Annotated in this window: 98 protein-coding genes, 1 tRNA gene and 1 riboswitch (1 of these 100 only partly in view); of the genes, 80 read left to right on the top strand and 19 right to left on the bottom strand. The window is 35.0% G+C overall.

The features are described 5' to 3' along the window. The first annotated feature begins 151 nt into the window (after positions 1-151). The 12 genes from BQ5367_RS01895 to atpC all read left to right on the top strand — a co-directional run bounded on the left by BQ5367_RS01895 (position 152) and on the right by atpC (position 9,408). Complete coding sequence (locus BQ5367_RS01895) at positions 152-1,795, top strand: IS1634 family transposase (protein ID WP_071440588.1); 1,644 nt, start codon at positions 152-154, stop codon at positions 1,793-1,795. A gap of 237 nt (positions 1,796-2,032) precedes the next feature. After that, positions 2,033-2,653: a uracil phosphoribosyltransferase gene (gene upp, locus BQ5367_RS01890; RefSeq protein WP_071440886.1), complete on the top strand. Its 621-nt coding sequence runs from the start codon at positions 2,033-2,035 to the stop codon at positions 2,651-2,653. After that, complete coding sequence (locus BQ5367_RS13450; protein WP_161940460.1) at positions 2,653-2,841, top strand: hypothetical protein; 189 nt, start codon at positions 2,653-2,655, stop codon at positions 2,839-2,841. Before upp ends, BQ5367_RS13450 begins: the two co-directional genes overlap by 1 nt. Then, the gene (locus tag BQ5367_RS01885) at positions 2,831-3,184 is read left to right on the top strand and encodes an ATP synthase subunit I (RefSeq protein WP_071440885.1); all 354 of its coding nucleotides are present in this window, start codon (positions 2,831-2,833) and stop codon (positions 3,182-3,184) included. Before BQ5367_RS13450 ends, BQ5367_RS01885 begins: the two co-directional genes overlap by 11 nt. Before the next feature lie 4 nt (positions 3,185-3,188). Then, positions 3,189-3,905 (top strand): FoF1 ATP synthase subunit A, encoded by a 717-nt coding sequence (locus BQ5367_RS01880; RefSeq protein ID WP_071440884.1) that lies wholly within the window; start codon positions 3,189-3,191, stop codon positions 3,903-3,905. Between the two features lie 24 nt (positions 3,906-3,929). Continuing rightward, complete coding sequence (gene atpE, locus BQ5367_RS01875) at positions 3,930-4,178, top strand: ATP synthase F0 subunit C (RefSeq protein WP_071440883.1); 249 nt, start codon at positions 3,930-3,932, stop codon at positions 4,176-4,178. 18 nt (positions 4,179-4,196) lie between these two features. Beyond that, a complete protein-coding gene (gene atpF, locus BQ5367_RS01870) occupies positions 4,197-4,697 on the top strand; it encodes a F0F1 ATP synthase subunit B (protein ID WP_071440882.1) in 501 nt (166 codons plus the stop codon). Positions 4,698-4,699: 2 nt separating this feature from the next. Then, positions 4,700-5,236: an ATP synthase F1 subunit delta gene (gene atpH, locus BQ5367_RS01865; protein WP_071440881.1), complete on the top strand. Its 537-nt coding sequence runs from the start codon at positions 4,700-4,702 to the stop codon at positions 5,234-5,236. Between the two features lie 4 nt (positions 5,237-5,240). Then, a complete protein-coding gene (gene atpA, locus BQ5367_RS01860; RefSeq protein ID WP_071440880.1) occupies positions 5,241-6,761 on the top strand; it encodes a F0F1 ATP synthase subunit alpha in 1,521 nt (506 codons plus the stop codon). Between the two features lie 2 nt (positions 6,762-6,763). Continuing rightward, entirely contained in the window at positions 6,764-7,597 is an 834-nt protein-coding gene (atpG, locus tag BQ5367_RS01855; protein ID WP_071440879.1) for an ATP synthase F1 subunit gamma, read from the top strand. A gap of 13 nt (positions 7,598-7,610) precedes the next feature. Then, the gene (atpD, locus tag BQ5367_RS01850; protein ID WP_071440878.1) at positions 7,611-9,014 is read left to right on the top strand and encodes a F0F1 ATP synthase subunit beta; all 1,404 of its coding nucleotides are present in this window, start codon (positions 7,611-7,613) and stop codon (positions 9,012-9,014) included. A gap of 1 nt (position 9,015) precedes the next feature. Then, positions 9,016-9,408, top strand: coding sequence for an ATP synthase F1 subunit epsilon (gene atpC / locus BQ5367_RS01845; protein WP_071440877.1), 393 nt, complete (start codon positions 9,016-9,018; stop codon positions 9,406-9,408). Positions 9,409-9,474: 66 nt separating this feature from the next. Here the strand turns inward: atpC and BQ5367_RS01840 are convergent, their stop codons facing one another. Further along, the gene (locus BQ5367_RS01840; RefSeq protein ID WP_071440876.1) at positions 9,475-10,290 is read right to left on the bottom strand and encodes a Cof-type HAD-IIB family hydrolase; all 816 of its coding nucleotides are present in this window, start codon (positions 10,288-10,290) and stop codon (positions 9,475-9,477) included. Between the two features lie 145 nt (positions 10,291-10,435). On the opposite strand from BQ5367_RS01840, the gene BQ5367_RS01835 reads away from it, so the two are divergent. The 10 genes from BQ5367_RS01835 to BQ5367_RS01790 all read left to right on the top strand — a co-directional run bounded on the left by BQ5367_RS01835 (position 10,436) and on the right by BQ5367_RS01790 (position 24,932). Beyond that, on the top strand, positions 10,436-10,846 hold the full coding sequence (locus BQ5367_RS01835) for a GNAT family N-acetyltransferase (RefSeq protein ID WP_071440875.1): 411 nt from the start codon (positions 10,436-10,438) through the stop codon (positions 10,844-10,846). Positions 10,847-10,995: 149 nt separating this feature from the next. After that, positions 10,996-11,301, top strand: coding sequence for a hypothetical protein (locus BQ5367_RS01830; protein ID WP_202615245.1), 306 nt, complete (start codon positions 10,996-10,998; stop codon positions 11,299-11,301). A gap of 692 nt (positions 11,302-11,993) precedes the next feature. Continuing rightward, positions 11,994-12,066: riboswitch (Fluoride riboswitch) on the top strand. A gap of 189 nt (positions 12,067-12,255) precedes the next feature. Beyond that, the gene (locus BQ5367_RS01825; RefSeq protein WP_235858718.1) at positions 12,256-13,425 is read left to right on the top strand and encodes a cation:proton antiporter; all 1,170 of its coding nucleotides are present in this window, start codon (positions 12,256-12,258) and stop codon (positions 13,423-13,425) included. 98 nt (positions 13,426-13,523) lie between these two features. Beyond that, positions 13,524-14,945 carry a TldD/PmbA family protein gene (locus BQ5367_RS01820; protein WP_071440874.1) on the top strand — a complete coding sequence of 474 codons (1,422 nt, stop codon included), beginning with the start codon at positions 13,524-13,526 and terminating at the stop codon, positions 14,943-14,945. Beyond that, on the top strand, positions 14,945-16,216 hold the full coding sequence (locus BQ5367_RS01815) for a metallopeptidase TldD-related protein (protein WP_071440873.1): 1,272 nt from the start codon (positions 14,945-14,947) through the stop codon (positions 16,214-16,216). Before BQ5367_RS01820 ends, BQ5367_RS01815 begins: the two co-directional genes overlap by 1 nt. A gap of 2 nt (positions 16,217-16,218) precedes the next feature. Continuing rightward, the gene (locus tag BQ5367_RS01810) at positions 16,219-17,445 is read left to right on the top strand and encodes an aminopeptidase (protein WP_071440872.1); all 1,227 of its coding nucleotides are present in this window, start codon (positions 16,219-16,221) and stop codon (positions 17,443-17,445) included. Between the two features lie 170 nt (positions 17,446-17,615). Then, positions 17,616-19,541: an oxidoreductase gene (locus BQ5367_RS01805; protein WP_071441331.1), complete on the top strand. Its 1,926-nt coding sequence runs from the start codon at positions 17,616-17,618 to the stop codon at positions 19,539-19,541. Beyond that, entirely contained in the window at positions 19,538-21,487 is a 1,950-nt protein-coding gene (locus tag BQ5367_RS01800) for an oxidoreductase (protein ID WP_071440871.1), read from the top strand. The genes BQ5367_RS01805 and BQ5367_RS01800 overlap by 4 nt, the downstream gene beginning before the upstream one ends. Before the next feature lie 8 nt (positions 21,488-21,495). After that, entirely contained in the window at positions 21,496-22,905 is a 1,410-nt protein-coding gene (locus tag BQ5367_RS01795) for a 6-phospho-beta-glucosidase (protein WP_071440870.1), read from the top strand. Positions 22,906-23,030: 125 nt separating this feature from the next. Beyond that, complete coding sequence (locus BQ5367_RS01790; protein WP_071440869.1) at positions 23,031-24,932, top strand: oxidoreductase; 1,902 nt, start codon at positions 23,031-23,033, stop codon at positions 24,930-24,932. Positions 24,933-25,001: 69 nt separating this feature from the next. On the opposite strand, the gene BQ5367_RS01785 is transcribed toward BQ5367_RS01790, so the two are convergent. Genes BQ5367_RS01785 through BQ5367_RS01770 form a run of 4 tightly spaced genes read right to left on the bottom strand, consistent with a single transcriptional unit; the run spans position 25,002 to position 27,964 of the window. Beyond that, on the bottom strand, positions 25,002-25,445 hold the full coding sequence (locus BQ5367_RS01785; protein ID WP_071440868.1) for a DUF3284 domain-containing protein: 444 nt from the start codon (positions 25,443-25,445) through the stop codon (positions 25,002-25,004). Between the two features lies 1 nt (position 25,446). Then, the gene (locus tag BQ5367_RS01780; RefSeq protein ID WP_071440867.1) at positions 25,447-26,001 is read right to left on the bottom strand and encodes an RDD family protein; all 555 of its coding nucleotides are present in this window, start codon (positions 25,999-26,001) and stop codon (positions 25,447-25,449) included. A gap of 14 nt (positions 26,002-26,015) precedes the next feature. Beyond that, positions 26,016-27,035 (bottom strand): BglG family transcription antiterminator, encoded by a 1,020-nt coding sequence (locus BQ5367_RS01775; protein ID WP_071440866.1) that lies wholly within the window; start codon positions 27,033-27,035, stop codon positions 26,016-26,018. Between the two features lie 2 nt (positions 27,036-27,037). Then, positions 27,038-27,964, bottom strand: coding sequence for a helix-turn-helix domain-containing protein (locus BQ5367_RS01770; protein ID WP_071440865.1), 927 nt, complete (start codon positions 27,962-27,964; stop codon positions 27,038-27,040). Between the two features lie 138 nt (positions 27,965-28,102). Here BQ5367_RS01770 and BQ5367_RS01765 point away from each other — a divergent pair, with 138 nt between their 5' ends. The 13 genes from BQ5367_RS01765 (at position 28,103) to BQ5367_RS01705 (ending at position 38,951) form a co-directional block, all read left to right on the top strand. Next, positions 28,103-28,423 (top strand): PTS lactose/cellobiose transporter subunit IIA, encoded by a 321-nt coding sequence (locus BQ5367_RS01765; RefSeq protein ID WP_083383126.1) that lies wholly within the window; start codon positions 28,103-28,105, stop codon positions 28,421-28,423. 14 nt (positions 28,424-28,437) lie between these two features. Further along, entirely contained in the window at positions 28,438-28,746 is a 309-nt protein-coding gene (locus tag BQ5367_RS01760) for a PTS sugar transporter subunit IIB (RefSeq protein WP_071440864.1), read from the top strand. A gap of 22 nt (positions 28,747-28,768) precedes the next feature. After that, positions 28,769-30,040: a PTS sugar transporter subunit IIC gene (locus tag BQ5367_RS01755; protein WP_071440863.1), complete on the top strand. Its 1,272-nt coding sequence runs from the start codon at positions 28,769-28,771 to the stop codon at positions 30,038-30,040. Positions 30,041-30,105: 65 nt separating this feature from the next. Further along, on the top strand, positions 30,106-30,345 hold the full coding sequence (locus tag BQ5367_RS01750) for a hypothetical protein (protein ID WP_071440862.1): 240 nt from the start codon (positions 30,106-30,108) through the stop codon (positions 30,343-30,345). Further along, positions 30,345-30,620 (top strand): hypothetical protein, encoded by a 276-nt coding sequence (locus BQ5367_RS01745; RefSeq protein ID WP_071440861.1) that lies wholly within the window; start codon positions 30,345-30,347, stop codon positions 30,618-30,620. The genes BQ5367_RS01750 and BQ5367_RS01745 overlap by 1 nt, the downstream gene beginning before the upstream one ends. Then, positions 30,617-32,500: an oxidoreductase gene (locus BQ5367_RS01740; RefSeq protein ID WP_071440860.1), complete on the top strand. Its 1,884-nt coding sequence runs from the start codon at positions 30,617-30,619 to the stop codon at positions 32,498-32,500. Before BQ5367_RS01745 ends, BQ5367_RS01740 begins: the two co-directional genes overlap by 4 nt. A 434-nt stretch (positions 32,501-32,934) precedes the next feature. After that, a complete protein-coding gene (locus tag BQ5367_RS01735; RefSeq protein ID WP_071440859.1) occupies positions 32,935-33,288 on the top strand; it encodes a type II toxin-antitoxin system RelE/ParE family toxin in 354 nt (117 codons plus the stop codon). After that, entirely contained in the window at positions 33,288-33,572 is a 285-nt protein-coding gene (locus BQ5367_RS01730) for a helix-turn-helix domain-containing protein (protein ID WP_071440858.1), read from the top strand. The genes BQ5367_RS01735 and BQ5367_RS01730 overlap by 1 nt, the downstream gene beginning before the upstream one ends. 194 nt (positions 33,573-33,766) lie before the next feature. Continuing rightward, the gene (locus BQ5367_RS01725; protein WP_071440857.1) at positions 33,767-34,234 is read left to right on the top strand and encodes a PTS sugar transporter subunit IIA; all 468 of its coding nucleotides are present in this window, start codon (positions 33,767-33,769) and stop codon (positions 34,232-34,234) included. Between the two features lie 15 nt (positions 34,235-34,249). Continuing rightward, positions 34,250-35,116 (top strand): PRD domain-containing protein, encoded by an 867-nt coding sequence (locus BQ5367_RS01720; protein ID WP_071440856.1) that lies wholly within the window; start codon positions 34,250-34,252, stop codon positions 35,114-35,116. Positions 35,117-35,257: 141 nt separating this feature from the next. Then, positions 35,258-36,067 carry a ChbG/HpnK family deacetylase gene (locus tag BQ5367_RS01715; protein ID WP_071440855.1) on the top strand — a complete coding sequence of 270 codons (810 nt, stop codon included), beginning with the start codon at positions 35,258-35,260 and terminating at the stop codon, positions 36,065-36,067. Positions 36,068-36,191: 124 nt separating this feature from the next. Further along, positions 36,192-37,601, top strand: coding sequence for a PTS transporter subunit EIIC (locus BQ5367_RS01710; RefSeq protein WP_071440854.1), 1,410 nt, complete (start codon positions 36,192-36,194; stop codon positions 37,599-37,601). A 21-nt stretch (positions 37,602-37,622) separates the two neighbouring features. Further along, complete coding sequence (locus BQ5367_RS01705) at positions 37,623-38,951, top strand: 6-phospho-alpha-glucosidase (protein ID WP_202615244.1); 1,329 nt, start codon at positions 37,623-37,625, stop codon at positions 38,949-38,951. Between the two features lie 93 nt (positions 38,952-39,044). Here BQ5367_RS01705 and BQ5367_RS01700 read toward each other — a convergent pair whose 3' ends face one another. After that, positions 39,045-40,430 (bottom strand): ATP-binding protein, encoded by a 1,386-nt coding sequence (locus BQ5367_RS01700; protein WP_071440853.1) that lies wholly within the window; start codon positions 40,428-40,430, stop codon positions 39,045-39,047. Between the two features lie 200 nt (positions 40,431-40,630). Between BQ5367_RS01700 and BQ5367_RS01695 the strand changes: the two genes are divergently transcribed. The 18 genes from BQ5367_RS01695 to BQ5367_RS01610 all read left to right on the top strand — a co-directional run bounded on the left by BQ5367_RS01695 (position 40,631) and on the right by BQ5367_RS01610 (position 56,673). Further along, positions 40,631-40,915, top strand: coding sequence for a helix-turn-helix domain-containing protein (locus tag BQ5367_RS01695; protein ID WP_071440852.1), 285 nt, complete (start codon positions 40,631-40,633; stop codon positions 40,913-40,915). Between the two features lie 185 nt (positions 40,916-41,100). After that, the gene (gene rpsF, locus BQ5367_RS01690) at positions 41,101-41,388 is read left to right on the top strand and encodes a 30S ribosomal protein S6 (RefSeq protein ID WP_071440851.1); all 288 of its coding nucleotides are present in this window, start codon (positions 41,101-41,103) and stop codon (positions 41,386-41,388) included. A gap of 1 nt (position 41,389) precedes the next feature. Further along, positions 41,390-41,851 (top strand): single-stranded DNA-binding protein, encoded by a 462-nt coding sequence (ssb, locus tag BQ5367_RS01685; protein ID WP_071440850.1) that lies wholly within the window; start codon positions 41,390-41,392, stop codon positions 41,849-41,851. A gap of 19 nt (positions 41,852-41,870) precedes the next feature. Beyond that, complete coding sequence (gene rpsR, locus BQ5367_RS01680) at positions 41,871-42,101, top strand: 30S ribosomal protein S18 (RefSeq protein ID WP_071440849.1); 231 nt, start codon at positions 41,871-41,873, stop codon at positions 42,099-42,101. A gap of 53 nt (positions 42,102-42,154) precedes the next feature. Further along, positions 42,155-43,072, top strand: coding sequence for a DUF2232 domain-containing protein (locus tag BQ5367_RS01675; protein WP_071440848.1), 918 nt, complete (start codon positions 42,155-42,157; stop codon positions 43,070-43,072). Further along, entirely contained in the window at positions 43,050-45,032 is a 1,983-nt protein-coding gene (locus tag BQ5367_RS01670) for a GGDEF domain-containing protein (RefSeq protein WP_071440847.1), read from the top strand. The genes BQ5367_RS01675 and BQ5367_RS01670 overlap by 23 nt, the downstream gene beginning before the upstream one ends. Then, positions 45,010-45,459 carry a 50S ribosomal protein L9 gene (rplI, locus tag BQ5367_RS01665; protein ID WP_071440846.1) on the top strand — a complete coding sequence of 150 codons (450 nt, stop codon included), beginning with the start codon at positions 45,010-45,012 and terminating at the stop codon, positions 45,457-45,459. The genes BQ5367_RS01670 and rplI overlap by 23 nt, the downstream gene beginning before the upstream one ends. 8 nt (positions 45,460-45,467) lie before the next feature. After that, positions 45,468-46,808: a replicative DNA helicase gene (gene dnaB, locus BQ5367_RS01660; RefSeq protein ID WP_071440845.1), complete on the top strand. Its 1,341-nt coding sequence runs from the start codon at positions 45,468-45,470 to the stop codon at positions 46,806-46,808. A gap of 15 nt (positions 46,809-46,823) precedes the next feature. Further along, entirely contained in the window at positions 46,824-48,338 is a 1,515-nt protein-coding gene (locus BQ5367_RS01655) for a M23 family metallopeptidase (protein WP_071440844.1), read from the top strand. A 1-nt stretch (position 48,339) separates the two neighbouring features. Beyond that, complete coding sequence (locus BQ5367_RS01650) at positions 48,340-49,074, top strand: MBL fold metallo-hydrolase (protein ID WP_071440843.1); 735 nt, start codon at positions 48,340-48,342, stop codon at positions 49,072-49,074. After that, positions 49,067-49,543 (top strand): 23S rRNA (pseudouridine(1915)-N(3))-methyltransferase RlmH, encoded by a 477-nt coding sequence (gene rlmH, locus BQ5367_RS01645; RefSeq protein ID WP_071440842.1) that lies wholly within the window; start codon positions 49,067-49,069, stop codon positions 49,541-49,543. Before BQ5367_RS01650 ends, rlmH begins: the two co-directional genes overlap by 8 nt. Before the next feature lie 75 nt (positions 49,544-49,618). After that, positions 49,619-50,503: a stage II sporulation protein D gene (gene spoIID / locus BQ5367_RS01640; RefSeq protein WP_071440841.1), complete on the top strand. Its 885-nt coding sequence runs from the start codon at positions 49,619-49,621 to the stop codon at positions 50,501-50,503. Between the two features lie 35 nt (positions 50,504-50,538). After that, positions 50,539-51,162 (top strand): M23 family metallopeptidase, encoded by a 624-nt coding sequence (locus tag BQ5367_RS01635; RefSeq protein ID WP_071440840.1) that lies wholly within the window; start codon positions 50,539-50,541, stop codon positions 51,160-51,162. Positions 51,163-51,256: 94 nt separating this feature from the next. Continuing rightward, entirely contained in the window at positions 51,257-52,249 is a 993-nt protein-coding gene (mreB, locus tag BQ5367_RS01630) for a rod shape-determining protein (RefSeq protein WP_071440839.1), read from the top strand. A 12-nt stretch (positions 52,250-52,261) separates the two neighbouring features. Continuing rightward, positions 52,262-53,326 carry an MraY family glycosyltransferase gene (locus tag BQ5367_RS01625; RefSeq protein WP_071440838.1) on the top strand — a complete coding sequence of 355 codons (1,065 nt, stop codon included), beginning with the start codon at positions 52,262-52,264 and terminating at the stop codon, positions 53,324-53,326. 60 nt (positions 53,327-53,386) lie between these two features. After that, entirely contained in the window at positions 53,387-54,106 is a 720-nt protein-coding gene (locus BQ5367_RS01620; RefSeq protein ID WP_071440837.1) for a FadR/GntR family transcriptional regulator, read from the top strand. 72 nt (positions 54,107-54,178) lie between these two features. Further along, positions 54,179-55,900, top strand: a complete 1,722-nt coding sequence (ilvD, locus tag BQ5367_RS01615; protein ID WP_071441328.1) for a dihydroxy-acid dehydratase — start codon at positions 54,179-54,181, stop codon at positions 55,898-55,900. 11 nt (positions 55,901-55,911) lie between these two features. Further along, on the top strand, positions 55,912-56,673 hold the full coding sequence (locus BQ5367_RS01610; protein WP_071440836.1) for an SDR family oxidoreductase: 762 nt from the start codon (positions 55,912-55,914) through the stop codon (positions 56,671-56,673). A gap of 22 nt (positions 56,674-56,695) precedes the next feature. Here the strand turns inward: BQ5367_RS01610 and BQ5367_RS01605 are convergent, their stop codons facing one another. The 3 genes from BQ5367_RS01605 to BQ5367_RS01595 are packed head-to-tail and all read right to left on the bottom strand — an operon-like array spanning position 56,696 to position 59,173. Further along, positions 56,696-57,841, bottom strand: coding sequence for a hypothetical protein (locus tag BQ5367_RS01605; protein WP_071440835.1), 1,146 nt, complete (start codon positions 57,839-57,841; stop codon positions 56,696-56,698). A 4-nt stretch (positions 57,842-57,845) separates the two neighbouring features. Further along, positions 57,846-58,649, bottom strand: coding sequence for a hypothetical protein (locus BQ5367_RS01600; RefSeq protein ID WP_071440834.1), 804 nt, complete (start codon positions 58,647-58,649; stop codon positions 57,846-57,848). After that, positions 58,646-59,173, bottom strand: coding sequence for a flavodoxin domain-containing protein (locus BQ5367_RS01595; protein WP_071440833.1), 528 nt, complete (start codon positions 59,171-59,173; stop codon positions 58,646-58,648). Before BQ5367_RS01595 ends, BQ5367_RS01600 begins: the two co-directional genes overlap by 4 nt. 226 nt (positions 59,174-59,399) lie before the next feature. Between BQ5367_RS01595 and BQ5367_RS01590 the strand changes: the two genes are divergently transcribed. The 12 genes from BQ5367_RS01590 to BQ5367_RS01535 all read left to right on the top strand — a co-directional run bounded on the left by BQ5367_RS01590 (position 59,400) and on the right by BQ5367_RS01535 (position 72,278). Next, positions 59,400-59,975 carry a hypothetical protein gene (locus tag BQ5367_RS01590; RefSeq protein WP_071440832.1) on the top strand — a complete coding sequence of 192 codons (576 nt, stop codon included), beginning with the start codon at positions 59,400-59,402 and terminating at the stop codon, positions 59,973-59,975. 10 nt (positions 59,976-59,985) lie between these two features. After that, on the top strand, positions 59,986-60,201 hold the full coding sequence (locus BQ5367_RS01585; RefSeq protein WP_071440831.1) for a hypothetical protein: 216 nt from the start codon (positions 59,986-59,988) through the stop codon (positions 60,199-60,201). A 109-nt stretch (positions 60,202-60,310) separates the two neighbouring features. Beyond that, positions 60,311-60,871, top strand: coding sequence for a hypothetical protein (locus tag BQ5367_RS01580; RefSeq protein WP_071440830.1), 561 nt, complete (start codon positions 60,311-60,313; stop codon positions 60,869-60,871). Between the two features lie 54 nt (positions 60,872-60,925). After that, entirely contained in the window at positions 60,926-62,746 is a 1,821-nt protein-coding gene (locus BQ5367_RS01575) for a SpoIIE family protein phosphatase (RefSeq protein ID WP_071440829.1), read from the top strand. 23 nt (positions 62,747-62,769) lie between these two features. Then, positions 62,770-63,960 (top strand): tRNA lysidine(34) synthetase TilS, encoded by a 1,191-nt coding sequence (gene tilS, locus BQ5367_RS01570; protein WP_074021986.1) that lies wholly within the window; start codon positions 62,770-62,772, stop codon positions 63,958-63,960. 24 nt (positions 63,961-63,984) lie between these two features. Beyond that, positions 63,985-64,524 carry a hypoxanthine phosphoribosyltransferase gene (gene hpt / locus BQ5367_RS01565; protein ID WP_071440827.1) on the top strand — a complete coding sequence of 180 codons (540 nt, stop codon included), beginning with the start codon at positions 63,985-63,987 and terminating at the stop codon, positions 64,522-64,524. Positions 64,525-64,544: 20 nt separating this feature from the next. Then, positions 64,545-66,575, top strand: coding sequence for an ATP-dependent zinc metalloprotease FtsH (ftsH, locus tag BQ5367_RS01560; RefSeq protein ID WP_083383123.1), 2,031 nt, complete (start codon positions 64,545-64,547; stop codon positions 66,573-66,575). A 47-nt stretch (positions 66,576-66,622) separates the two neighbouring features. Further along, positions 66,623-67,489, top strand: a complete 867-nt coding sequence (gene hslO / locus BQ5367_RS01555; RefSeq protein WP_071440826.1) for an Hsp33 family molecular chaperone HslO — start codon at positions 66,623-66,625, stop codon at positions 67,487-67,489. After that, complete coding sequence (gene dusB, locus BQ5367_RS01550) at positions 67,486-68,481, top strand: tRNA dihydrouridine synthase DusB (protein WP_071440825.1); 996 nt, start codon at positions 67,486-67,488, stop codon at positions 68,479-68,481. Before hslO ends, dusB begins: the two co-directional genes overlap by 4 nt. 6 nt (positions 68,482-68,487) lie before the next feature. Next, positions 68,488-70,422, top strand: a complete 1,935-nt coding sequence (gene lysS / locus BQ5367_RS01545; RefSeq protein ID WP_071440824.1) for a lysine--tRNA ligase — start codon at positions 68,488-68,490, stop codon at positions 70,420-70,422. Between the two features lie 172 nt (positions 70,423-70,594). Next, positions 70,595-71,866 carry an ATP-binding protein gene (locus BQ5367_RS01540; protein WP_071440823.1) on the top strand — a complete coding sequence of 424 codons (1,272 nt, stop codon included), beginning with the start codon at positions 70,595-70,597 and terminating at the stop codon, positions 71,864-71,866. Between the two features lie 55 nt (positions 71,867-71,921). Next, entirely contained in the window at positions 71,922-72,278 is a 357-nt protein-coding gene (locus BQ5367_RS01535) for a DUF4186 domain-containing protein (RefSeq protein WP_071440822.1), read from the top strand. Positions 72,279-72,287: 9 nt separating this feature from the next. On the opposite strand, the gene BQ5367_RS01530 is transcribed toward BQ5367_RS01535, so the two are convergent. Next, complete coding sequence (locus tag BQ5367_RS01530) at positions 72,288-73,043, bottom strand: AlkZ-related protein (RefSeq protein WP_071440821.1); 756 nt, start codon at positions 73,041-73,043, stop codon at positions 72,288-72,290. Between the two features lie 160 nt (positions 73,044-73,203). Here BQ5367_RS01530 and BQ5367_RS01525 point away from each other — a divergent pair, with 160 nt between their 5' ends. The 5 genes from BQ5367_RS01525 to BQ5367_RS01505 all read left to right on the top strand — a co-directional run bounded on the left by BQ5367_RS01525 (position 73,204) and on the right by BQ5367_RS01505 (position 78,092). Next, positions 73,204-74,472, top strand: coding sequence for a carcinine hydrolase/isopenicillin-N N-acyltransferase family protein (locus BQ5367_RS01525; protein WP_083383122.1), 1,269 nt, complete (start codon positions 73,204-73,206; stop codon positions 74,470-74,472). 164 nt (positions 74,473-74,636) lie between these two features. Continuing rightward, positions 74,637-75,977, top strand: coding sequence for an MATE family efflux transporter (locus tag BQ5367_RS01520; RefSeq protein WP_071440820.1), 1,341 nt, complete (start codon positions 74,637-74,639; stop codon positions 75,975-75,977). Positions 75,978-76,089: 112 nt separating this feature from the next. Beyond that, a complete protein-coding gene (locus BQ5367_RS01515) occupies positions 76,090-77,034 on the top strand; it encodes a hypothetical protein (protein ID WP_071440819.1) in 945 nt (314 codons plus the stop codon). Between the two features lies 1 nt (position 77,035). Next, a complete protein-coding gene (locus tag BQ5367_RS01510) occupies positions 77,036-77,266 on the top strand; it encodes a helix-turn-helix domain-containing protein (RefSeq protein ID WP_071440818.1) in 231 nt (76 codons plus the stop codon). Then, positions 77,253-78,092: a hypothetical protein gene (locus BQ5367_RS01505; protein ID WP_071440817.1), complete on the top strand. Its 840-nt coding sequence runs from the start codon at positions 77,253-77,255 to the stop codon at positions 78,090-78,092. Before BQ5367_RS01510 ends, BQ5367_RS01505 begins: the two co-directional genes overlap by 14 nt. Positions 78,093-78,148: 56 nt before the next feature. Here BQ5367_RS01505 and BQ5367_RS01500 read toward each other — a convergent pair whose 3' ends face one another. The 3 genes from BQ5367_RS01500 to BQ5367_RS01490 form a co-directional block, all read right to left on the bottom strand. After that, complete coding sequence (locus BQ5367_RS01500) at positions 78,149-79,018, bottom strand: AraC family transcriptional regulator (protein ID WP_071440816.1); 870 nt, start codon at positions 79,016-79,018, stop codon at positions 78,149-78,151. A 162-nt stretch (positions 79,019-79,180) separates the two neighbouring features. After that, entirely contained in the window at positions 79,181-79,990 is an 810-nt protein-coding gene (locus tag BQ5367_RS01495) for an FRG domain-containing protein (protein ID WP_071440815.1), read from the bottom strand. Between the two features lie 55 nt (positions 79,991-80,045). Next, complete coding sequence (locus BQ5367_RS01490) at positions 80,046-80,207, bottom strand: rubredoxin (RefSeq protein ID WP_071440814.1); 162 nt, start codon at positions 80,205-80,207, stop codon at positions 80,046-80,048. Between the two features lie 117 nt (positions 80,208-80,324). On the opposite strand from BQ5367_RS01490, the gene BQ5367_RS01485 reads away from it, so the two are divergent. The 3 genes from BQ5367_RS01485 to ispD are packed head-to-tail and all read left to right on the top strand — an operon-like array spanning position 80,325 to position 82,935. Then, the gene (locus BQ5367_RS01485) at positions 80,325-80,774 is read left to right on the top strand and encodes an 8-oxo-dGTP diphosphatase (RefSeq protein WP_071440813.1); all 450 of its coding nucleotides are present in this window, start codon (positions 80,325-80,327) and stop codon (positions 80,772-80,774) included. A 45-nt stretch (positions 80,775-80,819) separates the two neighbouring features. Beyond that, positions 80,820-82,268 carry an FAD-dependent oxidoreductase gene (locus BQ5367_RS01480; protein WP_071440812.1) on the top strand — a complete coding sequence of 483 codons (1,449 nt, stop codon included), beginning with the start codon at positions 80,820-80,822 and terminating at the stop codon, positions 82,266-82,268. Positions 82,269-82,302: 34 nt separating this feature from the next. Then, a complete protein-coding gene (gene ispD / locus BQ5367_RS01475; RefSeq protein WP_071440811.1) occupies positions 82,303-82,935 on the top strand; it encodes a 2-C-methyl-D-erythritol 4-phosphate cytidylyltransferase in 633 nt (210 codons plus the stop codon). 216 nt (positions 82,936-83,151) lie between these two features. Here the strand turns inward: ispD and BQ5367_RS01470 are convergent, their stop codons facing one another. Continuing rightward, positions 83,152-84,555 (bottom strand): IS4 family transposase, encoded by a 1,404-nt coding sequence (locus BQ5367_RS01470; protein WP_071440619.1) that lies wholly within the window; start codon positions 84,553-84,555, stop codon positions 83,152-83,154. Between the two features lie 15 nt (positions 84,556-84,570). After that, a complete protein-coding gene (locus BQ5367_RS01465) occupies positions 84,571-84,765 on the bottom strand; it encodes a hypothetical protein (protein WP_071440618.1) in 195 nt (64 codons plus the stop codon). 212 nt (positions 84,766-84,977) lie between these two features. Here BQ5367_RS01465 and BQ5367_RS01460 point away from each other — a divergent pair, with 212 nt between their 5' ends. Both BQ5367_RS01460 and BQ5367_RS01455 read left to right on the top strand, forming a co-directional pair. Further along, positions 84,978-85,688 (top strand): polysaccharide deacetylase family protein, encoded by a 711-nt coding sequence (locus tag BQ5367_RS01460; protein ID WP_071440810.1) that lies wholly within the window; start codon positions 84,978-84,980, stop codon positions 85,686-85,688. A 30-nt stretch (positions 85,689-85,718) separates the two neighbouring features. Next, a tRNA-Thr gene (locus tag BQ5367_RS01455) sits at positions 85,719-85,794 on the top strand. Positions 85,795-85,913: 119 nt separating this feature from the next. Here BQ5367_RS01455 and BQ5367_RS01450 read toward each other — a convergent pair. Next, positions 85,914-87,113: an ATP-binding protein gene (locus BQ5367_RS01450; protein WP_071440809.1), complete on the bottom strand. Its 1,200-nt coding sequence runs from the start codon at positions 87,111-87,113 to the stop codon at positions 85,914-85,916. A 289-nt stretch (positions 87,114-87,402) separates the two neighbouring features. On the opposite strand from BQ5367_RS01450, the gene BQ5367_RS13880 reads away from it, so the two are divergent. The 3 genes from BQ5367_RS13880 to BQ5367_RS01440 all read left to right on the top strand — a co-directional run bounded on the left by BQ5367_RS13880 (position 87,403) and on the right by BQ5367_RS01440 (position 90,992). Continuing rightward, the gene (locus BQ5367_RS13880; RefSeq protein ID WP_268874428.1) at positions 87,403-87,525 is read left to right on the top strand and encodes a hypothetical protein; all 123 of its coding nucleotides are present in this window, start codon (positions 87,403-87,405) and stop codon (positions 87,523-87,525) included. Positions 87,526-87,616: 91 nt separating this feature from the next. After that, positions 87,617-89,203, top strand: a complete 1,587-nt coding sequence (abc-f, locus tag BQ5367_RS01445; RefSeq protein WP_071440808.1) for a ribosomal protection-like ABC-F family protein — start codon at positions 87,617-87,619, stop codon at positions 89,201-89,203. 58 nt (positions 89,204-89,261) lie between these two features. Next, on the top strand, positions 89,262-90,992 hold the full coding sequence (locus tag BQ5367_RS01440) for a DUF885 family protein (RefSeq protein WP_071440807.1): 1,731 nt from the start codon (positions 89,262-89,264) through the stop codon (positions 90,990-90,992). 23 nt (positions 90,993-91,015) lie between these two features. On the opposite strand, the gene BQ5367_RS01435 is transcribed toward BQ5367_RS01440, so the two are convergent. Beyond that, the gene (locus BQ5367_RS01435) at positions 91,016-91,561 is read right to left on the bottom strand and encodes a chromate transporter (RefSeq protein WP_071440806.1); all 546 of its coding nucleotides are present in this window, start codon (positions 91,559-91,561) and stop codon (positions 91,016-91,018) included. Next, the gene (locus BQ5367_RS01430) at positions 91,558-92,106 is read right to left on the bottom strand and encodes a chromate transporter (protein WP_071440805.1); all 549 of its coding nucleotides are present in this window, start codon (positions 92,104-92,106) and stop codon (positions 91,558-91,560) included. The genes BQ5367_RS01435 and BQ5367_RS01430 overlap by 4 nt, the downstream gene beginning before the upstream one ends. 136 nt (positions 92,107-92,242) lie before the next feature. Here BQ5367_RS01430 and BQ5367_RS01425 point away from each other — a divergent pair, with 136 nt between their 5' ends. Continuing rightward, positions 92,243-93,028: a histidinol-phosphatase HisJ family protein gene (locus BQ5367_RS01425; protein WP_071440804.1), complete on the top strand. Its 786-nt coding sequence runs from the start codon at positions 92,243-92,245 to the stop codon at positions 93,026-93,028. Here the strand turns inward: BQ5367_RS01425 and BQ5367_RS01420 are convergent. Then, the gene (locus tag BQ5367_RS01420) at positions 93,020-93,634 is read right to left on the bottom strand and encodes a hypothetical protein (RefSeq protein WP_143052331.1); all 615 of its coding nucleotides are present in this window, start codon (positions 93,632-93,634) and stop codon (positions 93,020-93,022) included. The genes BQ5367_RS01425 and BQ5367_RS01420 overlap by 9 nt on opposite strands. A 583-nt stretch (positions 93,635-94,217) precedes the next feature. Between BQ5367_RS01420 and uvrA the strand changes: the two genes are divergently transcribed. Then, positions 94,218-94,469: the start of an excinuclease ABC subunit UvrA gene (gene uvrA, locus BQ5367_RS01415; protein WP_071440802.1), read on the top strand. It continues 2,568 nt past the right edge of the window; the window shows 252 of its 2,820 coding nt (coding positions 1-252); the start codon lies at positions 94,218-94,220; its stop codon lies beyond the right edge, outside the window.

Genomic DNA, 94,469 nt, shown 5'->3' with positions numbered 1-94,469 from the left:
CGTTAACTTAATTTAGTTTTATACATCTATAAAAAAGAAAAAATATAAATAGCTCAAATAGGTGATAAAATAAGCGTATTTGAGCTTTTCTGTTCGGAAAGAGTATGATATAATAGATGTATAAATATACATCTATAGAAAGGATGATTTTATGCATCAAAATCCTGTGGATTTACCTGAAAGAACAGTCATCATAAAAGGCAGAAGTGGCAGTTATGTGTACTTGACACAAAGGGTTAAATATTCGCCAGAATTAAAACAAACCAGACCAGTAAGAGTAGCTATTGGAAAACTTAACGAAGAAGGAAAGCTGATTCCAAACAGGAACTATTTTGAAATATTTCCATATGAACAGAATGAACCCGGAGATAAAGCAGACTTCGTTATTGCGGGACCTCATTTTGTGGCGGACAAGATAAGTGCTGGGAATGGATTAAAAGAACTGCTGGAGACGATTTTCAAAGATGATTCGGACAAGATCCTGGATATAGCGACATATATGATGATGAGCGAAAATAACGTAATGCAGTATTTTGAAGACTATGGATATAATCACACATTGTTCAGTGCAGAGAACTTCGATGATAATGCGATAGGAAGACTGTTTAAAAAAATAAAAGTAAAGGATATCGATTTGTTCATCAGATCGTGGGTACATATGCATGTTGAGAAGCAAATCTATATAGCTTATGATTCGACGAATATGAACAGTGCTGCAGGAAATCTTGAATTGGCAGAATACGGACATGCGAAGGATCGTGATGAATTACCGCAAGTGAATTTATCAATAGGATATAATCAGACGGATCAGGTGCCTTTATTCTATGAATTGTTTCCGGGAAGCATCATCGACAATACGGAATGTGAAAAGATGGTGGAGAGAGCCCGGCAGTACGGATGCAGGGAAATAGGATTCATACTGGACAGGGGATATTTTTCATTACGGAATATAAGGTATTTCGAAAAGCATAATTATGACTATATACTGATGACGAAGGGGAATGCAAAGTTCATACAGGAAGCGGCAGAAGAAGCAGGAGCAGTATTAAAGAACGGATATTCAAATTATATGCAGGGATACGAACTGTACGGGATGACAGTAGAGAAGGATTTATTCAATACAGGAAAAAAAGAATATGTGCATGTATATTATAATGGAATAGAAGCGGAAAAAGAAAAGATTACGATCAATAACAGATTCAATAAGATGGATGAGGAGTTAGAGAAGAAGAAAGAGAAAAAGATAAAGAAAGCAGAAGATGTGAAAAGCTATGAGAAATATTATCGATTGGGATTTGATGAGAATGGATACTTCATGAATTATCAAAGAAAAGATAACGAAATCATGAAGCTGATAAATAAAGCGGGATATTTTGCGATAGTGACGTCAAAAAAGATGAGTGCAGAAGAAGCGCTGGAAACATATCGGGATAGGGATGCGGTGGAAAAGATATTCAGGATGGAAAAGACATATTTAGGGAATGATGTATTCAGAGTACATTCGGAAGAGAAACTTGAAAGCAAAGTGTTCGTATCATTCATAGCATTGATTATCAGGAATGAGATTTATCAGTCATTAAAGGAATTGTATAAAACGAATAGAAAAGAGTACACAGTACCGAAAGTATTGAAAGATTATGAACGGCTGGGAGTAACTAAATTAGCGGATGAGAAATATCATATAAGATATCGACTGACAAATAAGCAAAAAAAGATATTAAAGGCACTGGGAGCAACAGAAGAAGAATACAGGAAGTTTGTAAATGAACAAATGGATATGTTAGTTAATAATTAACATATCCATTTTATATAGATGTATAATTTTTTGAGAAGTTGACGCTATAAGAAAAAATGATCTAAAATATAGACGGAATCGTCTATAAGCGGTATAATCTGATGGTGTCAACAATACCGTTCATAATAAAGGATGGATTGTTTGTGAGGTGAAGCTGTTATATCTGCGAATTTACTTGGAAATTTGTTATACAAATGGTAGAATATATTAAATGCAGAAAGAAGGAGAAGACGAATTATGTTAAAAGTACTTGATCATCCACTAATTACACATAAGCTGGCTATTATGCGTGACAAAGACACTTCTACAAAGGATTTCAGACAGAATCTTGACGAAATTGCAGGATTGATGGCTTATGAAATTTCTCGTGATTTTCCAACAAAGAAAATTGAAGTTGAAACACCTATGGGACCTTGTACAACTAAAGCTTTATCTAAAGATATTGTACTTGTTCCGATTTTAAGAGCAGGGCTAGGAATGGTTTCTGGTATCCTGGATCTTGTTCCGACAGCTAAGGTGGCACATATAGGTTTATATCGTGATGAGGAAACGTTAGAACCTCATGAATATTTTGCAAAATATCCTAAGAATATGGAAGACGCAGTTGTTATGATCGTAGATCCGATGCTGGCAACGGGAGGAAGTGCCAATGCAGCAATCACAATGGTGAAAAAACAAGGGGCACGTAACATTCGTCTGGTTTGCCTGGTAGGTGTTCCTGAAGGTGTTCGTGCTGTTGAAGATATGCATCCGGATGTAGATATCTATCTGGCAGCATTGGATGATAAGCTTAATGAAGTGGGATATATCGTTCCGGGACTTGGAGATGCAGGCGATCGTATTTTCGGTACTAAGTAGTGAGTGGATTTAAGGCGGTCTATCGATTTATGGCTCGTCTTGTCATCGGAAGTTTTATCGCAATCTGGCTAGGATTAAAGCTGGATAGTTTGTTGAATATATCTCCGATGATGCTGATCTTGTTTCTTGTGTATGTAGTCATTGGAAGTTTATATCTGCTTGTAAAGGAGTTATCTTGTGGAAAATAAGTTAAGAATGTTGAAAAAAGTTGGCATGATTTCTATAGGGATTACTATAGTTGTAATGCTGATATCACTGTTTTTTTGGGATAAAAGTGTTACAGTAGGAATTGGGCTTGGCTGTATGATAGGGCTCATTGGTTTTAATATGATTGTCCAATGGGGGTTTCGGGTCCAAGAAGCAAGTAGTGTCCGTTCGGCCTTTTTCGGCTACTTATTAAGATATTTCTTTTATGGGTGTATGTTTGTTTTAAGTTATTATATGGGAGCAAACCTGCTAGGATTACTAGTAGGTTTTATATGCCATAAAGTAAGCGTTTACATTTATTCGATATGTGATGGCGGGAGGTGATAATTTGTATGATGCTTTTGATGGAATCGTAATTCATTTGGGAAACTTTGAATGTGCGATTCATACCAGTGTGTTAGTCTGGTTATGTATCTGTTTTTTGGCAGGTATCGTGCTGGTAGCAGCTGGAAACAAATTTAAAAAAGCAGATATCAGCAAGGCGCCTAGCGGTATAGTACTTGTTTTTGAACAGGCAGTAGGTCTGATTACATTTATTGTTGGAAACTCGCTTGGAAAAAATACTAGAAAATATTTATGGTTTTATGGAACTTGTATGATTTTGATGCTGTTAAGCAATCTAAGCGGACTTTTAGGTCTTCAGCCTCCAACAAGTAATTTAAGCGTAAACGTAACATTGGCAGTGACCATGTGGCTGATCATTCAATCAACAAGTCTTAAGGAAAAAGGACTGATTGGTAAGTTAAAGGGATGGTGTGAACCGCTTTGGCCATTATTCCCGTTAAACGTACTGGGAGATTTTACATTGCCTTTATCGCTTTCCTTGCGTCTATTTGGAAATCTTTTAGGCGGTACGATCATTATGGGATTAGTTTATTCACTATTTAGTGTTTTGAATTCCTTTTTGAATGGTTTAGGAATAGCCTTATTTGTAGTTACCCCTTTCCTGCATGCATACTTTGATATATTTGCAGGATTTATTCAGACGTATATATTCTTTACTTTATCAACATTCTTCCTAGCTCAAGAGTTACCGGAAGAATAACCACATCGACAGGAGGTAAAAAAGATGGGAGAATTTAATCAGTATTTTGTAGCCGGTATGGCGGTTTTAGGTGCTGGCATTGCGATGATCGCAGGACTTGGTCCAGGTATTGGTGAAGGTATCGCAGCAAGTAAAGCTTGTGAAGCAGTAGGTCGTAATCCGGATGCAGAAGGAAAAATTCGTAATATGATGGTATTAGGTATTGCTCTTTCTGAAACAACAGGTATTTATGCATTGATCATTGCACTGCTGCTTATTTTCTTAAAGGCATAAGCGGTTTGTGAGGATATCATGAATATTAATATAGAGAATTATCTTCGGCTTAATTTTACAGACATGATCCTCATTTTAATATCAACTCTTTTAATTTGTCTTATTGCGAAAAAATATTTTTGGCATTATGTCTTAGAATATCTGGATAATCGTAAAAAACTGATTCAAGATGAGTTAGATAACGCTAAAAAGAGTGAACAAGAGGCTGAAGAATATAAGCAAAAATATGCTCAACAGCTGAAAAGTGCGAAATCCGAAGCCAATGCAATCTTAGATAAAGCCAGAGAAGAAGCAAATGTACAAAGAGATCAGATTGTTGAGAAAGCTCAGCTTGAGGCAAAGATGAAACTAGAAAAAGCACAGCAAGATATTGAAACAGAAGTGCATCATGCAAAGAAGCAGATTCAAGAAGAAATTACAGAGGTTGCATTTATGGCAGCCCAGAAGATTCTTGAAAAAGAAATTGATGAAGAGACACAGAAAAACTATGTTGAAGCGTTCATCAAAGAGGATAAATAGTTATGACAGATTCACTAGCAAAGGCGTATGCACTTGCTTTATTTGAAATCGCTGTAGATGAAGGTAAGTGCAAAGAATATCGTCAGATCATGCATGAGTTAAAAGAAACCTTTGATCAGAAGTTTGTTCAGCTTTTATCTCATCCAAAGATAAGCAGGAAAGAAAAGAAAGCATGTATTGATAAAGTATATGGGAAATCTTTGGATCCTGTATTTATTCATTTTCTTAAGGTTCTTATTGATAAGAATCGTTTTCAGTATGCAACAGCTATCTGTGATGAATTTGATCAGAAATATATCGAATATTTTAATATCATACAGGCTTTTGTTTATAGTGCCTGTAAATTGAGTGAAGATGAAAGACAACGTCTTGAAATAAAGCTAAAAAACAAGTATCAGTGTCCGATTGAATGTTATTATCAGGTTGATCCCTCTCTTATAGCGGGTATCAAGGTCGTGATTCAGGATGAGGTAATGGATAACACCGCAATCAATAGATTAAATAAAATGAAAGAGCACATCAATGTTAAGGTGAGGTGAACGCATGGGCATAAAAGTAGATGAAATCAGCAAGATCATTAAAGATCAGATCTTGCATTATGATGATAAATTAGAAGAAAGTGAAACAGGCAGCGTCATAACTGTAGGTGATGGAATTGCTCTGATTCATGGCTTGAGTGATGCGATGGCGGGCGAACTGCTGCTGTTTCCTCATGAAGTATATGGCATGGTGCTTAACCTCGAAGAGGATCATGTCGGAGCAGTATTGATGGGTAGTGATGTGCTGATTGGTGAAGGTGATATCGTAAAGCGTACAGGTAGAATTGTAGAAGTACCGGTGGGAGATGCTCTTCTTGGCCGTGTCGTAAATGCTTTAGGACAGCCGATAGATGGTAAGGAAGCGATTCATACAGATAGAACAAGACCGATAGAGAGAGTAGCGCCGGGAGTTATGACTCGTAAATCAGTACATCAGCCTTTACAGACAGGTATCAAGATCATTGATTCAATGATTCCGATTGGAAAAGGACAGCGTGAGCTGATCATTGGTGATCGGCAAACAGGTAAAACTGCGATTGCGATTGATACGATCTTGAATCAAAAAGGTAAAAATGTAAATTGTATTTATGTCGCAATTGGTCAAAAGGCAAGTACAGTTGCGCAAATTGTTGAAAAATTAAGACAGAATGGTGCCATGGAATATACAACAGTTGTCAGTGCAACTGCCAGTGAATTAGCGCCTTTGCAGTATATTGCACCATACAGTGGTTGTGCAATGGGTGAAGAATGGATGGAACAGGGAAAAGATGTGCTCATTGTTTATGATGATTTAAGTAAACATGCAGTTGCATATCGAACACTTTCACTGTTATTAAAGCGTCCTCCAGGAAGAGAAGCTTATCCAGGTGATGTTTTCTATCTGCATTCAAGACTTCTTGAAAGAGCCGCTAAAATGAGCGAAGAATATGGCAGTGGATCATTGACGGCCTTGCCAATCATTGAAACACAAGCAGGCGATATATCTGCTTATATTCCAACAAATGTCATATCTATTACAGATGGACAGATTTTCTTACAGAGTGAATTATTCAATGAAGGAATTCGCCCGGCAGTAGACAGTGGTTTATCTGTTTCTCGTGTCGGTGGCAGTGCTCAAGTAAAAGCGATGAAACAGGTAAGCAGCTCACTTAAGCTGGAATTGGCACAATATCATGAAATGCAGGCATTTTCTAAATTCGGTAGTGATCTGGATGAATCAACGAAGCAAATATTGGAGCATGGTGCAAAACTTACAGAATTGTTGAAACAGCCACAGTATGAACCAATGCCGCTTGCTGAACAGATTTTGTCATTATTTGCCGCAAAGAACAGTTATCTGAAAAAGATAGACGTAAAAAATGTACGTCGTTATGAAAAAGAAATGTTGAAAATGATGAGAAATGAACATTCAGAAATCTTAGATGAAATCGTAAACAAAGAAATGATTGATGATCAGTTGAATGAAAAGATCAAAGATGTTTTGAATAAGTTTACAGCTGATTTCATTTCAGAAATTGAGGCATGATCATGAGTGGTTCTCAATTAGCTATCAAAAATAGAATTCGCTCGATTGAATCAACGATGAAAATCACAAAGGCAATGCAATTAGTTGCAGCCAGTAAATATCAGCGTCAAAAAGAGCGAATGAGTAAAAATAAAGAATATGCGATTGAACTGAAAGAATTATTAGATAGTATCTTAGCGAATATTGATAACAGTGATCATCCTTATTTGAAAAAAAGAGAAGATGATCATCCATGTACAATCATTTATACAAGCGATATGGGATTATGTGGAAGCTTTAATGCCAATATATTTAAACTGATAGAAAATGAATGTTCACATGATGAAGATATGATCATGCTGGGAACTCGTGGAGCTGGATGGATCAAAAATAAAGATTATCATGTTATACAAACACTTATACAGTTAGAAGATGATTGTTATTCTGATATAGTTTCATTGGCAGAACAGTTACTGGAGAAATATTTGAATGGTGAAATAACTTCTATTCATGTCATATATACAGAATTTAAAAATCCAATAACATTTATTCCACATAAGATCAAAATTCTTCCTATAGAAAAAAAGAAAAAAGATGGATATAAAGCGGAAACAATTTTTGAACCATCAGAAGAAGAGATTCTTGAAAGACTCATTCCTATGGCAGTTAAAAGTATTCTTTATAGTTATTATCTGGAAACAAAAACCAGTGAACAGGCAAGTAGAAGAACATCCATGGAAAATGCGTCAGATAATGCTCAGGAATTAAAAGATACATTAACTTTACAGTATAATCAGGCACGTCAAGCGGCAATTACACAGGAAATTACCGAAATTGTTGCAGGAAGTGCTACCTAGGAAAGGAGCAATTATGGCAGAAAATATTGGAAAAATCGTTCAAGTAATCGGACCGGTTGTCGATATACATTTTGAAGGACTTCTTCCAGCACTATTAAATGCAATAGAAATTGAAAATAAGCATACCTCTTCAAAGCTAGTGGTTGAAGTAGCACAGCATATTGGAGATGATCGTGTTCGTTGCATTGCAATGGGTGGAACAGATGGTTTAGTCAGAGGAATGGATGCGGTTGATACGGGTGCTCCTATCAGTGTTCCAGTAGGTGAAGAGGTATTGGGAAGAATGTTTAATGTGTTAGGTGAGGTCATTGATGAAGGTGAACCTTTACCTGAGACCGTAAAGAAAATGCCAATTCACAGACCAGCTCCAAGCTTTGATGAACAACAGACAACAGCTGAGATATTTGAAACAGGTATTAAAGTAATTGATTTACTTTGTCCATATCCTAAAGGAGGCAAAATTGGTCTTTTTGGTGGAGCGGGAGTTGGTAAAACCGTATTGATACAGGAATTAATTCATAACATTGCGACAAAACATGGCGGTTTATCAGTAGTTGCCGGTGTTGGTGAACGAACTCGTGAAGGAAATGACTTGTATCATGAGATGAAAGATTCTGGGGTATTGGATAAAACGGTCTTGGTTTATGGACAAATGAATGAATCTCCAGGAGCAAGAATGCGTGTAGGTTTAAGCGCACTTACAATGGCAGAACATTATCGTGATGTCAATCATCAGGATGTACTTTTGTTTATTGATAATATTTTCCGTTTCACACAAGCTGGAAGTGAAGTGAGCGCCCTTTTAGGAAGAATGCCAAGTGCTGTAGGCTATCAGCCAACATTGGCTACTGAAATGGGTCAATTACAAGAACGAATCACTTCTACAAAAAATGGTTCGATCACTTCTGTTCAGGCAATTTATGTGCCGGCAGATGATTTGACGGACCCAGCACCAGCAACAGCTTTTAGCCATCTGGATGCGAAGACCGTATTGGATCGTTCAATTGCCGCACTAGGCATTTATCCTGCAGTTGATGCTCTTGATTCTACTAGTAGAATGTTAGATCCATTAATCGTGGGAGAAGAACATTATGAAGTAGCAAGAGGTGTTCAGGAACTCTTACAGAAATATAAAGAGCTTCAGGATATTATTGCGATACTAGGAATGGATGAATTAAGCGAAGAAGATAAGATCATTGTAAATCGTGCTCGTCGTGTTCGTAACTTCTTATCACAGCCATTCTTTGCTGGTGAACAGTTTACAGGTATGCAAGGAAGATATGTTTCTAAGGAAGATACCGTTCGCTCTTTCAAAGCCTTATTGAATGGTGAATATGATGCTTATCCAGAAGCAGCCTTTATGTTTGTCGGATCCATTGAAGAAGTAGTGGAAAAAGCAAAGAGTCTAGGTGAATAATATGATTCATGTAAAAATCGTAACTCCCAGTGGTCTTTATCACACATTTGAAGCTAGCAAGATTCATGCCTGTACGGCATATGGAGAATGTACTCTTTTGCCCAATCATATGCCCATTGTTGCCATGCTTGAAATATCAAAATTAACGTTGACAGTTGATGAAAATGAAAAGGACTTTGCGATTTCCAGTGGTATCCTTCATTTAAATGATAATCAGGCATATATTTTAGTAGAGACAATTGAAGGTAAAGAAGAGATTGATCTGGAACGTGCGAAAAGAAGTGCTGAACGTGCAAGAAAAAGACTTGAGAAGAAAGATGCTAATACTTCAATTCGAAGAGCAGAGGTATCTTTGCAACGAGCATTAAATAGGATCAATATTAAAAATAGTTAAATAACGATTCTCTTTGAAAAGAGGGTCGTTTTTATATAAAAAGACCTACTTTTGATAAGTAGGATCTTATAAAACAAATTTTTCAAGAATGTCTGCAACTGCATTTTCATCATGACTTAGTGGTGAAACATAATCACAAACTTTCTTTATATCTTCATGAGCATTAGCTACACAGGTGCCAATACCAGCTGTTTCAATCATCGATATATCATTATAGTTATCACCAATAGCTAGAGTATCTTCTAATGGAATATCTAATAATTGAGTCAATTCTTTTAAAGCAGCACCTTTGCTGATGCCTGTAGCAGTGAATTCCATATAACGATTACTTGAATAGGCAATCGTAGTATTGCTCTTGATTTCATCACTTAACTTTGATTCTAAAGAAAATAAAACATTCATATCAGCATGCTGATACATCACTTTAACAATTTCCTGATCTTTAAGAAAATCAATATTGTTATCGTTACATAAAACGGCATCCTTTTTAAACATTAACAGCCATTTCTTTTCATCTTCATTCGTATTAAAAGAATATACATCTTTAGAAGTAAATACTTGTACACATAGGTTTAATTCAAAACCTAACTCTATGATCTTTTCAGCAATTACATTAGAAAGTTTATGAAAAGAAAGTTCTTTACTATTCTTATTTTCAGTAATAATGGCACCATTATTTGAAATAACATACTCATTTTCTTTATTGTAGACATCTAAAGTTATTAATATATCATCAATATAGGAATAACCTCTACCTGTAGCACAAACAAACTTAACTCCTTTAGCTCTTGCTTTTTGAATGGCATCATTATCTTTTACACTTATTTTTTTATCACTCGTCAGTAATGTTTCATCTAAATCACATACAATTAATTGAATCATAATTTCTCCTTTATTTTGCACAAAGTCTATTTTACATATAAATAAGATAAAAAGGTAGTAGTAAAATCGTTTTCTTATATAAATTGTAAGCTAAAGATTGATAATGATGCTTTCGTTATATAAAATGAATATAAAAGGAGGGAGTATGATGAATATAACTTTCTGTGATCATATATATGATGCAAATGAAATATTGGCTTTATATGAAAGTGTTGGGTGGAATAACTATACGCATGATCTGAACATGCTTAAAAATGCTTATCAGCACTCTTTATGCATCATAAGTGCTTATGTAGAAAAGAAACTAGTGGGTGTTATTCGTGCTATCGGAGATGGATTTTCAATGATTTATATACAAGATCTCATCGTACACCCTGATTATCAAAAAAGAGGAATCGGGAAGGCATTGATAAATATGTTGCTTGAAAAATATAAAAATGTTTATCAGATCATTTTATTGAGTGATGAAGATAATACAGGTTTCTATGAGAAAACAGGATTTAAGAAAGCAAGTGATATGGGTTGCTGTACTTTTATAAAAATGAAGGGAAAATAAGATATGGATGTAAATGTATGTTTTGAGAAATGGTTAAATATTTTGCGTATAAAGAATCAATGGGATGTAAAACTAGAAATGATTAGTGACCCGGAGTTTAAAAAAAAGGTGATTTTAAAATAGACTGTGATGATCGCAAGGCTATTTTATTGTTGAATGAACGTAATCCACGTCAAGAAAATTTTGAAGAAGTCATTGTTCATGAACTTCTTCATCTTAAACTTTATCCTTTAGATCAGATTACGGAAGGACTTATTTATTCTAATTATGAAGAAGGCAGCAAGGCCTTTGATTTCGCATATGCTCAGTTTATGACATCTTTAGAAATCACTGTGGAAGAATTGACAAAGTGTTTTCTTATGCAATATGGGGATAATAAGGAATTGTCTTATGGACGATGTAAAGATATGAAAAGCTTTGATGAACTATTCGATGGGTTAAAGCCGTTGAAATAAAAGTGAGGACTTACATAGGTAGGTGTTATGGATTTTTGAAAGACCTAATGCCTCAAATATTTTATAATATGGTTGTGAGCTAGGTTACGGATTACTATCTCGCTTTCTATGCTTAATCGTTTTTAGAGGATGATTTATGTATATTAATCATTAGACACTTTTAATTCTTTCACTTAACCAGCACTATTTCCTTGCTCATATATGGTATAAATTCAAAAGTTTACTAGCCTCACAACCCATGGGACTTACATACTTTAGAGTAATGCCCGAATTATAAAATTGAAATAATCAGATTGAAAAATATTGTAGTATCTTTTATAATAAGGCTGTGAGATAGTTTTTTGGTTGGGCTATCTCGTTTTTTTATATACAGATAGCTTTATCATCACTTCAAGAAGCCGTCTTACTGCATGAATCAGTAAACGTAATTCTTTCATCAGATTCACTATATAAAGTACCTTTACCTTCCTGCAATCGATAACCTGTAGGCTCAGGTGCTTTATTCTACCTCACAAGCCATGGGACTTACATACTTTAAAGTAATGCCCAATTGTATTTAGCTTTATGTCCCCCTACTATTATATATCCATCAAAAATTCAAATTTCCCACTTTTTCTTAAAAAAAATGCTTTTTTTAATAATAACATTTAGAAATAAAATTAGATGTTGAAGAAATGGGATACTTGTGGTAGAGTAGTCATGGGAATGATGTTCTCCCTTGGCTTTTGCCTAAACCGCAACTATGCTGATGACATCTGTATGTTTTTTTCATACAGTTCATCAGCTTTTTTTATATATTAGGAAATTTCATTTTTTGATTGATAGAAAGATGATAAAAGAAAATAAAAAAAGTTAAGTGTGATTTATGTTATGATAATATATATCATCAATTTGAAATTATAGTATCATCATATCTATTATTATGATATAATATCATCATTTTCTTGTGGAGGTATGAATGTGTTATTAAGTGTAGGATTGATTTTGATCATGGGGATGTTTTTTGGGGAGTTATTTAAAAAACTAGGTTTACCTTCCTTGATTGGTATGCTTCTATGTGGAATCTTGTTAGGTCCATCTGTATTTAACTGTTTAGATACATCCATTTTAAATATATCGGCAGATATACGAAAAATTGCTTTGATCATTATATTGACACGTGCCGGTTTAAATTTAAGTATTGAAGATTTAAGAAAAGTGGGTCGATCTGCATTTTTAATGTGTTTTGTACCGGCTTGTTTTGAGATTTTAGGAATGGTTATAGCAGCACCTTTATTTTTAGGAATGAATCTTCTTGATTCATTGATTTTAGGAAGTGTGATTGCAGCCGTATCACCGGCAGTGGTCGTACCAAAGATGTTGAAGCTGATGGAAGAGGGGGCAGGAACGAAAAAGGGCATTCCACAATTGATCATGGCTGGAGCAAGTGTCGATGATGTTTTTGTGATAGCGCTATTTACTTCATTTACATCATTGGCTAGTGAGTCTGCTTTTTCATGGAATCATCTAGTGAATGTGCCTATTTCAATTATAAGTGGTATTTTAGGGGGTATCCTTGTAGGAATCCTTATCGCATGGATATTTAAAAAATGGGAATTGAATCGCATGATGAAAATTATAATGGTATTAGGATGCTCACTTCTTATGGTATCTTTGGAAGATAAAAGCGGATTGCCGTTTGCCTCTTTGATCGGTGTGATGAGCATGGGGGCTGCACTTCAAAGAAAAAGTGAAGTGAATGCGACTTTATTGTCTAAAGATTATTCAAAGATGTGGATCGCTGGTGAGATTTTCTTGTTTGTACTTGTAGGTGCAGAGATTGATCTTCAGTATGCTTTAACACTTGGCTTTGCACCAATATTCTTAATATTGGCAGTTCTTTTATTTAGAATGGCAGGAGTCTTTATTTGCCTGTTGAAAACTAATTTGAATATGAAAGAACGACTGTTCTGTATGATTGCTTATTGCCCAAAAGCAACAGTACAGGCGGCTATTGGATCAGTTCCTTTAGCAATGGGACTAACTTGCGGACAAAGCGTTTTAACGGTAGCTGTATTATCTATTTTGATCACAGCACCTCTAGGAGCATTTGCGATTGATAAAACATATCAGAAGCTTTTATGATCATTTAAAAAGATATGCAACTAATGGTTGAATTTGTTTATTTCGATAGACAATAAAATAAAATAAGAGTAAAATCTTACACATAGGAGGGTTGATATATGCAAGTCAAAATGTCAGAATATCTGATAGAAATCAAACCTAAAATCAAGGAATTGATCACTCTTTTAGATAATGAATTTGAATATGTTAGTGTATTATGTACTGATGTATCGGGTACTAGCTATCGTGTAGGACAACGACAGACAAATGTTGGTGATTATGGTTTTGGTGAAAGAGGATTTGTCGTACGTGTCTATGAAAATGGAAGCTACTGTGAATATTCTTTCAATGAATGTGAAGATGTGAAAGCATGCGCTAAAACAATTGCTTCAGTTTTAAAGGATGAACTTAGAGCATTGGAAAAGCTAGGAGTTTCTAAGATGGAATCTCCATTGATTCATGAAGAAGAAATAACTGAATCGATGGTCAATGAAATTGAAGTGAATCCAGAAGAAATGAGTGCTGAGGATATATTGGCTCATTTGAAGAAGATCAGTGATGCTGGCGCCAAGCATGAAGAAGTCATTGAGTTTCAGGCAGCGATGCAGTTTGCTCATGTCAACAAAATGTTTTTATCTGATAAAAAGGATCTGATGCAAAGCTATGCTTATGCAGAGGGAATGGCTGCAGCAATAGGAACCAATGGTGAAAAGACAGAAGTGGCTTATGAATCTTTTTCAGGGCTGAAAGGTGCTGAAATTTTAGATGAAATGGATAATAAGGTAGAAAAAATCATTCAAGATCTAAATGATAAGCTGAATGCAGAAGCGGTAGTGCCAGGTATGTATGATGTGATCACAACACCAGAGGTTACGGGTTTGATTGCTCATGAAGCATTTGGACATGGTGTCGAAATGGATATGTTTGTGAAAGAGCGTGCTTTGGCGAAGGATTATATTGGTAAGCAAGTAGCCAGTGATATTACTTCAATGAGAGATGGAGCTTTAAGTGCTTCACAGGTCAGCAGTTATTTGTTTGATGATGAAGGTACATTGGGCAGTGATACTACGATCATTGACCATGGAACTCTTGTTACGGGTATCAGTGATATATTAAGTGCAATGCGTTTAAATACGAAACCTACGGGTAATGGCAAGCGTGAAAGTTTTGAAAGAAAAGCTTATACGAGAATGACTAATACTTTGTTTACTACGGGTACAGATTCTTTAGAAGATATGATTGCTTCTATTGAACATGGTTATCTATTAGAAGGTATGGATTCTGGAATGGAGGATCCAAAGCATTGGGGAATCCAATGTGTTGTAGCTATGGGCAGAGAAATCAAAGATGGTAAACTGACAGGAAAGGTAGTGGCTCCAGTTACCTTAACGGGTTATGTACCGGATTTACTGAAGAGCATTTCGATGATTTCAAATGATTTTGCAATGTTTGGCAGTGGAGCCTGTGGTAAAGGACATAAAGAATGGGTCAAAGTAAGTGATGGTGGTCCTTATTTGAAGTGTAAAGTGAGGTTAGGCTAATGAAAAAAGAACTTTATTCAATATTAAAAGAAAGTAAAGCCAGTGATTTCATCATCAAAGAAATTACGACATATTCACAGGAAGCCTTCTTTATTGGCCAAAAATTGGATATGAGCCGTGCCAAAGAAGTGACTCATACGATGGTAACGGTCTATGTAGATAGTGATGATAAAAAATATCGTGGCAGTGCTACTAAGGAAATTCATCCAACATATAGTGTAGAAGAAATAAAAAAAGAAATTGATAAAGCTATTTTTGCTGCTCAGTTTGTTTTAAATCCATGGTTTCCATTAGTTGCTGATCAGCAAAGTGAAGGCAGTGACTTAGATGTAAATCTGACAGAAGAACTTGTAAAGATTTGTGAAGCCATGCAGAAGGTGAAGGCAGGTAAGAATGAAAAAGTCAATTCTTATGAGATCTTTGTTAATAAAAAGAAAACACATATCCTTAATTCTCAAAATGTAGATGTTACTTTCTATGGTTTTGACTGTGAAGTAGAGGCTGTCATCAATACAAGTAAGGAAGGTCATGAAATTGAACTTTTAAAAGATTTACGTTTTGCCAATAAAAAGAGCGAAGAAATCACATCTGAAATAGAAAAGATGTTTATTAGCGGTGAAGCTCGTCTTAAAGCTGTACCAACAAAGAAAAATGAACATGCGAATGTTATCTTAAGTGGTGATGATGTCGTTCAATTCTTCCAGTATTTTACTTCACATACCAATGCCTCAAATCAGTTCATGGGCGTTGCTAAGGCTAAGATCAATGAAAAAATGACTGGTGAAAACGCTGATGATCTAACGATCGAGTTAAAGGCCACTATGGATGGTTCTACAAAAAATGATGCCTATGATATGGATGGTAATCCAATAAAAGATCGTGTGCTCTTTGATAAAGGGGTATGTAAAGCATTCTGGGGAAGTGTCCAGCATGCTCATTATATCCATATGGAAGATACGACATCGATCAATAATGTTATCGTACATGGTGGAAGCATGAGCATGGATGACATGAAAAAAGAACCTTATTTAGAAGTTACGGATTTTAGTGCTTTTATCATGGACCCGATTAGTGGAAACTTTGGCGGTGAAATTCGTTTAGGATATGAAAAAGACGATAAGGGTGTCTATCCGATCGTTGGAGGATCAATATCCGCTAATTTTTCTAAAGTATTAAAGAATATGAAATTTTCAAAAGAAACACGACAAATCAATAATTATATCGTACCTTGTGCCGTATATTTACGTGATGTAGTCGTAGCAGGAGAATAAATATGAATCAAAAAATTTATGAAGAATATGCGAAACTCGCAGTTGAAATTGGAATTAATTTAAAAGAAGGACAGGATGTAGAAATTACGGCATCTACCAAGTGTGCTGATTTTGTTAAGGAAATCGTTAAAGTTTGTTATGCTGATAAAGCAAGAAGTGTGAAGGTTGAATGGCTCAATGAAGAAATTGATAAACTTCGCTGGTTATATGAAGATGAGAAAGTCATGTCTGAAGTATTGACTTGGCAGGAAGAGAAAGCAAAACATCGTGCAGAAACACTGCCTTGTAAGATTTATGTAGATGATGCTGATCCAGATGCATATAATGGGATTGATTTAAAGAAATATGCAGCTGTTAGAAAAGCTCGTTATTCTATATTGAAAAAATATAGTGATATGGAAGATAACAGAAATCAGTGGGTAATCGTTGCCATTCCTTCTGTTAAGTGGGCAAAAAAGGTATTTCCTGCATTGAGTGATGATGAAGCTGTCAGTAAATTATGGGAAGCAATTATTAAAACAATGCGTCTTGATCAAAAGGATCCCGTTCAGGCATGGAAGGATCATATTGATGATTTACAAGAAAAAAGCAATAAATTAAACGAGATGAATCTTGATTATCTGGAGTATAAATCAAGTAATGGAACAGATCTGACATTAAAGTTACAGCCAAATCATTATTGGATCAGTGCTCGTGAAACAAATATGTTAGGAAATGATTTTACAGCGAATATGCCAACAGAAGAAGTATTCACGATGCCAAAACGAGATGGTGTCGATGGTGTTGTGGTATCTACGAAACCTTTATCTTTACAGGGACAGTTAGTAGAAAACTTCAAGGTTACTTTTAAAGATGGTAAATGCGTTGAAGTTACTGCAGAAAAAGGACAGGATGTTTTAGAAAATATGTTGAATATGGATGAAAACTCTCGTCATCTTGGTGAAGTAGCTTTAGTACCATATGATTCACCGATTAATCAGACAGGTCTTCTTTTCTCAAATACTTTATTTGATGAGAATGCCTGCTGTCACTTAGCTTTTGGTGAAGCCTTCAAGAATAATATTCGTGGTTATGAGAACATGAGTGAAGAAGATTTCAAGAAAGTTGGTTTCAATGAATCTATTAACCATGTAGATTTTATGATTGGCAGTGATGATTTGGATATCGTTGGTGTTGATCATAATGGAAATAGATATCAGATCTTTAAGAATGGTGTTTGGGCAATATAAGATATATAAGAAACGTTATGTGTAAAAGCATGACGTTTTTTCGTTTTGCCTCTTTGCGGTGCAAATTTAATGAATTTTCTTTAAAGTTGCATAACCCTCGTGCAAGAGTGAAGCTTGAAAGATAGCTTTATTTCAGAAATAATGATATCAGAGGTGATAATGTGAAAGAAATGAAATATCCAAATTTATTTGCTCCTTTACAAATAAATGGAGTCATGTTGAAAAATCGAATTATAGCTGCACCAATGGGAGTGCCGAAGGCTATGCTGGTTTCTTCCACGTATTATGGAGGCATTTCATTGCCAGACAAAGCTAGGGGAGGCAGTGGTGCAGTTGTTGTTTCCAGCTATGGTACTGCAGATATTGCGAAATGTTCGAGTCCTTTTGATAAATATGCTCGAGATGTGACAAGAGAAACATGGTCACTTCTTGAGGAAGGTGGTGCTGTCGGAGTCATGGAGTTTAGTTTTCATCCGTTAAAAAATGATGATGGAACGATTCAGGCACCGAGTGATGGTATTGCTTATACATGTGAAAAAGCAAAGGCCATGACTCATGAACAGATGCATATGCAGATTAAAGAATTATGTGAAGAATGTAAAAAGGCAAAAGAGTTTGGGATTCGAATGATCATGCTTCATTTTGGTCATGATTCACAATGCTCAATCTTTTTATCCCCTGTATGGAATCAACGTAATGATGAATATGGGGGCAGTGTGGAAAATCGAACTCGTTTTGCCAGAGAAGCGTTGATGGCAGTTAGAAAAACAGTAGGTAAGGATTATCCAATCATGGTACGTGTTTCACGCCAGTTAGTAATTCCAGAAACTTATTCAGAAGATGATATGCTTTATTTTATCAATTCTGTAAAAGATATCGTTGATATTTTTAATATTTCTGCAGGTATGGATTGCTATGGTGGCGATGTTGATCATTATGAAGCAAATGTATATACGCATACGACAATTTTTGAACCACGATATTATAATCTTGCTTTTGCTCAAAGAGTAAAAAAAGAAACTGGAGCTATGGTGTGCCTTGTTGGAGGGATTTCTGATCCAAAAATTTGTGATGAAATGATTGGTGAAGGTAAAATTGATGCAGTCATGCTAGGAAGACAATTAGTTGCGGATCCATATTGGCCACTTAAAGCAGAAAAAGGATTAGATGAAGATATCGTTCCTTGTTTACGCTGCCTAAATTGTTATCATATCGCAACAGAACATGCGAATGTTCAATGTTCTGTAAACCCACGTTTTCGCCGTGAAAATAGGGTACCTTTAAAAGAAGAAAAAAGTGAGCATCCAAAAAAGGTCGTTGTTGTAGGTGGCGGACCTGCGGGCATGAAAGCAGCATTAAGTGCAGATGCAAAAGGACATCATGTACTTTTGATAGAAAAGGCAAATGTTTTAGGTGGTCAGTTGAATGTTGCTGATAAAGGCGTTTATAAAGAAGATCTGCATAAATTTAAAGAATATCTGATACATCAAATTGAAAAAAGTCATGTTGAAGTAATGCTTTCTACTTGTGCTGATCGTGAACTTTTAGAGTCACTTCAGCCAGACGATGTGATCATTGCGATAGGTGCAGATTATATAACACCTCCTATCAAAGGTGTTGAACAAGCAAGACAGGCAGTGGATGCTTATGAAACTGGTTTAGAGAACATCTATGGTAAAACAGTTGTAATTGGTGGAGGAACAATAGGAACTGAATTAGCGCTAGAGCTAGCGGAGCAAGGAAAAGAAGTCCATATTGTCGAGATGGGTGATACTTTATGTGCAAAAGGGAATAAACTTTATCGTATTGCTTTACGACATCATATGGAAAAATGTGAACGATTGTATAGCCATTTGAACTCACAAGTAATTGAAATAACAGATAAAGGAGTCTTGGTAGAGAATAAGGAAGGAAAACAGATTTTCATTGAGGCAGATCATGTATTCCTTAGCGTTGGCTTGCGTTCAAAGAAAAAAGAAGCCTTTGATTTGTATGGTGTGACACCAGAAACAACGATGATAGGAGACTGTCGAAGTGTTGCAACGGTGATTGAAGCAGTTAATGACGGATATTTTGCAGGAGTAAATGTAAAATGACTTTAAAATATCCACATCTTTTTGAACCGATACAAATTAACTCATTACGGTTTCCAAATAGAATTGAAATAGCACCAATGGGAAATGGTGTACCTGAAATCTGTGAAGAATTTGGTCAGTCAGGAGCCTCTGTAATGACTCTTGGCAGCTGGCAGATCGATGATGAATGGTCACAGCTGATGGGTTATCCTAATCCGTTTATCAAACCTAAAGGACAGCAGGTACATGGGTTAGAAGGTCCTAAAAAGCTGCGACAACAGATGCTGGCTTTACAGCGTTATGGCATGTATGCTTCAGTAGAACTGATTCATGCAGGACGGTACGCTCACAATTTTCCTAAAGACTCAGGAAAAGAAGGACATGCGATCGGACCGATCACGGAAACATATCTTCATAAAAAAGGATTCATGATTCATGTACAGGGAATGGATGAAGCTATGATCCAGCACGTTGTAGATAATTATGCGAAAGCGGCTGTAAACTTTAAAAATTTTGGCTTTGATATGATCATGCTTCATTTTGCCCATGGATGGTTACCTTATCAGTTTTTATCACCGACTTTCAATAAGCGAACAGATCAGTATGGCGGCTCTTTTGAAAACCGTGCACGTTTTCCCCTTTTGATATTAAAAAAGGTTAGAGAGGCAGTGGGAAAAGACTATCCGATCGAACTAAGAGTCGGAGCGAGAGAATATCGAGATGGTGGTTTTGACATAGATGAATGCATTCGTTTTGTTCAGCTTGCTGAACCCTATATCGATTTAGTGCATGTATCAGCAGGCTTAGACTCAGAACCAGAACTATTCCATCATTGTGTATCTAAAAATTTTAAACCACATCTTGATAAAATTGATTTAGCACGTCAAGTGAAACAGAATGTAAAAGTCCCAGTTGTACTTGTAGGTTCAGTGATTTTGCCAGAAGAGGCAGAATATGCAATTGCATCTAAAGCCTGTGATCTTGTGGCAATCGGACGTGAAGCAATGGTAGATCCGGATTGGCCTAAAAAGGCATATGAAGGCAGACAGGAGGATATTTATCCATGTTTAAGATGTGCTAGCTGTAGTGAACAAAATGGTATGGGCTGTGCCAGCAATCCAAGGTATGGAAACTATTCGTGGGTAGAAAAAGACCTAAAGAAAGCTGAAACTAAAAAACATATCGTTGTTATTGGTGGTGGACCAGGCGGTATGCGGGCGAGCATTACGGCTGCACAGCGAGGACATCAGGTAACACTGATCGAAAAAGAAGGAGAATTAGGTGGACAGATCCGGCATTTTCAAAAAGATCGCTTCAAAACTGATTTAGATATTTTCTGTAGATTTCTACAGGGACAGGTAAACAAATATCCGATCAAAGTTCTTTTAAATACTAAAGCAACTCCCAAGATGGTACAAGAATTAAATCCAGATGCCTTGATATTGGCTTTAGGGGCAGAACCCATATCGCCTACTATCAAGGGATTAGAAAGTACTCAAGCTAAGGTAATGCAAGCCATTGATGTATATGCCCATCCTGAACAAGTTGAAGGAGAAGTAGTAATTATTGGTGGCGGTGCTACAGGAATTGAAACAGGTATCTATTTAGCGGATGAGGGACATCATGTCAGTGTGGTAGAAATTGCCGATCAGATAGCAAAACAGGAACAAGATATTAATTGGCGAAGCCAGCTTGATTGGATCTTGAAACAAGTTGATTGTACGCCTTATACCTCATCTAAGGTGGTTGAAATAAAAAATAAAAGTGTCGTCATTGAAAAAAATAAAAAACTTAAAGAAATCAAAGCAGATACAATTGTCCTTTCAGTAGGCTTTAAACCAAGATCTCAAGAGGCAGACAGTTTTTATGGTATTACATATCATACATTTAAAATTGGCGATTGTTATAAAGTAAGAAAACTGGGACAGGCAACAAATGAAGGATATTTTCGAGTAATAAAATTATAGGAGGAAGTATGACATTAAGAAAAGATTTTTTATGGGGCGGTGCAGTAGCCGCTAATCAGTGTGAAGGTGCATGGAATGTAGATGGTAAAGGAATGAGCACTGCGGATTGCATGGTTGCATCACACCATGGCGTACAGCGTGAATTTACAGATGGGATCATAGAAGGCAAATATTATCCGAATCATGAAGGTATTGACTTCTATCATCATTATAAGGAAGATATTAAATTATTTGCGGAAATGGGTTTTAAATGTTTCCGTTTGTCAATTGCCTGGAGCAGGATTTTCCCAAATGGTGATGATGAAACACCTAATGAAAAAGGATTAGAATTTTATGATCACGTGTTTGATGAATGTTTGAAATATGGTATTGAACCTGTTGTTACGATTTCTCATTATGAAACACCTTATGCCTTAGTAGAAAAATATGGTACATGGCGTAATCGTAAAATGATTGATTTTTACTTAAGATTCTGTGAAACAATCTTTAAAAGATATAAAAATAAAGTGAAATATTGGATGACATTTAACGAGATCAATGTAAATGGCTTTTTTCCAGAAATGACAATGGGATTGCGTATCAAAGAAGATGAAAATCGTAATCAGGTAATCAAACAGGCATCACATTATGAATTTGTAGCAAGTGCCAAAGCAGTAAAAATGGGACATGAAATCAATCCGGAGTTTAAAATTGGAATGATGATGATGTATCCGACCTTTTATGGTGAAACTTGCAAACCAGAAGATCAGCTTTGTGCTATGGAACAGATTGATAAGCAGTATTATTTCTCTGATGTACAATGTCGTGGCTATTATTCAAATAAGGCAAAGGCATCATGGAAAAAAGAAGGCGTTGTTCTTGATATAACTGATGAAGATGAAAAAGCATTAAAAGAGGGAGTTGTAGATTATATTGCCTTCTCCTATTATAATTCTAATGTGGCATCTTCCAGAGAAGATGTAGAATGTACAGATGGTAATATGGTAAATGCGGTAAAAAATCCTTATTTGAAAGCAAGTGACTGGGGATGGCAAATTGATCCGATTGGTCTAAGAATTGCTCTTAATAATTTATATGATCGTTATCAAAAACCAGTATTTATCGTTGAAAATGGATTAGGTGCAAAAGATCAGGTTAAAGAGGATGGAAGCATTGATGATGATTATCGTATTGAATATTTAAAAGCTCATATTCAAGCTATGAAAGATGCGGTAGAAGAAGATGGTGTAGATTTGATGGGATATACACCATGGGGACCTATTGACCTTGTTAGCTGTGGTACCGGTGAAATGCAGAAGCGTTATGGATTTATTTATGTAGACCGTGATGATCTAGGCAATGGAACCCTGAAAAGAAGCAAGAAGAAAAGTTTTGACTGGTATAAAAAGGTCATTGAAACAAATGGTGAAGTATTATAATCTAATTAAAACTGATAAAAAAACACTCACTTTTTAGTGAGTGTTTGCCCTTTCTCAGGGCAAAAGATGAAATAGAAAAAAGTCATATTTTATTTGATAATAAAGTTAGAAAAGAGGGTCAGAACATGAAATATAAAAATTTATTTGCTCCATTAAAAGTAAATAGCATGATTCTGAAAAACAGAATTATTGCAGCTCCTATTGGTGAAGAATTTTCTGAGAAGGCACTTGGCGGTGCGGCACTTGTTATTTGCGGACATACGATCGTAGAGCCTGGAAGGAGCAGTTTTGCCAGTGGGAATGAACAAAGCGGTTTTTTTAAATATGAAGTGGAAAAAACACAAGAAAAGATTCGTCAATGTCATCGTGCAGGTGCTCGGGCATCAATTGAAATTTTTCATGCAGGACAATATGCACGAGTATTACCTGGTGAATATGCAGTAGGACCATGTTCATTTATACGTGAGGATGGTGTTGAAGTAAAGGCTTTAGATAAAGAAGGAATGGAAAGAATTGCTAATTTATATGCCCAAAGCGCTTTGGATGCGAAAAATTTAGGGTTTGATGCCATATTCTTGCATTTTGCTCATGGATGGCTACCAGCTCAATTTATTTCACCTTTATTTAATCATCGTAGTGATGAATATGGTGGAAGTCTTGAAAACAGGGCTAAATTTCCATTAATGATTCTTGAAAGAATTCGTCAGACAGTAGGTCCAAATTATCCGATTGATATGCGTATCTCAGGTGAAGAATGCGTTCCTGGTTCGATTGAATTTAAAGACACGTTACAATTTATCTTAATGGCGGAGCCTTATATTGATTCAGTACAGATTTCCGCAGGTCTTGACATCAATCATGAAGGTAATGTTCGTATGGCTACAACAAATTTCTGTGAACATATGCCAAATGTTAAATGGGCAAGAGAAGTAAAGAAACATGTGAAAAAAATTAAAGTTGCCGTTGTCGGGGCAATTATGAATCCACAGGAAGCAGAAGATCTGATTGCTAATGAAGAAGTAGATTTAGTTGCTTTTGGACGTAGTTTTATTGCGGATCCATATTGGCCAAACAAGGCAAGAGATGGAGAAGCAGAAGACATTGTTCCTTGTATTCGCTGTTTACAATGCTATCATATTTCAACAAATCGGCGTAATGTTGGCTGCTCGGTAAATCCACGTTATCATAATGAACGTTTTATAGAAAAAGAATTAAAACCATGTGAAAAGCAAAAAAAGGTCGTAGTGATCGGTGCAGGGCCAGCAGGCATTATGGCGAGCATTACAGCTAGCAAACGAGGACATCATGTTATCTTGCTAGAAAAGGAAAACAAGGTTGGAGGTACTTTGAATTTAATTTCTAAGGAATATTATAAAGAGGATATTCGTGCTTATCTAGATTATTTGAAAAATCAGCTGGCTAAGTCAACAGTCGAAGTACATCTTTCATGTGAGGCTGATCCACAAATGGTAAAAGAAATGAAGCCGGATGCTTTAGTCATTGCTGTTGGTGGTAAACCTGTGTCAATTCCTATAAAAGGAAGTGAGCAGCACCATGTGATCAGCTATGTACAAGCTTTGGAAAATGAATCTCTGATTGGTGATTCACCACTTATTATAGGTGGTGGAACGATTGGTGCAGAATTAGCATTAGAGTTAGCGGAATTGAAAGGTAAGCACCCAGCAATCGTAGAATTAACGGATACATTGGCAGCACAAGGCAATATGTTGTACCGAATTGCTTTACGTCAGAAATATGAATCATTAAAAGAACCGATTCAGATTCATTATCAAACAAAATGTATTGAAATCAAAAATGATGAAGCAGTTCTTCAACATCAGGATGGTTCATTGGAAACTATAAAAGCAGATACCGTAATCATGTGTGTGGGCGTGAGAAGTGATCGTAGTCTAGTAGAATCTTTCTATGATATTACTCCAGAGATATATGAAGCGGGAGATGCTGTAAGAACAAGAAAAATACAGGAAGCTGTATTTGAAGGATACGGTATTGGTGCTATTATATAACACAAAAAAAACACAACTTATGATATTTGCCCTCCTTGCTGGCTAATCCAGAAAGAAGGGCATTTTTCATTAATCCGCTGTGCTTTTTTCTTCTTTATTTTTTTGTTCAAGTAAATACTGAGTAACAGCATTCATTCTTTTTTCCATTTTTTTACGATAACCTTTTTCGCTCCATGCACCAATTTTCTTTTCTACATGATTATGATCATATTTTGTTTCTCGATATGTGACCTCACATGCGTCTTTTCCTTTCGGGAGAATGGTATAACGAATCGTGTTTTTACCAGATTTAGATATATAGTCTAATTCGATGATCTTAGGATAGACATAATCAGTCACTTTAACCTTACACATTTCTGTTTTCATAAATCCAGTGTTAAGACTTTTTTCAAAAGTAAGACCTTTTTTTATTTTTTCATTGCTTCCAGATACTTCAAGACTTGTTTGAACGGTTGAAAGAACAAAATCGAAATAAGATTTCGCATCAACATTTGCCTGAATCGTCACTTCCATACTACTTCTCCTTTGATTCAATAACGAATGTGCCTGCAATTTTATCATGAATCATTTGTCCTAGTGGATCTTTGAAAAGCATGATAATTGAAAATAATGATACAATACAGAAAGCATAATAGAGATAGACAATGAGCTGGTTATCAATGACCATCCCTAAGACACTATGTAAAACAAATGAGGCGTTATTGAAGGTTTCCTCAACTAAAATAATACCGACAATCGTTCGTAAAAACATTGTAAGAGAATTAACTTCTTTTCCATCAACTCGAACGATACGGATATGCATCACTATCTTTCCTAAGGATTGTCCCATGTATTTAGGATTTATCCATTGAGGCATCATGTAATATATATAAACAAGTATAATGCCAAGAATTACTGACGTCAAGGCGTATAAAAAAGGAAGATTAGAAACAGTGGGATCGATTGTAAGAGTTCTTTGATTTATACTGGCAAAAAGGCATATTGAAAAAGACATGCATAAGGCGCTTAAATACCAGTCAATAAAATAAGCGATAAGACGTTTTATGGGTGATGCAGCTATTTTTTTCATATTCAACCTCTTTTCTAATAAAACGATACAAGTGAATTGATAAATTCATCATAGGTTTTAATGCTCATAATCTTTTTAAAAATATGCTCATCTTTTAAAATTTGTGTAATAAATTCAAAGATATCTGAAAATAAATCACGGTCTTCTTCTTTTAAAGAAAGCATAAAAACAAGATTGACCTGATTGATTCCCCAAGAGATAGGTTCTGGGTTTAAGCTAACAGCAATCACACTTGATTTAGCTTTGTTATTTAAAGGATGTGGTATTGTGATATTGCCGTAAGAACTAGGAGATATTTTTTCATGAGCATAAATTTCTTCTTTATAAGAAGTATCAACATATTGATGAGAAATCATGATATCACACATAGTTTCAATAGCTTCAACATCATTTTTAAATTTTTTATCAGTGAAGAATAGATCTTCATGAAAAAAGTACATGATTTTATCACGAATGATATTTTTGATCTTATTGCTTTTGATATCATCAACGATAGTGAAGATATTTCGAATATCGGTTTCCGTTACAAAAGGATTTAAGATATAGTGTCGAATCGGAATCGAAGTATCGATAGGCTCGGTAGAGAGTATAAGATCAACACCATATAAATCGGTATCATTACGAATCGATGTGAGAACATTACTGATTAAAAGATTTTCAGAATAAATGCTAGAAAGTTTTTTAGATATTTTTTGACCTAGTGAGTAATAATTCGGACAAATAATAATTGCATTTACTTTATCTCGTAAAGCTTTATTTTCATCCATGAGCACACCGACATGAAGGGCAATATAAGCAATTTCATCTTCTGGAAGTACATAGCCGCTGAATTTATAGATGATATTTGAAATGTGTACAGATATGGCATAGATTAGCGGATAGTCATTTTTGATACCGCTGAATTGAAGATTGGTAATTTCGATATGATGTTCAAGACGAACCAATAAATTTTTTAAGTGGAAAGCAAAACGTATAAGAAAGTTTTCATTTCTTAGATTTACACAATATGTATCGTCTACAGAAGCAACGATCATTTCTAATAAATCGCTGATATCTTTTCCAAGGATTGATTCGATCTGATTATAACTATCTGATTATAACTAATCGATGAAACATGATTAGAAACGACACGAGTCATCATCAATACGCTTGCCTGGTAAATATCTAATAAAGAATAATCAGTGTTATAGATTTCTTTTAGTTTTAAGTAAATTTCATTAACAATTTTTTGAACATGAGGGGAACCGAGCTCCATTAAAGCTTCTTGTTCAATAGGAGAGCGGACATCTTTCATATCCTGACGGTTTCCTCTCAGTTCAATTGTTAAGGCAATATGCAGCACATAGTTGAAAAGTGAATAGGAATCTAGAATATATTCATTTTCGGTAAGGATTCCGGTTACAAGTTTTTCGATTTTTGTGAGGTCTACCGTAGTGAATATGAGCTGCACACGATCTAATGAAAAATATGAATTTTGAATTTCGTTATTAATAAGATCAAGGATGATTTTTCTTTTATCTTTAGATAATCCTGTAATAGAAACAATATCATTTCGGGTATGAACATTAAGATGATACTTAGAAATTTCTGTTCTGATCTTAGATAATTCATTCTGTAGTGTAACCGGTGAGATACAAAGGCGTTCAGATAATTCGCTGATTGTTGGTCGCTGCTTCTCTAAAAGAATAGAGATGATAATTTCTCTTTTACGTTCCTCATAGTTACGGGGAATGGAAGAACTGGTATGAACATTCAGTATGGCACGTGCTTGTTCTTTATCAATCTTATAGCCTTTATTGGAAGAAAGGATCAGCTTTGGGTATTCTTTATTGATTTCTGATATACAGTATTTGACACTGCGTACCGAAATGTCTAGGTAATTTGCAAGTGTAGCAGTAGTTGTCCAGTTTGTCTGATTGTTAAGATATGAAATTGTCTGCAGTTTTTTGTCCAAATTGGTCATAGTGATTCCTCCATTACAATTGTATCCAATTATTATAATGAATTGTTTTTATCTTTTGCATAGTCAAAGGGCAAAAGCTGAGATTGAAAGGATTTTTTTGTTTGGGTAAACTGAAAATGTAAATGAGAGGTGAAGTGTATGACGATAGAAGAAATCAATAATATTGCCTGTCAGATCATTGCACATGCAGGTGATGGAAAAAGTTATTCAATGGAAGCTATTGAAAATGCAGAAACAGGAGATTTTAAAAGTGCTGAGGAAAACTTGAAATGCAGTGATGAATCCATTCAGAAAGCGCACGAGATACATACAGATCTTCTGGTTCAGGAGGCAAGAGAACCAGGATGTGTAACAGCTACTATGATGCTGATTCATGCGTCAAATCATTTGAGTACCGCTGAATTGACAAGAGATTTGGCTGAAAGATTTGTACGTGTTTATAAAAATGTACAAAAGTAAAAGAGGTGAATGAAATGTATAATATTATTTTGGTTTGTGAACATGGTGCAAGTACTGGCATGCTGACAACACGTATGCAGGATGCTGCGAAGAAATTAGGGGTTGAAGCGACGATCAATGCTTATCCTTATACCAAATTAGATGAGCTGATCGATGGCGCTGATATTGTGCTTTTAGGGCCACAGGTACGTTTTAAAAAGAAAACATTTGAAGAGAAATATGCTGATAAGGGCATTGAATTCATGGTCGTTGATACAGTGGACTATGGAATGATGAATGGAGAGAAAGTTTTAAAAACAGTACTTGAGCACCTGAAAAAATAAATTATTATTAAAGGAGGAAATTATGGAAAAATTAATGGATAAGATTTCAGCTTTTGTTGAACCGCTTGCTGAATGGGTTCACAAGATGAAATTCTTGCAGGCATTAGCGGAAGCTATGCAGGTATTGCTGCCGATTACGGTAGTTGGTTCTTTTGCTTGTTTATTTGCGTTTTTAGATATAGGAGGATGGCAGCCTTTCTTGGCAGAACATCCAATGATTGCGACTGTATTTATGAATGCCCAGTCCTGGACGATCAGCTGTATTGCCTTTTACACTGTATTGGTATTGCCTTACCTTTATGCAAAAAGGCTGGAAGTTGATGAACCATTGTCATGTATTCCACTGACAGTAGCAGCTTTCTTGTTATTAACACCAACAGAGTTATATGCATCTATACCAACTTCCTGGCTGGGTCATGCAGGTATGTTCTCAGCGTTTATTATCAGTTTTCTGGTTGTGCGTTTTGTAAAACTATGTGCTGATCATAACGTTACGATCAAAATGCCAGCTGGTGTGCCTCATTATATTGAAGCAACATTCGCAGTATTGATCCCTGCATTTATCATCGTATTTGGATGTTCATTGATTGGTCAGGCAATGGCCGCAACAGAATTTGGTTCGATTCATCAGTTGATTTATACATTCATCCAGACACCATTGCAAGGCTTAGGTACAAGCTTTGGAGGCTTGCTTGTTACTGAATTAGTAATGACACTGGCTATGTTCTGTGGTATCCATGGTTCAAGCGTTGTTCCTTTTATGGATGCATTACAGATGCCTGCTAATGAAGCAAATGCCGCTGCTTTAGCTGCCGGTGAAGCACTTCCAAATATCTATGGTACAGGATTATTGAATTCAATTCAGATGGGTGGTATCGGTGCTACCTTAGGATTAGCCATCGTATTATTCTTCTTTGCAAAATCAAAGAGATATAAACAATTGGCAAGAGTTGCCATTGTACCACAAATTTTCAATATCGGTGAACCATTATTATTTGGTATTCCTATTATGTTAAATCCTATGTTATTTATTCCTTATATGGGTGGCGTTATCGTAAATACCTGTGTAGCTTATTTTGCAATGTGGTCTGGATTGGTTGGACGTCCAAATGGTGTCAATCCAAGCTGGACGATGCCAGGTGTAGTACAAGGGTTATTAGGTATATCAACACCGGTACAAGGAGCTATCTTGCAGGTTTTGATTATTTTGATTGATATGGCAATCTGGTTCCCATTTGTGAAATTGATTGATAAGCAGGCTCTTGAAGAAGAAAATGAAACTGCTGAAGCTTAAATAGAAATTGAAAGCAACAGTGTCTGCATTGTTGCTTTCTTTTATAGATAGAAAGGAAGGAAAGTATGCTACAGATTGGAAGTCCAAAGGCAAAAATTTTAAATGAAAAATTAAATGGTCTGGAATGGGAAGGTATTCATTTTGAGGTCATATCGTTACAGGGTCTTACTTTGAAAGTAAAACATGATGGAGAAAGTGATGCTGTAGCTAAAGCAGCTTTGAAAAAGTATATCGCAACACTTCCTGAGCTTAAAAATGCTTATACCAATATACAGCTAGTTGATGAGCAAGGAAGAATCTTATAATGAATCAGAAATTTTATTTGGGTGATCCTGAATTTAGTCGAAAAATGCGAAAACTATATAGCTGGATCATACCCTGTGTATTTACAGTGATGTGTCTTCTTTTTTTGATTGAAAGAGCCTGGCTGACAGCTTTATGCTTTCTGGGAGTGGTGCTGGTAAGTCTGCCTTGGCTCAGATCGTTTTTTGAGAAACTGCATATTGGTGGAGTTTTGAAATTTGTGATCTGTGTTGTACTTGTCGTATTAGGAGTTTTGAGTACAGGAGTATATATATGAAAGTTGAATCATTATTTTCGCCATTAAGAGTGAATGGCATGATGCTGCGGAATCGTATCGTAGCGGCACCTATGGGAATCATTGCCTCGCATAAGATCATATCAAGTACCAATTATGGGGCGATAAGTGCCTGGGATCGTGCGATGGGGGGAAGTGCGCTGGTACACATTCCGGCTGAAGGTATAGATATTTTCAATAAATATGAACTAGATGTAACAAAGGAACAGATCAATGTAGCAAAGCAGGATGGTGCTAAGGTAGCCTGTGAAGTTGGTTTCTTTTCCATGGTACCGGATGAAGATGGATATGTATATGGACCGATGGATGGAGTCCGTTTTGATGGTTTTAAAATGAAGGCTTTTACGCATGAAAAGATGCGTGAATTGGCAGAAGAAACAGCACAGTTTTGCGTTAATTGTAAAAAAGTTGGTTTTGATGCGGTAACGCTTCATTTTGGACATGATTCTTTAGGCTCCCAGTTTTTATCACCGGTATGGAATCAACGAGAAGATGAATATGGAGGAAGCCTTGAAAATCGTTGCCGTTTTCCTAAAGAGGCTTTAGAAATCATTCGTCAAGCAGTAGGAGAGGATTATCCGATTATTGTTCGTCTGTCTCGGCAATTGATGGTACCTGAAACGTATCCGGAAGAAGATATGCTTTATTTTATTAAAGAAATTGAAGGTTTGGCAGATATGGTGAATATCAGTTGCGGTATGGATGTTTATCATGCGGCTAATGTACATGCGGTACCTACTATTTTTGAGCCTCATAATTATAATGCTTCATTTGCGAAAAAAGTAAAGGAAAATACGAATCTTTTAGTATGCCTGGTCGGAGCGGTGATGAACCCCGAAGAGGCCAATGAATTGATTGAAAAAGGTTATACGGACTGCTGCATGTTTGGACGTTCTTTGATAGCTGATCCATATTGGCCAAAGAAGATCATGAATGGTCAGAAAGAAGATATCGTTCCTTGCATTCGCTGTATGCATTGTTACCATATTGCAACCAGTCACTGGAATGTACAGTGTTCTGTAAATCCACGATTTAGAAGAGAGGATCGTATGGCCTTGACACAGCCGATCAAAACGACAAAAAAACATGTTGTGATCGCAGGTGGCGGTGTCAGTGGCATGGTTGCGTCTTTGTCTGCCAGTGAACAGGGTCATCATGTAACGTTGCTGGAGAAAGAGGATCATCTTGGAGGACTTTTAAAGTGGGCCAGTGAAGGACCATTTAAAGAAGATCTAAGAGCTTATCAGAAATATTTGATTCATCAGATAGAAAAATCATCGATAGATGTTCGTTTGAATACGAAGGCTGACAAAAAGATGCTGGAAGTATTAAAGCCAGATCGTTTGATCGTTGCAGTGGGATCAGCTTCAATGAATTTAAATGTTCAAGGAGCTGAAAAAATGATGGATTCACTTGATGCGATCGAGTCAAAAGAAAAAGTAGGTCATAAAGCAGTGATCATCGGTGGCGGTTCCATTGGCTGTGAACTAGGATTAGAACTATCTTTAGAAGGACATGATGTAACAATCGTTGAAATGGCAGATGATATTGCCCTGAATGGAAATATGTTATATCGGATTGCCTTGAAACAGCATATGGATAAACAGGATCATCTACATATAGTTACGAAAGCCTGCTGTAAGAGAGTCGAAGATAATCAGGTTATCGTTGAAATCGATGGCAGGGAAGAGAAGATAGAATTTGATACGATCATTAACGCTGCAGGAAGAAAACCTCTAAAAGAAGAAGCAATGTCATTGTATGGAGTATGCAAAGACACTGTTATGGTGGGTGATTGTGAGCGTGTCGGATCTGTAGTCGACGCAGTCAATATTGCTTATTTTGTAGGAAAAAGTTTATAAAAGAATACTCGTCTACTTCGTTAAGAATGGACGGGTTTTTTATGTATAAATGTTAGTAATCGGAATAATAGAGTTTAATTAGAGAGTAGAAACTAAATATAAATGCAACGCAGATACTTTGCGTTGCATTTGTGTTTGATAGCTTGTAAAAAATGTTAACAATAAATATGAAATTTGGATTAAGGTTTTATAAGAGATAGTTGTTTCATGGGCTGTAATTCAGTTTTTATTCGGTTGTAATCGAATAAAAACTACAAAGAGCAAATATATTGTAGTTCATTTGGAAAAAATGTAAATAAATAAAAACGATTAGGAAATTTGACGTTGAAGTGCATATATAAATAGTAGGAAAGAAAAGTTAAATTATTGTCGCAGTTAATAAACCATGAATTTGACAAAATGGAATATATTCCATATAATGGAGGTGTATATGTATGAATTCGTTTACTGTTGAATTTTATGAAAAGAGAGATGGAAAATGTCCTGTGCTGGAATTTCTAAATACGCTTGATTTAAAGAAAGAAGCGAAAGTGGCAAGAGAAATTACTTTATTAGAAATATTTGGCACGGATCTTAGAGAACCACATTGCAAGTATATTGATGATGGTATATTTGAACTTCGAGTTGTAATAGGAAGTAATATTTTTAGAATATTTTATTTTTTTCATTTGAATAAACGAATTATCATGACAAATGGATTTATAAAGAAAACAAATAGAATACCAAAAAGAGAATTAAAATTGGCTAAGAATTATCGAAAAGATTTTTTACAACGGGAGGGAATTTAATGACAAGGAAGTTTGATGATTACTTGAATGAAAGGTTGAAAGACGATAACTTTAAAGAAGAATATGATAAATTCGATGATGAGTATTCTTTTGCGATTGCTTTAATTGAAGCAAGAAATAAAAGGAAATTGTCGCAAAAACAACTAGCGGAAAAGACAGGTATGACACAGGCAGATATAAGTAAGATTGAAAGTGGGAATCGTAATCTATCAATAAAAACATTAAAACGGTTAGCAGATGGTTTGGACATGGATTTAAGAATTCAATTTGTGTCTAGAAAATAGCAAGATGAGAAGATTTGTGAATTATGTCCAAATTGTGTATTGTAAAAAAGTGATAAAATAAATAAAAACTCATTGACAGCGTTTACACTCTGTGTTACCATTACTATGTAAATAAATAAGCAAGGATTGTAACTCTCTGAGGCATTACCTTAATTGGTGATTTCGGAGAGTTTTTCTTATATTGGAGGTCTAAGATGTTTGGTTTTTTTAGAAAAGAAAGTAATGAAATTGTTTCACCAATAAAAGGAAAATGTATACCAATCGAAGAGGTAAAAGATCAGGTATTTGCGTCAAAGATGATGGGAGATGGATTTGCGATTATACCTAGTGGAAATAGAGTGGTATCACCAATAGATGGAGAAATTGTTCTGATTCCTGCTTCAAAACATGCGATAGGTTTGAAAACAAAAAGCGGTATTGAAATATTAGTACATATTGGACTGGAAACAGTAAATCTTAAAGGAGAGGGATTTAAAGTTTTTAAATCCAAAGGAGATAAAGTGAAGGCAGGAGAAGCGCTAATAGAATTTGATTCAATGTTTATGAAAGAAAAAGACATTGATATGACGACAATGGTTGTATTTACAGATGGATATGATAAAGAGATAAAATTGGATTGTTATGGCAAAGAAGTGAATGCAGGTGAAGTTTTGATTCATTAAAAGGAGGTGCTTTTCATGAAAATCATAAAAAAGATCAATAATAATGTAGCTATTGGTCTTGATGGACATGGACGGGAAGCAATAGTCTTTGGGAAAGGAATCGGATTTGAAAAGATGCCATATGAACTTAAAGATTTATCTAAGATTGATCGTACATATTATGATATCGATGAACGATATATAGGCATGTTAAACGAAATAGATGAAAAAATATTTTCTTTGGTTGCTAGGATGTGTGATATTGCGAAAAATAGGATAGAAGATAATTTAAATCCTAATTTAGTTTTTATCTTAGCCGATCATATCAGTTTTGCAGTTACTCGGTATCAAAAAGGTATGAATGTAACGCTTCTTTATTCCTATGAATTAGAATATGAATATCCTGAAATAACAAAGATTGCGAAATGGTTTATCAAAAATATCAATGAGAAATTAAAAGTACATTTAGATAAAGGAGAAGTTACAAGCATTACCATGCATTTTATCAATGCGATGGAAGGAAGTAATAAACACAATCATGCTAAAGCGACTGATAAAACATCTCGTATCATTCGTAATGTAACAAAGATTGTAGAGGATTACTTTAATATGATTCTTGATAAAAACAGTTTTAATTATTTTCGTTTTAAGAATCATTTAAAATATTTTGTTCAAAGAAAAGAAAGAAATGAAGAATTTACAGATAGTAATTTAGATTTATATGAAGGTATGAAAGAAAAATATCACGAAACCTATGAATGTGTTTCTAAAATAGAAGAATACTTATTTCAAGAATTTAATGAAAAATGTACGCATGAAGAACTTTTATATCTTATGATCCATGTAAATCGTTTATATACAAAAGAGGATTGTAACCGCAAGGGCATCACCCCAGAAAAATAGTGTAACACTAAATTTTTGGGGTTTTATTTTTAGAGAAATTTAAAGATCGTTCTTTGAAATATGAATAATGATTGTAATGTAAAAGAAATTCTATAGTAACTTAGAAATAAATTAAATATAAGAAAGGAATGAATTTAAAAAATGAAATTATTAGTAAAAGGTGATGATTACGGAATTACAAAAGCAGTTACATTAGGAATTATTGATGCTTTTGATAATGGAATATTAACTAGTTCAGGAATGTTTACTAATATGGAGATTGCACCATGGGCAGCGCAATTTGTAAAAGAACGTCCATCTTGTTGTTTTGGGATTGATTTTAATTTAGTATGTGGTCCTTGTGTTGCTAATCCACATTTAATTCCTCATTTAGTAGATCAAAATGGTCGATTTATTAGTTCGAAAAAAAGAGTGAATGAAGAGAAATGGAATACTTTAGAAGGACAAGAAGAATTACTTCCATATGAAGAAGTATATATAGAGGTAAAGGCACAATATAATCGATTTATTGAATTATGTAATAGAAAGCCTGCATACCTTTGTGGACATTCGATTCAAACAAAATCTATGGAAAAAGCATATCGCACTTTGTCAGAAGAAACGGGTGTGCCTTTTTGTGATGATGTATATAGGAAGTATAACATTATAGATTTTCGATATATTCCAAAAATAAACTATTATACAGAAAAAGAGAATAAAAAAATTACTGATGTGATTCTTCAATTGAATCGTAACCCAATGAAAATATTTTTTGACAATTTGGATTATTATAGTCGATTTGAATATATCTTGCTAGTATGTCATCCTGGATATTTAGATGCGGAATTATTGAAGCTATCGTCTTGCTCTATCGAAAGAATAAGAGATTTAGAATTTTTTCTAGCTCCGGAAATGAAGGATTTCGTGAAAGAAAATGACATAGAACTTTTGTCTTTTTTTGATTTTCAATAGGACTTTGTATAGATGAATTAATTAAAAGGATATATTACTAATTGTTATTTAAATATTTCAATAAGATCTTTAAATTATTTAAATGTTAAAAATGCCAAAACGATATGATAGGAAGGTGAAAAAAATGAAAAAAAAATATGATGAACTTGCTGCTAAGATACTTGATGAAATAGGTGGCAAAGATAATGTAATTAATGTTTTTCATTGTGTGACACGATTACGCTTTAATTTGAAAGACGAAAGTATTCCAGATACTGATGAGATAAAAAAATTACAGGGTGTTCTGGGAGTGAATATTTCAGGGGGACAATATCAGATTATCATAGGTCAAGATGTTTCAAAATTATATAAAAAAGTTATAGAAATAGGGGATTTTGAAAATCAGGATGCAATTGATGAGACTTTAGATGAAATTAAGCCTAAATTGAATGTTAAACGAATATTTAGTTATTTTTTTGATTATATGTCAGGGGTAATGTCACCAATGATTCCAGCTTACGCAGCCGCAGGTTTATTTAAAACAATTGCAGTAATGTTTGGCCCAGATTTGTTTGGAGTTTGGTCGGCAACTGATGATTTATATCTATTATTTGATTTTGCTTATAATGCATGTTTCTATTTTTTACCTATCTATTTAGGATACACTGCTGCTAAGAAATTAGGAGTTAATGTAATTTTAGGTATGTATGTTGGAGGAATTATGCTGGTTCCTGGGTTTGTGGAAATTGCTACAACACATGAATCATTTACTGTCTTAGGAATTCCTTGCATTTTAGGAACATATGGAAATACTATTTTTCCAATTATATTGAGCGTTTTTGCATTAAAATACGTTGATAAACTCTTTGATAAGATTATTCCGCAGGTATTATCAACTTCTTTTAAACCTTTTTTAGAGCTTTTAGTTATGCTTCCGCTTGCTTTGTGTTTATTTTGTCCGATTGGAACATTGATAGGCGAAGGAATAGCTCAGTTAATATTAATGTTAAATAATGCACCGATTATAACAGGCATTGTTGGCGGATTATGGCCTTTTTTGATTTTGACAGGTATGCATATGCCAATATTATATGCAGTAATGTTGCCTAATTTATATTCAGTTGGTTACGATACAACTCTTATGGCAGCCACAGCATTGACAAATCCGGCATTATTGGGTATGACTCTTGCGGCGTTGCTTCGAATTAAAAATAAGCAAGAAAGGAATAATATATTTGGTATGTTTATTGCTCACAATGTGGGTGGTATAAGTGAACCTGTATTATATGGAATAGGTATTAAATATAAAAAGCCGTTAATTGGCTTGGCAATAGGTGGTATATGTGGTGGATTGTTTGTTACATTTACTCATGTAGTTTATTATCTAGGTCCCAATATTCCTTTTATTTATACTAGTTTGTCCTTTTTTCAAGGAGGTACAATGAATTTTATTTTATATTTGATTGGTGCTATTATAGCATTTGGAGTTACTTTTGTTATAACATATTTATATGGTTTTGATAAAAATGATCCAATATTAAAAGAAGAAAAATAGCTTTTATGACGAGGAGAAAGTATGATAAAAAAGTTTTCGATTTTAATTGCAGGTGGAGGAAGTACCTATACACCAGAAATACTAATTCTTTTACTTGAAAGTAAAAAAAGTTTTCCAATTAGGAAAATTAAATTCTATGATAATGATGAAAAAAGACAAGAAATTATCGCAAGAGCATGTGCGTTGATTTTGAAAGAAAAAGCTCCTGAAATTGATTTTACATATACAACAGATCCTAGGAAGGCATTTAGTGATGTTGATTTTGTAATGGCACATATTCGAGTTGGTAAATATGAAATGCGTGATAAAGATGAGAAAATACCTCTTAAATATGGAGTTGTAGGACAGGAAACTTGCGGACCAGGTGGTATTGCATATGGCATGCGTTCTATTGGACCAATCATAGAGCTTATTGATTATATGGAAAAATATTCGCCAAATGCATGGATGTTGAATTATTCAAATCCGGCATCAATAGTCGCAGAGGCTGTCAATCGTTTAAGACCAAATTCTAAAGTTATTAACATATGTGATATGCCAGTTGGCATAGAAGAAAAAATGGCGAAAATTGTTGGGTTAAATTCTCGGAAAGATTTGACTGTCAGATATTTTGGCTTAAATCATTTTGGATGGTGGAGTGATATTCGGGATAAAGATGGAAATGATTTAATGCCGAAAATTAAGGAATATATAAAAGAATATGGTCTTGATACATATAAATTAGATGGGAAAAAAGAGGATGAAAGTTGGGAAAATACTTATCGAAAAGTGAAAGATGTCTTCGATACTGATCCTAACTTCATTCCTAATACTTATTTAAAATATTACCTTTACCCTGATTATGTTGTTCATCATTCGAATCCCAAATATACAAGGACAGATGAGGTTATTGAAGGAAGAGAAAAGAGAGTATTTGATGAGGCAATTAGACTTATTAAAACGGGTGATGTGGCACATTGTAAATTTAAGGCAGGTAATCATGCAAGCTTCATAATAGATTTAGCTAGAGCTCTTTCATATAATACACACGAAAGAATGTTGTTAATTGTTCCCAATCATGGTGCAATAGAAAATTTTTCATATGATGCGATGGTTGAAATACCGTGTATAGTTGGAAAAACGGGTTATGAGCCATTGTCAATCGGGAAAATTCCTATTTTTGAAAAAGGGCTAATGGAGCAACAGGTAGCAGTTGAAAAACTTGTTGTAGATGCGTGGATAGAGGGAAGTTACCAAAAACTTTGGCAAGCAATTATGATGTCTAAAACAGTCCCTAGTGCAAGTGTAGCGAAAGATATATTAAACGAATTAATTGAAGCAAATAAAGAATATTGGCCTGAATTAAAATAAAGTAATCATTGCCAGCAATGGCGAAGATTTAGATTAAGACCTCACAAAAAAGTGATTGTTTCATTGTTATGATTCAATCACTTTTTAAATATCTTATATATCTTTAAATAAATCATTCAAGGTATAAAGAATTAAAGTATCATCATTTATTTCTTCAAAATCCGTTTTTGAAAAGAAACCGTAGCGATAACAGTTAAAACCAGTATCTTTTACTTGCTCAATTTCCTTGCGAATAGTATTCATGTCAATTTTAGAATTTTTAAATTTTGCTTCATAAAAGGTATAACCTTTTCTATCGTAGGTTACAAGATCAAATTCGCCATTTTTCTTGTTAATAGGATCATCATAATAATATTTTCCTATTTTTTCAAAAGGTTCTTCAATCAGACCTTTGCGATTTAATCGGATTAAAAACTGTTTGCATATGTTTTCAAAAATAAAGGGAACATGTTGAGTATTAAAATCCTGATCGATATATCTTTTATAAAAGACTTCGCTATCCATGACATTCATTTGTGAAGCATATCTAAATATATATTTGTAGTAAAAAAGAGAAAGATTATCACAAATAAAATATCTTGATTTTTTGCGATTATGCTCCTCATTAATGGGTGTTTCTTTTGTGACTACTTCCATTTTAATAAGTTTATCAAGCACATCAATTAAAGTAGGTGCACTTGATACATGTGATTTAGATAGTATATCACTATATTTGCTTGCACCCATAGCCATCGCCTCAAATACTTCATTAGCATTGATCATTTTAGATATTTCTGATTTTAAATACATAGATATTTCTAATTCGAGCCGAGCATTTGGTGAGGCAATTAAGTCAATGATATTTTCTTTTACAGATTTATGGGAATCAATAAGTTTATTATAATGAGGGATACCACCAAAAACACTGTACAATTTTACTTTGTCTTCATTTGAAAAGTTTGGATAAAATTTTGAAGATTCATAATAATCCATTGGTTTTAAATCAACGATTTGTGTGATACGACCATATAAAGGATTGTGGATTTCAATTAGAGATTTCATGATATCTACATATGATCCACATAGAATAAGTTTTAATGTTGATACTTCTTTGTATTTGTCAATTAAATTTTGTAAAATGCTATCGATTCCTACAATTGTTTTTCTTAAATAAGGATATTCATCTAATACAAGGATCATTTTATTTTCAATAGCTTTTTCAAAGAGAAAAGAAAGCAGTGCTTCCAAATTTGAAAAAGCAAGTTTTGGATAATGAAATTGTTCTGAAATGAGTGAAGCTAAACTTTCGACATTGTTTATTTCTGTGGTTTGTTTACACTCATAATAGATGCTTGTATCGTCTATTTCTTTTAAACACTGTTTGATCAATTCACTTTTCCCAACTCTTCGACGGCCATAAATTAGAATTGTTTCAGAATAATTTTTATTAAGCGTATTGATTAGTTTTTTCTTCTCATTTTCTCTGCCAATAAATTTCATTTTATTCGACTCCTTCCGATTCGATTTTGTTCGAATAAATTATATGGTATTAATCTCGCTTTGTCAATTTTATTCGGTTATAACCGAGTCGAATTAAATCGAATAAAAATACTGAAGAAATTTGATGTTGAAGTGAGTACGTAAATTGAAAAATGAGAACAATTTAAAAAAAGTGGAAAAACGAGTGAGGAGGAAAATCAATGACAAGGAAGTTTGATGATTATCTGAATGGAAGGCTGAAAGACGATAACTTTAAAGAAGAATATGATAAATTAGATGATGAGTATTCTTTTGCGATTGCTTTGATTGAAGCAAGAAATAAAAAGAAGCTATCACAAAAACAACTTGCGGAAAAGACAGGTATGACACAGGCAGATATAAGCAAGATTGAAAGTGGAAATCGTAATTTATCAATAAGGACATCACAACGATTAGCTGATGGTTTAGATATGAATCTAAAGATTCAATTTGTGTCTAGAAAATAAATTAGATAATTAAAAAAATAGGTTATCTTAGTGTTTGGTATTGAAAAAAACGTTAGCTTTGAAATTGAAAAAAAACTTGATTTTTAGGGATATTTTGTTTATACTTAATGGGCGAGTAGATACTTTTCGTATTTGCTCCTTGCTCAACTACTCTTGGGCCAAAAGACCATAAGGAGGTGTACTCAATGAAAAAGTACGAAATTATGTACATTTTAAAAGCTAATCTTGAAGAAGCTGTTCGTCAGGAAACAATTGACGGATTGCATGCTATCATCACTAGCCACGAAGGTACTGTAGACAATGTTGATGAATGGGGACTTAGAGAGTTCGCTTACGAAATCAACGATGAGAAGAAAGGATATTATGTTGTTATCAAAGTTACTGCTAACAATGAAGGTATTCAGGAATTCGATCGTTTGGCTCGTATCAACAACAATGTTGTACGTTTCTTAATTGTGAAAGAAGAAGCTTAATATGATCAATCGTGTTGTATTGGTAGGACGCATTACACGCGATCCAGAACTAAGAAAAACAAATACGGGTACTTCTGTTGTAAGTTTCACACTTGCAGTAAACAGAAGATTCTCCAGCAATCAGGAAGGCGGACAGGATGCTGACTTCATTAGTTGTGTTGCATGGAGACAAAGTGCTGATTTCATGGCTAATTACGTAAAGCAGGGAGCTTTGCTTGGAGTAGAAGGCAGAATCCAGACACGTAATTACAAAGATCAAAGCGACCGCACTGTTTATGTGACTGAAGTAGTCTGTGACAGTGTGCAGATTCTAGCACAAAAGCGCGATCAACAGACGGCATCACAGTCAAGCTATCAGCCTTCTACGCGTAATGATGCGTACCAGCCTGATGTGCAGTCCTCTTATGAGAGTGACTTCGGTAGTGATACGTTAGATATCGCAAGTGATGATTTACCATTTTAGGTAGGAAAGGAGAAGCAAAATGGCATTCAAAAAACAAAGAATGGGACGTAAGAAAGTATGTTACTTTACAAAAAATAAAATCGAAAAAATCGATTACAAAGATACTGAATTATTAAAACGCTTCATCAGCGCAAACGGTAAGATCATTCCTAGACGTGTGACTGGTACAAGTGCTAAATACCAGCGTATGCTTGCAACTGCAATCAAACGTGCTCGTCAGATGGCTTTACTGCCTTACGTTGCAGATTAATTAAAAATGACCTCTATCTAATGTGATGGAGGTTTTCTTTTATAGGAGGATTTATGAAATCGGAAACGCATAAAATTACTGAAGGAGCCATGATAGTGGCAATGATAGGGGCTTTTCTTACCGTTGATCGACAAATGGCAAGTATGTTAAGTTCTCAATTGAACTGGCTTTTAAGTATTCCTATGATCATTTATGCCGCTCGATGTGAGTGGAAATATTCATGGATGGTTTTTTTTGCGACAATTATCGTTTCATTGATGATATCGCCTCCTCAAACCATTTTCTATCTTTTCAGTGCCCTTGTTTTAGGGATTGTGTATGGCGAAGGGATACGTTTAAAATGGAATCAGAATAAATTGCTTCTATGGACAGTTGTTTGTACTTTTATATCTTATCTATTTTCAATGTATATCTTTGCAGGTTTTTTTGGTTATGATTTGGCTGCAACTCGGAATGAGTTCATTGAAATGTTAGAAAATACTGAAATATTTAAAAATATAGTTGTATTTTTTATTGATGCACACACTTTGTTTAATATACTCGATATTGCTTCTTTCCTTTTGATTGTCATTATGGAAAGCTTATGTGTTCATATGCTTGCACACTTGATTTTTATTAAATTGAAGATGGATGTCGAAAGAATTAAAATAGATCTTAATTTCAAATATCCTAGGTTCTTGGCTGTTGGTGGTATCATTAGTAACTTATTATTTTTTGGGATGAGATATATTCAAGTGAGCGAAACTGTCAAATTTATACTTGCTTTTTTCTACCTCACACTGTTTATCGTAAACTTGATTTATGGTATGATAGTAATAGTAAGTATGCGACGGCTTCCAAAGTGGAGCTTGGTTGTATTGCTCATTCTGCCGCCTGTCTGGCCATTTGTCATGATATTAGGGATCGTAGATGGTCTACTGGGTGGGACTATCCGAAAGAGAGGGCTTTATGGACAAACTAGAAAATTTTAAATTGCAGCTAGTGATATTGTTAGCTTGTGAGATATTAATTTTAGGATTGCTGGCAATCTTGGGGATGGACTTCAATTTTGTCCTGATGATGGCTGGTGTCGTAGGTTTTAATGTCTTTTTAGTAATCTGGGTCATGATTCGTTATGATAGAGATAAAAAAAGTCGTGATCAAAACCTGGCAAGAATTTTAGGAAATGATGCGAAAGACGCACTGCTTTTTGGAGAAGTGGGAATTCTTGTTTATGATGAAAATCTGATCGTAACATGGTTTAATGACTTTTTGGCTGATCGAGGTATTAATTTGATTGGCAAGAAAGTCAGTTCATGGAATCCTAATATTAATGATTTGTTTATTGACAAAGCAGATGTAGTAACGATTGAAGATGGGGATTATGTTTATGAAATTACTCGTAAAGAGAATTCCACTGTTTTGTATGTGAAAGATGTTAGTGATTATGAAAAACTTAGAAAAGTTTCTCAAGAAGAAAAAACAGTATTAGGTTTGATTCAATTAGATAATTATGATGAAGTCAGCCAGTATGAAGATGAATCGATGAATTCTCAGTTGAATATGAAATTGAGACAGCCGGTTTTTGAGTGGGCCAAGGAGAATGGTATCGTCATTCGTCGTGTAAAAAGTGATCGTTTTTATATGGTATTGAATGAAAGTATTTATCAGAAAATTTTGAATGAAAAGTTTTCTATCCTTAATATAATTCGTAAAAACAGTGAAGAAATAGGTGTTAATGTAACTTTATCTATGGCAATAGCCAGAGGAAATAAAAAGCTGAGCGAATTAGATGAAATGCTGATTAACTTAATGGAATTGGCACAGAATCGTGGCGGCGATCAGGTAGCAGTGAAACTGAATGATTCTGAAGTAAAATATTATGGTGGTAATAGCGAAGCTACAGAAAAACGTTCACGTGTTCGTGTCAGAGTTATGGCAAAGGCAATTCGTGATGCTTTTAATGAGGCTTCAAATGTGTTCATTGTTGGGCATAAGAATATGGATTTTGACTGTATGGGCGCAAATTTATTGCTGAGCAGAATTGCACAAGGTTATATGAAAAATGCTTATATTGTCAGTGAATCCGGGGGTATTGAAGAGCAGTGCAAGGAAGCAATGAAACATTATGCACCTGAAATGAAGAATCGTCATCATTTTGTCAATGAAGTAGAGGCTTTGAAGCTGATGAAAGATGATGATCTTGTCATTGCCGCTGATTTCCATAATCCTGATCATTGTAATGCACCTGGTGTATTAGAAAAGGCAACAAAGGTTATACTGATCGATCATCATCGTCGTACTGATAAGTTTATTGATAATCCGCTTTTAGTTTATGTTGAGACAAGTGCTAGCAGTGTTAGTGAATTAATTACGGAATTTTTGCCTTATATGTCACATAAAGTACATGTTAATGCTCAGGAAGCAACGATTGCTTATTTAGGTATCCTGATTGATTCTAATCGTTTTAAAGCACGTACAGGAGCACGTACTTTTGAGGCTTGTGCAGTTTTAAGAACATTGGGTGTTGATCCGAATGAAGCTGAAGATCTGATCAAAGAAAATATTGAAGAATTTGAAGAAAGAAGTTCGATCATGCGCTATGGAAGGGTCATTTTTGATAATATCATGATTGCACCGGTAAAAACAAAGTCAATCATTACTAAAACAATGATGAGTAAATGTGCTGATGCGATGCTATCTATTAAAGGTATTGAAGCAAGCTTTGTTATTGGTTATACTAAGGATAATACCGTGGCGGTATCTGCAAGATCAAAAGGAAAGATAAATGTTCAAAAATTAATGGAAGAAATGAATGGTGGCGGACATTTCAGTGCAGCGGCGCTTTCTAGAGAGAATGCGAGCGTTGAAGAAATTGAATCCGAATTGATAGAGACGATCCAAAAAAGTAAACAGGAGGAAGAAGAAAATGAAAGTAATCTTACTGAGTGATGTGAAGAAAGTTGGTAAAAAAGGAGAAATGGTTGAGGTTTCGGATGGTTATGCCCGTAACTTTTTGATTCGTCAGAAGCTAGCAGTGGCAGCGACTGAAACAAGCCGTCAGATTTTGAATGAGCAAAAAGCCAAGGAGGCGGAAAAAGAGGCTGAATTGGAAGCTCAGGCAAATGAAATTAAGAAAAAACTAGAAAATATCACGCTTGAATTTAAAGTTAAGACAGGTGAAGGAGGACGTGTATTTGGTTCTGTTTCATCTAAGCAAATCTGCGAGGAATTACAGAAAAAATATCAAATTCATGTAGATAAAAGAAAATTTCTTGACAATGAAAGCATTAATTCTTGTGGAGTGACTTATGTGAAAGTTGATCTTTACCGTAACAAGGTTATTGGTCAAATCAAAGTTCATGTAAGTGAGTTATAGGAGGAGACATGGCATTAAGCACAAGACAGCTCCCTTCTTCTTTGGAGGCTGAACAGGCAATACTGGGCGGTATGCTGGTATATCCCAAAGTAGTAGGAGATGTAAAAGATCATGATCTAACAGCTGATGATTTCTTTCATGAGAATCATCAGCGTCTTTTCCGTACCATGACGTATTTGATCGATCAGGGACAGCCGGTAGAACCCGTTGGTTTAATTACCCGTTTAAATGATACGCATGAGCTGAATCTTGTCGGAGGTGCTGACTATATCTTAAAACTGACAGAGAATGCCATTAGTAGTGTCAATGCAACGACATATATTGAAGTTATCAAAAGCCGTGCTCAAGTTCGTAAACTGATTGAAACAGCACAGAAAATTGAAGCGGAGGGTTTTGAAAATATAAAGTCATTAGATGAGCTGATGGATGATGCGGAAAGAAAGATATTAGATGTAACACGTCAGCGAAGGACGACTGATTTTAGAAGCAGCGGTGATATTTTAAATACCGTCATGGATCGAATTCAAATGCTTCGTTCCAACAAAGAAAAAATTACAGGTATCAAAACAGGTTATGTAGATTTAGATCATACGACAAATGGTTTTCAGCGTGGTGATTTGATCATCTTAGCGGCTCGGCCATCTGTTGGAAAGACAGCATTTGCTTTGAATATTGCATTGCAGAGCAGTTTGCGTAATCCAGGAGCTGTTGCGATCTTCTCGCTGGAAATGCCTTGTGAACAGCTGATGCAGCGTATATTAAGTGCCAAAAGTGAAGTCTATGGTGATAAGATCAGAAGCGGTTATATCAGTAATGAAGAAATGGTACGTATTCAGGAAGCCTGCAATGAGATTAGAAAAACGAAGATTTATATTGATGATAGTGCCGTGATCAAAATGGGAGATATTTTCTCTAAATGCCGTAAGCTGAAATCGGAACAGGGACTAGATATGATCATCATTGACTACTTGCAGCTGATTAGTGCTTCTTCACGTTCTAATTCTGATAACCGCCAACAGGAAGTAAGTGAAATTTCCCGTTCATTGAAGGCACTGGCAAGAGAATTAGATGTACCGGTGATCGCTCTTTCACAGCTATCACGTGGTGTTGAATCACGTCAGGATAAGCATCCAATGCTTTCTGATCTTCGTGAATCAGGATCTATCGAACAGGATGCAGATATCGTTATGTTCTTATATCGTGACAGTTACCAGAAGAAAGAAGAAGAAGCAGAAAATGCAGTGGATCCGGTAGATGTTGACATTGCTAAGCATCGTAATGGAGCTACTCGCCGTTTCCAGCTTATGTTTGCGAAGAATATTAATGCATTTTTTAATCCCGAAAAATAAGAAGGAGTTGAAGGTATGCTTAAAAAGATCGGCCTTTTAGTCGGCCTTGCTGTTGGAGCAATGGCATTGACGCTTTTACTTCCTAGCGATACTCTGCAATATGATCTTAATGCAAAGGATCTGGAAACAGACGGTATCATTTCGCAGAAATATGTAAGTGAAGGTGAAGAAAAAGAGGTCCTAACGATTTATTATAAAGATCAGCTTTTAGGTATTGTTCATGATATTGATGAGTATGAACAATTTTTAGAGCGCATTTATGAAGAAAAATATGCTGAAGATTTTCCAAATACAGAGGTTGGCTTAGGTGAAGATGTTCATGTAAGCAAGACAGTATCACAGCTAGAAGTGGAAGATAAAGATGAAGAAATATTTGCCTATCTTGAGGAAAATAATTTCTTTTCTATCATGGGATATAAGATTGAATTTTTAAATGGCAGCATTGCTTATGTGAAAAATAGTGATGATTTTATACGTGCCCGTGAAGACTTTGTATTATATTTTTTAGAAAGTAATGGTGTGGATCCAAGTGAAATAAAAAAACTTTTAGATACTCATCAAACAACACCTTACTCTAGTGATGAACGTCAGGATATTTCTTATCGTTATCTAGATAGCGCTAAGATTTCGAATGAATTAGTGCCGATTGATTTGATCTTAAAAGATTATGATGAATGTATTACATGGCTTAGCTTTGGCTATAGCTATGAGCCAAACTATTATACAGTTGAAGAAGGTGACATGATTCAAGGTGTTGCCAGCAAAATGGGTGTCTCAGTTATGAATTTACTTTCTGTAAACTCTGAGACTTTGAAAAGCGAAACTCAACTGCTTCAGGTCGGAGAAGAATTAAATGTAACACCGATCGATCCACCGGTCCAGCTTGAAGTAGTGAAAAACCGTATCGTAGAGGAGACGGCTTATCCTGAAAGTACACAATACATATATGATGATACACTTCGAGAAGGACAGCGAATCGTCGAGCAGTCTTATAAAGAAGGAACTTATAATGTTCAGTATCAGGAAACCTATATCAATGGTGAACTGGATGAATCTCAGACAAAGGAAATTTCTCGATTACTTACAGAAGCACCTCAGCAGGAAATTGTACGTATAGGTACGATGGTAATTCCAAATGTCGGTTCTGGTTCTTTCCGTTTACCAGTAGACAATGCTTATGTATCTTGTGACTGGTTATGTTACTATGGACATACAGCTATTGATGTGCAGAACCTTTACAATAAATATGGAAGTGTTAAAGCGGCAGACCGTGGAACTATCGTAGAAACAGGCTATGGCCCGGTAACAGGATATTATGTCATCATTAACCATAATAATGGTTTCTGGACATATTATGGTCATATGAGTCAGCCTTGCTTTTATAGCGTAGGTACAACAGTGGCAAAAGGAGAAGTCATTGGACAGATTGGTATGACTGGAAGGGCAACAGGTCCTCACGTTCATTTTGAAATTCGAAATGGTCCATACTATGCGGATACGATTTATCCGTGGCCATATATAGGTGGTTAAAATGAAATTTTCATTATTGGCATCCGGTTCTAAAGGAAACTGCTGTGTGATTTCTAATCATGATACTAAAATAGTGATTGATTGTGGAAGTACACAAAAATATCTAAAAGAAAGCTTTAAAAAGATCCAATGTGAAATCACTGATTTAGATGCCTGTCTTATTACCCATACTCATACAGATCATATCTCTTGTTTAAAAATGTTTAATCATCTTCCTATATATAGTGAAGATGAACTGAACGTACCGATGCAGATCAAGATCCATGAAGATGAATGCTTTCAAATTAAATCAATGAAGATTGAAAGCATTCGTCTTTCACATGATACAAGATGTCTTGGTTATATCATTCAAGATCAAAAAGATAAACTGGTATATATTACTGATACCGGATATCTAAAGGAATGCTACTATGAGAAAATAAAAGATGCTGACTATTATATATTTGAAAGTAATCATGATTTGAAAATGTTAATTCAATCAAGACGTCCGGAATATGTGAAAAATCGCATTCGAAGTGCTAATGGGCATTTGTGTAATGAAGATTGTGCCCGTCATTTGCGTAAGTGCATTGGTGAACATACAAGACAGATCGTCTTAGCTCATATCAGTGAAGAGGCAAATTCAAAAGAAAAGGCTTTGAGCGTAACGCAAAGTGCCTTGGCAGATATTCAATGTCGTCCTGAGATTTTGGCAGCGCCTCAGTTTGAAATTGTAAATGGAGGTCAGGATGATTAAGATCATAGGTGTAGGGAAAATAAAAGAAAAAGCTTTACAAAGCTGTATTGATGAATATAAAAAAAGAATCACGGCTTTTTCAAAAATAGAGATCGTAGAAGTAGGTGATGAAAGCATCCCTGCCAATCATTCTGAAAAACAGGATATGATTATCAAAGAAGCAGAAGGCGATAAAATACTTTCTAAAATCAAAGATAAAGATTTTATGATTCTTTTAGACTTAGCAGGAAAAAGTTATTCTAGTGAAGAAATAGCTGATAAGTTAGGAAAAATTATGACTTATGAAAGCTCTCAGATCGTTTTTGTGATTGGCGGATCATTAGGATTGAGTCAAAAAGTCATTCAAAGGGCTAATATGAGATGGAAGTTATCCGATTGTACTTTCCCTCATCAGCTTTGCCGATTGATATTATGTGAACAGATTTATCGGGCATTTACGATCATGAATCATTTGCCTTATCATAAATAAAGTCGAAACAGGTAGGCGTTTTAGCTTACCTGTTTTCTTCATCAATAAAAATTGTTGAAAGGCATATAATAGGATATGAAAATAAAAATTAAGCTATTAAGTTGTCTATTCTTTTTTATAGCTTTTCTATATTTATTAATACCGCCCTTGACATCACGGCTGAATATCGAAAATCAGATCAGCGAAGATGTGATTGTCTCAGTATCAACGGTAAATGGACAGCTTGAACTTGAACTGGAAAACTATCTGATTGGAGTACTGGCTTCAGAGATGCCGGCTTCTTTTGAGCTTGAAGCATTGAAGGCACAGGCTGTGGCTTCAAGGAGCTATGTCTATTCACGAGAACTTATTGTTGATGATACAACAAGCTCACAAGTATATCAGGGATATGATGTCTTAAAAGAAAAATGGCAGGAGGCATATGATGTAAATCTCGCAAAGATCCAAGAAGCAGTTATGTCTACAAAAGGTCAGGTATTGGTCTATGACCAGCAAATTATCCACGCTTACTTCTTTTCATCCAGTAATGGTAAAACAAATAATTCTGAAGATTATTGGACGACACCTTATCCATATTTAGTTAGTGTAGATTCTCATTATGATGATATTAAACTAGATAATAAACGTACAAAAGCTTTTACATTTGAAGAACTATCACAATTATTTGGTGAGACATTTATTTCCATGGAAATAATATCGCATTATGAGAGTGGCTATGTAAAAGAAGTACGTGTAAATGAAAAAATTTATTCAGGAAGAGAAATAAGAGAAATGTGTATCTTATCTTCTTCTAGTTTTCAAATTGAAAAGAATGATCAAGAGATCGTGTTTACGACATTAGGGAGCGGTCATGGTGTTGGTATGAGTCAGTATGGAGCTCAAGGTATGGCTTTGGAGGGGCATAACTATATCGAAATATTAAAGCATTATTATCAAGGAACTGAAATTGTGAATAAGTGATTCTTAGATGGGCATACTCAAAGTGAGGTGAACTTATGATAGCTTATGAAAGAAAAAATAAAAAAGCAAAAAGAAGGTTTTATTTAAGTCTTGGATTTCTCGCAGTATTAGTAGCAGGGGTTATAGCTTATCAAACATTGATGCCGAATCAGACAATTCCGGTATTTAATGATTTTCCGGTGCTAAAGCTTCCGGATACAGAAGAAGAGCAACAGGAAGAACCAACTGCTGAAGTAAAAGATACGATCATTCTTCCTTATAAAAAAGGTAGTAAGGTTGTTGATTACTTTGATGGTGAATCCAGTGATATCGTAAGCATTGTTGAATTTGAAGGTGTTTATCGTCCAAGTCAAGGTGTTGATATTTCGAATTCCGGTGAGGCTTTTGAAGTATTAAGTGCAGCTAATGGGACGGTATTGGAAGTGACAAGTGATCCGCTTTTAGGAAATGGGATACGTATTCAAAGTGATCATTTGATCATTACCTATCAGTCGCTTGATAAAATAACATTAAAAAAGGGTGATAATGTCGTCCAAGGTGATATGATCGGAGTGGCAAGTACGAATATTTATCAGGCTTCTTTGAAGAATCATCTTCATTTGGTTGTAGAAAAAGATAATGTTCGTGTTGATCCAAATACGATATTTAAATTTGAATAGTACTTCTTTGAAGAGGTACTATTTTTAAAATATTTGCCTTTCCCTTTTACTCAAATGTGATATAATGTAACTGCGTAAGTTTAGGAGGATTCGTATGGGTTTATTTACAAAAGAAATTGGAATCGATTTAGGTACTGCTAACCTGCTGATATATGTCAAAGGACAAGGAATTGTTATTGATGAACCAAGCGTGGTAGCAATTGATGCGGATACAAAGAAATGTTTAGCGGCTGGACAGGAAGCAAAAGACATGCTTGGCAGAACACCAGGCAGAGTTTTAGCGATTCGTCCTTTAAAAGATGGTGTTATTGCAGATTTTGAAGTAACAGAAATCATGTTGAACTTCTTTTTGAAAAAGTTACAGTTAAAAGGTATGTTCCAGCGCCCAACAATTTTAATTTGCTGTCCAAGCAATATTACAAGTGTTGAAAGAAATGCGATTCGTGACTGTGCTTATCGTGCAGGTGCAAAAAAAGTTTATATTGAAGAGGAGCCAAAGGTGGCAGCTGTTGGTGCAGGTTTAGATATTTCTAAGCCAAGCGGTAACATGGTACTTGATATCGGTGGCGGTACGACAGATGTTGCAGTCCTTTCTCTTGGTGAAATTGTCACAAGTACATCTTTAAAGATTGCTGGTGACACACTGGATCGTGATATCATCAAATATGTTAAAGATGAAAAGAAACTGTTGATTGGTGATCGTACAGCTGAAGAATTGAAGAAGAATATTGGAACAGCATGGAAAGGCTTTAAGACAGAAACGATGGAAGTGAGTGGCCGTGACCTTGTAACAGGTCTGCCAACATCTATCTTGATGACTTCTGAAGAACTTGAATTAGCCATGAGAGATTCGTTGCAGAGCGTTGTGAGCGCATGTCGTACAGTGCTTGAAAAGACACCGCCAGAATTAGCAAGTGATATCGTTACACGTGGTATCGTATTGACAGGTGGTGGAGCATTGCTCAATGGTATCGATGAACTTTTAAGAAATGAATTGCATATCCCGGTTTATGTTGCTGAAAATGCTTTAAAATGCGTTGCTGAAGGAACAGGCATTCTGTTAGAAAACTTACATATCGTCGGTTAATCAGAGATTATTATGGAATGGCTGAAATATCTGCTTTTACCATTTGTGATCACTTTGGTTGCGACGCCTGTTGTCATGTGGATTGCAAAGTATATCGATGCTTATGCAAAAATTAATGAAAGAACGATTCATACTAAAAAGAATATTGCCAGAATTGGCGGAGTTGCGATATATGTAGCTTTTATGATTTCAATGACTTGTTTCATGAAATCAGATACGCAGATACGAGGAATGCTTCTTGGAGCTAGTATCATGTTTTTTGGCGGATTGATTGATGATCTGGTGGATCTATCTCCAAAAAAGAAATTTGCTTTTCAGGTCGTGGCTTCTTTGATCGTTATCTTTTATGGAAATATCACATTGGATAAGATTTTTCTTCCGCTTGGAATTGTCATTGATATGGGGTTTATATCAACGATCATTACATTTTTCTGGCTTACAGGAATTACGAATGCAGTTAATTTAATTGATGGGTTAGATGGTTTAGCAGATGGGATTTCTTTGATTATTTTAGTAGTGGTTGCATCGCTAAGCGTTATTGATAACCGGCCGGATATCATGCATATATCATTGATTCTTGTAGGAGCATTGGCGGCTTTCTTGATTTTCAATTTTTATCCGGCTAAAGTATTTTTGGGAGACTGCGGAGCACTCTTTTTAGGATTTATGATTGCAACGATCTCACTAATTGGATTCAAGTCTTCGACGTTTATTACATTAGGATTGCCGATTTTAATGTGTGGGGTACCAATTGTAGATACATTAAGTGCCATCATTCGTCGAAAACTGAGTGGCAAGAAAATCGATGAAGCTGATAAGAATCATCTCCATCATGTATTGATGAGAAAATTTGGTCACAAAAATACTGTCCTGATTCTATATGCAGTAACGATATGCTCAGGAATTGTGGCTTATATTTATATTTTAAACAATGAGTTAGGATTGTTATTATTATTTATTGAATTGATCATTTGTGAGATATTTCTTGAAAAAACACAGATGATTGCTTCATGGTTTCATCCAATGACAAGCATCGTAAATTTTTTGAAAATGAAAAAGGAGAACAAGGAAAAGTAACTTGTTCTTTTTTTTGCGTATCATATAAAATATGCTTATAATAGTGTAAGGAGGTGCATTATGCTGGAGTCATTACAAAATGAAAAAAAGTTGCTTCCAGAAAGGGCCGCTGAACAAATTATCAAGCTTATTATGGAGAATGAATTGAGGGAAGGAGATCAGCTTCCTAATGAGTTTGAAATGGCTAAACAATTTCATGTAGGACGGGGTACGATCAGAGAAGCAGTAAAAATACTTGTTTCCCGGCATATTCTAGAAATTAGAAGAGGCTGTGGTACTTATGTATGTACCAATCCAGGGAAGATGGAAGATCCGTTAGGATTTACCTTTATTTCAGATAAAAAGAAACTGGCACAAGATCTTTATGAACTTCGTATGATGATTGAACCCAATATGGCTGCCTTAGCAGCTGAAAGAGCCAGTGAGGATGAAATTGTTTCATTACAAAAGGTTGCGGATGAAATTAAAGATTTAATTGAGAAAAAAGAGGATTATTTGGAAAAGGACATTGAATTTCATACATTGATTTCACAGCTTAGCAAAAATAGTGTTGTTTCAAATATCATTCCAGTACTTCAATCGGGGATTTCGGTATTTATTCATATCACAAATAAAAGTTTGATGAAAGAAACGATCGAAACGCATCAGTTGTTGGTGAATGCAATTGCTAGTCACGATTCTAAAGGTGCAAAAAAGGCGATGGAAAAGCATCTTGAATTTAATAAAAAGAAGATGGATGAGATTGCTGATTTGTATGAAAAGGAGGTTGACGGGAAATAAAAAGGGGCGTATGATTGAATTAGACGTATGATGTCTTATGTCATAGATAATGATGAAGAAAAGGAGCAAATCATGAAGCTAGAAAGTCAGAAATTACGTGAAATAGCACCAGAGCTGGATCCATTGCGATTAGGAAGCGGATGGCAGCTTGAAGATCTTAGCAAAGTACAAATTATCGTAGAAAGTACTTTTGGAGATAGTCATCCAGGAAGTGTCCACCTATTAGAATTAGTAGAAAAAGCTCGGGAAGGAATTAAAAAAGCAGGAGGACATGGCGCTCGATATTTTACTACGGATATTTGTGATGGTGAATCACAAGGGCATGATGGAATCAATTATTCACTTGCATCTAGAGATATGATTGCCAATATGATTGAAATCCATGCAAATGCAACCCCTTTTGATGGCGGTGTTTTTATCGCCAGCTGTGATAAGGGAATGCCAGCACACTTAATGGGATTGGCACGTGTCAACATACCTTCAATTATGATTACCGGGGGTGTTATGGATGCTGGACCGGATCTTTTGACATTGGAACAGATAGGTAAATATAGTGCGATGTATGAACGTGGTGAAATCACTAAGGAAAAACTCGATTATTATAAACATCATGCTTGCCCATCCTGTGGCGCATGTTCGTTTATGGGAACTGCCTCAACGATGCAGATCATGGCAGAAGCATTAGGATTGATGCTTCCGGGAAGTGCTTTAATGCCCGCAACAAGTCAGGATCTGCGTGACATGGCTGAAAAGGCTGGAGAACAGGCAGTATGGCTTGCAGAACATAATTTAAAGCCCAAAGATATTGTTACTCTTGAATCTTTTGAAAATGCCATCATGGTTCATGCAGCTATTTCTGGTTCTACCAATTCATTGCTTCATTTACCGGCAATTGCGAAGGAATTTGGCATCCATATTGATAGTGATACATTTGACAGACTTCATCGTGGCGCCCATTATCTCTTAGATATTCGTCCTGCGGGCCGCTGGCCGGCACAGTATTTTTATTATGCAGGTGGAGTTCCACGAATTATGGAAGAAATCAAAAGCATGCTTCATCTAGATGTCATGACCGTTACGGGTAAGACGTTAGGTGAAAATCTTGAAGATTTGAAAAAGAACGGGTTCTATGACAAGTGTGATGAATATTTGAAAAAGGTAAATCTTACTCGTGAAGATGTAATTCGCAGCTTTGATCATGCTTTTGGCAGTGATGGCAGCATTGCCATTTTAAAGGGGAATTTAGCGCCGGAAGGAGCGGTTGTCAAACATACGGTCGTACCTAAAGAGATGTTTGAGGCAGTATTGACGGCTCGCCCTTTTGACTGTGAAGAGGATGCAATCCATGCTGTGCTGACACATCAGATCAAGCCAAAAGATGCGGTATTGATTCGTTATGAAGGACCGAAGGGAAGCGGTATGCCTGAAATGTTTTATACAACAGAAGCTATTGCGAGCGATCCTGAATTAGGTGCTTCCATCGCCCTAATTACAGATGGACGTTTTTCAGGTGCTTCTAAAGGTCCGGCAATTGGACATGTATCACCAGAAGCGGCTCAAGGCGGACCCATTGCTTTAGTTGAAGAAGGTGATCTGATTGAAATCAATATTCCAAAAAGACTTCTGCAAATCGTGGGTATTCATGGAAAAAGACTTCCTATGGAAGAAGTGGAAGCTGAATTAGAAAAAAGAAGAAAAAACTACGTACCACGACCATCAAAATATGAAAGTGGCGTGTTGAAATTATTTTCCGAAAGAGCTGTCTCTCCGATGAAGGGCGGTTATATGAAATAGGGGTGAAAAAAATGAATTTATTTGATATTAAAGGAAAAAAAGCAATTGTGACAGGAGGAACCAGAGGACTTGGTTATGGTATGGCAGAAGGTTATCTGGAAGCAGGCTGTGAAGTAGCCATCGTCGGTACCAGTGATAAGGTATATGAAGTTGCACAGGATTTTTGTAATCGTGGATATAAATGTCACGGTGTAAAAGGCGATTTAGGAAAAAGGGAAGAAATTTACCGTGTCTTCCAGGAATGTCTAGATAAATTAGGTGGTGACTTGGATATTCTATTAACTTCACATGGAATTCAAAGACGACACAGTGCTGAAGAATTTCCTATAGAAGAATGGGATGATGTTCTTTCTGTTAATCTCACATCAGTATTTATTCTCTGTCAGTTAGCCGCTAAAGTGATGCTTCCAAAAGGTTATGGCAAAATCATTCTGATTGCTTCTATGAATTCCTTTTTTGGGGGACAAACGATACCCGCTTATGCAGCATCAAAGGGCGGTATTGCTCAATTGACCAAAGAACTTACCAATGACTGGATGGCCAAAGGTATTAACGTTAATGCGATTGCACCGGGATATATGGAAACGGAAATGAATAAAGCACTTCTTGATCCGGCAAATCCTCGCTATGCGACTATTACAGAAAGAATACCAGCTAAACGTTGGGGAAATGGCAATGATATGAAAGGAACAGCAATCTTTTTAGCATCTCATGCCAGCGATTATATAGGAGGAGCTATTTTTCCGGTTGATGGCGGATATTTAGCAAGATAATCTAAAAAAATTATGCAGGATGTTATTCATCTTGCATTTTTTTAAGAAAAGAGATGAGCGTTTTCTCCTGTTTTAAAGAAAAAGTCCGAGGAATCCATAATCTTTTATGAGCGATCTTTTTTTGATGAGTACCATAAGCATCACAAGTTTTTTTTATAAAAGTACCTTTGATCCATAAGGCTCGTCTTTTTATGATCAGTGAATCAAGATGAGTTAATATAAAGGAAAATTCACTGCGCTCTTCCATGCTGCCACTATAGCCGGCATAGATAAATTGATTCTCATGAATATAAATCCGCTGTACCTTTGAAGTGCCACTGCAATTCAACCAGTAAATCAGCAATGGTAAAAAAGCTAATAAGCTAAAAAGTGCAAGAGCTAAGAAGATCGTCCGAAGAACTACGATTATTCCTGAATACAAATGATTTTTTGTCAAAAATAATACAATGAATGAAAAAAGGAGTATTGCCGGACATACAAACAAAAATAAGACTTTAGGTAAACGTAAAAATTGTTGACGACAGACAGGATCACTTTCAATAACTAAATAATCTGAATCAATAGCCATTTCTTTATCTTGAACCAGTTTCTTTTTATGAAGGCTTTGATCTGTATGATATTTGGAAATAAATAAAAGGATCAAAGGAAGGATGATCAGCATGAGCAGTGTCAATGTAATCGCAAAAATGAAGCCATTGCTGATAGAATCAGAAAGAGGGGCAAATGTTACGATACAGCTAAAAAGTGTTAGTATTTCTAAAATCAGAAAATAGAAACAAACAGGCATAAAGATATTCAAAAAATGTCTGATTTTTAAAGAACGTACTTCACTATGACTCATATGACGCAAACCTTTGTTTACTAAGTTCGCTTCAACAAGGTCATAAGGTTTTTGAAAATCTAAAAGACGGCCCATGAATAAAAATGAGATGGCCGTTAAAAGAAGATGACTACCTTTTTCGACAGTATGTTCATCCTGCTTTCGAAAGGTTTTGATGATTTGAATGATAAGCATTAAATAGAGGGGACCAAGCACCATAAAAAACATACGCAGATTATAGTAGATCGGTTGTGATGATTGGGGCAATAAAGACATGAAATAACCGATAACAATGAAAACTATGTAGTATATGATTACTTTGATCAACCAGTTTTTAAAACGATTCATCCTTCTATCCTTTCTGAATGGCTAATAATGTTACTTTTTGAGAAAAGAAACAGCCAATGGTTACAGCGAAAATATCACTAATGGTCCTTAGCGCCAGATCAGCAAGATTGGTCAGATATACCAAAGGCATAAAAAAGTTAAAAAGTGTTAAATTCATTCCAAATAAGAAACAGCCTAATAAAATAGAACGCTTAACTATATTTCTTTCATCAAGGTAATCATTGAATCCCATGATAACACAGCTTACGACACAACCACTGATGATGCACCACCACAAAGTACTCAGCGGATATGTATCAAAAGAAGAATAAATGCCAAAGAATAAATATAAGACATAACGGGCTAAAACAAAGCAGCTGGTTATCGTTAGTATTGATATAAGTGAATGATGGGAATGGTGTACCGGTAATGGTTTATTTTCACCTAATAAATAACCGCATAGCAGCCCCATGATTATAAGGGTAAGCGAATCCACGATCAGATAGTAAATGCAGTCAAGAAAAGCTGCATGAGGTAAAGGCTCTAAAAGATAAACGATCCATATCAAAGAACAAGATAATCCATATTGAAATCCTTGAAGTAGCTTATTACCATTCATTTTTTTAGAAATAAATAAAAACATGGAAGCAATAAGTGCATAAGCAAATAAACTGTAAATTGTGAAAATAAAAAGTATGGAACCGTTTTGAACAAATTGGCTAGGTAATAGAATCATTTGTTTTCCTGTAGGAATGAATAGTTGAGCAATGATACGGAAGATATTTGTAACAAGCGAGATAAAAATAATTTTTAAAATCTTTGTTTTCATGCCTGTAGTTCCTCAATGATCACTTTCAAAGCATCATAATCCATAAAATTTACTCTTTTATTATAAGTTTCAACTAAAGCTTTATCTTCTGAAGTCAGCGTATCAAATGGTTTTTTTGATAATGATTTGTATAATAATTTCATCAATGTGTGATCTTTGAATGAAAGCTGCTGATAGTCGATGGCGCCTCTCAGGTGAAAGATCTTAGAATGTTCAAAAAGCTGATTACCTAACAATTGTCTTAAATTATTTTTTATATTTGTACAGTTTTCTTCGATTGTGGGATCGGCAAGTCCTACGGTAACAAGAATGAGATGTTGGTCATCTTTGATTTTACGTATGAACTTAGATAATCCTAAAACACCACCTGCATATAAACTTCCTATATATATAAACGTATCTATATTTTTAAAAGAAGGTGCCTGTTCAAAAGAAAAAGCGGGAATATTTGTCTGCTCAGAAAGTTTTTCTGCATAGTTTCGGCTGCTCCCATACTTACTTCCATAAAGAATCATTCTTTTCATTATATCACTTCCTCATTAATGCTTTAATTATATGATGATTGAGTTAAAAAATTATCATCGCTTAGTGAAGAGTCTGTAAAGTTTGTGTAATTGATCAAAATATCATTTTTTATATCTAATTTTTACCTGTACTTAACATAATTATGCAATTGTGTTTTACTGATCAGATTTATAATCATCATATAAAGAAGATATATATTGAGAGCAGATTTGAGGTGGTGAAAATATGATAAAACATTGGCAGTCTCTTATTCGTATTACAGGGATTTTATCATTAGGATGTCTCATTCTTATGATTATTTCTCATTTTGTTTCTAATGATTCTATTCAAGAAGAAATACTGATTCGATATTTATCCATTCCTTTTTGGATATCCATTTGTTTATTGTTAATTTTTATAGCTCTATATTTATTTATGATTGCTCATAATCGTGCAGTGATATCATCAACATCCCTTTTGGCGATACTTATACTTGCATCAGGAGGATTTATAGGATATAGGGAAATCGTTTGTCCGCTTCTGGATCTTTCACATGTAAATGATCCACAAGTGATTCGTTTAGATCATCTTCAGTTTTATTACAGTAATCTTGCTGATTCACCAACGATTCAGCTTTATGGATATGATCAATCGGGTGAAGAAATGAATTTTGAAATATCTTATGAGACTTATGAGCAAGGGAAACAATTATATGAAGAATTACAGGAGATGAATGGCAGTTATAATATCATAGCTGATATCGAGTATTTACCATATTCAGAAATGGTTACGGATATTCGTATGTGGATCGAAGAAATGTGAGGAGGATATCATGAATAAAAAATTATTTGAAGAAAATAAACAGATAATATACGGATTCGTTTTATTTCTATTAGGACTTATCTTAATTTTTATTTCAAGAAATAATTCAGGTTCCCATTTTCAGGATTTTGTTACAGGTATCTTAATGGGACTTGGTGTAGGAGTACTATTCGTTGGAATCGTTTTAATTCTTTTATCGATATTTAAAAAAATTAGAAATGAATAGATGATCGTATGCATTCATGCGATCATTTTTATAAAAAAATAAAAAAGTTTTATGAAATTTTGGGAAAAACTGAATTTGTGTGCATATTAAATAGTAGGAGGTATTTAATATGCAAGTAAAAGATATTGAAGCGTTTTATGATGTATGTATTAGTCAAAAGGAAAATGTGATCCAACAGGAATGGGAAAAGCTTTGGAATTGGTTCATTGAGGAAAAGAAGGATGAATATGCCAAGATAACTTATAAAGAAGGGGTTCAGCGGTTAGTTAGCGAAAAAAATTATAATACACGCCGTAACATTCCTTCATCAAAGGCTTTAGGATTCACGATTGAACCTGGAGATATATGTTATACAGATTTTGGTCAGGCTTATTTATATGAAGCAGGCTATCAGCATTTTGGGCTGGTGATTGCAATCGTGCATTTTAAAGCTTTAATTATTCCGATGACGAGCAATGAGCGCACATATAAGAAGTCACTAACGAGTGAAGGTACATATTTATTTCCGCTAGGCACGATCAATGGATTATATAAGGAATCAGTTTTATTTCTAAATGATGCCAAATTTATCAATACAGCTCGAATCATTGATGTGAAGGCACATGTGCCAACGAACTCGAAACTTTTTATGGACATTAAAAACAGATTCAAAAGTTTGATTTTGGAGTAATTTCGACAAGGTATCCTTTGTAAATCATTTATAGTAGCACAAAAGGGGGCTTGTATGAGAACACTGAGTGTACAGCATGATAATGTCAAGACTGATTGGAAGCCATTTTTCTTTTTGATATTAGGTCTGATTATGACTTTTTCATTTTCCTTACAACTGCTGATTGCAATGTTTCCATATGTATTTATGCGATCCAATAAAGAAAAATTGGCTTTTCTGATACCGACGTTCTTACTTTATCTGGTATCACCGCTGTCGTTGATTCAATTTTGGATCTTTGTGATTGGTTATCATTTGTTTGTTTACTTTGTTCGCCTATGTAGGGGAAACATGATTAATGCTTCTAGATTTTATGTTGCTTTGTGTTCTTTTAGTATTGCTTATTTTAATACAAATGACTTAAGAATTGCTCTTTGCTTTTTCGTGATTCAAATGATCTATTATCATGAGACCATGAAATCGTTTGAATGGATGAAAAAAGATACGCATATGCCATCACCCATTTATTCGTTGATCGCAATTGGTATTGTTTGTATGATAATTCAGTATATGACTGGCTATGTGGAAGTATTCATGACTTTAGGTTTAATTTTTATTTGTTTTGGCTGTTCTCCATTAATTAGCATTACAAGTTTCTTTTTATTAAATCTGATCATGCCAGCCATTAGTTTTGAGATGTTTGTCTATATATTTTTATTGTCTCTTTTAAAGGAACAGCTGGGATTGATGATCCTTGTTTATTTTGGATTATTTATGAGTCAGGTACAACAGATTGAACAGCTTTTGATTTTAGGCCTTTATTTAGTATTTCTGCTTCTTTTAAGTAAAGAAGGGATACCGGTACTTAATGAGATTCATTCGTCAAATTCAAATGTATTCTTACATAAACAGCTGATGAATTTCTCATTGATCTTTGATCATCTGGGAACGTATTACGAGAGTGTGTCTAATATCGAATCTAACTTTTTAAAAAGTATGTCAAGAGCATTGCATTATACATCTAAAAAATGTATTCAAGATGATCGCTCAGCGGATTATATTCGAAATCAGGTACTTTCTATTTTAGAAGGATATGATATTGGTTATGAAGAAATTAATGTAGCGGTGAATGAAAGTGGACATATTCAAATTGAGTGTTTATTGACCCATTTTGGCAGCAGTGAAGTAAAAGAAGTCCTGCTGCCGCTTTTAAATCATATTCTGCCAACACCGATAGAATGTTCCTCGATCCGGCAATCATTTCTTCATCCGGGTGTTCTGCATGTAGAGTTTATATCAACACCGCCTATCCAGATCGATGCTTATGCTGATCATGCACCTACTACTTGTTGTGGAGATTCCTTTTCTATTTTCCATCATTCACGTAATGTTTATTGTCTGATCAGTGACGGTATGGGAAGCGGGAAAGAAGCCAGTAAGATTTCTAAGTGTATCGTCAATCTCTTTCAAAGAATGATTTTTTCAAATATTGATGAGATTGAAGCGATGAACTGTATTAATAAGCTCTTGCTGAGTGATGCTTATGCTACCTGTGATGTATTGTCGTTTGACCGTTATAAAAAAAGTGTGGTCATATGTAAATCAGCAGCCAATCCAACTTACCTTATTCGAAATAAGGAATTATTTGCGATATGGGGTAATTCATTACCAATTGGGATCGTAGCTCATATCGATGTAGACCATATTCATGTGGAAGTGGAAAAAGGGGACTGGTTTGTGATGAGCAGTGATGGAGTCCATGTGGAAGAGATATTAAGATGGATGAAAAATAGTGAAGATCAAAGTGCTCGTAAGGAAGTGGAAAGTTTTGTGGAAATCATGAAAGAAAACAAACGAAGTGACGATTCTACCATTTTACTTGCGAAAGTACAGTAAAACTGTGGTATAATCTATATACTATGAATAAATACTGTGTAGCCGTATCCGGCGGATGTGATTCGATGACACTGTTAGATCAGTGTGTCCACAAAAAAATGAATATTATCGTAGCTCATGTCAACTATCAGAAAAGAGAATCTGCGAAAAGAGATGAAAATCTTGTGCGTGATTATTGCGAAAAACACCAGATTCCTTTTTTTGTACGCTATTGTGATCCTCATTATAAAGGGAATTTTCAGGCTTATGCACGCCGCTTCCGATATGAATTCTTTAAGGAACTTTGTGAACAGGAAGGCTGTGTCAGCGTGCTGGTAGCTCATCAGCAGGATGATCTTTTTGAAACTTATCTGATGCAGTGTCAGCGTAAAAGCGTGCCTTTGATTTATGGGCTGGCAGCGAAGGTCAAACATCATGGTGTCATGATTGAAAGACCTCTTTTAAATATGAGCAAAAAGGATTGTTATAATTATTGTTATGATCATGAGGTTTTTTTTGGTGAAGATGAATCGAACTTCAGTAACAATTATCTGCGCAACCGTTTAAGAAGAGAGGTTGTTGATACTTGGAATGAAGAAAAACGGAAAGAAGTATTGGCTGAAATCAATAGGCGCAATGATGAGATGCAAAGGTATCAGAATGAAATTAAAAAAATTGCGGAAGATCTTGGCGAGGATATTCTGATTGCAAAGTTCAAAAAATTGGAACATCCGAAAGATGTATTGCGTGCCTGGCTGAATCATCAGGGCGTGGGTTTTTCATTGAGCGAAAGAAGAATAAGACGCATCTGTGAAACCATCCTAAAGGATGAGAGTCGTTATGAGTTTGAAATTGATTCATATAGGCTTGTGAAAAGTTATGATGTGTTACAGTTAGTTAAAGATATTGAATATTCATATACGTTTGATAAAATTGAAGAATTTGATTGTGAATATTTCAAGATTCGTAAAAGTGGCAGCAGTGTTGAAGCGGTAACTTTAACACCTGAAGATTTTCCAATTACGATTCGTTCGCCCAAAGAAGGTGATCAGATTCAACTGAGATTTGGGAAAAAGAAGCTAAATCGTTTCTTTATAGACAGAAAAATATCACACAAAGAACGTAAAACCTATCCGGTTGTTGTGAATTCTGTGGGAAATATTGTTTTAGTGCCTAAAATAGGGTGTGATGTGAAACATTATACTGTCAAACCAAACTGTTTTGTGATAAAATAGCTATATCGTTTTGGAGGATGTGCGATGCATAAGGATGTAAAGAAGATTTTAGTTAGTGAAGAAGAAATTATTCAACGCTGCAAAGAACTTGGTGAAGAAATAAAAAAGGATTATGAAAAGAAAAATGAACTTCCATTAGTAGTGGGACTTTTAAAAGGAAGCGTTCCATTTTTGGCAGAGCTTGTCAAACATCTGGATATGGATATCTGTTATGAATTTATGGATGTATCCAGTTATGAGGGAACGGAATCGATTGGTGATGTGAAGGTAAATCTGGATCTTCGCTCTTCGGTAAAAGGAGTACCTGTTCTGTTAGTGGAAGATATTATAGATACCGGAAGAACTGTTCAGGAAGTAAAGCGTCTTTTGAAACATAAGGGCGCAAGTGAAGTGCGAGTTGTTTCACTTCTGGACAAACCGGATCGCCGTGTTGTAGATATTGAGGCCGATTATGTTGGCTTTAAAGTTCCAAATGAATTTGTAATCGGTTTTGGCCTGGATTACAATCAGAAATATCGCAACCTGCCTTATGTAGGAGTATTAAAAGACGAATGTTATCAGTAGATGAAAGTGAGGAAAGCTAAATGAACAGGAAAAGATTTATTAATGTAATTCCTTATATCTTAGCTCTGTTTGTATTTTTAAGTTTGACGAGTGTTTCGAGATTTAACAATACGGAGTATTTGGCTACAAATACCTTTATTAATCAGGCAGAAGACATGACGTTTAAAGATGTCAATATTTCAGTTGGAAGCGTGATTGTTAGTGTAACAGGTGTCTATGAAAAAAATGGACAGGATGTATCTTTCTCAACGAGCGTTCCAAATACAGATGCCAATATCCAATGGCTGCAGGAAGTTCTTAATGAGGGAGAAAATACAGTAACGATTTCAGATCCTTCAAATACTTCAAGATGGATTGAAATGCTGATGCCAATTGGTTCAATAGTGCTTCTGGGTGGTGTAACTTTTTATCTTTTTTCTAAAGTAATGCAGCAAGGAGGAGGCAATAAGCAGGCCTTTGAATTTACAAAGTCCAGACATCGTGTTGAATCGGATGTAAAGGTTCGTTTTGATGATGTAGCGGGATGTGAAGAAGAAAAAGAAGAAGTTAAAGAAATTATTGATTACTTGAAAGATCCTAAGAGATTCTCAGATATGGGAGCACGTATTCCTAAAGGAATCCTGATGGTGGGACCTCCGGGAACAGGTAAAACATTGCTGGCAAAGGCTGTAGCCGGAGAAGCTGATGTTCCTTTCTTCTCCATTTCAGGTTCAGACTTTGTGGAAATGTTTGTAGGTACTGGTGCTAGCCGTGTACGTGATATGTTTAAGAGCGCTAAAAAGGCAGCTCCATGTATCGTTTTTATTGATGAAATCGATGCTGTAGGACGCCAGAGAGGCGCTGGTATGGGTGGCGGCAATGATGAACGTGAACAGACACTGAATCAGCTGCTTGTGGAAATGGATGGTATGACGCAAAATAATGGAATCGTGATTATTGCGGCTACAAACCGTCCGGATGTGCTGGACCCTGCATTATTGCGTTCAGGACGATTTGATCGTCAGGTAACAGTCAGCCTTCCAGATAAGCGTGGACGTACAGAAATTCTGAAAGTACATGCTAGAAATAAGAGATTGGCAAGTGATGTATCGTTAGAAAATCTTGCGAAAAGATGTCCGGGATTCTCAGGTGCTGATCTTGAAAATGTATTGAATGAAGGTGCTATCTTAGCAGTGCGTGAAAATCGTAAGGAAATTACGATGGCAGATCTTGGTGAAGCTATCGACCGTGTTATGATGGGACCGGCTAAGAAGAGCAAAAAATATTCTGAGAGTGAGAAACGTTTGGTTGCTTATCATGAAACGGGACATGCAATTATTGGTTTAAAACTTGAAGGAGCGAATATCGTAGAAAAAGTAACGATCATTCCAAGAGGTCATGCTGGCGGATATAATCTAATGCTTCCAGAGGAAGAAAAGATGTTCCCAACTAGAAAAGATTTCATGGATCAAATTACCGGTTATTTGGGTGGACGTGTCTGTGAAGAAGTTGTATTTAATGAAATCAGTGCTGGTGCAAGCAATGATATTCAGGAAGCTACAAAGATTGCGAAAGCAATGGTTCGCTCTTATGGTATGAGCAAGCTGGGACCCATTCAGTATTCTGATGATTCTGGCAATGTTTTCTTAGGTCGTGATTATTCAAGCAATGGCGCAAATTATTCAAGTGAAATTGCTTTTGAAATTGATAAAGAAGTACGTCGTATCATTAATGAATGTTACGAAAACTGTAAACGTATCATCATGGAAAATCGTGATTTGATTGATTTGATTGCTGGCAAGCTGATTGAAGAAGAAACGCTGACAAGTGAACAAATCAGAAATCTTGTTCAATATGGTACACTGACAAAACCTGAAGAAAATATTGAAGAAATGCCTTCGACAGAAGTCAGCGATGGTGTTGAAGTGGTAGATAGCATGGACCATGTTCCAAATTCTGAAACGATTGAAATCGATGAGGAAGGAATGGTAACGACACCTACAACTGAGATTGAAGGAAATGTTGTGGCTGATGACGGGGAAGATAAAGATCCTGTCACGCCAAAAGAATAAATAAAAGGTGCAGCAGTGATGCACCTTTTCTAGGTCAAGGAGCAAGTATGAAAGATGAATTAGTAAAAGCGTTAGTTTGTGGAGAAAGAGTCCGTGTGATCGTCAATTCCACAACTAATTTATGCGAAGAAGCAAGAAGAAGACATGACTGCTGGCCAACAGCGGCTGCGGCGCTTGGACGTGTACTGAGCATTGGTTCTATCATGGGCAGCATGCAGAAAAACGAACATGAAAAAGTAACGATTCAAATTAATGGCGGTGGTCCGATCGGAACGATCATGGTAGATTGTTTTGCCAATGGTAATGTTCGTGGCTTTGTTGGTGATCCACATCAATTTTATACATATAATGATACGGGTAAGCTGGCTGTTGGTGTTGCAGTTGGAAATCAGGGAACATTAAAGGTGATCAAAGATTTGGGATTAAAGGATGATTTTGCAGGTACCGTGCAGCTTCAAACAGGAGAAATCGGAGATGATTTTGCTTATTATTTTACGGCCAGTGAACAAATTCCAAGTGCTGTTTCTTTGGGTGTATTAGTAGAACCTGATAATTCAGTCAGTGCTGCAGGTGGTATGTTGATTCAGATGCTGCCAAATGCGACAGAAGAAGATATTGATAAGGTAGAAGGAATTTTAAAACAGATCAAACCAATGTCACAACTGATTCATGAAGGAAAGAGTTGTGAAGAAATTATTACGGAAACATTTGATGATGCACTTATTTTAAGTCATCAGGATATCAAGTTTGAATGTCATTGTTCAAAAGAACATATGAAAGAAGCTTTATTGACATTGAGTCATGAAGAAAGACAGGCGATGATTGAAGAAGATCATGGCTGTGAAATTATCTGCCACTGGTGTAATACTCGTTATCAGTTTACAGAGGAAGAGTTAAGAGAATTAGAAAAATGAAAATAGGTCATGTAGAAATAGAAAATCCTATTGTGGTTGCGCCAATGGCAGGAATTACCAATCCTGCCTTTCGTCAGATATGCAGACGTTTTAAAGCAGGGCTTGTTTATACAGAGATGGTTTCTGATAAAGCGATTTGTTTTGAAAATAAAAAAACTTTAGGAATGACAGAAGTATTAGAGGATGAACATCCTTTGACGATGCAGATCTTTGGTCATGATATTGATAGCATGGTACAAGCGGCTAAATTTCTGGATACGCAAACAAGCTGTGATATCATTGATGTGAATATGGGATGTCCGGTGAATAAGATCGTGAAATCAAATGCTGGCAGTGCTTTGATGAGAGATGAAGACTATGCTGCTGAACTGATGCATGAAATCATTATGAATGTCAAAAAACCGGTAACGGTTAAAATGCGTATTGGCTGGGATAGTGAATCTAAAAACTGTGTTTCTTTAGCGAAGAAATTAGAAAAAGCTGGTGTCAGTGCAATTGCAGTTCATGGACGTACGAAGACACAGATGTATGAAGGTAAGGCAGATTGGTCTTATATTAAAAAAGTAAAAGAAGCTGTTCAAATACCTGTCATTGGCAATGGAGATGTACGCAGTGTTGAAGATATGATTGCCATGATGGATGAAACGGGTTGTGATATGGTCATGATCGGACGAGGAGTCTTAGGAGACCCATGGCTGATTCAACGCTGTGTTCATTATTTGAATACGGGTGAAATTATTCAGGATACAGGTGTTGAAGAAAAGTTTGATTTAGCTTATAATCATGCTGTAAGCCTATGTGAATTAAAGGGTGAAAGAGTCGGCATGAAGGAAATGCGGGGGCATGCGGCGTGGTACATGAAATCATTAAAGTATTCACACCGAGTGAAAGAAAAAATTTCGATGATGTCTACGTTGAGTGAGTTTCAAGATATTTTGATAAATTATAAAAGCTCCTTGGAAAATGATGACTGGAAGTGGCTGGAAAGGTAGGAAAGAATGGAAAATCATGAGTTGAATTTAACGGAACAGGAAATTGTCCGTCGTGAAAAGTTAAAGGATCTGGAAGCAAAAGGAATTCTTCCTTTTGGTGAGCGATATGATCGCACACATAAGTCTGGTCAGATTCGTGAATTGTTTGAAGATAAGACAAAAGAGGAATTAGAAGAATTACATCAAAAAGTGAAGATTGCCGGAAGGATCATGACGAAACGTCTAATGGGTAAAGCAGGTTTCATGCATATTCAGGACATTGATGGGCAGATTCAGATCTATGTACGTAAAGATATGATCGGCGATGATATGTTTGATGTTTTCAAAAAGGCAGATTTAGGTGATATCGTAGGTATTGAAGGAGTCGTGATGAAAACAAATCACGGTGAATTATCAATCAAAGCTGAAGTATATACGCATCTTTCTAAAGCATTACGTCCATTGCCTGAAAAATACCATGGTTTAGTAGATGTAGAGGAACGTTATCGTAGACGTTATGTCGATCTGATCATGAATGAAAATGCTCGTAAGGTTGCGTTAATGCGTCCAAGGATCATTCGTGCCGTCCAGCGATATTTTGACGGCAAGGGACTGATTGAAGTTGAAACACCTGTTTTACAGCCAATTTTGGGTGGTGCAAATGCTCGTCCATTTGTAACGCATCATAATACATTAGATATGGATTTCTATTTGCGTATCGCAACAGAATTACCATTAAAGCGATTAATCGTTGGTGGCTTGGAAGGTGTTTATGAAATTGGACGTCTATTTAGAAATGAAGGAATGGATGCCACACATAATCCGGAATTTACTACGGTAGAAGCTTATGTTGCTTATAGTGACTTAGAAGGTATGATGGATCTGATCGAAGGTCTGTTGAATTATGTAGCACAGGAAACATTAGGTACAACTGAAATTACATATCAAGGACAAGAAATTTCTTTAAAAGCTCCATTCAAACGTATTCATATGGTAGATGCTATCAAAGAAGAGTGTGGTGTTGATTTCTGGCAGCCAATGACTTATGAAGAAGCAAAGGCATTAGCAAAAGAACATGATATCGAAGTAGAATCTCATCATACAGGTATTGGTCATATCATTAACTTATTCTTTGAAAAGTATTGTGAAGAAAAGATGATTCAGCCAACTTATGTATATGGACATCCAGTAGAAATTTCACCATTAGCAAAGAAAAATCTAAAAGATCCACGTTTCACAGATCGTTATGAATTATTCATCTGTGGACATGAATATGCAAATGCATTCTCTGAATTAAATGATCCAATCGATCAGCGTGAAAGATTCGAAAAGCAGGTTGAGGAAAAGAATAAAGGGAATGATGAAGCCTGTGAAATGGATGTTGACTATGTAGAGGCTTTGGAATATGGTATGCCTCCAGCAGGTGGTGTAGGTCTTGGTATTGATAGACTTGTCATGCTGTTAACAGATCAGTCAACGATTCGTGAAGTGCTCTTATTCCCGCACATGAAGTTAGTTGGCGGTGCTAAGGCTGCACAAAAAGTAAGTGCTGTTGAAGCTTCTCAGCCAAAAGAAGTAGCTGAAATAGATTTCTCAAAGGTAGAAATAGAACCTTTATTTAAAGATTATGTAGATTTTGAAACTTTCAGTAAATCTGATTTCCGTGCTGTGAAAGTAAAAGAATGTCGAGCAGTGCCAAAGAGCAAAAAACTTCTTGAATTTGTATTAGACGATGGAAGTGGAACAGATCGTACGATTCTGAGCGGTATTCACGATTATTATGAACCAGAAGAATTAGTAGGAAAAACACTGATTGCCATTGTGAATCTTCCTGCACGTAAGATGATGGGGATTGATTCTTGTGGTATGATCATTTCCGCAATTCATAACGAGGAAGGCGAAGAGCGCTTAAACCTTTTAATGGTGGATGATCGTATTCCTGCAGGGGCAAAACTTTATTAAAAAATCAGCTCATGATAGTGTTTGACTATTATGAGCTTTTTATATGAATTCTATAGCCAAATACATCTATAAAATAAGTCCAAATACATTTATAATATATGTCCAAATACATTTATTCATATTGATAAAACAAAAAAATATTGGTAAACTATAACTAAGGAGGACAATTGTTATGGGAAAATACATGACAAGAATCGCTGACAAAATAATTATAGACCGTTTAGAGGCTAAAGGTGCAATTTTAATCGAAGGACCTAAATGGTGTGGTAAAACTACTACAGGGAAACATCTTGCAAAGAGTGTTATTGAAATGGATCGACCTGATTTAACTAAACAATATCAACAGATGGCTGAATTAAATCCTTCAGCTTTATTGGCGGGTGAAGTGCCACATATGATTGATGAGTGGCAGATAGCACCTAATTTATGGAATGCGGTAAGATATGAGGTTGATCAAAGAGATGAATTTGGGCAATTTATTTTGACAGGTTCCTCAGTTCCAATAACTTTGGATTCATCAATGCATACAGGAACTGGACGAATCGGCAGAATGAAAATGAGACCTATGAGTTTGTATGAATCTAAGGATTCAAATGGTGAGGTTTCATTATCGGCTCTATTCAAAGGGGAGATAATTAATGGAACGGATACACATAATCTTGAATCAATTGCATATTTAATTTGTCGTGGAGGATGGCCAAAAGCAATTGATGCTTCTGAAAAAGTTGCTTTAAGACAAGCTATTGATTATTATGATGCGATTGTATACAATGATGTTGATAGAGTCGATGGAATAAAAAAAGATAGTGAAAGAATGAAGAAATTATTAAGATCATATGCTCGTAATATTTCTCAACAAGTATCATTAGAATTAATTCGGGAAGATATTCTTGCAAATGATATAGAATCCTTTGGACAAAATACACTATATTCATATTTGGATTCTCTAAAAAAAATATTTGTAATTGAGGATTCTCCAGCTTGGAATCCTAATTTAAGATCAAAAACAGCCATAAGAACAACAGACACAAGATATTTTGTTGATCCTTCTATTGCATCAGTATCTTTAGGATTAGGACCTCAAGACTTGATCAATGATCTTAATACAATGGGATTGATTTTTGAAAACTTATGCATTCGAGATTTAAGAGTATATGCCGATAGTCTAGATGGTCAAATATATCATTATCGAGATAAGACGGGATTAGAATGTGATGCTGTTGTTCATCTAAGAAATGGAGAATATGGATTGATAGAAATTAAATTAGGGGGAGATAGTTTGATTGAAGAAGGTGCTAGATCACTATTAGCTCTTTCAAATAAAATCGATACGAAAAAAATGAAAAAGCCTGCATTTTTAATGGTATTATGCGGAATAGCTCCCTTTGCTTACCGAAGAAAAGATAGCGTATATGTCGTTCCTATAGGATGTTTAAAAGACTAAATATTGTTTGATATGTCATATATTGAAATCAAGAAAAAATAAAAAGGTGAATTCTATGACGACGATCGAAGAAACCTTTGTCAGGCTAAATCAATCTACATTTAGATCAAAATTTCATTTATCTTTAAAAGATAAAGAATATGTTCATGAAAAAGGAATGAATGTTATTCGTTCTCACTGTGAAGATTTTATAAAAGAAAGGCTTGCACCGTCAAATCCTAAAAACGATGGAAAACAGACACCAATGCGTGGCCATCCTGTATTCATTGCCCAACATGCTTGTGCCTGCTGTTGTCGAGGCTGTCTAGAAAAATGGTATCGGGTACCTAAAGGAAAAGAGCTTACTAAAAGACAGCAAGCTCAAATTGTAAATTTGCTTATGGCATGGATAGAAAAAGAGATGAATCAATAATATAAAATTCTATTTACAAAGGATTTCAAAAGACTCTTTATCCATTGTCTTTTTGACAATATTCCAAAGAGCCGCTTTACAGTCTCCATTGAAATGCAAGCCATTTATATTCTTGTTAAAGGTATCTATTGTACAATAAAGATAAGAATACCAGTTTGCATTTAATTTTTTACCTGCACAAGCTGTAATATATAAGTTTTCTAAAAGGAATTCAAAGGCTTTATTAAATGTTTTTGTATCCATTTCAAGTCTTTTCCTTATATCCGATTTATCTGCATATTCAAATTTAGATAATTCATTATAGACTAATTTATTGTCTTCACTTAACGGTTTGATATTTTTTATTTGTTTTAATAACTGATAACATTTTATAGATAGATAAATGGGTCTTTTCCCAAAAGCTTTAGTGTAAAATATCTGATGATTTTCAATTAAATATACAAGATTCTGCATATTATATCCAAGACTTTCTATAGAAGGAAGGGTTGGATGCTCATTCATTAAAAGAAAACCATTTTCTTCAAAATAATCAAAAAGTTCTAAATTTCTTACGTTATTGATATTATCAAATATTTCAGGTCGTTTAACTTTTTGCATGATAATACATCCACAATCTTTACATAGATATGTTTCAATTTCAGAAGATTGGGATTTGCTGTGATATGCATAAGGATCAACAAATAGCTGACCATTTCCTAAATGATAGCCAATACCGATATTTGAACTACCACAATAAGGACACTTGTTAATTTCTGATTTATTCATATTTTGTAACCTCTTTTGATGATAAATTTATTGTAACACATAGAATGGCAAATTTATTCATAATATGTAAGTAAAAAAAATGTTGAACTTTCAACATCTTTTGTATATAATACAGAAGTTGAGTTTTCAACATCTCAACTGAAAGGAGCATAGGATCATTATGATTACTTTGAATTTTAGATCAAAGCAATCATATGATCTGATTTTTATGATGGTAAAATTTAATATTAAAAAATTACTTGTAGGTTTTCTGATCGTGGTTTTAGTTGTAGTAGCTGGTGCTGGTATAGGGGTATATGCTGTATGGCATAATGAAATCAGTACCTTTATGAGCATTGAACTTTTACGTGATCGTAATGATGAGCATAACGATGGAGCGGTTTATGCCATGTATGTAAAGGGTGGTTTCTATCTTGATGAATTTGTTGCACAAGGTGGTGTAAGCAATGATCGTGAATTAATTGATTTTGTGACAAATAAGATTACAAAAGGTCTTATTCAAATGAATATCAGTGAATCTGATATTGGTTGTGCATCGTTTACGGCAACAAGCAGTGATGGTGATGCTTTATTTGCGAGAAATTATGACTTTTCTAAAACAAATACAATGATTGTTTTCACAGAAGCTAGTGAAGGACGTCATGCAACGATTTCAACTGTTGATTTACAGTTTTTAGGAATTGATGTAGAACAAAATATAGAAGGTTTCATGGATAAGGTAACTACTTTAGCGGCACCCTATGCACCTCTTGATGGTATGAATGATGCAGGAGTAAGCGTAGGGATTTATATGACATATCAGGGTGAAGGTGAAAAAGCAGTGCCTACAAATCAAAATACAGAGAAACCGGATTTTACTTCTACAACACTTATTCGCTTAATTTTAGACTATGCGGATGATCTTGATGAAGCTATAGAGATTGCCCAGTCATATGATCTGCATGATTCAGCAAATACGTCTTATCATTATATGGTAGCTGATTCGAGTGGCCGTAGTGCTATTTTAGAATGGGTAGGTAATGATGATGCCAGTGATAATGATGGTTCAGCACGTGAGCTTGTTGTCACTTATAACGATGATGATGCACATATTGGTGAAATAGAAGGAAGTACAGACTATCAGGTCGTTACAAATTTTATCATTCAGCCAGGCTATTATGATAACTCCCTGACAGAAGATAAAAAGGGAGCTGATCGTTATGAGAAGATTTATGAGGAACTAAATAAGACTGATGGAATCGTAGCTGATGAAAATGGTGCCATGGATATTTTGGCGATGGTAGGTAGAAGAACATGGGATAATGATGATGAAAATGGCTGTACCGTTCATAGTGTTGTTTACAATCTGACTAATAAATCGGTTTTATGGGTATCTAATGAAAACTATGATGACCCAAATGCAGTATTTGAATTTAGTTTTAATGAATGAGATAAAAGTGTTTTGCAGTGTTTCTGCAAAGCATTTTTAATATTAAATTCATTGACAAGCAATTTGTTACATGCTAGAATCTAGCGTGCGAAAGCTATAGATTTCCTTGTGGATGAGATAAACAAGGCAGATATAGCTTTATTTTTTTTGTCAGGAGGTAAAACATGCAGAAAACATTTATGAAAACAAAACCAGTGCTTTCTTTAGTGCTATCCATGTCATTTCCAATGATCATATCAATGTTAGTATCGTCTCTTTATAATATTGTTGACAGTTATTATGTTGCACAAATTAGTGAAGATGCAATGACCGCTCTTTCACTTGTATTTCCAATTCAAAATCTCATTAATGCAGTAACGATCGGCTTTTCTATTGGAGCAAATGCTGTAATTGCCTATCATTTAGGAGCCCAAAATTATCAAAAAGCAAATGCTGCTGCAACACAAAGTGTAATTTACAATGGTCTTCATGGTGTTCTATTGACAATTGGCTGTATCTTGGTCATGCCATTCTTTTTAAATCTTTTTACTTCAGATGCCCAGATCATTGATATGGGTATCCGTTATTCACGTATTGCTTTCAGTTTCGCAATCGTCATTGCAATTTCCATGTCACTTGAAAAAGTGTATCAGGCAGAAGGTAAGATGATGATAACAATGGTTTGTATGCTTTCCGGCTGTATTGCGAATATTATTCTTGATCCACTCTTTATTTTCGGCTGGAAGTTTATTCCTGCCATGGGAATTGAAGGAGCTGCCTGGGCAACAGGTATAGGCCAAAGTCTTGGTTTGGTTATTTATTTCATCTGTTATCGTGTTGGACACTTTCAAGTGCGTCTTGGTCTGAATAAAGATACTTTTGATAAGGAAATTACGATAAAAATGTATAGTGTAGGAATTCCGGCTGTTTTTAATCTGGCACTGCCTTCACTGCTGATCTCGGCTTTAAATAGCATCCTTGCAAGTTTCTCAGATACATATGTTCTTGTCTTAGGTGTTTATTATAAGCTGCAAACCTTCCTATATCTCACAACGAATGGTATCGTACAGGGAATGCGTCCAATCGTTGGTTACAATTTTGGTGCCAAAGAATACACCAGAGTCAAGAAAATCATTTTTGTTTCACTCACATTAAGCGTTATTATTATGACTGCGGGTACTCTGTTATGCTGGCTGGTTCCGGATAAACTGATCGGTCTGTTCTCATCTAATACTTCAACGATTGTTTCCGGTAGTATTGCTTTACGCTATATCAGTATTGGCTTTATTATCTCAACCGTATCAGTCATCATTAGTGGTGCATTAGAAGGTTTAGGACAAGGCTTGCCATCGCTAGTCATATCTTCTCTGCGTTATGTCTTCATCATTATTCCAGTGGCTTTTGTTTTAAGTAAGATCATTGGAGCCGAAGGGGTATGGCATGCATTCTGGATCACTGAATTTATCGCAGCTGCTATTTCATATATCATTTATAAAAGAATGATGCTTTATCCGGAAGAAGTATAATTATATTTAAAAGCGCAAAAGGCGCTTTTTTTATAAAATTATTGTAAAACAATAATTTATATGATATAGTATGAGTATGAATTATTGTTAAACAATAATATTGGAGGAAATTATGAAAAGGAAGACATTTATAATTATTTCTATATTGATTATGTTTGTTGTATTAGTGTTATCTTTATTATCAAATCAGGAGTTTACAGTGCTCATGAATATAATAGTGAAACCTATGGCTATATTGGGTGAAGGACTTAGAAATTTATCACTGAGTGGAACTTTTGGTAATCTACTTGCATGGGTGATATATTTATTGATTTCCTTATTACCTATATTTTTATTAGGCATCTTTTATCATAAATATCATACTTTTCATCATGAAGATATCCTTCTTCTTATTCTAAGTATCATATTATTTATCAGTATTTATTATATGATCAATCCTCATAAACTTTCACTGATGACTTATTGGAGCCTTTCTCCTTTTATCATGATGCTTATCATTGCGTATGTAGCTTTGAAATTCTTAAAAATGGCAAATCAGGCTCATAAAAGAAAGCTGGCTAAATATTGTTCCTATCTTTTATTTCTCATCGTAGTAAGTTTTCTATTCACATCAGCCTACTTATTGATTTATTGCAGTATAAAAAGCATAGGCAATATCCAAAATGATATGAATACTATAGCGAGCAGCCTAGACATGACAAAAGCAATCATCATTATCCAATATATGATACAAGCTTTACCTTATTTTTTAGGAGCAGTCATCACAAATCAGCTGATAATATTATTAAGCTTCTTTCAAAAAAATCCTTATGCTTCCGATATTGTTTCTCTTTTACAACATATCACTCATTTATCATGTCAGTCAATTGCCTTAATGGTCATATTACAGGTGATCATACAAGGTATCTGTGTGATTGCAGGAAATTATATTACTATCAACAATGTCCAATTCTTTATTCCGCTAACTCCTCTGTTATTTGTACTGGCTGTCTTATTGATGAGTAAGATCATTTATGAAAATATCCAATTAAAGAAAGATAACGAGTTGTTTATTTAATATGGCAATCAAAATACATTTAGAGGAAGCATTAAAGAAAAAGAAAATGACTTCAAAGGAGTTATGTGGATATATTGGAATCACGGAAGCAAATCTTTCAATATTGAGAAGCGGTAAAGCAAGAGGGGTGCGTTTCAATACGCTCAATAAAATATGTTACTACCTGGAATGCAATGTAGAAGATATTTTAGAATTTGATGGGAATTTGGAGGAAGAAGATGAAGAAGTTTAAATGGATTGCAGCTATATTAAGTCTCATGCTGATGGGTTGTCAGCTGGCAGAAGAAACAAAGCAAAATGCTCCGGATCAGATGAATGAAATCATTGGATTTATGGTAGTATCACAAGATCAGATGAATGGGGCTGCTAGATATGATGCAAGCTGTGATAGGGATACAAATGGGGATTATTTATGTTCTTTTGATGGTTTAGATGGTTATCTGACAATATTTACATATCCAATTGATGATGAAGGATATAGTTATAGATTTAAAGATGAGAATATGAGTGCTCTTATCGGTAAAACAAATCTTAATGTAAATGAAACAGATACGATATCTACAGAAAGAACATTAAATATCATTGCGGAAAATAGAGAAACAGATATTTTATTCAATATAATGCCTATTTATTTTAATCAGGGTGAAATATATTCATCCACAGAAACACCTGGTATAGGTTTTGCACGAGATCATGTAGGATATCAGGCAAGTCAAAGTTTAACTTATGATGTAAATATCAGTGGGAAGGTAGAAAAAATAGATATTACTGTTCATTTTAATACGATGTATCAACCTGAAAAGCATTTTATCTACTATATGAATAATGACAATCAGGTAATAGAAAGCAGTAATTATGAACCAGAAAATATAGATGATGAAATCAATGTGCCATTAGAAACAGCGTATATGATCATTGAAACACAGAGTAGAGATTTTGATGGTCAACTCATTTCTAATCGTCAGATCATTGATCGTGACAGTGAAGCTATGACAACATATTATGCTTATGATGATATCGTATGCAATCCAAAAATAACGACATTGAATTGGAAATAAAAATACAATCAGGCACCCTTCATAAGGAAAGTGCCTGATGTTTTTATGTAAAAGATTTATTTTTTTATGATTGGAACCCAAATCTCACTGTGATAATCAAGACTATCCATATCACCTTTAGGATAAGCTTCTATATCCATTTCCATTGTTGGCTGATAACCTGATGTGGGAAAGAATTCAGTAACGATCTTGTGCCACATATCTTGAATCGCTTTAGGCATCATACCCTTACATTCAAATACTGCCCAAGATCTTGCAGGAATAGTAGTTTTTCTAAATCCTTCTGGTACCGCTGTATCTTTATCACATATGGCAGCAATCGAATAATCAAATGTCTTGGCTGTTTCCTGGTCATTTCCGTAACATATACCAAAGATATAGGTCCTATCAGCAGTAATATCTAATAATTTTTTTACTGTACCATCATTGTGTGATCTTCGCCAAAAATCAGGAATGCTCTTTACATTTTCTGAGTTCTCTACAGTGTGTTTCTCTACCTTTTCAATAATATCAAAGGCATCTTTTTCAATAATCTTGTAATCCATCATATTACCTCCGCTTAATGTGATCTTCACAAAAAGTCGGGAAAAAGATCTTAGCTTAGAACCCTCTTTTTTCGCTTCAGATGGAGTAATTCCGTGAAATCTTGAAAAAGCTCTTGTGAAGCTTTCAGGACTTTCATAACCGTATTTTAAAGCAATATCAATAACTTTACTATTCGCTAATTTCAGCTCATTGCCGGCAAGAGTGAGCCGTCTATTGCGAATATAATCTCCAAGAGTCATTCCGCATAGAATACTGAAAATTCTTTGAAAGTAGAAGCTTGAACAAGCTGCTTCTTTCGCAACTTTATCATAGTCAATTTCTTCAATCAGATGTTCTTCAATATAATTAAGCGCATTTTGTATTCCGCTTAGCCAATCCATAATATCCCTCCTTTCTGTGCAAGTACATTATAGAGTGAAGTTCATTTAAATTCCTGATTTTAATTGTTCGCTTCTGTAAGAATTAGCATGTCTTTTAACATGAAACATAAAATCAAAAGAAGGCAGCTCCCTTATGAAGTGCCTCCCTTATACAAGTATGAATTAGCGTGATTCCTTTACAAAATAATGACGTTTTAACCAGTTTGATAATCCATCAAGATCAGGGAAAATAATACGTTCATTGATATTTAATCGATCTAACATATCACGAATCTCCCATCTTAAATCTTTGTCAATGATATACTTCATGCTCTTATGTGTATATTTATCTAAAAAATCTTCAATACAGCCTATATTTTTAGGAACCACTGAAAAGTAAGAATACTGATTGATGATACGTTCATCAAAAGAAGGTGGCTCAATAAATACCATTGATTGATTTGACATATCTTCATCATAGCTTTCTAAATCATGAACGATCGAACTCATCATATCCGTTGTAAATAGATATGCTTTTTCACGATTTAAAGCATCTTGATATTTCTGAGGTAAAAGTGAATTTAATTCTTCAATATCAATTTTCCAGATGATCCCATTATGCTCATCCATCTCATGTAAATGCTCACCACTCGTCGCAAAGTGCATAGCAATCAAAGGTGAATAGGTCCAGTCTAATAAACGGGTAGGAAGACCATGATGCTGTCCAATAATAAGCTGCTTCCATACAGAATCTTTTAAATCAGGCATATGCAAAGCTGCATATTTTGCGAAATTCCTAAGAATTGATTTTTCTAATTCGCTCCATTTATCCTTGCAGTTTCTTTCAATACTTGTTGTCAGAGTAAATGCATCATTAGGAAGACCTCGATAAAGAAATGATGAACGATGACGGTCGATTCTAACATCATATTTTTGATCCAGCACGATGCCGATAATATCTTCTATTTTTTTTATATAAACTTCTTCTGCCATATAGCCTCCATTAATTACGGCAATATTTTACCATAATCAATAAAATAAAACAGCCTTATTCAGTATAAACAGAAAACTGTTCTTTATCTACCATGCATATAGGGCATACCCAGTCCTCACCTAAAGCTTCCCACTTAGTATTAGGCGCAATATTATTTTCAAAATCTCCTAAAGCTTCATCATAAATATATCCACAGACGTCACATACATATTTCATTGTATTCTCCTTTATAGGCATTCGCCATTTTATTATATGAAGAGCAAACGAGAAATAATCCTTGATTCAATTGCATAGCTAAGAAAACTTAACTATAATTTTAGACAAGGAGGATTTATGGACAAAACAGAAAGAGTAGAACTTACCGTATTATGTCTTTTATATAGAAAAAATAAAATTTTGCTTCAGAATCGTATAAAAAAGGATTGGCAGGGATATGCGTTACCTGGTGGGCATGTGGAAAAGGGTGAAGCGTTTACGGATGCAGTGATTCGTGAAATGAAGGAGGAAACAGGTCTTGATGTCCTAGAACCTGTTTTATGTGGAGTTAAACAGTTTCCTATTGAAGATGGCCGATATATCGTATTTCTTTTTAAATCTAATCAATTTAAAGGAGAACTTGTTTCTTCTGATGAAGGTGAAATGGAATGGGTCAATCGTGATCGATTATCAGAAATTCAATTAGTGGATGATTTTGAAGAGCTTTTAAAAGTAATGGAAGATGAAAAGCTTCATGAGTTTCAGTATATAGTAGATGGTGATGAATGGCAGGTTGTCTTAAAATAATGATATTTTTATAAAAAAATGGGCACTCTATCAATGAGGTGTCCTATGAAAAGTGAATGGATCAAAAACAGAGAAACAGGAATTAAAAAATTAAATCAGGATCTGGAGTGTGATGTGCTAATTGTTGGTGCAGGAATGAGCGGGCTTTTATGTGCTTATCAGCTCCAGGATATATTTGAACATATCGTTATCATTGAAAGTGATGAAATTGCCAGTGGTGCCAGTGGCAGAAATACTGGTAAGCTTACTAGTCAGCACGGGTTTAATTATCAGGAAATACTCAAGATTCATGGAAAAGAAAAAACACGTCTTTATTATCATGAAAATGAAAGAGCGATTCATGAGTTAAAAAGAATCTGTGAGCAATATGATATTGATTGTGAATATTCAGAAAAAGATGCTGTGATTGGATGTAAGTCTGTTTATATGACAAAACGTGTTGCCGATGAAATGAAGGCTTATGATACATGTGACATTCCATATGAAGTTATCAGAGAAGATGAAGTCGAAGGAATACGTTATGGGGCTAAGTTTTTGAAACAGGCAAGCTTTGATCCTTATCAGTTTTGTATTCAGTTAGCTTCACATTTGAATTGTGAAATCTATGAAAGAACTCCGATGATGCATATTCATGATCATGTGGTAAAGACAAAGGATCATGCAATTCGATTTAAGCATTGTATTCTGGCTACACAGGACATGCCTTTTCAGTTTAAGTTTTTTTATACATTAACTGCTCCGAAACAAACCTTTCTAGCAGCATTAAAACCTGCAGATAAAAATAGTTTAATGATATTAAGTGAAGACGAAATTACAAAAACAAAAAATAATATGAAAAACTTTATGTTAGTTGGCGGTTATGATCATGCATTAAGCGATGATTCGAATTTTAAATGGCAGAGCTTTAAACGTGATTTAGTGCTTGAATATCCAAATTATCGTTTATTAAGTACATGGAGCTCACAAGATTATCAGGTTACCGATTATCTGCCAATCATTGATCGATGTGATGATTTTATCGTTATTACAGGTTTTAATAAATGGGGAAATACGAATGCTTATGTCGCTTCTTTGACCGTAAAAGATATTTTAGAAGAGAAAGTAACAGAAAGAAGAGAACTTTTTTCATTAAAAAGAAAAAGTCTTGTTTTTAGTAAGAACTTTATTAGTGAAAACTATCAGGTGCTTAAAAGCCTGATTGAATCTAAAATACATGATTCAAAACTTATGATACCTGAGAATCATCAGGCCATCAGCTTTCAGCTGGATCGTCATCCTTATGGAATCTATCGTCAGGATGATAAATTGTATATCGTCGATACGTTGTGTCCCCATCTAGGTTGTACTTTGAAATTTAATGATCATGATAAATGCTGGGATTGTCCATGCCATGGATCAAGGTTTTCACTACAGGGTGATATTATCAAAGGACCGTCAAGCGTAGGTCTGCATCATAGTGAATGTCTTGTTAGTGAATTAAAAGTAGATAAATAAATGAAATATGGTAGAATGAATATGGGTGATATTCATGAGATACAGTGCAGTGATACTGGCAGCAGGGTCAGGAACGAGAGTGGGTCTTGGCTATAATAAACTGTTATATAAAATAGATGAAGAAACAATTATTGAAAAAACAGTCAAGGTCTTTGAACAAGATGCTTCCTGTAGTGAAATCATTTTAGTGATATCTAAAAATGATGAGAAAGATATGAGAAGTCTTTTTGGAAATCGTGTACAATTTGTTTTTGGTGGCGCTACCCGACAGGAAAGTTCCTATCATGGAGTCAATGCTGCTCATGAAGACATTGTCATGATTCATGATGGTGCACGGCCTTATGTTTCACAGGATGAACTGAATCGCTGTAAGAAAGCTATGGAAAGCTATGATGCGGCTCTTCTGATGGTTCCTGTCAAGGATACGATTAAAGTGGTGAAGCAGGATGTTGTCGATCATACACCTGAACGATCAACATTGATGGCAGCTTTAACACCACAATGTTTCAAAAAAGATCTGATATGTGAATGTTTGAAAAAGGCTATCAATAGTCAGGATGTATTTAGTGATGATGCCAGTGTCGTAGAAAGGTTGAGCAATACGAAAGTACATGTGGTGATGGGTGAATATACCAATATAAAAATTACGACAAAAGAGGACTTGTAATCCTCCAATGGCATGAACTTAAGAATAATTTAGTTTCTTAAGTTTGTGCTTTTTTATTATTATGATCTAATCAAAAACAAACACGAAAAAAAAGCGTAAAAAAACCCCTATCGAAATTTATGAATTTTAAAAATTTTCAGTTGTTTTTTATCTCATGTTGTTTTATCATTAAACTGATGATGGAAAAGAAATTTTCCTATACTACAGGAAGCCGGATTAATGATTGGTGGTCACAAATCCGGTTTTTCCTTTTGCTACCGGCGGATTCCTGCGCCCGTCTATTCTATGCTTTGTCCTTGGTATGCTTTTTAAAAATTTGTTCCATCTCTTGTAATGCCGCCCCTTCCTGACAGGAATTTTTTCTTTTGATCCTGCTGCTATGATTTTATCTAAAATTTCATCTGCGGACTGTTTTTTAAAGCTTGTCATGAAATTATTATGATGAAGTAAATTGATAATATGCCTGTTGTTTGGAATATATTCATATTTGCATTTGTCATTCTGCCTGATTCTTTTCCTTGATTCTGTAAAAATTATCTGTTCCATGTTATAGAAGATGACTTTCCCCATTGTTTCATTAATGATGCCAATTGGATGATGCGTGTTGTACTGTTCAATATCCAGATTGTTTTTTAGAACGTCATATGCACCTTCCACATTCCATCTTTCATGATGATATAAATCAACAATATTCGACAGATCGAATTTATCATCAAGATTTGTGAAATATTGAGTTTCGACAGTGATTTCCCGTTCCTTCTTTTTATTTTTTTCAATGTATGAATATGTTCCTTTTATAACACGTATGTCCATTTCCGGATTTTCAATAATGGATGTTCTGATTTCATCATCTTTGATTCTTCTTATCCATGCTTTGTCAAATTTAATATGAATATGGAAATCCTTTTCTTCTTTATGCTTTTCAATATAATGCTTGAAGAAATTTTTCTTTGCCCGAACGATGTATTTGATATGATGCTTTTCACAGTATCTGAACAATTCTGCTGAACCATAGTATCTGTCTGCCAGCAGAATTATTTTTTTATGCCTGAAAAATTCCTGCAGCTTTTTCAGGTGTTCAAAAAGAAGCGGAATCTCGGATGTCCTGTAATGAGAAATAGAAAAATCCAGAATGACCCTGTTAAGCACATCATAGATCATTGAAACTTTTGCCTGCGGCTTTTTGATATCCTCTATCTTCATTTTTGAAGTCTGATGACCGCCAAAGCAATGGTTCAGAACGATATGTGGCGGAAGATCAAGAAATGAACCGTCAACGGCAACGATTATATAATCTTTGATATTGAGAAGCGGCAGCTCATTATATATTTCATTTCGGAATCTGTCCATGATAGAGTCCCATACATCATAGTTAAGGATTGAGATTCTCTTGATCATGGCCTGTCTGGTGGGAATATCGAAATTACCCAATGCCCCAAAGTAGGAAACAAGATCTTCCGAAAGCACATTATGATTTCTGAAGATAAGGTAACCCAGCAGATTATCAAGAGAAATTTTACGTTTTCTGGTAAAGGAGCCATGAAGGATCTGCGCATTTCCAACAAGTGACTTATCATGAATGATGCCCGACAATACAGAGATAGCCTGTTGAGCCAGCATAGTCTTTACTACAGATCAGTCGTCATAGACAAGACGAGGCTTCTTTTTTGCGAAGGCAGCTTTAATATAGGGAACCTGATCATCATCAAAAAGTCCAAGATTTCTGACTGTACGATGCTTTACCTTTCCATCTTCACGATAAGATTGAACAATTGAGATAAAAGAGGTATGTGGGCGTCCTCTATTGTTTTTTACAACTTTTACAAACATAACATCACCGTCCTATACTACAATTATACAATTAAACATTTATATAATAAAGTGATATTAAATTTATCCTATACTACAATCTGAAAAAATATGAAATTCTATCCAAAAAAAAGGATATATAATAAAAAAGCATGAACTTAAAATTATATCTTAAGTTCATGCCATTGGAGGACTTGTAATCCTCTTTTTTCATATACTGTAACAGGTGAGAAATGAAAAAACTACAACAAAAAATATTTAATTTAGGCATGGCTTGTGTTTTTATTTTTGTGGGCATGCTTTTATATCGTGAGCCTGCATCTGAATCTGTTTTTATAGAAAAGAAATATGTGGCTTTGACATATGATGATGGGCCTAGCCGGTTAACAACACAAGCATTAGTTGAACTTTTGAATAAATATGATGCTTCTGCTACTTTTTTTATTAATGGAAATCATGCAAATGAAAATAAGGAATTGGTGAAGCATATTTATGAAAATGGTAATGAGATTGGCAATCATACTTTAGATCATGTCTGGCTGACAAAAGCAAGCCAGGAAGAACGAGAAAGACAGATTTATGGTAATGAAAGTCTATTGCAGTTTTTAAGCGGACAGCAGGGAGATATGCTTGTACGTCCGCCTTATGGCGACATTGATGAAGCTATCTTAAAGGACTTTGATTTACCCTTTATTATGTGGAGCGTTGATTCAAGAGATTGGGAAGTTAAAAATGCTGCAAGTATACAAGATAATGTTTTTTCTCATATAGAAGATGGGGATATTATTATTATGCATGATGGATATACTTCTACTATTGAAGCAACAGAAGAAATTTTAAAACGTATGAGTCGTGAAGGGTTTGAAGTTGTAAGTGTGAGCGAATTGTTTGAATTGAAAAATAAAGAAATTCCGCTTCATGAGAAAGTTAAGCATTGCAGATAATAAAAAAAAGTGATAGAATACTAGTGCTATGCCGACGTAGCACAGTTGGTAGTGCAACGCACTCGTAACGCGTAGGTCGGGGGTTCAAGTCCCTTCGTCGGCACCATATGTAAAATACTGCCCTAAAATAAGGCAGTTTTTTATTATATTTTGTTTATGGCGGAATTTTGGTGTGAATTTTAAAATAAGTTTTTTTGTGCCTTTAAATTCACTATTGAATTATATTCAATAACTGTTACTCAGAAGGAAATCTGCTAAATGCACGATTTTTACACCGTTGATATTTCCCGTAGCTAATTCATCCAACGTTACTATATATTTTGGGTAGTGGTCTTTGATTTCAAGGAGATTGGTAATTTCTCGATCTGATTCTTCTGGTAGATTACGGCATACCTGTACATAAATACGCTCATCGCGTTGTACTGCTACAAAATCAATCTCTTTCGTTTCATTTTTTCCAATATAAACGTTATATCCTCTTCGTCGTAGTTCAAAGTAGACAATGTTTTCCAGCATAGCGGCAATTGATTTTGGATTAAACCCCATAATACAATATTTCAGAGAAGTGTCTGCTAGATAAAATTTTTCTTGTGTTTTTAATACGGATTTTCCCTGCAAATCATATCGCTGACAGCGATAGATGATAAATGCTTTTTCTAACCAGTTGAGATAGTTGTAAACTGCTTCGACTGATAGGGAGCGTCCCTCACTTTTCAGAAACTTTGCAATAGCATTGGCTGAAAAGGTCTTGCCGACATTTTCGATGATAAACTTTACAACACGATTAAATAAATCAAAATTCATAATATTATGTCGTTTTGTAATATCATTTGTAATAACAGAGTTATAGATTCCTTCTACAATCTGATAAGCGGAGCGTTCATCAAAATTGCCTAGCGCTACTATTGGGAATCCTCCAAATCGAAGGTATTCGTTTAATAATTCCTTTAAAGATTGAGAATCATTTTTTTTGAACTCCAAATATTCGGAAAATGACAGAGTATACACCGGAATAGAGACATATCGACCTGACAAGTAGGTAGAAATTTCGCTTGACATCAGTTTCGAATTGGAGCCAGTTACATAAATATCTGTATTGGCATTTTCAAGCAAGCTATTAACTGCTTTTTCCCATCCATAAACCTCTTGAACTTCATCTAATAGCAGATAGTAACGTCCCTCACTGGTTATGTATTCTTTAATTCCATTATACATTTCTTTGTCAGTCATTCCGTCATCAAAATCCTCTGATGTATAACGCATACTGATAATATGGTCTTCAGGAATCCCGCTTTTCAACAAATCTTCTCTTAGCATTTCCAAGATCGTAGATTTGCCACATCTTCGAATCCCAGCCAATATCTTAACAAGCGAAACATCACGGTAGATTTTTAATAAGTTTAAATAATGTGGTCGGATGATCATATTGATTGCCTCCTTATCTTATATGAATAGTATAACCAAAAAAATCTTATATATCAAATAGTTTTTACTTATAATCCGTAAAAACTTCTAAAAATAAAATAGTTATTAATGAAAATCAGAAAATATTCACATTTATTATCAACAGATAAATTTGGCAGTTGGATATTTAATCATTAAAGTGAACAATTATAGATTATGGTGAATCTTGCATATCGATCAAAGGTGTGGTATAAATAGTAAGGATAAAGCATATGTTATTGCTAATAACATATAAAGGAGGCGAAGGACAATGTTAGGTATGACAAAGATTTATGATCGTATCAAAATGCAAGATGCTTTTTGTCGTACCATTGTTTTCACTGTTTTCCTTTCTAATGGGACGAGTGCGTCCAAAATACGGGAAAACAGATAAAGCAGAATTGTACTTTTGTCAGTATTGATGATAGTTGTCCAGCTCTGCTGGACTTTTCTTTTTCCCGTTTACATGAGAGAGGAGAAAGAAAATGACGATACATATAAATAATATAACTAAAAGATATAGTGACGAAATTATACTGGATGATATTACTTTAAAAATAAATGATGGCGAGCATATAGGAATTGTAGGAGAAAATGGATGTGGAAAAAGTACATTTCTTAAGATACTGGCTGGAAAAGAAAAATGTCAGCAAGGACAGATCATTACAACGAAAAATACAAAAATTGGTTATTTGGAACAGAATTTTAGAGAGTTTAAAGGAAGCGTTCATGATTATTTAATGAGCAGTCGTAATGACATTTTGAAAATGCAGAATCAGATGCATTGTATGGAAATAGAAATTTCCGATCCTGATCATTTAGAGTGCTTAGATGACTTATTGAAAAGATATGGCAATTTATGTGAAAGGTTTGAAATGGCGGGCGGTTATGATTTGCTTTGTAAAGTAGATCAGATGACACAGGGGTTAAGGATCGCTTATCTTATTGATCATGATTATGATACTCTGAGTGGTGGAGAAAAGATGCGTGTTAATTTGGCTTACTTGCTCATTCAAGATTTAGATGTGCTATTGCTGGATGAGCCGACGAATCATTTGGATCGTGCAGGAATACAATGGCTTGAAAAGTATATGAGTTCTTTACGAAAAACAATGATCATTGTTTCCCATGACCGTTTTTTCTTGAATCATACCGTTTCTAAAATCTATGAAATTGAGAATGGTGAAATTGTGATGTATCCAGGTAATTATGATGACTATAAAAAAGAAAAAGCGTTGCGTTTCGAACGCTTAAAACATGATTTTGAAGAGCAACAGAAACAGATACTGAAATTGAAAAACACGATTCGACGTTATCGTCAATGGGCGTATGAAGGTGATAACGAAAGCTTCTATAGGAAAGCAAAACAACTAGAGAAAAAATTATCGCAAATCGAAAGACTTAAAAATCCAGAGTATGCGAATCGAAAAATGACTATTGCTTTACCGGTATGTGAAAGAAGCAGTAAAGAAGTTCTGTCAATCAAGGAGCTATGTAAGAGGTATGGTGATAAAAATCTTTTGGATCATATTGATCTTACGATATATTGGCAGGATAGAATAGCTTTGTGTGGGGATAACGGAAGCGGTAAAAGCACTTTGATCCGCATTTTGATGAATCAGCTACAGGCGGATGAGGGAAGTGTGAAAAAAGGCAATCATGTTGATATTGGGTATTTGCCTCAGATAATCATATTTAATGATGAAAAACAGCGCCTTTTGAACAGCTTTTGTTATGAAGCGGCTATGAGTGAAGAAAAAGCTAGACTCTATTTGCGTAAGTTTGGTTTTGATGGTGATGATATGGCCAAAAGGCTGGAACATCTCAGTGGAGGTGAAAGAGTACGTTTAAAACTAGCCATGATATTCGTCAATCATATTAATTTTATTATTTTTGATGAACCTACAAATCATTTGGATTTTTCAAGTATTGAGATCGTTGAATCGATTCTTGAGGAATTTAAAGGAACATTACTGATCGTTTCTCATGATCGCTATTTGATCAAAAGGTTAACAAAAAGAAAAATGATACTTGAAAAAGGTAAATTAATAGAGTGCCAGAATGCTTTTTAAATAATACTATCTTACTTTTTTGTTAGCTATTATGTATAATAGAAGATAGAGGTGACTTATGAAAAAATTATTACAAATATTTTTAGTTTTATGTACAAGTTTCTCTCTTTTTGCTTGTAATCAGACGGATGAAAGCAGAGAAAATCCTGAAACACAGGCACAGTTTGAAACTTACTTAGATGAATTGTTTGAAGAAGAAGTAGGAGCTGATTTTTTGACTTTTCATTATACGCTGGCCAATCCTGAAGAAAAAGGCTATGAGAAACCAGCGGTAAACTGGGGAAGTCTGACTTTGGAATCTACTAAACAGGCTATTGAAGATTCAAAAGAAGAATTGGATCAGCTTCATGAATTTGAAAAAGAAGAGCTTACTGGGGATCAGCAAAAAATTTATCGATTATTAGAAATTCAACTGGAATATAATATCGAATATGAAAATTATTATATGGATTATGGTTTTTGCTTTGGTGAAAATAAAGTAAATGATAATCTGATTACGAATTTGACGGAATATCGTATTTCGAATAAGGAAGATGTTGAAGATTTTATTACTTTATTGAATGATGTAGATCGTTATATCAGTGAGGGCATCGAAGCTACCAGAGAAATGGCAGATAATGGCAATATCCAGAAAGAAAGTGAAAAAGAAGCGATTCTAGAACAGTGCAGGAATTTTTTAGAGAGCGAAGAAATCGAAAAGTATTTTCATAATGAAGTCATGCAGTTAGAAGAATTGAGTGATGCAGAGCGTAGTGATTATGAAAATCAGGTAACTGAAGCTGTCGCAAATAATGTAAAACCAGCTTATGAAAAAATCATTGCTTTATATGAAGAACTGCCGGTGGCTGATAATCAAGGTTCTTTGGCCGAAAGAGAAAACGGTAAAGAATATTTTGAATATCTTTTGAAAACACAGGTAGGAAAAGAGCGTAGCGTTGATGAGTGGATCAAGATCGTTGAGGAAGAAGTTGATGATACCATTTATAGCTGGATCAATGTCATGTTTAGCTCAGATATTGATGCAGAACTGGAAAATATTGAGCTTCCGGCAGATAATGCAGAAGATTTAGTACATTATTTGGAAGGTTGTCTGGATGAAGAATTTCCAGCCATTGACCAGGTGACATATCGTGTTGATTATTTAGATGCTACTGTGGCGAATGATCTGGTTTCAGCCTATTATGTGATACCGCCGATCGATGCGCCTGATTTAAACGTAATCAAGGTAAATCCGTCTAATACGGATTTAGTAGACTTATTTTCGACACTTGCTCATGAAGGATTCCCTGGACACCTTTATCAGAACAACTATGCTGTACAGAATGATCAGCCGGATATTTATTATCTTTTAGATAATTTGGGAAGTAGTGAAGGCTGGGCAGAATATGTGGGCATGGATGCTTACCGGATTGGTAATATAGGGTCTGAGGATTTTCAGGAATATATGCGTTTATATAGCTATCTAAATAGAATGTTAAATGAATATATTGGTTTACAGGTGAATTATAATGGCTGGCAAAGTGAAGATATTGCGAATTATTTAGATGAGATGGGTCTTGTTTCAGATATTGCGCAAGCACTTTATGAAGATGCTGTTTTACGTCCGGCAATGTATGCTCCTTATTCTTTAGGAACATATGAAGTACTTTCATTAAGAGAAGAAGCCGAAGATGCCTTAGGTGATAACTTTGATGCACTTTCATTTAATCAGGCATTGTTAGATGCAGGTACAGTTCATTTTGAGATCATTGAACAGGAAATTGATGAATATATCGAAAATAATAAATAAAAGCCTCGAAAGAGGCTTTTATGCTAGAGAATATAGTAAAATCCCACTTCACATAGCCCGCTTATGACCATGACCAGAATCGGATTCCATTTATATTTGCGTAATAGAAATAAAGCTAAACAAAAATTGATAAGTGATGTGAGTTTAAATGTTGAACCATCAGGGAAAAAGCTGGAACTGATGATGAGCAGTCCTGCACAAGCAATTAAAGCAATGACAGCAGGACGCAGAGCTTTTAGAATCGTTTGGATGATACTTAGATTTTTATATTTGAAATAAAAATATGAAATAAGACCTACGATGATACAGCTAGGCAGAATGCAGGCAAGAGTTGCGGTGATGGCTCCGGAAAGTCCTGCTATTTTAGTACCTACAAAGGTAGCGGAATTTAAAGCAACCGGTCCCGGTGTCATCTGTGAAATGGTGACAAGATCATTAAATTCCTGAAGACTTAGCCAATGGTGTGTGGAAACCACCTGTTCTTCGATCAAGGCGATAGAGGCATAGCCACCGCCAAAAGAAAATAAGCCTACTTGAAGGAAACTAAGAATTAATTGTAAATAAATCATGTTTTTTTCCTCCTTTTGCTAAGGATGATGCCTAGCAGGATACAGAATAAGATAATATAAGCTACATTGATATCAAAAAAGTAATTAGCAATAAAAGCACCGATTAGGATCGCATAGGAAAGCAGACTTTTATCCATGCCGATGACCATATCAATAACAACGCTGGCAATCAAAGCGCCTACTCCGGCCTGCATGCCAGAGAGCAGCAGCTGGATCAGCAGGTTTTCGATAAACATCTGATAGAAAAAAGAAATGATGGATAAAATGATCAATGGCGGCAGTGCACAGCCTAATACCGCAATCCCGGCACCTGGGATACCTGCTATCTTGTAACCGACGGAGATAGCACCGTTGATAGCAATAGGACCTGGAGCACTTTGGGCAATTGCCACTAGATCAAGCATTTCATCTTCTTCGATCCAATGCAGTTCATCTACAAATTTTTGTTTCATAAGGGTGACGATCACATAGCCACCCCCAAATGTAAAAGTACTTAAATAGAAAGTTGAATAAAATAATTTGAATAAAACATCTTTTCTACGCATATTTCCTCCACTGCAGTATCATACCACTCCTTATGATATTTATAAACAAGAAGGATGTAAAAGATATGCAAAATCAGATGGATTGAATTGAAAAGCTCATATTTTCATTATAAAATGAAAAAGCAGGAGGGATAACATGTTAACAGATTATCATATGCATACTTCCTTTAGTCCGGATTCACAGTTTGATATGGAAGATGAAATTCGTTGTGCCATTGAAAAGAAAATCCAGGAAATTTGTTTTACTGATCATGTTGATCATAATATACTGGTGAATCAGGACTGTCCTTTAAAAGAATATCGAATGAGATATGAAGCATGTAAAGAAAAATATCAAAATCAGATCGTTTTAAAATGGGGTGCAGAATTTGGTGTTCAGACGCATACGGTTCCTCTTTTTCAAAAAGATTTTGATATGTATGATTTTGATTTTATCATCCTTTCATGTCATCAGATACAGGATCTGGAATTCTGGAATCAACAGTTTCAGAAAGGAAAGAGTCAGAAAGAAATTAATGAAGCGTATTATCAGGAAATTTATCAGTGTATGCAGTTATATAAAGATTATAGTGTATTAGGTCATTTGGATGCAATCAAGCGTGATGATCCTTATGGTGAATATGAAGATGATCAGGTAGAAGATATTTTGATGGAAATATTGAAAAAAGCTATTTCAGATGGCAAAGGAATCGAGGTCAATACTTCGAATTTCAGATATCATCTTTCGGATCTGACTCCATCTAGAAAGATTTTAAAGATGTATTATGATTTGGGCGGTAAAATTCTGACCTTTGGGAGCGATACCCATCAAAAAGAACATGTTGGTTATAAGATTGAAGAAGTAAAAGAGATCGTTAAAGACATGGGTTTTAAAGAATTTGTGACATTTGAAAAAATGAAGCCGATTTTTCATTTATTGTAATTTTTTGAATTTTTTTGTGGAATGAACGATCATTAGGATCGCCATGATAAAGATGCTTAGGCATACAGTACTGCCAGTAATGCCATTTAAAATCAAAATAGATGATTCACCATTGCCAAATTGCACAAACATGGCGGTTTGAAGTGCTAAGATAGAAATAAGAGCATTTGCAAGACTCAGAATTTTAGCGGCAGAAAGGATGGGGCGGTTGATTGAACGATAACGGATCAAATTGATCGTGGCACTGATTAAGGAATAGAAGGTATATGCAGCAAATGCATATATGAGAGTTCCGGGATATTCATAGTATTTAGCGTTGTGAATCATTTGAAGGACAATAGCAGTCACGGCGATATTTAAAAGAAACATGAGATAACCACAAAAGCGGTAAGTTTTAAGTTCTTCGATGATCTTACGATGAAGCTGCTTTTTAATTTTGCGATCTTTTCTTAAAAGCAGAAAACGCATGATGCTGAGTATCATATAATAGAAGGCAATACTAATGAGCCAGCTGGATTGAAAATAATAACCGCTTAAGCCTTTAAATAGCGCATAGATCAGATTTAAAAATAAGGAAGTAGAGAGAGAGCTGTACTTTGAATTCATGATCATGGATCAGTTTATTGCCCCATGGATGCATTTGAAGGATATGATAGAACTTCTGAATATTTTTATAGATTGCGATACATAAAATGATCAGTGAATAAAAAGAAAGAATATAAGTTGAATAAGCAAATGCTGTATCGCTTAAATCGTAAAGAAAGATAAGTGTTAAAAGTAAAGCGGATATGAAGGTTAGCAGGAAGGTAATAGTTAGAGGCGGGAAGAGTAGGGCAGGGAAAATATTATGATATGTTTTTGTTTTTATACGGATATTAAATTTCATTTTCATATTCTTTCCTTTCTTGATGATCTTTGTTTGATTTGAATTGTATCAGATCATTGTTAGAGAATTGTTAATGGGGAAGATTGTTTTAGATTGAAAATATGTTTAAAAATATCGAATAATTATTAAAAATGATATTTTATTCTATTTTATTTATTTTATGATATAAAATATGATATAATAATGATGTTTTATGATATCTTTGGTGTTATTTGTCTGATTTTTGAGGTTTTGTTAAAAGAGTCAAATATATTTCAATGACGGATAAACTGGGGTATAATAAGAAGGAATTTGGAGGATGCTATGTCGAATGATAAGATAGTTATAAAAGGTGCCAGAGAGAATAATCTGAAAAATATAGATGTTGAGATTCCACGTAATAAATTTGTGATCATGACTGGTGTCAGCGGGAGTGGTAAGACTTCACTGGCTTTTGATACGATTTATGCTGAAGGTCAACGCAGATATATGGAAAGTTTAAGTGCCTATGCTCGACAGTTTCTGGGTAATAGTGAAAAGCCTGATGTTGATAGTATAGAAGGGTTGTCACCGGCG

It is taken from the genome of Traorella massiliensis, from assembly GCF_900104665.1.
In the GTDB taxonomy this organism is placed as follows: domain Bacteria; phylum Bacillota_I; class Bacilli_A; order Erysipelotrichales; family Erysipelotrichaceae; genus Traorella; species Traorella massiliensis.
Note: the sequence above shows the minus strand (reverse complement) of the source record. Positions and strands in the feature narration are given on the sequence as shown.

Coding starts and splice junctions, on each gene's coding strand:
- BQ5367_RS01895 (WP_071440588.1), top strand. CDS start 152: ATGCATCAAAATCCTGTGGATTTACCTGAAAGAACAGTCATCATAAAA.
- upp (WP_071440886.1), top strand. CDS start 2,033: ATGTTAAAAGTACTTGATCATCCACTAATTACACATAAGCTGGCTATT.
- atpE (WP_071440883.1), top strand. CDS start 3,930: ATGGGAGAATTTAATCAGTATTTTGTAGCCGGTATGGCGGTTTTAGGT.
- atpF (WP_071440882.1), top strand. CDS start 4,197: ATGAATATTAATATAGAGAATTATCTTCGGCTTAATTTTACAGACATG.
- atpH (WP_071440881.1), top strand. CDS start 4,700: ATGACAGATTCACTAGCAAAGGCGTATGCACTTGCTTTATTTGAAATC.
- atpA (WP_071440880.1), top strand. CDS start 5,241: ATGGGCATAAAAGTAGATGAAATCAGCAAGATCATTAAAGATCAGATC.
- atpG (WP_071440879.1), top strand. CDS start 6,764: ATGAGTGGTTCTCAATTAGCTATCAAAAATAGAATTCGCTCGATTGAA.
- atpD (WP_071440878.1), top strand. CDS start 7,611: ATGGCAGAAAATATTGGAAAAATCGTTCAAGTAATCGGACCGGTTGTC.
- atpC (WP_071440877.1), top strand. CDS start 9,016: ATGATTCATGTAAAAATCGTAACTCCCAGTGGTCTTTATCACACATTT.
- BQ5367_RS01840 (WP_071440876.1), bottom strand. CDS start 10,290: ATGATTCAATTAATTGTATGTGATTTAGATGAAACATTACTGACGAGT.
- BQ5367_RS01835 (WP_071440875.1), top strand. CDS start 10,436: ATGATGAATATAACTTTCTGTGATCATATATATGATGCAAATGAAATA.
- BQ5367_RS01825 (WP_235858718.1), top strand. CDS start 12,256: ATGAATGTGTTATTAAGTGTAGGATTGATTTTGATCATGGGGATGTTT.
- BQ5367_RS01820 (WP_071440874.1), top strand. CDS start 13,524: ATGCAAGTCAAAATGTCAGAATATCTGATAGAAATCAAACCTAAAATC.
- BQ5367_RS01815 (WP_071440873.1), top strand. CDS start 14,945: ATGAAAAAAGAACTTTATTCAATATTAAAAGAAAGTAAAGCCAGTGAT.
- BQ5367_RS01810 (WP_071440872.1), top strand. CDS start 16,219: ATGAATCAAAAAATTTATGAAGAATATGCGAAACTCGCAGTTGAAATT.
- BQ5367_RS01805 (WP_071441331.1), top strand. CDS start 17,616: ATGAAATATCCAAATTTATTTGCTCCTTTACAAATAAATGGAGTCATG.
- BQ5367_RS01800 (WP_071440871.1), top strand. CDS start 19,538: ATGACTTTAAAATATCCACATCTTTTTGAACCGATACAAATTAACTCA.
- BQ5367_RS01795 (WP_071440870.1), top strand. CDS start 21,496: ATGACATTAAGAAAAGATTTTTTATGGGGCGGTGCAGTAGCCGCTAAT.
- BQ5367_RS01790 (WP_071440869.1), top strand. CDS start 23,031: ATGAAATATAAAAATTTATTTGCTCCATTAAAAGTAAATAGCATGATT.
- BQ5367_RS01785 (WP_071440868.1), bottom strand. CDS start 25,445: ATGGAAGTGACGATTCAGGCAAATGTTGATGCGAAATCTTATTTCGAT.
- BQ5367_RS01780 (WP_071440867.1), bottom strand. CDS start 26,001: ATGAAAAAAATAGCTGCATCACCCATAAAACGTCTTATCGCTTATTTT.
- BQ5367_RS01775 (WP_071440866.1), bottom strand. CDS start 27,035: ATGATCGTTGCTTCTGTAGACGATACATATTGTGTAAATCTAAGAAAT.
- BQ5367_RS01770 (WP_071440865.1), bottom strand. CDS start 27,964: ATGACCAATTTGGACAAAAAACTGCAGACAATTTCATATCTTAACAAT.
- BQ5367_RS01765 (WP_083383126.1), top strand. CDS start 28,103: ATGACGATAGAAGAAATCAATAATATTGCCTGTCAGATCATTGCACAT.
- BQ5367_RS01760 (WP_071440864.1), top strand. CDS start 28,438: ATGTATAATATTATTTTGGTTTGTGAACATGGTGCAAGTACTGGCATG.
- BQ5367_RS01755 (WP_071440863.1), top strand. CDS start 28,769: ATGGAAAAATTAATGGATAAGATTTCAGCTTTTGTTGAACCGCTTGCT.
- BQ5367_RS01750 (WP_071440862.1), top strand. CDS start 30,106: ATGCTACAGATTGGAAGTCCAAAGGCAAAAATTTTAAATGAAAAATTA.
- BQ5367_RS01745 (WP_071440861.1), top strand. CDS start 30,345: ATGAATCAGAAATTTTATTTGGGTGATCCTGAATTTAGTCGAAAAATG.
- BQ5367_RS01740 (WP_071440860.1), top strand. CDS start 30,617: ATGAAAGTTGAATCATTATTTTCGCCATTAAGAGTGAATGGCATGATG.
- BQ5367_RS01735 (WP_071440859.1), top strand. CDS start 32,935: ATGAATTCGTTTACTGTTGAATTTTATGAAAAGAGAGATGGAAAATGT.
- BQ5367_RS01730 (WP_071440858.1), top strand. CDS start 33,288: ATGACAAGGAAGTTTGATGATTACTTGAATGAAAGGTTGAAAGACGAT.
- BQ5367_RS01725 (WP_071440857.1), top strand. CDS start 33,767: ATGTTTGGTTTTTTTAGAAAAGAAAGTAATGAAATTGTTTCACCAATA.
- BQ5367_RS01720 (WP_071440856.1), top strand. CDS start 34,250: ATGAAAATCATAAAAAAGATCAATAATAATGTAGCTATTGGTCTTGAT.
- BQ5367_RS01715 (WP_071440855.1), top strand. CDS start 35,258: ATGAAATTATTAGTAAAAGGTGATGATTACGGAATTACAAAAGCAGTT.
- BQ5367_RS01710 (WP_071440854.1), top strand. CDS start 36,192: ATGAAAAAAAAATATGATGAACTTGCTGCTAAGATACTTGATGAAATA.
- BQ5367_RS01705 (WP_202615244.1), top strand. CDS start 37,623: ATGATAAAAAAGTTTTCGATTTTAATTGCAGGTGGAGGAAGTACCTAT.
- BQ5367_RS01700 (WP_071440853.1), bottom strand. CDS start 40,430: ATGAAATTTATTGGCAGAGAAAATGAGAAGAAAAAACTAATCAATACG.
- BQ5367_RS01695 (WP_071440852.1), top strand. CDS start 40,631: ATGACAAGGAAGTTTGATGATTATCTGAATGGAAGGCTGAAAGACGAT.
- rpsF (WP_071440851.1), top strand. CDS start 41,101: ATGAAAAAGTACGAAATTATGTACATTTTAAAAGCTAATCTTGAAGAA.
- ssb (WP_071440850.1), top strand. CDS start 41,390: ATGATCAATCGTGTTGTATTGGTAGGACGCATTACACGCGATCCAGAA.
- rpsR (WP_071440849.1), top strand. CDS start 41,871: ATGGCATTCAAAAAACAAAGAATGGGACGTAAGAAAGTATGTTACTTT.
- BQ5367_RS01675 (WP_071440848.1), top strand. CDS start 42,155: ATGAAATCGGAAACGCATAAAATTACTGAAGGAGCCATGATAGTGGCA.
- BQ5367_RS01670 (WP_071440847.1), top strand. CDS start 43,050: ATGGACAAACTAGAAAATTTTAAATTGCAGCTAGTGATATTGTTAGCT.
- rplI (WP_071440846.1), top strand. CDS start 45,010: ATGAAAGTAATCTTACTGAGTGATGTGAAGAAAGTTGGTAAAAAAGGA.
- dnaB (WP_071440845.1), top strand. CDS start 45,468: ATGGCATTAAGCACAAGACAGCTCCCTTCTTCTTTGGAGGCTGAACAG.
- BQ5367_RS01655 (WP_071440844.1), top strand. CDS start 46,824: ATGCTTAAAAAGATCGGCCTTTTAGTCGGCCTTGCTGTTGGAGCAATG.
- BQ5367_RS01650 (WP_071440843.1), top strand. CDS start 48,340: ATGAAATTTTCATTATTGGCATCCGGTTCTAAAGGAAACTGCTGTGTG.
- rlmH (WP_071440842.1), top strand. CDS start 49,067: ATGATTAAGATCATAGGTGTAGGGAAAATAAAAGAAAAAGCTTTACAA.
- spoIID (WP_071440841.1), top strand. CDS start 49,619: ATGAAAATAAAAATTAAGCTATTAAGTTGTCTATTCTTTTTTATAGCT.
- BQ5367_RS01635 (WP_071440840.1), top strand. CDS start 50,539: ATGATAGCTTATGAAAGAAAAAATAAAAAAGCAAAAAGAAGGTTTTAT.
- mreB (WP_071440839.1), top strand. CDS start 51,257: ATGGGTTTATTTACAAAAGAAATTGGAATCGATTTAGGTACTGCTAAC.
- BQ5367_RS01625 (WP_071440838.1), top strand. CDS start 52,262: ATGGAATGGCTGAAATATCTGCTTTTACCATTTGTGATCACTTTGGTT.
- BQ5367_RS01620 (WP_071440837.1), top strand. CDS start 53,387: ATGCTGGAGTCATTACAAAATGAAAAAAAGTTGCTTCCAGAAAGGGCC.
- ilvD (WP_071441328.1), top strand. CDS start 54,179: ATGAAGCTAGAAAGTCAGAAATTACGTGAAATAGCACCAGAGCTGGAT.
- BQ5367_RS01610 (WP_071440836.1), top strand. CDS start 55,912: ATGAATTTATTTGATATTAAAGGAAAAAAAGCAATTGTGACAGGAGGA.
- BQ5367_RS01605 (WP_071440835.1), bottom strand. CDS start 57,841: ATGAATCGTTTTAAAAACTGGTTGATCAAAGTAATCATATACTACATA.
- BQ5367_RS01600 (WP_071440834.1), bottom strand. CDS start 58,649: ATGAAAACAAAGATTTTAAAAATTATTTTTATCTCGCTTGTTACAAAT.
- BQ5367_RS01595 (WP_071440833.1), bottom strand. CDS start 59,173: ATGAAAAGAATGATTCTTTATGGAAGTAAGTATGGGAGCAGCCGAAAC.
- BQ5367_RS01590 (WP_071440832.1), top strand. CDS start 59,400: ATGATAAAACATTGGCAGTCTCTTATTCGTATTACAGGGATTTTATCA.
- BQ5367_RS01585 (WP_071440831.1), top strand. CDS start 59,986: ATGAATAAAAAATTATTTGAAGAAAATAAACAGATAATATACGGATTC.
- BQ5367_RS01580 (WP_071440830.1), top strand. CDS start 60,311: ATGCAAGTAAAAGATATTGAAGCGTTTTATGATGTATGTATTAGTCAA.
- BQ5367_RS01575 (WP_071440829.1), top strand. CDS start 60,926: ATGAGAACACTGAGTGTACAGCATGATAATGTCAAGACTGATTGGAAG.
- tilS (WP_074021986.1), top strand. CDS start 62,770: ATGAATAAATACTGTGTAGCCGTATCCGGCGGATGTGATTCGATGACA.
- hpt (WP_071440827.1), top strand. CDS start 63,985: ATGCATAAGGATGTAAAGAAGATTTTAGTTAGTGAAGAAGAAATTATT.
- ftsH (WP_083383123.1), top strand. CDS start 64,545: ATGAACAGGAAAAGATTTATTAATGTAATTCCTTATATCTTAGCTCTG.
- hslO (WP_071440826.1), top strand. CDS start 66,623: ATGAAAGATGAATTAGTAAAAGCGTTAGTTTGTGGAGAAAGAGTCCGT.
- dusB (WP_071440825.1), top strand. CDS start 67,486: ATGAAAATAGGTCATGTAGAAATAGAAAATCCTATTGTGGTTGCGCCA.
- lysS (WP_071440824.1), top strand. CDS start 68,488: ATGGAAAATCATGAGTTGAATTTAACGGAACAGGAAATTGTCCGTCGT.
- BQ5367_RS01540 (WP_071440823.1), top strand. CDS start 70,595: ATGGGAAAATACATGACAAGAATCGCTGACAAAATAATTATAGACCGT.
- BQ5367_RS01535 (WP_071440822.1), top strand. CDS start 71,922: ATGACGACGATCGAAGAAACCTTTGTCAGGCTAAATCAATCTACATTT.
- BQ5367_RS01530 (WP_071440821.1), bottom strand. CDS start 73,043: ATGAATAAATCAGAAATTAACAAGTGTCCTTATTGTGGTAGTTCAAAT.
- BQ5367_RS01525 (WP_083383122.1), top strand. CDS start 73,204: ATGATTACTTTGAATTTTAGATCAAAGCAATCATATGATCTGATTTTT.
- BQ5367_RS01520 (WP_071440820.1), top strand. CDS start 74,637: ATGCAGAAAACATTTATGAAAACAAAACCAGTGCTTTCTTTAGTGCTA.
- BQ5367_RS01515 (WP_071440819.1), top strand. CDS start 76,090: ATGAAAAGGAAGACATTTATAATTATTTCTATATTGATTATGTTTGTT.
- BQ5367_RS01510 (WP_071440818.1), top strand. CDS start 77,036: ATGGCAATCAAAATACATTTAGAGGAAGCATTAAAGAAAAAGAAAATG.
- BQ5367_RS01505 (WP_071440817.1), top strand. CDS start 77,253: ATGAAGAAGTTTAAATGGATTGCAGCTATATTAAGTCTCATGCTGATG.
- BQ5367_RS01500 (WP_071440816.1), bottom strand. CDS start 79,018: ATGGATTGGCTAAGCGGAATACAAAATGCGCTTAATTATATTGAAGAA.
- BQ5367_RS01495 (WP_071440815.1), bottom strand. CDS start 79,990: ATGGCAGAAGAAGTTTATATAAAAAAAATAGAAGATATTATCGGCATC.
- BQ5367_RS01490 (WP_071440814.1), bottom strand. CDS start 80,207: ATGAAATATGTATGTGACGTCTGTGGATATATTTATGATGAAGCTTTA.
- BQ5367_RS01485 (WP_071440813.1), top strand. CDS start 80,325: ATGGACAAAACAGAAAGAGTAGAACTTACCGTATTATGTCTTTTATAT.
- BQ5367_RS01480 (WP_071440812.1), top strand. CDS start 80,820: ATGAAAAGTGAATGGATCAAAAACAGAGAAACAGGAATTAAAAAATTA.
- ispD (WP_071440811.1), top strand. CDS start 82,303: ATGAGATACAGTGCAGTGATACTGGCAGCAGGGTCAGGAACGAGAGTG.
- BQ5367_RS01470 (WP_071440619.1), bottom strand. CDS start 84,555: ATGCTGGCTCAACAGGCTATCTCTGTATTGTCGGGCATCATTCATGAT.
- BQ5367_RS01465 (WP_071440618.1), bottom strand. CDS start 84,765: ATGTTTGTAAAAGTTGTAAAAAACAATAGAGGACGCCCACATACCTCT.
- BQ5367_RS01460 (WP_071440810.1), top strand. CDS start 84,978: ATGAAAAAACTACAACAAAAAATATTTAATTTAGGCATGGCTTGTGTT.
- BQ5367_RS01450 (WP_071440809.1), bottom strand. CDS start 87,113: ATGATCATCCGACCACATTATTTAAACTTATTAAAAATCTACCGTGAT.
- BQ5367_RS13880 (WP_268874428.1), top strand. CDS start 87,403: ATGTTAGGTATGACAAAGATTTATGATCGTATCAAAATGCAAGATGCT.
- abc-f (WP_071440808.1), top strand. CDS start 87,617: ATGACGATACATATAAATAATATAACTAAAAGATATAGTGACGAAATT.
- BQ5367_RS01440 (WP_071440807.1), top strand. CDS start 89,262: ATGAAAAAATTATTACAAATATTTTTAGTTTTATGTACAAGTTTCTCT.
- BQ5367_RS01435 (WP_071440806.1), bottom strand. CDS start 91,561: ATGATTTATTTACAATTAATTCTTAGTTTCCTTCAAGTAGGCTTATTT.
- BQ5367_RS01430 (WP_071440805.1), bottom strand. CDS start 92,106: ATGCGTAGAAAAGATGTTTTATTCAAATTATTTTATTCAACTTTCTAT.
- BQ5367_RS01425 (WP_071440804.1), top strand. CDS start 92,243: ATGTTAACAGATTATCATATGCATACTTCCTTTAGTCCGGATTCACAG.
- BQ5367_RS01420 (WP_143052331.1), bottom strand. CDS start 93,634: ATGAATTCAAAGTACAGCTCTCTCTCTACTTCCTTATTTTTAAATCTG.